Genomic DNA, 115,343 nt, shown 5'->3' with positions numbered 1-115,343 from the left:
TCAACGCGCTCGAAGAGTTTCAGGAAGGCGAGATCGTCGTTGACGGCATCGAGCTCGGGCCGAACCTGAAGCACGTCGATGCGGTGCGGCGCGAAGTCGGCATGGTGTTCCAGAGTTTCAACCTGTTTCCCCACCTGTCCGTGCTGGACAATTGCACGCTGGCGCCAATCTGGGTGCGCAACATCCCCAAGAAGGACGCCGAGGCCGCGGCGATGAAGTTTCTGGAGCGGGTCAAGATTCCGCACCAGGCCAACAAGTTTCCGGGACAGATGTCCGGCGGTCAGCAGCAGCGCGTCGCGATCGCCCGCGCGCTGACGATGAACCCGAAGGTGATGCTGTTCGACGAGCCGACCTCGGCGCTTGACCCCGAAATGGTCAAGGAGGTGCTGGACACGATGGTCGACCTCGCCGAGGAGGGCATGACCATGCTGGTGGTCACCCACGAGATGGGCTTTGCCCGCGAGGTCGCCAACCGCGTCGTGTTCATGGACGCGGGCCAGATCATCGAAGCCAATACGCCCAAAGAGTTCTTCGCGGCCCCGCAGCACGCTCGCACAAAACTGTTTCTCAGCCAGATCCTGCGCTGAGCGCCTGCAATCCGGGTGACGTCGCTGGTCTAACCGCCCCGCCAGCTTGGCACCATGCGAATCGGCCAGCCTCTTTTCGGGCCATACTCCGGAGAGAGACTTTGCAGAGCAGCGCCGGCGCGCGCGCATTCCAGAACGCGCGATTGCAAAAGAAGTTGAAGAAGCAGGCGGACGCGGTCATGTCCGCCGCGGTTCAGGCACTCGGGCAGGGCAGACATGCGGAGGTCGAGACACTCTGCCGCCGGATTCTGACGGAGGTTCCGGATCATTTCGACGCTGCGCACCTGCTCGGCCTGCGCGCGTATGATTGTGGGCGGCTCGAGGAGGCGCAACAACTGCTCGAGCGCGCGACCGTGCTCGATCCGCGTTCGCCCGATGCCCATGGCAATCTCGGGGCAGTGTATTTCACCCTCCAGAAATTTCAGAACGCTCGCGCATGCCAGGAGAGGGCCATTGCGCTGAAGCCGAATTCTCCGATCGCCTTGACCAATCTCGGCAATACGCTGCTGCACATGGGCCTCGCAGAGCAGGCTATCGAGCTGCACGATCGCGCTATCAGGCTAAAGCCGGACTATGCCGATGCATTTTGCAATCGTGGCATGGCGGAGCTGATCGAAGGCCAGTTCCAGCGCGCCAAGGCGAGTTTCGATCGCGCCCTCGCGTTTCAGCCGCGTCACGCGGAAGCGATCGCGGGCAAGGGCATGGTGTGCATCGAGCTCCGGCATTATGAGGAGGCGGCCGCAGCTATCGCGGCGGGGCTCGCGATCAAGCCGGATTCGCCGAAGATTCTGGCGCAGCGCGGACGGCTCAATCTCGATCTGTCGCGGCTGGAGCAGGCGCTTGCGGATTTCGATGCGGCGCTGGCGCTTTCACCGAGGCTCGAAGTGGCCTTGCAAGGAAAGGCGCAAGTCAACATTCTCAAAGGCAACACGGCCGGGGCGATTGCTGCGGTCAAGACCTTGCTGGAGGAAAATCCACGGTCGGACATCGGGATTGCGCTCCTGGCTTCCTGCTATGCGAGCCAGGGTGACATCGTGACGGCGCTCGAACATCTCGATGCGGGGCTGGCAATTGCGCCGGATTATGCGGACTTGATCGGGCGCAAGATCTTCTTTCTGGACTATCTTCCCGACGCCGATTTTGCGGTCCAGCAGGCCGCGCGAAAACAATGGTGGGACGCGGTCGGCGCCAAATTGCCGCGAAGGGCGTTGGCGCCCCGCACGCTCGATCCGGACAAGCGGATCTTGATCGGATATGTCGCTTCCGAATTCAGGAACCACTCGGCAGCGTTCGCTCTGTTGCCGGTGCTGCGCCATCATGATCACGCCAGGTTCGAGATCGTCTGCTATTCGTGTTCGCCGTTACAAGATGAGATAACGGACGAGTTCAAGTCGATGGCGGACGTCTGGGTCGACGCCTGGCAGCTTTCAGATGACGAACTGGCCGATCGCATTCAGGCCGACAAGGTCGATATCCTGATCGACGTGTCCGGGCACACGACCGGCAACAGGCTGCATGTTTTCGCTCGCAAGCCGGCCCCGATCCAAGTCTCGGGGTTTGGCCATGCTACAGGCACTGGCCTTCAGACCATGGACCACGTGCTCGCAGATCCCATCTTCATTCCGCAATCGGCGCGTCATCTGCTGGCTGAAAAAGTCTACGACCTGCCGTGCCTGATCACGATCGATCCCATCCTGGATGTGCCGCCTTCGGAGCCTCCCATGCTCCGCAACGGTTATGTCACCTTCGGCGTATTCAATCGCATCTACAAGATCTCGGACGAGGCCATCCGGGTGTGGTCGAAAGTGATGCGCGAGGTGACGGGTTCGAGGATCATCATCAAGCATACCCTGCTTGACGATCCCATGCTGCGCGACAATTTGGTCGCACGGTTCGTGGCGCAGGGCATTGCCGAGGACAATGTCACCTGCCTGGGCTCGTCCCCGCGCCACGAGCACCTGCGGGCGTTTGCGAAGGTCGACATATCGCTCGACACGTTCCCGCAAAACGGCGGCGTCAGCACCTGGGAATCGCTCTATGCGGGTGTTCCGGTCGTGGCCAAGCTCGGCAACGGCGCCTCATCGCGTGCCGGCGGTTCGATCGTGGCTGCTGTCGGTCTCGACGACTGGGTCGCCGCGGATGACGAGGGCTATGCTGCGATCGCCTGCAAATATGCGGCGCAGCCGGCGCATCTGGCGAAGTTGCGCGCGGAGTTGCCGGCCCGGATCGCCGCGTCCCCCGCCGGCAATGTCGAAATCTACACGCGCGAGGTCGAAGCGGCTTACCGCCGGTTCTGGCGCGACTATTGTGCCGCGGCTGCCGAAGGCAGCGACGTTGCGTAGGGGACCTGCAGCGCCGGGCCGCTGAGCCCCGGGAAATCCCGGGGTGTCGCCGCGCCAGCTGACCGCAGGTCGGGCTCGCGAATCAGCTAGACTCGCCCCGGGCCATCCTCCGGAGAGACACCTTGCAGAGCAGCGGCGGCGGCGCGCGCGCATTCCAGAACGCGCGATTGCAGAAGAAATTGATGAAACAGGCGGATGCCGTCCTCTCCGCCGCGGCTACCGCTTATGGCCAGGGCCGATACGCTGAGACCGAAGCACTCTGCCGGGATATCCTGAAAGCGCTGCCCGATCATGTCGACGCGATGCACCTGCTCGGCATGTGCGCGCATGACGGCCGCCGCCTAGAGGAGGCGCAACAGCTGCTCGAGCGCGTGATTGCGCTCGAACCGCGCCTGCATGATGCCCACAACAACCTCGCGACCGTGCATTTCGACCTCGGCAATTACGAGGCGGCGCGGCGGTGCCAGGAGAGGGCCATCGCGCTAAAGCCGAATTTTGCGGTGGCGCTGACCAATCTCGGCAACACGCTGATGCATCTGGGCCAGTACGAACAGGCGCTCGAGCTGCACGAGCGCGCCATCAAGATCAAGCCGGATTATGCCGACGCGTTCTGCAATCGCGGCATGATCGAGATTGTGCTTGGACAGATCATGCGCGCCAAGGAAAGCTTTGACCGCGCCCTGCTGTTTCAGCCCCGTCACGCCGAGGCCATCGTCGGCAGCGGCATGGTCAGCATGGAGCTGCGGCACCACGACGAGGCGGCGGCCAAGCTTGCCACGGCGCTGGCGATCAAGCCCGGCTCGCCGCGGATCCTGGCCCAGCGCGGGCGGCTCAGTTACGAACTGCAGCGCCTGGAGCCGGCGCTTGCGGATTTCGAGGCGGCGCTTGCGATTTCCCCCAAGCTTGAACTGGCCCTCCGAGGGAAGGCCCAGACCTGTCTCGTGATGGGAAGGACGGCGCAGGGAATGGCAGCCGCAGCGGCTTTGATCGAGCACAATCCGCGCTCGGAGACAGGGCTGGCGCTGATGGGCTTCTCCTATTCGAACCAGGGGGACATGGACGCCGCGATCGAATATCTCGATCGCGCGCTGGCGGTCCGGCCGGACTATGGGGATGCGATCAGAGGAAAGATCTTCCTGGAGGACTACCGCGCCGAGGCCGATTTTGTGGTCCAGCAGGCGGTGCGAAAATCCTGGTGGGACCAGATCGGCTCCAAGCAGCCGCGAAGGGAGCTGCCGAAGCGGCCGCTGGATCCGGAAAAGCGGATCGTGGTCGGCTATGTCGCTGCCGAATTCCGACAGCACTCCGCGGGGCTCACGCTGCTGCCGGTGCTGCGCCATCATGATCACACCAAATTTGAAATCATCTGCTACTACTCTTGGCCGGGCGCTGACGAGTACACTGCCATGTTCAAATCATTGGCCGACGTCTGGGTCGATGCCTGGGGGCTTTCGGACGACGAACTCGCCGATCGTATTCAGGCCGACAATGTCGACATCCTGATCGACGTTTCGGGCCACACGACCGGTAACAGGCTGCAGTGTTTCGCGCGCAAGCCGGCCCCGATCCAGGCCACTGGCTTCGGACACGCGACGGGCACGGGCATGCCGACGATGGACTACGTGCTCGCGGATCCCATTTTCATTCCGCCCTCGGTTCGGCATTTGTTTGCCGAGAAAATCCACGATCTGCCGTGCCTGATCACGATTGAACCCGTCTCGGATCTGCAGCCTTCCGAGCTGCCGATGCTCCGCAATGGCTACGTCACCTTCGGCGTGTTCAACCGCATCTACAAAATATCGGATGATGCGATCCGTGCGTGGACACGCATCATGCGGGAGCTGCCGGGATCGAAGATCATCCTCAAGCATGGTCTGCTCGATGATCCCCTGCTGCGCGATAGCCTGATCGCGCGTTTCCTGGCGCAGGGCGTTATCGAGGAGAACATCACCTGCCTCGGCACCACCTCGCGCGACGACCATCTGGCGGCTTTCGCCCAGGTCGATATTTCCCTCGACACGTTCCCGCAAAATGGCGGCATCAGCACCTGGGAATCTCTCTACAAGGGCGTCCCCGTCGTGGCCAAGCTCGGCATCGGTGCCTCCTCGCGTGCCGGCGCCTCTATCGTGACTGCCGTCGGCCTCGGCGACTGGGTGGCCGAGGATGACGATGGCTATGTCGAGATCGCCCGCAGGTTTGCGTCACAGCCCGAGCATCTGGCGAAATTGCGCGCGGAATTGCCGGCCCGGATCGCGGCTTCGCCCGCCGGCAATGTCGAGATCTACACGCGCGAGCTCGAAGCCGGTTACCGCCAGTTCTGGCGCGACTATTGTGCCGCCGCCTCGAATGACGTCGACGTTGCGTAGGCGAGGCCTGCGTCGAGCACCGGCATCTTCCGGGGATTGCCGGGTCGCCTAAACCGGCCGGCCCTGGCCGCGAATCAGCTAGAATCCTCCCGGGCATCCTCCGGAGAGAATCCTTGCAGAGCAGCGGCGCCGGCGCGCGCGCGTTTCAGAACGCGCGGTTGCAGAAGAAATTGAAGAAGCAGGCGGACGCGATCATCTCGACCGCGAATGCGGCCTATGGCCAGGGCCGGTATGCGGAGACGGAGACACTCTGCCGCCAGATCCTGAATGAACTTCCGGAGCATTTCGGGGCCTTGCACCTGCTTGGCTTGGGCGCGTTCGCGAGCCGACACTTCGAGGCAGCGAAACAGGCCCTCAAATATGCCGTGACAGTCGACCCACGCTCGGCACAGGCTTTTTCCGATTTGGGAGCCACGCATTTCGCACTTGGGGAATACGAGGACGCGCGTACATCCCTGGAGCGGGCCATCGCGTTGAAGCCGAGCTTCCCCATGGCCTTGGCCAACCTCGGCAATACCTTGTTGCACCTGGACCGCGTCGAGCAGGCCATCGAAATGTACGATCGCGCGATCGGGCTGAAGCCCGATCATGCCGATGCGCTCTGCAATCGCGGCCTGGCAGAGCTTGCGCTGCGCCAGCTTGATCGCGCCAAACAGAGCTTGGAACGCGCACTGTTGTTTCAGCCGCGAAACGTGGAAGCACTCGTCGGCAAAGGTTTGGTCAATATCGAGCTCAAGAACTTCGACGAGGCCAAAGGCGCGCTGGAGGCGGCGCTCGCGATCAGGCCGGGCTCGGCGAAGATCCTGGCGAACCGTGGACGGCTCAATCTTGAGACGTCGAGGTTGGAGCAGGCGGCGGCGGATTTTGACGCGGCCCTTGCGCTTGCGCCCAAACTCGAAGTGGCCTTGCAGGGGAAGGCACAAGTCGCGCTCGCCATGGGAAATACGGCGCAAGCGATTCTGGCCTGCACCACGTTGCTGGAGGAATATCCACGCTCTGCGATCGCGATGGCGCTGCTGAGCGCTTGTTTTGCAAACCAGGGAGAGATCGCATCGGCGGTCGAGCTTCTCGATGCGGCGCTGGCCATTGCGCCGGATGCCGCCTTGATCGGGCGGAAGATCTTCTTTCTCGACTATCTCTCCGAAGCCGATTTCGCGGTTCAGCAGGCCGCACGAAAGCAGTGGTGGGACGCAATCGGCTCGAAGTCGCCGCGACGAACTCTTGCCCCGCGGCAGCTCGATCCCGACCGGCGGATCGTGGTTGGCTATGTGGCTGCCGAATTTTGGTACCACTCGGCGGGGTTCACCCTGTTACCGGTGCTTAGTCGTCATGATCACGCCAAATTCGAGATCGTCTGCTATTCGTGCTCGCCGGTAAGAGATGAGATGACCGCCGCATTCAGGTCCTCGGCGGACGTCTGGGTCGACGCCTGGCGGCTTTCCGATGACGAACTCGCCGATCGCATTCAGGCCGACAAGGTCGATATCCTGATCGACGTGTCCGGGCATACGACCGGCAATAGGCTGCATGTTTTCGCCCGCAAGCCGGCCCCGATCCAAGTCTCGGGGTTTGGCCATGCCACGGGCACCGGCCTTCAGACCATGGACCACGTGCTCGCGGATCCCATCTTCATTCCGCAATCGGCGCGCCATCTGCTGGCTGAGAAGGTCTACGACCTGCCGTGCCTGATCACGATCGATCCCATTTTGGATCTACCTGCATCGGAGCCTCCCATGCTCCGCAACGGTTATGTGACCTTCGGCGTGTTCAACCGCATCTACAAGATCTCGGACGAGGCCATCCGGGTCTGGTCGAAAGTGATGCGCGAGGTGACGGGTTCGAAGATCATCATCAAGCATACGCTGCTGGATGATCCCATGCTGCGCGACAATTTGGTCGCACGTTTCGTGGCACAGGGTATTGCCGAGGAGAATGTCACTTGCCTGGGCTCGACGCCGCGCCACGAGCACCTGCGGGCGTTTGCGAAGGTCGACATATCGCTCGACACGTTCCCGCAAAACGGCGGCGTGAGCACCTGGGAATCGCTCTATGCGGGTGTTCCGGTCGTCGCCAAGCTCGGCAACGGCGCCTCATCGCGTGCCGGCGGTTCGATCGTGGCGGCGGTCGGTCTCGACGACTGGGTCGCCGCGGATGACGAGGGCTATGCTGCGGTCGCCTGCAAATATGCGGCGCAGCCGGCGCATCTGGCGAAGTTGCGCGCGGAGTTGCCGGCCCGGATCGCCGCGTCCCCGGCCGGCAATGTCGAGATCTACACGCGCGAGGTCGAAGCGGCTTACCGCCGGTTCTGGCGCGACTATTGTGCTGTGGCCTCGGAAGGCGGCGAGGGCGCCTGACTCTGCCTGCAGGCCCCAAATTGCGAAGGTCAGGTTAGTCCTCCGGAAACCATGCGCCGGCGCGCGGCCGTGCCGGTTCATGGCTCCGAAAGCTATGTCTGGGCATATATACCAAAAAGGGTGTGCCAATGCTCGGTTTCGTATTCGGCTTAAACGCCCGGCTCGGGCGATTGCATTTCTTCCTCGCCACGGTCGCGCTTGCGATCGTGATGACGGCGATCTGCTTTGCAATCGCAATGGCCGTGCTGAACAACACCTCGCCCGGCGCGATCCGACCTGAAGACCTCACCAAGAGTTGGGCGATGATCGCCGCGATCGTCTTCTTCGGAGTTGCGACCTTCACGCTGCAATCGATGCGCATCCGCGACATCGGCTGGGATCCGGTCTGCGTGGTGCCTGCCTGGTTCGCGCTCATGATCGTCGACCATGTCGTGGCGGGTCGGTTTCCGGCTTGGGCGATCGGGCAGGAGCACCAGGCAACGGCGGTCGGCGCGCTCGTCAACCTCGCGCTGATGCTCGCGCTCGTGTTCTGGCCGAGCGGCGACAGCGAAGGCTCCTACGGCGCTCCCGTCCCGCCGCGCACGCGCGCGATCAAGCCTTCGCTATCGAACGAGCGTCTCGCGCGGGTGTCGCAGGGATCGTCTCGCTCGAACTGGAGCTAGACGGCCGGCTTCCGGAAACGTTCTATACGAACGGCAGCTTGATGTTGCTGCGCTTCTCCAGCCATTCCGGCACCGGAAGGCTCTTGGCGCGCATGAAGTCGGCGTTGAACAGCTTCGACTGGTAACGGCTGCCGGAATCGCAGAGCACGGTGACGATCGTCTTGCCGGGCCCGAGCTGTTTTGCGAGACGCATCGCGCCGGCAACGTTGATGCCGGTCGAGCCGCCGAGGCAGAGGCCTTCGTGCTGGAGCAGTTCGTAGATCACCGTGACCGCTTCGGCATCGGGAATGAGATAGGCGTCATCGACCTTTGCGCTCTCGACGATTGCGGTCGCCCGGTTGAGGCCGATGCCCTCGGTGATCGAGCCGCCCGGCGTCGCCTTGGCATCGCCCGTTCTGAAGTATTCATACATGCCGGCGCCATGCGGATCCGCGCAGGCGATCCTGATGTCCTTGCTCTTCTCTTTCAGGAAGCGGCTGGTGCCGGCCAGCGTGCCGCCGCTGCCCACGGAGCAGACGAAACCGTCGATCTTGCCGCCGGTCTGTTCCCAGATCTCGGGCCCTGTGGACTCGTAATGCGCCTTCGCATTGTCGAGGTTGTTCCATTGGTCGGCAAACAGCACGCCGTTGGGCTCGGTCTTGCGCAACTCGTCGGCAAGACGGCGGCCGACATGCTGGTAGTTGTTCGGATTGGAATAGGGCAGGGCCGGCGATTCCAGCAGCTCGGCGCCGCACAGTTTCAGAAAATCCTTCTTCTCCTGGCTCTGCGTCTCCGGGATCACGATCAGCGTGCGGTAGCCGCGCGCGCTGGCCACGACAGCAAGGCCGATGCCGGTATTGCCGGCGGTCGATTCCACCACGAGACCGCCGGGCTTGAGCTCGCCGCGCTTCTCGGCCTCCAGGATCATCCATTTGCCGGCGCGATCCTTCACCGACTGGCCGGGATTCATGAACTCGGCCTTGCCCAGGATGGTGCAGCCGGTCAGTTCGGAAGCGCGCTTGAGCTTGATCAGCGGAGTGTTGCCGATGGCTTCGACAACGTCGTTTTTGATGGTCATCTCAGGGGAAATCACTGGCAAAGGGGTTGATCAGGTTGGCCAGAACCTAGTGCTTGCGCGGTCAAAGGGGAAGGCTTTTGCGCTGCGGCGAAACTGGCGAAAATGCCGGTAAGCAGTGAAAATTTGGAAGGAGAGATCGCCGATGCTGCTGCTGTGCTACGCCGCGGGATATCGCTAGGAGGATGTGGCCAGCCTCTGCCAAAACATGGAAGATAAGGCCGTCGCCAGCATCCCTTCGCCATGGACGTGAGGCGTCGCGTCGGTTTCGAGATGGGGCTGAAGCTACATCGCGAGGGGTGCAGGCGGATTGAAGGGACTGGCGTCGGTGTGGCGGCAATATCACATGAAATCTTGGTAAGCTTGAACGCACTCTGAAATAGCCCTGAAATCGAAGAAAGTCCTGCAGGACAGTACCCTTTTGCATTTTCTAAGTTCTGAGATCGCGGTGCTTTGGGGGCCATCTCGCAACTGCGGGACTGTCCCGCAGTTGCGCGCCCGGCTAGGATAGGTGTCAGGTTCCGCAGAAAGCATCACCGCTGTGAACGAGTTGTCCAAAGCCTCCCGACGGCCGCGCCGCGAATCGGTTACTCCCGCTGCGCGGTGGCGGCTCGATCTGCCCGGCGGGGGGTGTGTGTGACACAGGATGTTCCTGCGATCGCCGTGCGGCGGTCTCCAGGTGCCACGTCCCGGACGCGACGTGCGGCGCGCTGGTTTGCAGTCGCTTGCCTCGCCGCGGGTTCGGGCGCCTGCGTGCTGACGCAGGATCTTCCTGATCCCGCGCTCGATGTTCCCACGCAGTACAAATACGCGGGCAAGGCGGATGCGCCGCCGTCGCTTGATTGGTGGCGCAGCTTCCGCTCCGCGGAGCTGACACAGCTGATGGAAGAGGCGCAGACCGTCAACCTCGACATTGCCGCCGCCGTTTCGCGCATCGTCCAAGCCGACGCCCAGGCGCGGCAGGCAGGTGCGGCGCTGCTGCCGAGCCTTTCCGGCACCGGGCAGGAGGCCTATTCGCGCACCTCCGGATCCTCCGCCTCGGGGCTCACCAATGGCGGCCGTGAGGTCGTCAACTACCAGGCTTCGCTGAGCGCGAGCTACCAGCTCGATTTCTGGGGGCAGAATCGGGACGCCTTGCAAACGGCGGAAGAGACGGCAAATGCCAACCGCTTCGATCGCGACGTCGTTGCGCTGACCACGCTTGCAGGCGTCGCTAACGCTTACTTCCAGGTGCTGGCCTCGCAGGATCGCATCCGGACCTCACAGCGCAACATCGCGAGCGCGCAACGCATCCTCGATGCCGTCAGGGAACGGCGCAAGGCCGGCACCGGCACCGATCTCGACGTTGCCCAGCAGGAGAGCGTGCTCGCAAACCAGAAGGCCCTGGTGCCGCCGCTGCGCCAGACGCTCGACCAGAACGTCAATGCGCTTGCGGTCCTGGTGTCGCGGCCGCCGGAGAGCGTGCGCGTGCTCGGGGGCTCGCTGAACCGGATCGCTATACCCCGCGTGACGCCCGGCCTGCCGTCGGAGCTCCTGACACAGCGGCCCGACATTCGGCGGCAGGAGGCACAACTTGCTTCCGCCACCGCGAACGTCGGCAATGCCCGCGCGCAGTTCTTTCCGACCATCCAGCTCACCGGCAATGGCGGCTATCAGAGCGCGGCCCTGGTCTCGCTGTTCCAGCCGCATGCGGCGTTCTTCCAGCTCGTCGGCAGCGCGACGCAGCCGATCTTCGACGGCGGCAGGATCCTCGGCAATTTCGAATTCGCCAAGGCGCGGCAGGACGAACTGCTGCAGACCTACCGCAAGACCATCATCCAGTCCTTTGCCGATGTCGACAATGCGCTGTTCTCGATCAAGCAGACCACGATCAGGCTGCAATTGCAGCGTGACGTCCTCAATGCCTCCCGCCGCGCCTTCGATCTTTCCGAGCAGCAATTGCGCGCCGGCACCGCCGACATCGTCACCGTGCTCAATACGCAACTGACCCTGTTCCAGGCGGAAGACGCGCTGTCGCAGGCGCAACTTGCCCGCCTTCTTGCTATCGTCAGCCTGTATCAGGCGCTCGGCGGCGGCTGGGAGCCGAGGATGGAGAAACCGGTCAATGCTCTTTAAGCCGGATACGAAGCGAGGCGCGAAGGAGGGAACGGCGAAGAAATCGCGCGGGCGCGGCTTCGTCATGACCCTGATCACGCTGGCGATCCTCGGCGGGCTTGGCTACTACGGCTGGACCACTTGGCACCAGCAGCCGCAGCAGGCGAACGGCCGCAACCAGCGGCCCGATCTGCCGGTGCCGGTGCTGGCGGCGACACCCCGCATCCAGGACGTTCCCGTTTATCTCGACGGCGTCGGCGCGATCCGCGCACTCAACACCGTGACCGTCCGCTCACAGGTCGACGGCAAGCTGATCGCGGTCAATTTCACCGAGGGACAGGACGTCAAGAAAGGTGACGTGGTCGGTGAGATCGACCCGGCGCTCTACCAGGCGACGTACGATCAGGCGGTTGCCAAGAAGGCGCAGGACCAGGCCCAGCTCGCCAACCAGCGTATCGACCTCACGCGCTACGAGCAGTTAGCTGCCTCCAATGCCGGATCCAAGCAGCAGGCGGACACCCAGCGCGCGCTGGTCGCTCAGACCGAGGCGCTGGTCAAGGCCGACCAGGCCGCGATTGACAATGCGGCGGCGACGCTGAGCTACACCAAGATCGTGGCGCCGATCTCGGGCCGCGCCGGCCTGCGCCAGGTCGATCAGGGCAACATCATCCACGCCTCAGACACCACCGGCCTCGTGGTGATCACGCAATTGCAGCCGATCGCGGTGTGGTTCAGCCTGCCGCAGCAGCAGATCATGCGCGTCAATGCCGCCGCGTCGAAGGGCACGCTCGCGGTGGACGTCTTCGGCAATGACGGCCTCACCGTGATCGACACCGGAAAGCTCACCGGCATCGACAACCAGGTCGACCAGACCACGGGCACGCTCAGGCTCAAGGCCGAATTCCCCAACGCCAATTACCAGCTCTGGCCGGGCCAGTTCGTCAATGTCCGCCTCAAGGTCGAGACCTTGACGCAGGCGCTGGTGGTGCCGACCTCAGCCGTGCAGCGCGGACCGATCGGCACCTTCAGCTATGTCATCGGCGAGGATAACATCGTCTCGGCCAAGCCGGTGACGGTGACGCAACAGAACGAGCATGACGCGGTCATCGCCAGCGGCCTCTCGGCGACCGACAAGGTCGTCACCACCGGCTTTGCTAATTTGTCTGACGGTTCCAAAGTGGTCATCGGCCGCGACGACCAGACCCCTTCGGCCGATCTCGCGCCGCGCAAGCGCTCGCGCGGGCCGGATGGCCAGAAGAAGGAGGGCGCAAAAGACGGCCAGAAGGACGGACAAGATAAGGACGGCGAGTTCCGCGCCAAACGCAAGAGCAGCGAAGGCGACCAGAAGGGCCAGACCGGACCGGCACCAGGGCCGGGTGCATCGGGAAGTGGAGCCAAGCAGCCATGATCCCGACAACAGCCGCCTGAGCGGCAGGCGTATCCCATGGGCGTCTCCGAACCCTTCATCCGACGGCCGATCGCGACCTCGTTGCTCGGCATCGCGCTTCTGATCGGGGGACTGCTCGGCTATTTCGCGCTGCCGGTGTCTGCACTGCCGCAGGTCGATTTCCCGACCGTGCAGGTGACGACGCAATTGCCCGGCGCGAGCCCCGACGTGATCGCCTCGCTGATCACCGCGCCGCTGGAGCGGCAACTCGGCCAGATCCCGTCGCTGTCGGCGATGAACTCGACGAGCTCGTTCGGCGTCAGCCAGATCTCGCTCCAGTTCGATCTCAACCGCGACATCGACGGCGCGACCCAGGACGTCCAGGCCGCGATCAATGCCGCGGCCGGCGTGCTGCCGAAGACGCTGCCTTATCCGCCGACCTACGCCAAGGTGAACCCGGCCGATGCGCCGGTGATGACATTGGCGCTGCGCTCCGACACGATCTCGTTGCGGGCGATGAGCGACATCGCCGACACGCTTCTGGCGCAGCGGCTGAGCCAGATTTCCGGCGTCGGGCGCGTCTCTGTGCTCGGCGGACTGAAGCCGGCCGTCCGCATCCAGGCGGATCTCGCGCGGTTAGCTGCCTATGGCATCGCCATGGAAGACCTGCGCACCGCGATTGCCAATGCCAACGTGTCGGGGCCGAAAGGCTCGCTCGACGGCGCGCAGCAATCCTACATCATCGCCGCCAACGACCAGATCGCTGCCGCCGACGCCTACAAGCCTGTCATCATCGCCTACCGTAACGGCTCGCCGGTTACGATTGCCGACGTCGCCCAGATCGTCGACGGCCTCGAGAACGACCGCACCGGCGGCTGGTACCAGGGCTCGCCCGCCGTCATCATCGACATCCAGCGTCAGCCCGGCGCCAATGTGATCGACGTCGTCAGCCAGATCCGCGCGGAAATCCCAAAGGTCCAGCGCGCTATTCCGGCCGGCGTGAACCTGACCATCGTCTCCGACCGCACCGTCACCATCCGCGCCTCAGTCCGCGACGTGCAGTTCACGCTGATCCTGAGCGTCGTGCTGGTGACGCTGGTGGTGCTGCTGTTCCTGCGTTCGCTGCGCGCCACGCTGATCGCCGGCGTGGCATTGCCGCTGTCGCTGATCACCAGCTTCGGCATCATGTATTTCGCCGGTTTCAGCCTCGACAATCTGTCGCTGATGGCGCTCACCATCGGCACCGGCTTCGTCGTCGACGACGCCATCGTGATGATCGAGAACATCGTCCGCCACATGGAAAACGGCGACAGCGCGATGGAGGCTTCGCTGAAGGGCGCTAGCGAGATCGGCTTCACCGTGATCTCGTTGACGGTGTCGCTGATCGCGGTGTTCATCCCGCTGCTGTTCATGTCGGGCCTCGTGGGCCGCATGTTCCGCGAATTCGCGCTGACGCTGACGATCGCGGTCGTGACCTCCGCCGTGGTCTCGCTGACGCTGACGCCGATGATGTGCTCGCGTCTGCTCAAGCATGCCCATGAAGAGCTGGCGGTGCCGGGTCTGGCCGCGGTCAGCCGCTTCATCGATCGCACCGTCGAGTTCTATCACCGCACGCTGCTCTGGGTGCTGGAGCGCCAGCGCGCGACGCTAGTCGTCACCTTCGCCACGCTGATTGCGACGCTGGCGCTCTATGTCGTGGCGCCAAAGGGCTTCCTGCCGCTGCAGGACACCGCCTCGATTACGGCGGTGACGGAAGCCGGTCCCGACGTCTCGTTCGCGGAAATGCAGAAGCGGCAGGCCGCGGCGGCCGACGCCATCAAGGCCGACCCCGATGTAACAGGCGTGGTCTCTGTGATCGGTGCAGGCTCGGTCAATCCGACCACCAATGTCGGCCGTCTTGTCATGACGCTGAAACCGCGAGGCGAGCGGCGCGACGATGTCAGCATCGTCATCAACCGGCTGAAGGAGCGGGTGGCCGCCATCCCCGGCATGACGGTCTACTTCCAGCCGGTGCAGGACGTGCAGATCTCGACCCAGTCGAGCCGCTCGCAATACCAGTATACGCTGACCGGCACCGACGCCGCCCTGGTGTCGGAATGGGCGCGCAAGCTGGTTGCCGAGATGCGGCGCGATCCGCTGTTCCGCGACGTCTCCTCGGAGGCGCAGGAAGGCGGTCTGCGGGCGCAGCTCACGGTCGACCGCACGCGCGCCGGCCAGCTCGGCGTCAGCCTCCAAGGCATCACCGACACGCTCAACGACGCCTTCGCGCAGCGTCAGATCTCGACCATCTACGGCCAGGCCAACCAGTACCGCGTGGTGCTGGAAGCGCTGCCGATGTACCAGCGCGATCCCTCGATCCTGTCGAAGCTTTATCTGCCGGGCGCGGCGAGCGCGACCGCCGGCGCGCCCAACGCACAGGTGCCGCTCTCCGCCGTGGCGACGCTGACCCGCACCACCGCGCCTCTTGCGATTTCGCACCAGGCGCAATTCCCGTCGATCTCGCTCAGCTTCAACCTCGCGCCGGGCGCGGCGCTCGGCGATGCCGTCGAGGCTGTGAAGACCATCGAGACCCGGATCGGGATGCCCAACAGCATCGTTGGCGTCTATGCCGGCGACGCCGCCGAATTCGCCAAGGCGCTCGCCGGCCAGCCCTGGCTGCTGCTGGCCGCGGTGATCACGATCTATATCGTGCTCGGCGTGCTCTACGAGAGCTACATCCATCCGATCACGATCCTCTCGACACTGCCTTCGGCCGGCGTCGGCGCCATCCTGGCGCTGATGCTGTGCGGGCAGGATCTCTCGGTGATCGGGCTGATCGGCATCATCCTGCTGATGGGCATCGTCAAGAAGAACGCGATCATGATGATCGACTTCGCTCTGGACGCGGAGCGCAATCAAGGCATGCCGCCGCATGAGGCGATCGTGCAGGCTTGTCTCCTGCGCTTCCGCCCGATCATGATGACGACGCTGGCCGCGCTGTTCGGCGCGCTGCCGCTGGCGATCGAGAGCGGCACCGGCGCCGAGCTGCGCTTCCCCCTCGGCATCTCCATCATCGGCGGCCTGCTGCTCAGCCAATTGCTCACGCTCTACACCACGCCGGTAATCTACCTCGCACTCGACCGCATCAACCGCCGCCTCGAACAGGCGCTGCCGCCGGCGGAATCCGGCGGGCCACCCGTCGCGGGCGCGACCGAGGGGATGCAGTGATGGCATCGATCTCGGAGCCCTTCATCCGGCGCCCGGTCGCGACCACGCTGCTGTCGATCGGGTTGTTCCTGCTGGGCATCGTGGCCTACGAGTTCCTGCCGGTGGCCTCGGTCCCGAACGTCGATTTCCCCGCCATCTTCGTTTCCGCCAGCCGTCCCGGCGCCGATCCGTCCGTGATGGCCGCCACGGTCGCCTCGCCATTGGAGCGGCGGCTTGGCGAGATATCGGGCATCAACCAGATCACCTCGACCTCGTCGCTCGGCACGACCAACATCCAGCTCCAGTTCGACATCGGCCGCAACATCGACAAGGCCGCGCGCGACGTGCAGGCGGCGATCAACGCATCGCTGGTCGATCTGCCGAGCGATTTGCCGACGCTGCCGCGGTTCCGCAAGGCCAACACTGCCGGCGCTCCCGTATTCGTGCTGGCGCTGACCTCGAAGACGCTGTCGGCGAGCGCGATTTACGACGTCGCCGATACGGTTCTGGCGCAGCGTATCTCGCAGGTGCCGGGCGTCGGCGACGTGACCGTGAGCGGCGCCGATCAGCCCGCAGTGCGGGTGCAGCTCAACCCCGTCGCGCTGTCCAACGCCGGCATCGCCACCGACGACGTGCGGACCGCGATCATCAACGCCAACCCGCTCGGTCCGGTCGGCATCTTCAACGGCGAGCGCCAGAGCGAGACGCTGGCCCTCAACAGGCAGATGCGGACCGCGAAAGAGTTCCGCGATATCGTCATGAAAAGCGCGAACGGCAATTTCGTCCGGCTGGCCGACGTCGCCGACATCGAGGACTCCGTCCGCAACGCCCGTTCCATTGCCTGGTTCAACAAGCAGCCGGCGGTGCTGATCCAAATCACCAAGCAGGGCGACGCCAATGTCATCGACACCGTGGACCGGGTGAAGGCGCTGATCCCCGCACTGAAGCAATGGATCCCGGCCGGCGTCGATATCTCCACCTTGGTCGACCGCACCAGTACGATCCGCGCCAGCGTGCTCGACATGCAGTGGACCTTGTTCGCGACCGCCATTCTCGTGATGGTCGTCGTGTTCGTGTTCCTGCGGCGGCTCACGCCGACGATCGCGGCCGGAATCTCCGTGCCGCTGGCGCTGGCCGGAACCTGCGCCGGCATGTGGGTCGCCGGCTTCTCGATCGACAATCTGTCGCTGATGGCGCTGGCGATCTCCGTCGGCTTCGTGGTCGACGACGCCATCGTCATGATCGAGAACATGTACCGCAATCTCGAGCACGGCATGCGCCCGCTCCAGGCGGCGTTGGACGGCGCCCGGCAGATCGGCTTCACCGTGGTGTCGATCAGCCTGTCGCTGATCGCGGCCTTCACGCCACTGATCTTCATGGACGGCATCGTCGGCCGGCTGCTGCGCGAGTTCTCGCTGACGCTGACCTTCGCCATCCTGGTCTCGACCCTGGTGTCGCTCACGGTGACGCCGATGATCTGCGCGCACTACATCCGGCAGACCACGTCCGGCACGGCGACCCTGTTCGACCGGATCATCGAGGGCTCGCTGTCGCGCATCGTCGCTTTTTACACCCACACCTTGCGCACCGTGCTGGAATATCCGCTGCTGACGCTGCTGGTGTTCTTCGCCACCATTGCGTTGACGGTGACGCTCTATATCAAGGTGCCCAAGGGCTATTTCCCGACCGACGATTCCGGCTTCGTCATCGGCGCGACACGTGCCTCGGCCGACATCTCGTTCCAGTCTATGCTGAGCCTGCAGCAGCGGCTCGCCGACATCGTGATGCAGGATCCAGCGGTGGCCGGCATCGGCTCCACCGTCGGCAGCGGCGGCGGGCCGGGCGGCGCGACGTCCAATCGCGGCACCATGTTCATCAGCCTGAAGCCGCCGGAGCAGCGCGACCACGTCTCGACGCAGGTGGTGATCGACCGCCTCAGGCGGGCGTTATACCCGGTGCCCGGCATCCGCCTGTTCATGTTCGCCGCCCAGGACGTGCGCGCCGGCGGACGGCAGAGCGATTCCGACTACCAGTACACGCTGACCAGCACCGACCTCGGCCTGTTGCAGAAGTGGGCGCCGATCGTGGCTAAGCGCATGGAGAGCGTCGAGGGCATCACCGACATCTCCAGCGACCGCGATCCCGGCGGGCTTCAACTGACCTTGTCGATCGACCGCCAGAAGGCCTCGGCACTCGGCGTCCGCGTCCAAGATATCGACAACGCGCTCAACAACGCGTTCTCGCAGCGGCAGATCGGGATCATCTACACCCAGCGCAACCAGTACATGACCGTGCTGGAGATCGACCCGAAATTCCAGGTCGACCCATCCAACCTCGAACGCATTTATGTCGCCGGAGCGGGCGACGCGCAGGTGCCGCTGTCGGCCGTGGTGCATGCGACGCGCGGGCTCGCCGCGCTCGCGGTCTATCATTCGCAGTCGTTCCCATCGACCACGGTATCGTTCAATCTGTTGCCGGACGTGCAGATCCAGGCCGCAACGCAGAACATCCAGCGCGCGGTCGAGGAACTGCACATGCCGGAAGGCATCCGCGGCAGTTTTGACGGCAATGCCGGCGATTTCGCCAAGACCAGCGGCCGCCAGCCGCTCCTGATCCTCGGCGCGCTGGTGGCGATGTATATCGTGCTCGGCGTGCTCTACGAGAGCCTCGCCCATCCGCTCACGATCATCTCGACGCTGCCCTCGGCGGGCCTCGGCGCGCTGCTGGCCTTGCAGCTCACCAACACGCCACTGACGGTGATCGCGTTCGTCGGCATCATCCTCTTGATCGGCATCGTCAAGAAGAACGGCATCATGATGGTGGATTTCGCGCTCGATGCCGAGCGCCAGCGCGGCCTGTCGTCGGCGGAGGCGATCTTCGAGGCCTGCCAGGCGCGTTTCCGCCCGATCTTGATGACGACCATGGCGGCGCTGTTTGCCGGCATTCCGCTGGTGGTCGCGACGGGCCCCGGCACGGAGCTGCGCCGTCCGCTCGGCATCACCATCATCGGCGGGCTGTTCGTCTCGCAGATCCTGACGCTCTACACCACGCCCGTGATCTACCTGCTGATCGACCGCCTGCGGCGGCGCCGCGAGCCGCGCCCGCTGGCCGCGCCGGCGGAATAGGCGGGTTGTTGAACCGCCGTGCAGAGCGTATAGCGGCGACCATGTCGAACCCCACCGCCGCCGCGCCGGCCGATCCGATCCCCGAATGCCCGTACTGCCAGAAGCCGATGCCGCTGTGCATCTGCGACAGCGTCACGCCGATCAAGAACCGGCTCTCGCTCCTGATCCTTCAGCATCCGCAGGAGCAGGACAGGGCGCTCGGTACCGCCCGGCTGCTTGCGAAGCATTTCGAAGGTGCCACGCTGCGGGTCGGCTTGTCCTGGCCGAGCCTGTCCAAGGCGCTGGCGCAGCCGATTGAGAACGCCTCGCACTGGGCCGTGCTCTATCTCGGCTCGGCGCACGCCGCCGATCTCGAGGCCGAGGGCGAAATCCTGGCGCTCAACCGCAAGGGCGAGGTCGCGGACAACCAGCGCGCGCTCCTCGGCAAGCTCGAAGGCGTAGTGCTGCTCGACGGCACCTGGAGCCAGGCCAAGGCGCTGTGGTGGCGCAACCCGTGGATGCTGAAATGCCAGCGCGTCATCCTCAACCCGGCGGCCCCGTCGCGCTACGGCCGGCTGCGCAAGGAACCTCGGAAGGACGGACTGTCGACCATCGAGGCCGCAGCCACGATCCTCTCCGTTCTGGAGAAGCGCCCGGACATCGCGGAGACGCTGAATGCCAGTTTCGAACGGATGCTAACCCGCTACCGCGAGGTCCAGGTCGAGATGCCCGAACTGGCTCCGAAGCCGCCGGTGAAGGACCGCCGGCGCGGTGTCCGGCGGAGCAAGCGAGCCTGACTCCAGTCGGGGTTGCCTAAACCCGTGATCCCCTATATTGCTCCGCCCTCGTTGGGGCCACGTGGCGGAGTGGTTACGCGCCGGTCTGCAAAACCGTTTACTCGGGTTCGAGTCCCGACGTGGCCTCCATCACAACCTCCTGATATCTCAGCAATATTCGATCGCATCGCGGCTGCCATCGGCCCGCGCGGGCGATACGCGCTGGCCGTGCACACCGGGTTTGCCCGGGGCCCGGCGGAAACCCGCCTTTCAGCCCGCTGGCATAGTCTTCGCATCTGCGAAGTGATGCATCCCAACGATCGAACGCTGGAGAGCACGTGAGCGAAATCGTCCGATTTGTCCCGAAATCCGAGCTGGAGCGGGCTCGCCTCATTCGCGAGGCCCGCGCGATCTATGACAGCATCTTTCCGCCGGCCGCACCCGACCAAGCGCCGCAGGACGGCGGCGAGCGCGTCAAGACCTGATCGCGGCCACGCCGGATTTCGCAGCGTAGCCGCCATAGCAAAACGCCCGCGGAGCGCGGGCGCATCGGCTCACGGTGAAATTGGCTTCAGCAGGCCGCGTACCAGCCGTCCGGAAAGGGCAGCAGGGGCCAGGCGCCCTCGTTGTCATTGGCAGCTTTGGGCTTCGCGTAATAGGTCCACGAGCGCGGCACGAAATCCTCCCCCGGCACGAACGCCAGATCTTCATGGACCATGGCGTCCTGGACGGCATCCAGCAGCAAGTTGAATTCGGCTTCGCTCATCACACCCTCCGGACCGCGGATGGCGCAATGTCGCAAAGCCGGTTTGTTTCCCGGTTGAGCCGATCGTTCGCATTTTAACGATCCGCCAATCGGGTCCTGATTGGTTAGCGAGTCATGAAATCCTCTTGGGGATATTAGGTTCCTGCCGCGTGCCCGCAGTGTGAAGGAGGTCACATCTTTCGCTGTTTGTTTCTCCTACCCCTTTGCTCACCGGCCAATGCAGGCCGGCGGGCAGGGCAGACGGGAGACTGGTCATGAAGGCGAGGTTCTTGCGGTTTGCGGGTGTGAAAAGCCGGGCGCGTCGCGCATCAACGGTCGGGCTGTTCCTGACGCTGTTTGCCTCCGCCGCCCACGCGCAGCAGGGAACGGCCGAGCAACGCCGGGCCTGTACCCCCGACGTCTACCGACTCTGTGCCGGCGAAATCCCCAACGTTCGCGCCATCACGGCCTGCCTGCGCCGTAACAGACCAAGCTTGAGTGAGGCTTGCCGCTCCGTGTTCGATCAGGCTGGCGGCTGACATACCGGCCCTGTGGATTTGTGCGCAGCAAGTGGCTCGCGGGAGCTCGCGAATCCGGCATAGTCGGCCTGTGGATATGCCTGTGGTTATGCTGCGGACAGGCTGTGGACGGCAGTGATGTGGATGTCGGCCGCAGATGCGTCCTGCGATTGTCATGTCTCTGTCAAATGACCTCACCAAATGATTCCCTGATCGGGCAGATCGCGGCGAAACGCAAGATCATGTGGTTCTTCCGAATTCGGAAATACATTCCGCGAGCGTCCCGCATTAACGAACAGTTTTTGGGCAGCCGCCTGCCCAAATCACGGGCTCCTCCATCCAATTTTTTGTACGCCCGCGGACAAGCTTTCCGGTCCGCTCTCCTCCTAGGCTCGCTTCCGAGATCTGGAACATGGCCATTGCCATGACAATTCGAAGGAGCTGGACATGGAAAGACCGGTATTGCCCCAGGCGTGGGGGAACGCGCGTGCATCGCTGTCTTGGCGCAAGGCCGCGCTCGGCGCTGCCGTCGCCTTCGGCGCGCTGGCAGCCGCGCCCCTGAGCGCGCAAGCTGCGGCGCCTGCGGCCTGCGCCGCGCTCCAGGACAAATATCCGGACTGGAAGGGCAAGACGCTGGTCAATGCCATCAATCCGCACACGCCGGGCTATGAGACCATCGATCCGAAGAACCCCAGCCAATATATCGGCTTCGACATCGATCTGGGGGAAGCCATCGGCGAATGCCTCGGCTTCAAGCTGACCTACAAGCCGGTGACGTTCGCGGCACTCCTGACCACGCTCGCCGCGGGACAAGCTGACATCGTCATTTCCGACATCTATGCCACCAAGGAGCGCGCCAAGGCCGCCGACTTCATCACCTATTCGAAAGTGTTCGACGGTGTGCTTGTCGCCAAGGGCAATCCGAAGGGCATCAACGGCATCAACATGTCGATGTGCGGCGCCGCTGCCGCCGAAAACACCGGCTATGTCGAGGTGCCCCTGATCCAGGCGCTGATGCCCGAGTGCAAGAAGGCCGGCAAGGCCGAGCCGACCATCCAGCTCTACGACAACAACGCCAACTGCATCCAGGCGATCCTCGCCGGTCGTGCCGACACCTATGTCAACGACGTCAACACCGTCGACAGCGCGGTCAAGGCCTATCCGGACAAGCTGGAGAAGGCGACCGCGGTGACGATCCCGTATTCCGTTGGCATCGCCGTCCCGAAGGACAAGCCGAAATTCCGCGACGCCGTGCTCGCCGCCCTGATCGAGGTGCAGAAGGCCGGCACGCATATGGAGCTTCTGAAGAAGCACGGGCTCGACGTGAACAATTTCAAGGAGCCTGACATTCTGACGGCCGACTGATGTCGCTGTTCCTCCATTACCTGAGCATGCCGTATCTGCTCGAGGGCATCGAGCTCACCCTCGAGGTGACTGCCCTCGGGCTCGGCGGCGGATTGATCCTCGGATTGATCCTCGCCGGCATGCAGCTCTCCCGCTTCTGGCTTCTGGCGGCGATCGCCAGGGCCTACACCGTGATCTTCCGCGGCACGCCGCTGATCCTGCAAATGGTGTTCGCCTACGACGCACTGCCGCATATCGGCATCAAGCTGCCGGCGGTGCTGGCCGCCGGCCTTGCGCTGGCCTGCAACGAGGCGCCGTTCATCGCCGAGATGCTGCGCGCCGGCGTGCTGGGTGTCGATCGCGGGCAGGTGACGGCCGGCCAGGCGCTCGGCATGACGCCGCGGATCCTGATGTGGCGGGTGATCGCGCCGCAGGCGATCCGCACCATGATCCCGGCCTTCGGCAACGAGGCCGTGAGCGCGCTGAAGAACTCCTCGCTGGCCTCCGTGGTCGCGGTCCAGGAGCTGACACTGCGCTCGACCCAGCTTGCGTCCTCGACCTTCGACTTCTTCTCGATCTTCTTCGCCTCGGGCCTGCTGTATCTGGTGCTGACCTTTGCCATCAGCATCATCCAGCTTTTCGTCGAATGGTTGCTCGATCTCGATCGCACCAAAGGTCGCCAGCGCAAGCTCGCCGATTATCTGCCCTGGCGCCGCGTCGATCTCGCCACCAAGCTCGAACTTGCCGCGGTCACGGCGCATGAGCCCGAACCCGTGCAGGCGCAGCCTGTCGACGCGCCGCCGCGGGCGCTGACCCGCGAGGAGCGCACCCGGCGTGCGGCGACGATTTCGCGCAACAACATCGCGGTCGAGACCAGGGACCTCACCAAGAGCTACGGCACGCAAAAGGTGCTTGGCGGCCTCGATCTCACCGTGCGTGTCGGCGAAGTCGTCGCGCTGCTCGGGCCCAGCGGCTCCGGCAAGAGCACGCTGCTCCGGTGTATCAATCATCTCGAAAGCTGGGATGGAGGCACCGTGCGTGTCGGCGGCCGGCGTCTTGGTTTTGACGACGACGGCAAACTGCTGCCGCCACGCGCGATCGCCAATGAGCGGGCAAGCGTGGGCGTCGGCATGGTGTTCCAGCAATTCAACCTGTTCGCCCATCTCTCGGCCAAGGAGAACATCGCGGGTCCCTTGCGCTGGGTGCACGGCATGACCCGCATCGATGCCGACCGCCGGGCCGCCGAGCTGCTCGACCGGGTCGGGCTTTCGCACCGCGCAGATGCGCTGCCGCGGCATCTTTCCGGCGGCCAGCAGCAGCGCGTCGCGATCGCCCGAGCGCTCGCACCGAACCCCAGCGTGCTGCTCCTGGACGAGCCGACCTCGGCGCTCGATCCCGAGCTCGTCAGCGAGGTGCTGGAGGTGATCCGGCGGCTCGCCATCGATGACGGCCTCACCATGATCATCTCGACCCACCAGATCCGCTTCGCCGACGAGGTCGCCGACCGTGTCGCGTTCCTGAGCGGCGGCACGATCATCGAGGAGGGGCCCGCGCACGAGGTGCTCTCCAATCCCCGCAATCCGCTGACGGCACGTTTCCTCAGCGTGATGGAAGCCGACAAGACTCCGGAGGCGGTGCGATGAGAGCCGCACCCACACCGTTCAAGACCGCGTTTCCAGAAGAGGCCACCTCATGAAGCATTTCACGCTGCCGGTTTCGCCGAAGACCGTTCACTGGGGCTATTTCTCCAAAAAGGTCGCGCCGGCCGTGACGCTGCGCTCGGGCGACCGCGCCACCATCGAGACGCTGACCCACCACGCCAACGATGATTACGAGCGCATGATCCAAGGCGATCCCGGCGCCGAGAGCGTGTTCCAGTGGACGCGCGAGCACAAGGCCGTCGCGCGGCGCGGTTCGGGCCCGACGGATGGCCCGTTCATCCGCGGCGCAGGCGAGGGGATCGGCGTGCATCTCCTCACTGGTCCGGTCGCGATCGAAGGCGCCGAGCCCGGCGATATCCTCGAAGTGCGCATCCTCGATATCAGGCCGCGGCCGAGCTGCAGCGCCTGTCATGCCGGGCGCTGCTTCGGCTCCAACGTCGCCGCGAACTGGGGGTTTCACTATCACGATCTGATCGAGGAGCCGAAGCCGCGCGAGGTCGTCACCATCTTCGAGCTCGACACGTCAGGCGAGCCCTGCGCCAAGGCCGTCTACAATTACGTCTGGACGCCGCAGACCGATCCTGACGGCATCGTGCATCCGACCATCGATTATCCCGGCGTGCGCGTCGATCACGCCACCATCAAGAAGCGCGAGAACATCCTCGCAAGCGTCAAGGTGCCGGCACGGCTGCATTTCGGCACCATGGGGCTCGCACCGTCCGAGGCCGATTTCGTCAGCTCGATCCCGCCGGGTTATACCGGCGGCAACATCGACGACTGGCGCATCGGCAAGGGCGCGCGGATGTTCTATCCGGTCGCGGTCCCCGGCGCCTATTTCTCGGTCGGCGATCCCCACGCCGCGCAAGGTGACAGCGAGCTTGGCGGCACCGCGATCGAGACCTCGCTGACCGGCGATTTCGAGTTCGTCCTGCACAAGAAGGCCGATCTTGCCGGCACCAGCCTCGAAGGTCTCGACCATCCGATGCTGGAGACCGATCAGGCCTGGTCGTTCTACGGCTTCACCTATCCGAACTACCTCGCCGCGCTCGGCGCCGATGCACAAACCGAGATTGCCAATCACTCGAGTCTCGACCGCGCGATGCGCGATGCGTTCCGCAAGCTCAGGAGGTTCCTGATGACCGTGCACGGTTTGAGCGAGGACGAGGCGATCTCGCTGCTATCGGTCGGCGCCGATTTCGGCGTCACCCAGGTGGTCGACGCCAATTGGGGCGTACACGGCACGATCCGCAAGAACATCTTTCGGTGCGACTGATGTGCCGTAGCCCGGAGGGAGCGAAGCGTAATCCGGGTTTGTCACGGCGGACTCAAAAGGCTCCGGATTACGCTTCGCTCCATCCGGGCTACGCATCGTGCTCGACATTGATATCCCGCTCCAACACTCTGAAGAACAGCTCGTTTCCAGGATGAGCGCGTGACCAAAGACCGTCATTTGCGGCCCGTCGCTGCGACGGATGACCGCGTGCGTCTGGCACAGAGGTTGCTTCGATCCACTGCAATCTGGGTCGATCCGATGAGCTTCCGTCCCTTCACGAGCGAGTCCTACGCGCAAGACGACCGCCCCGAAGCCTGGCGGGACGTGCTGGCCGCGGTCGGCCTGCAGCCGGCGGCGGGCCATTCCTTCCTCGACGGGCACGCAACGGCGTCGCATCGCCACGCCGCAGGCGTCGCGCTGACGCGCATGGCGGCCGGCGCCCAGACCATTGGTCCGCGCACGCAGGCCAACGAAGACCTGCCGATTGCGCTGATGCCGGTCGAAGACGGCATGGTGCTCAAGAGCGCCGGCGGCCATCGCATCGTTCCGGTCGGTCATCTCGTGCTGCTACCGCGGAGCGGGGACTGGAGCATCGTGTTCCAGCGCGACATGCGCGCCATCGTGCTGTCGGTGACGTCGGAGGCGCTGCACGGCCGCCTCTCGGGTAGGCCGCGGCTCGGCGAACCCAGGGTCGTTCCGCCCAGCGGCTTTGCCGACGTCTTCGCGCGCTTGATGGACGCGACTGCGCGCACGCTCGACACGCTGAGCGACGCCGAATGGAATGCGGTCACGCAGTCGCTCGTCGATCTCCTGCTGACACTCGCCCATCAATTGGCGGCTTCGACGTCCGACGCCGGATCGAGTGCGACGCAGTCGGCACTGCTGCACCGGATCTGCCAGACCATCGAACGCCGCCTCGACGATCCCGAACTGGTGCCGGCGCGCGTCGCGCAGGCCGAAGGGATTTCCGAGCGTTATCTGCAAAAGCTGTTCGAGACCGTCGGCGACAACTTTACTCACTACGTGCGCGAGCGACGGCTGCAGCGCGCCTGGGCCGATCTGTCCAATCCGTCGGAGGCGCATCGCTCGATTTCGGAGATCGCCTACGCCTATGGCTTTGGCGATTCCGCACATTTCAGCCGCGCCTTCCGTCATCGTTTCGGACTGCCGCCGCGCGAGTTTCGCCAGCAGGAGGCCGAGCGGGCGACGACGCAGCAGGGGATAGCCGGTCAGCGCGGCTGGCCGCAGGATGCGCTGGCCCAGCTTCGCGTGCACCAGGCGAGCGCCGAGGCGCGCGGCAATCTGGCCCGTACCGACATCGATGAGCCGAGAACGGCCGAACGCAAACATCATCATCTTCCGATCGAAGCCAACCGTGTTCATTGGGGATATTTCAGTCGCTCGCTACAACCGCAGCTCGAGATCAATTCGGGTGATACCGTCACGATCGAAACCCTGACGCAGCACGCCTCCGACGATCCTGAGCTGATGATCGCGGGCGATGCCGCCGCCGAAAACGTGTTCGGCTGGACCAAGGCGAGGAAGAACGTCGATCGCCGCGGCGCGGGTCCGATGGATGCCAGCATATTCGGGCGCGGCGCCGGCGAAGGCTTTGGTGTGCACATCTGCACGGGGCCGGTCTCGGTGAAGGATGCCCAGCCCGGCGACGTGCTGGAAGTGCGGATCCTCGACATCGTACCGCGCGCAAGTCGTCATCCGAAACATTCAGGGCGCGTGTTCGGCTCCTCGGTCGCGGCCTGGTGGGGCTATCATTACGACGAATTTCTTTCAGGGCCGAAGCCGCGCGAGGTCGTGACGATCTACGAGATCTTCGACGACACCGATGCGCCGCATGCCCGCGCGCTGTATTCCTACCGCTGGGAGCCGCAGACCGACCCGTTTGGAGTGGTGCACCCCACCTATGACTATCCCGGCGTTCCGGTCTTGCGCGGCACGGTAAAGCGCCGCCACGCCGTGCTCGACGGCATCCGCATTCCCTTGCGCCCGCATTTCGGCGTGATCGCGGTGGCGCCGCGCGAGGTCGATTTCATCGACTCCGTGCCGCCGTCCTATTTCGGCGGCAATCTCGACAATTGGCGCTTGGGGAAGGGGGCGACCGTCTATCTTCCGGTCTCCGTTCCCGGCGCATTGCTGTCGGTCGGCGATCCCCATGCCACGCAAGGTGACGGCGAATTGAGCGGCACCGCGATTGAATGCTCGATGACCGGAACCTTCGAGGTGATCCTGCACAAGAAGGCCGACCTCGGCGGTCAGCCGTTCGCCGATCTGTCTTATCCCCTGATCGAGACCGAGTCCGATTGGGTCCTGACCGGATTCAGCCATCCCAACTACCTCGCCGAGTTCGGCGCGCAGGGCCAGAGCGAGGTCTACGCAAAGTCCTCGCTCGATCTCGCCATGAAAGATGCGTTTCGCAAGATGCGACGCTTCCTGATGAACGTGAAGGGTCTCAGCGAGGACGAGGCGATCGCGCTGATGTCGGCCGCGGTCGACTTCGGCGTCACGCAGGTGGTCGACGGCAATTGGGGCGTGCACGCGATCATCAGCAAGCGCCTGTTTCAGAACGCGCCTTAAACCGAAGGATACCCAGTGAAATTCCACATGATCAGCGGCGGACCGAAGCCGGTCGCGCCCTTCAGCCACGCGGTGGAGACCGACGGTTTTGTCTTCATCACCGGCCAAATGCCGGACACGCCGCAAACACCGGGCGTGTTGCCCGACGGCATCGTCGCGCAGACGAGGGCGGTGATGGAGAACCTGAAAGTTGTTTTGGCGGGCGTCGACCTCGGTCTCGAACACGTCGTGATGACACGCATCTATCTCACGCGTTTCAAGGAAGACTACACCGCGATGAACGACACCTATCGCGAATTCTTCGCGCCCGGACGGCTGCCGGCCCGCACCTGCGTCGGTGTCACCGGACTTGCCTATGACGCACTGATCGAGATCGACCTGGTGTGCCGTCGGCCGTCAGACGACAGTCCGTAGCCCGGATGGAGCGAAGCGCAATCCGGGATTCGTTCCGCGGAGACAGGGCCCCCGGATCACGCTGCGCTCCATCCGGGCTACAAGACCTTGCGTCGCCCGACGGGCAAAACACCCAAACGACAGGTCAATCCGCTCGCGCGAAAATATTCGCCTTTACAGAAATTCTGATTTATCGCATCTTGTCGCCACCTCACCCCGGTCAGAGGGGCGTATCGCGATCGTCACGAAACGTGGGGTGAGCTGCGGTGGACGCGGGCAGCATCGGCGCGAAGGGCCTCGCAGGGCGGGAAACCGTGAGCGAAGGCGTCGCGCACACGACCGGTGCTGACAGCGTACGGCAAAACCGTGTCGTCCTGACGCCCGGGGTCTGTGCGTCAAGTCTTGTGGTGATGTGGGCTGCCCGACCGGGCATCCGCATCAGCCATCCACAAGGCGACGGGGGCAATAGTGCATCGCTCCCCGGGGAGAACTCGGCATAAGCCGTCAAACCACTGCGCAGGGAAGGCCGTGTGTTGGGCTTCACCTGTATGCCGCTGTGCAGCCTCTTGTAGTGCAACCTTCGCACAGTGGACCGTGGGTGCCAGCCGGCACCCGGTCTTCCCTGCGCCCTCTGACGAGGAGGGTGTACGAGACGAAGCAAAGCTCGGGCGAGTCAAGCCGCGAGGACGCGAAGCTGTGGCCGCGACGCAGAATGGGAGTTGTTGGCGATCGTCGATGCCGCTTGCTCCGTCATTGCGAGCGCAGCGAAGCAATCCAAAATCCTCCATGGTAGGGATCTGGACGGCTTCGTCGCAAGAGCTCCTCGCAATGACGTGGAGAGAGCGGGCGCCTCCACCTCGGTCTTGTGCCCGGGACGCAGCCCAGCGCTCCTTCAGCGGTGCGCTGCTGAGCCGGAGCCGATGCCACAGCGTGTGTGCGACTTCCTGGCTCCTGGCTCCTGGCTCCTGGGCTCCCGGCTCGGCGCTTCGCTTGTCCGGGACCCTCCATTTCGTCTCAAATTGCAACCCGCGCGTGCAAGAAGTCTTGGTCGGCCGCGATTTAGAAGTGATCAAGCGCTTGAACGCAGACTTCAGCCGCCTCGACTAATCGCTGATGCCAAAGGATCAGTGGAACGTGATCAACCCTCCTCTTCCTAAGGCACTAAAATGGTGCTTTAGTGCTTTCCGTGAGCCCGTCACCCCGAAACGCGCCATCGGCGCTGCGATACCGACTTGCGCCTGACCCCGCCGCCAAGGCCGCGCTGGAGGCGACGTTCGGAGCCTATGAACGCATGATGGAGATCCTGGACGAGGTGGCGCGGAGCCATAACGTGGGTTCCAACGTCGTCCTGCTGCATGCTCATGCCTATGAGCCAATCCGCAAACAGACCGCGCTGCCCTCGCGGCTGGTGACGCTGGGCCTGCGCGACCGCGCCGACTATCGCGCGGCCCAGGGGCGCCGCCTACCGCTCGACGACAAGCTTGCCAAGATCAAAGGTCCAGCCACCATTTCGATTGCCACCGTGCAAGGGCGCTTCAGCGTGCCCTTCGACTACGCCGGCTATGCCGAGGGCTGGGGGCAGAGCGTGCCCGCGCACCTGATCCGCACCGACGACGGTTTCGAAGTTCACTACGGCGTCACGCCGAACAATCTGCCAGAGGAGGAGAACGCCATGGATACCATCGCTGCCGCTCCCGAGAATTTCCTGTCGCGGGTCGGACGCCTGATCGCCGGGATTGCCTACGACGCGATCGAGCAGGCCGAAGGCAAGAACAAGCTTGGGGTGGTCGGACAGGCCATCCGCGAGATCGAGCGCGCCGAGGCCGAGGCGCGAGATGCGCTCGCGTCTGCGCGGGCCGAAGAATATCGCCTCAACGCGCGCCGCACCGAGATCGAGCGCGAGATGACCGATCTCGCTCCAAAGATCGAGGGCGCGATCGCTGATAGCCGCGACGATCTCGCCCGCTCGGGCATCGCGCGGCAGATGGATCTGGAGGCCCAGTTCGAGGTGCTCTCCCGCGCCATCGACGAGAACAACGAAAAGATCGAGCAGTGCGTGACGTCTCTGCGTGCCGTTCTCTCGGCGCTCCAGGACGCCGAACTGCGCCGCGCCGACCTCGAAAAGAGCGAGGCGGCCGCAAGTCACCAGGCCTCGACTTCACTGCGGAAGCCCGGCGGCACCTCGGCGGCGGCCAAGGCGCTGCGTGCGGGCAGGGCGGTGGCGCGCGCCACCGGCGTTCCGGCATCCATCCCGTTCTCGAGCGACATCGACGAGCTCAGCACGTTGCATCGCGACAAGGAGATTGCAGCGAGGCTGGCCCGGTTGAAGTCGCGCTCCTGAGACCTGTGTCATGAGCGCACTGCTCGAACATGTCATGTCGCCCGAGGTCAGGCCGTTCGCGATCGCGGCGGCCATGATCCTCATTGTCGGCTCGATCGAAGTGGTCTCGATGCTGGTCGGGGCCTCCCTGAGCGAAATGCTCGGCACCACCATCGATTTCGGTCATCCCAGCGACAATGGCGTCGTCAACGCCATCTCCTGGATCAATCTCGGCGGCGTGCCGCTGCTGATTTTCCTGCTGTTGCTGCTCGGTGCCTTCTCAATCACCGGCTTCCTGATCCAGGACATCGCACGGATGGTGGCCGGTCCCTTACCAGCGACGGTCGCCTCGGTAGGGGCGGTCGTCGTCTCGGTTCCGCTCGTTCGCGCCACCAGCCGCGCCATCGCGCGGGCCATTCCCAAAGACGAAAGCTATGCGGTCGGCCTCGGCGATCTCGTCGGCCGCGTCGGCGAGGTCGTCATTGGTCCGCTCGACCAGGGACCGCCCGGCCGCGTCAGCGTCGCCGACGTTCACGGTAACCGGCATTTCGTCTGGGCGGTTGCCGCACCGTCATCGTCGCCCCTGCCGCAGGGAACCATGGTCCTGCTGGTCGATCGCGCCGGCACCCGCTTCGTGGCGGTGAAGGCCGACGATGAACTCAAGCCGTCCAAACCCACTCTAAGCAGCTAGCAGTCATTTATTAATTGGAGAACATCATGTTCGACATCGCAGTCCCGGCCATGATCGGCGTCGCGCTGATCGTCGTCCTCGGGATCGTCTTCACCATTCTCTACAAGCGCGCCACCCGCGACGAGGCCTTCGTGCGCACCGGCCTCGGCGGCAAGAAGGTCGTGCTCGACGGCGGCGCCATGATCCTGCCGATCTTCCACTCCTATGCCAGCGTCAATTTGAAGACGCTGCGACTGACCGTCGAGCGCAAGGAGCGGGAATCCCTGATCACCAGGGATCGCTTGCGCGTCGATATCGTCGCCGAATTCTACGTGCGCGTTCGCCCGGACGATGAGAGCATCGCGCTGGCGAGCCAGACGCTGGGCGCGCTGACCAACGACGCCGAGGCGCTGCGCAACCAGGTCGAGGCGAAATTTGTCGACGGTCTGCGTTCGGTGGCGGCCACCATGAGTATCCTCGAGCTCCAGGAGAAGCGCTCCGACTTCGTCAAGCACGTGCAGGCCACGGTCGAGTCCGACGTGAAATCGAACGGCCTCGAGCTTGAATCGGTGTCCCTGACCAAACTCGACCAGACCGACGTCAAATTCTTCAATCCGGAGAATTTCTTCGACGCTGAAGGTCTCACCCAATTGAAGACGGTCACCGAGACTCGTCGCCGCGACCGCAACGCCATTGTGCGCGACAACGAGGTCGCGATCGCACAGAAGGACCTCGAGGCGCGGCAGCAGACCCTGACGATCGAGCGGACCAAGAAGGAGGCCGAACTGTCGCAGGAGCGCGACATCGCCAACAAAACTGCGAGCACCCGCGCCGAGGTCGCAACCGCGACCCAAACCGCACGCCTGACCGAGGAGAATGCCCGCATCGATACCGACCGGGCGGTCGCCGAGAAGGAGGCGGGCGCCAAGCAGGTGAAGGAAACCGCAGTGATCGAATCTGACCTGGCGATCAACAAGCGCAAGACCGATGCGCAGCGCGAGATCCAGATCGCCACCCAGGAGAACGAGATCCAGATCGCGTCCAAGAGCAAGCAGACCTCGGAAGCCCTGACCGAGGCCAAGACGGCCGAAGCGGTCGCCGTTTCCGCGGAAGAAAAGGTCGTGACCGCCCGCGCCGTCGAGGTTGCCGATCGTGCCCGTCTCACCCAGGTGCTCGCCGCGCGCACCGAGGCCGAGCGAAAATCCACCGAGGTGATCGTTGCGGCCGAAGCCGAGAAGAAGGCCGCGCTCGATCGCGCCGAGGCCACCAAGACGCTGGCCACCGCCGAAGCCGAGTCCAACAAGATCAAGGCGGTTGGCGTCAGGAATATCGGCGAGGCCGAGGCCGCAATCATCACACTCAAGAACGAGGCACAGAACAAGCTGGGGGCCAACGTCATCGACTTCGAACTCGCCAAGAAGCGGATCGAGATCATGCCGTCGGCGCTGGCCGAAATGGTCAAGCCCATCGGAAACCTGAAGGACGTCCGCATCCTCCATACCGGCGGGGCGTTCGGCGGCAATGGCGTCGGCGGAGGCAATGTCGGCTTCGGCGAGGGGCTTGCCGGCGAACTCCTCAAGGTGCACGCGCTGCGTCCGATGATCGACGAGATCCTGCGCCAGAGCGGCTTTGCGCCGGGCGAGGATCCCGTAAAGGCGCTGGTCGGCGCCGTGACGGGGAAGAGCAATGGCGCCGCGGTGCCGGCGCCCGCGCCGGAGACAACAAACCGCGCCGATCTATGAATGCCGGTTCATTGCTGCGGAGAATTCGAATCGATAAGAATTGGCTCGTTGCGCGTCTCGCGTCGTGCAACGAGCCGGAGGCGGATCGATCGCGTCTCGAACCTTTCGATTGCGCCTCCGACGAATCCTTCAAGGCAACGCCATTGGTTGCCGCGGCGCCTGCGCCGATCGACGTCAGGCACCGAAAGCCCGTTTCGATCGGGGGAATTTGATATGAAGTATTTTCTGTCTGCACTGATCGCGATCGGTCTATCGATCGCCGCCGCGCCGTCGTTCGCGGCTGACGCCCGCAACGTCACCGTCGTCAACGAGACCGGCTATGCCATCAAATTCCTGGGCTTCAACGCCCCGGACGATGGCATGGACGAATGGGACAACGAGTTGGAGAAGGTTTTGCAGAACCAGGCGAGCACCTATGTCGAGTTCGACGATGATGACGATGGCTGTGTCTGGAACGTCCGCGTCGACTGGCAGAACTATGACGAGACCGTGCTCTGGAAGAACGTCAACCTCTGCAAGTTCACCGCGCTCCGGCTGCGCTACGATTCCGGCACCAAGACCACTTCGTTCGTCGCCGAGTAACTTGACCTGAGGTCAGGCGGAGGAGGGGCCATGCGCCCTTCCTCGCCGCAATGTGCCAGATAGCGAATTCGTCCTTTGCAAGCGCAAGCGGCTTTGTTATACGCAGCCGCGCGCGAACGACGGGTTCGCCCTTTTCCTCGGTAGCTCAGCGGTAGAGCATCCGACTGTTAATCGGATGGTCGCTGGTTCGAATCCAGCCCGGGGAGCCAAATTCCGCTTCATTTTCAGTGGCTTGCGTCCAGACTCTGATCTGGCGTGCGATCTCGTTGCGGCAAATTCTCAATTAGATGTGTACCGGGGCGAGCCGGCATCCTCAGCGGTGACGCCAAAACGACTCAATTGAAATCGAGCTTCCAGAGGCCGGTCTTTTAGGAGCTGATTCCCATGCGAGACATCCAGGTCGACCGTTCCCCGCTGGCTCCCTCCATTTTGCCGGCGGACATCCCCGAACTCAGCGATGACGAATGCCTCGCCTGTCTGGCGCGCGCGGTCGAGACCCACGATTCGGCACGGCTGGATGAAGTCGCCGCATTGATCGGCCGTCTCGCGGTCACGATCGAATAGGCCTCGCCCTCGACATTGCGAGTTGCGGAAGGGCCCGGTTCGCGGGGCCAGAGCCATGTTGCGTTTTCGCAGGGCCTGTTCCAAAGATGCCGCCAACTTTCGTCCGCGGCATCGTCCGCCTTGCAGGGTCCGCAAATGTCCGTTTTCTCGACGGCGCGCCTAAAAATGGTCGATGGCCAGGTGCGCACCAGTGACGTCACCGACCGTCGTGTTCTCGACGCCATGCTCACGGTTCCGCGCGAGGCCTTCGTGCCGGCCAGCCGGCAGGCATTGGCGTATCTCGACCTCGATCTCGACGTCAGCGAGGGGGGCGGCAAGCGGTTCCTGATGAAGCCGCAGCTGACCGGCAAGCTGCTCCAGGCCGCCGAGATCGGCGAGGGTGACAACGTGCTGGTCGTCGGCTGCGCCACGGGCTATCTCGCTGCGCTGACCGCCAAGCTCGCCCGCCAGGTCACCGCGACGGAATGCGATTCGGCGCTGGCCAAGAAGGCCAATGACGTCTTCGCCGCCCTCGGGCTCGCTAACGTGGCCTGCAAGGCCGCGGCCTGTACCGAGGGTGATCCCGCTGCTGGCCCCTATGATGTGATCGTCCTCAACGGCGCCACCGAGGTGACGCCGGCAGGGCTGCTCGGGCAGCTCAAGGAGGGTGGGCGCCTGCTGGGGGTTTCGGCCGAATCCAGGCCGCCGCGAGCCATGATCGTGACCCATACCCACGGCGAATTCGGCCATCGGGCGCTGTTCGATGCCGCGGCCCCGGTCCTTCCCGGGCTGGAACGGGCCGCCGCCTTCGTGTTCTGACGGCCGATAGCGGCTTTAGCCCGTTAAAATCCCGTTCTGAATCAGAAGTGTGGCCGGGATGCTGCACGTGAAGAGTTTCCACTGCGGACACCCCTCAGGTAGTTCCGTCGCGCTTGACCGCGTCCTATGTTGCGACGGGGCAACGACTCCACTCGTAGACGGTAACCCAGCTCGCGGGCACGAGCCGGGCGTTAGAATGAACGGAATTTTTGGATGCATGGGGTGAAGCTCTTCACCGGAGCAGCGGTTTCGGTCCTGCTGCTGGCGCTTGCCGCGCCGACGCCTGCCTTGGCGGATACGATCGAGGCTGCGCTGGTGCGCGCCTATCAGAACAATCCGCAGCTCAACGCGCAGCGCGCCCAGGCGCGCTCGACCGACGAGAACGTGCCGCAGGCGCTGTCGGGCTACCGCCCCAAGGTCAACGTGACCCTCGGCACCGGCTATCAATATCAGGATATCCAACAGACGCAGAAGGGCCCAACGATCCACAGCAACAACCCCCTTTCCACGCAGCCGCTTCAGCCCAACAGCGCCAGCTTGACCGTCAACCAGACGCTCTACAACGGCAATCAGACCGCCAACAGGACGCGTGCGGCGGAGAGTCAGGTCTCGGGGTCCCGCGAGGCGTTGCGTGTGCTCGAGCAGACGGTCCTGCTGCAGGCTGCCACGACCTACATGGACTTCCTGCGTGATTCGGCGACTCTCGAAGTTCAGCGCAGCAACGTGCGCGTGCTCGAACAGACGCTCAAGCAAACCCGTGATCGCTTCAATGTCGGCGAAGTGACGCGCACGGACGTGGCGCAATCCGAAGCGCAGCTCGCGGCCGGCAGGACCCAGGCCCTGACTGCCGAATCGAATCTCACGACGACGCGCGCGAATTTTCGCCGGATCATCGGCAACGAGCCGACGAACCTGGCACCGGGCTCGCCGGTCGATCGATTTCTGCCCGCGACGCTCGCCTCCGCCGTCGGTCTCAGCCTGGTGGAGAACCCCAACGTCACGGCTTCGATGTTCGGGATCGACGTCAACTATCTCCAGGTCAAGATCAACGAGGGCGCGCTGCTGCCGACGGTCACCGTCCAGGCTGCTGTCAGCACGTCGTACCAGCAGACTCTGAATGTCTTCCGAACGAATACCGCGTCCGCCATCGCGACAGCTTCCATACCGATCTATCAGGGCGGCGCAGAATATTCGCTGATCCGGCAGTCCAAAGAGAACCTGGCGCAGCAGCGCCTGAATCTCGAAACCACCCGCGATCAGACCCGCGCCAACGTCGTGCAGGCCTGGGGGCAGTTGGAAGCCGGCAAGGCGCAGGTACAATCTGCGCAGGCGCAGGTCACGGCCTCCGAGATCGCGCTGAACGGCGTGCGCGAAGAAGCCAAGGCCGGCCAGCGTACCACGCTGGACGTGCTCAACGCGCAGCAGGCGCTGGTGAACGCACGCGTTGCGCTCGTCACTGCCCAGCATGACCGCGTGGTGGCGTCCTATTCGGTGCTCAATGCGGTCGGTCGTCTCGCGCCGCAGGTCCTCGGCCTCAACACCACGGTCTACGATCCCAGCGTTCACTACCAACAGGTTCGCGACAGCTGGGCCGGCGTCCGCACGCCGGACGGACGCTAGAGTCCCGTAATCGTCCGGTCGGCCTCGCGAATAGTCGAAGCCGACCGGTGCTTTGCTTGCAATCAGCAAAATCCCTGACATAGCCTTGCCAAGAAGATGCGGGCCGATTCGCTCCGCATCCGATGCCGTGTGCGTAAAGCATGAGTGCCGAGGGCAGGGGCTCACCGCTGCACGTTGAGCCGTCATCTGGGGACAAGTCGGGCTGCCGCGCCGAAAATGGCGGGCCGTCCATCCGGAACCGGCCAATCCTGTCGTGCTTGGTGTAAAACAACGCATGCGAGGGCGTTGATGATGTGGAGTCGGAGATGACGCAGCCTGCAAAGGTCACAGAACCCTCGATGGAGGAGATTCTGGCCTCGATCCGGCGCATCATTGCCGACGATGAGGCCAAGCCGCCACCGGCGGATGCTGCCAAGCCCGAGAAAGCTGCCGCCCCCGCCGCGCCAGCGAAGCCGCAGGCGATCAGCGATATTCCGCCATCCAAAGTCGCGCCGCCCAAACCGGCCGCCGAGAAGCCCGCACCGCCTCCGGCTGCCAAGCCGGCGCCGCCGCCGGCCCCCGCGCCTGAGGCGGATGCATCCAACAATCAGGACGATATCGACGCGCTGCTGGCAGGGCTCGACGCGGCCACGCCTGCGCCGGAAACCCGTGCTCCCGAGCCGGAGCCCGAACCTGAGCCCGACGTGCTGGAATTGACCGACGATATGGCGCTGGCGATGGAGCCAACGCCGCCTCCGCCGCCGCCGAGCTTCCGCAAGGTCGACCCGCGCGACGATCTCGAATTCGCCGAATCGCCGCCGCCGCGTCCGACGCCGGCATCCTATGCGCCGGTGGATTTCGATGCGCCGCCACTGCCGCCCCAACAGCCGATGCTGGCGCAATCGACGGTCTCCGCGGTCGAATCCGCCTTCAATTCCCTGGCCCACACAGTGCTCAGCAGCAATGCGCGAACGCTGGAGGATCTGGTCAAGGAGATGCTGCGTCCGATGCTGAAATCCTGGCTGGACGACAATTTGCCGGGCCTCGTTGAACGCATCGTGAAGGCCGAAATCGAGCGGGTATCGCGCGGCGGCAGGTAGATCGGGCCGCAGAGCCCTCATAAAGCCCTGCTTGTGCGTCATATTCCGACCGGACCGGAAAGCCCTGTTGCCGCCTGGCTTTCCCTGACCTTTCCGTTGACTTGTCCGTTGACTTGGACCCCGTGCGCGGCTTTCTAACAGCGCCATGATCGAGAAAAATTACCAGCCCGCCGATATCGAAGCCCGCATGTCCGTCGTGTGGGAGGACAGCCTTGCCTTCAAGGCCGGCCGCCCCGACCGCCGCGACGCAGTGCCCTTTACCATCGTGATCCCGCCGCCGAATGTGACGGGCTCGCTGCACATGGGCCACGCCCTCAACAACACGCTTCAGGACATCCTGTGCCGCTTCGAGCGCATGCGCGGCCGCGACGTGCTGTGGCAGCCCGGCACCGACCATGCCGGCATCGCCACCCAGATGGTGGTCGAGCGGCAGCTGATGGAGCGCCAGCAGCCCAGCCGTCGCGAGATGGGTCGCGAGAAGTTTCTGGAGCGGGTCTGGCAGTGGAAGGCCGAGAGCGGCGACACCATCATCAACCAGCTCAAGCGGCTCGGCGCCTCCTGCGACTGGTCGCGCGAACGCTTCACCATGGACGAGGGCCTGTCCAAGGCCGTGGTCAAGGTGTTCGTCGAGCTGCACCGCGACGGCCTGATCTATAAGGACAAGCGGCTGGTGAACTGGGACACCAAGCTGCTCACCGCGATCTCCGATCTCGAAGTGCAGCAGACCGAGGTCAAGGGCCACCTCTGGTACCTGCGCTATCCGATCGAGGGCAAGACTTTCAGCCCCGACGATCCCGCGAGCTTCATTGTCGTTGCCACCACGCGCCCGGAGACCATGCTCGGCGATACCGGCGTCGCCGTGCATCCCGAAGACGAGCGCTATCAGAAGGTGGTCGGCAAGAACGTGATCCTGCCGCTGGTCGGCCGCAAGATCCAGATCGTCGCCGACGATTATTCCGATCCGGAGAAGGGCTCGGGCGCGGTGAAGGTGACACCGGCGCACGACTTCAACGACTTCGAGGTCGGCAATCGCCACGGCCTGGCCCGGATCAGCGTCATCGACAAGGAAGGTTGCCTCGATCTCCTCGACAACGAGGATTATCTGCGCGACCTGCCGGAAGGTGCCGCGCAGTTCGCCGAGGAGTTCAACAAGCTCGATCGCTTTGCAGCGCGCAAGCGCATCGTCGAGCGGCTGGAATCGTTCGGCTTCGTCGAGCGAATCGAACCGCACACCCACATGGTGCCGCATGGCGACCGCTCCGGCACGGTGATCGAGCCCTATCTGACCGACCAATGGTATGTCGACGCCAAGACGCTGGCGAAGCCCGCGATGGCCGCAGTGCGTTCGGGCGAAACCACCTTCGTGCCGAAGAACTGGGAAAAGACCTATTTCGAGTGGATGGAGAACATCCAGCCCTGGTGCATCTCGCGCCAGCTGTGGTGGGGCCACCAGATCCCGGCCTGGTACGGTCCCGACGGCAAGGTGTTCGTCGCCGAGACCGAGGAGGAGGCCGTCAGCCACGCCCTCGGCTATTACGTCGAGCAGGAAGTCATCACGGTCGAGCAGGGCCGCGAGATGGCGCTCGACCGCAACAAGCGTGATGGCTTCATCACGCGCGACGAAGACGTGCTCGACACCTGGTTCTCCTCGGCGCTGTGGCCGTTCTCGACCCTCGGCTGGCCCGCAGACGCGCCGGAAGTGCAGCGTTACTACCCGACCAACGCGCTGGTGACCGGCTTCGACATCATCTTCTTCTGGGTCGCCCGCATGATGATGATGGGCCTCCACTTCATGAAGGAGGTGCCGTTCTCCACGATCTACATCCACGCCCTCGTCCGCGACGAGAAGGGCGCCAAGATGTCGAAGTCGAAGGGCAACGTCATCGATCCGCTCAGCCTGATCGACCAATATGGTGCCGACGCGCTGCGCTTCACGCTGGCCGCGATGGCCGCACAGGGACGCGACATCAAGCTCGCCACCAGCCGTGTCGAGGGCTATCGCAATTTCGCGACCAAGCTCTGGAATGCGTCGCGCTTCGCGGAGATGAACCACTGCGCCGTGCCCGAGGGTTTCGAGCCGGCCAAGGTCAAGGAGACGCTGAACCGCTGGATCGCGCATGAGAGCGCGCACACCACGCGGGAGGTGACCGAGGCGATCGAGGCCTATCGCTTCAACGACGCCGCCGGCAGCATCTACCGCTTCGTCTGGAACGTCTATTGCGACTGGTATCTCGAGCTCGCAAAACCCGTGCTGCTCGGTCCCGACAGCCCTGCCAAGGCCGAGACCCGCGCCATGGTGGCATGGGCGCGCGACGAGATCCTGAAACTGCTGCACCCCTTCATGCCCTTCATCACCGAGGAGCTGTGGGAGGTGACGGCCAAGCGCGACGGTCTGCTCGCGCTTGCATCGTGGCCGCTGAAGCCGGCCGCGCCGACGCCGGAGCAGCTTGCGATGCTCGCGGCGACGACGGGCCCGACCGACGCGCTGGTCTCGCCGGTTTGGGTGCTGCCGATCTTCGACCATGCCGACTTCACCGATCCCGCAGCCGAGGCCGAGATCGGCTGGGTGATCGACCTTGTCACGCAGATCCGTTCGGTGCGCGCCGAGATGAACATCCCGCCGGCGACCCTGACGGCGCTGGTGCTCGCAGGCGCCTCGGCCGGGACGAAGGAGCGCGCGCCGCGCTGGAGCGACGTCATCAAGCGCATGGCGCGGTTGTCGGACATCTCCTTCGCCGACCGTGCGCCCGACGGCGCGGTCCAGCTCCTGGTGCGCGGCGAGGTGGCTGCGCTGCCGCTGAAGGGCGTGATCGACGTCGCCGCCGAGCGCACGCGTCTTGACAAGGAAATCGGCAAAGCCGACGCCGACATCAAGCGCGCAGAGTCCAAGCTGGCGAACGAGAAATTCGTGGCCAACGCCGCCGAGGAGGTCGTCGAGGAGGAGCGCGAGAAGCGTGAGGCCGCACTCGCCCGTAAAGCCAAGCTGCTCGAGGCGCTGGAGCGGCTCAAGCAGGCGTCCTAAGCTTATTTCGGGAACGGCTTGCTCAAAAACTTCGAGCCCCTGACGCCATAGCGCCAGGGCAGCTCGACGGCTTTGGTGATGCCGATCCGGATTCCGGCCACGACCTCCAAATCCTCCGTCCGCGCATGCAGCGCGATCGGCGGACGGTCCAGCGGCAAGGCATTGTGCACGATGGTGATGCCGAGCGCTTCGGTCAGCTTGCCCGGGCCCGAGCACAACGCGTGCAAATCCTGGAGATGGCGCCGCCGACGCATCGCGGCGATGCCGTGGGTCGGCTCCAGCGCGCGGATCAGCACGGCGCTGGCCGAGCCTTCCTCCTCGCAGACGAAGTTCACGCACCAGTGGATGCCGTAGGAGCGGTAGACATAGGCAAAGCCGGGCGGGCCGAACATCACCTGGTTCCGCGGCGTCGGGCCTCGATAGGAGTGCGCCGCCGGCTCGGTATGATGATAGGCCTCGACTTCGACAATGAGGCCGCCGACGCCATCGACCAGCATGGTCGCACCGATCAGGTCGGGCGCGACCTCGTGGACGCTGCGTGCGAAAAAGGCACGCTTCAGCGCTTTGCCGAGCCGGGGAGTAGAGGTCTTCGAGACTGGAGCCATTCGAGGTGAGAATCGCCAGAGAACAGAGCAGGATATTGCCCATATCTGCCATGTTCCCTGAAGCGGGGCGAGCCGGGTTGCGATGCCCGGCCAGACCGACTAGGTAGGACTTGGTCAGACCGGACACCCCATGGTCGTTATTGTCGATACCATCTCGAACCCGCTGCGCCCACGTCACCCCGAAAAGGTGAATCGGCCCGATTCCGCTTCGCCGCCGAAGCCGGACTGGATCCGCGTACGCGCGCCCAACACCCGCGGCTATGCCGACACCCGCAACATCGTGCGCGCCAACGGCCTGCACACGGTGTGCGAGGAGGCGGGCTGCCCGAATATCGGCGAGTGCTGGGACAAGAAGCACGCGACCTTCATGATCATGGGCGACACCTGCACCCGCGCCTGTGCGTTCTGCAACGTCAAGACCGGCATGCCGAACGCGCTCGACGCGGCCGAGCCGCAGAACGTTGGCGAGGCCGTGGCCAAGCTGGGCCTTGCCCATGTCGTCATCACCTCCGTCGACCGCGACGATCTCGCCGACGGCGGCGCCGCGCATTTCGCCCAGACCATCCGCGCGATCCGCGCCGCGTGCCCCTCGACCACGATCGAGATCCTGACACCGGATTTCTTGCGCAAGGAGGGGGCGCTGGAAATCGTCGTCGCGGCGAAGCCCGACGTGTTCAACCACAATCTCGAGACCGTGCCGTCGTGCTATCTCACGGTGCGGCCGGGCGCGCGCTATTTCCATTCGATCCGGCTGCTGCAGCGGGTCAAGGAGCTCGATCCCACCATCTTCACCAAGTCCGGCATCATGGTCGGCTTGGGGGAAGAGCGCCACGAGGTGCAGCAGGTGATGGACGATCTGCGTTCGGCCGACGTCGATTTCCTGACCATCGGGCAATATCTCCAGCCGACCCGCAAGCATCACGCCGTGATGCGTTACGTGCCGCCGGACGAGTTTTCGTCCTACGAGAAGGTTGCCTACACGAAGGGCTTCCTGATGGTGTCGGCGAGCCCGCTCACCCGTTCGTCGCATCATGCCGGCGAGGATTTTGCGAAACTGAAGGCCGCGCGGGCAGCAAGCGCCCGCTGAATCGCCATGCCCAATTTTTCGAGCAAGCGCCGTGTCGATCACAGCGCGTCCGAGATGTTTGATCTGGTCGCCGACGTCGAGCGCTACCCGGAATTCGTGCCGCTGTGCAGCGCGCTGAAGGTCCGTCAGCGCATGGCGAAACCCGACGGCACCGAGGTGCTGGTCGCGGACATGACGGTGTCGTTCAAGCTGGTCAGGGAATCCTTCACCAGCCGCGTGACACTCGACCGCGCCAATTTGAAGATCCTGGTCGAATATCTGCAAGGTCCCTTCAGCAATCTGGAAAACCGTTGGACGTTTGAGCCCAAAGGCGAGAGCGTGTGCGACGTCGGTTTCTTCCTCGCCTACGAGTTCAAGAGCCGCATGCTGGCGCTCCTGATGGGCTCGATGTTCGACGCAGCGTTCGCGCGATTCTCCATCGCGTTCGAGAAGCGGGCGGATGCGATCTACGGACGGCGGAAGCCGGCGTCGTCGTAGTGGATTAAGAGCCCGCCTCAATCCACCGCCTTCACGACATCCGGCGGCTGCGAGGCATAGTACGCTGCGGCCTGCTCGGTCTCCTTCGGCGTCATCGCACGCGCGATGTTGCGCATCTGCTGGCTTATGTCGTTGCGGCGCTCGCCTGAGGCGAAGGCCTGCAGTTGTGCCTTCATGTAAGCCTCGGACTGGCCTTCGAGCCACGGGCTGCCGGTCTTGTTGTCGAGGCTGCCATGGCAGGCGCCGCAGGGCGCGATGCCGCGCATCGGTGCGCCGAAGATCACGATGTTTGGCTTGGGCAGTTGCGGGCTCGGGTGATAGGCCGGCAGCCGCGGCAGGTAAGCGTAATAGTTCGAGAGATCTGCGATCTCCTGGTCCGTCAAATTGACGGCGAACGGCGACATCACGGCATTGGTGCGCGCGCCCGTGCGGAAATCGTGCAGCTCCTTGTAGATCACGGCGGCATATTGACCCGCGAGATTGGGCGAGTCCGCACGGCTGACGCCTGTCGGGCCGTGGCAGATCGCGCAGCGCTGCGCCAGCGTGGCGCCGCGGCCGATCGCCTCCTGGCTCGGGCGTGACAGCGTGTTCGACGTCAGCACGACCCCCGACAGGCGCTTGGTCTGCTCCGGCGCGGTCACGCTCGCTGCGCGTTGCGGCACACCGGCCGCGCTGCAGATCGCGTCCCAGACATCGGCGAACTGAACCCAGGGCTGTGCGAAAGGCAGCACGATAAAGCCCGCAATCGCCGTCACGAAGAAGAACGCGGCCGTGATGCCGACACTCGTCTTGAAATGACGATTGGTGAGGGTGAAGAGCTCGCGCGCACTCATCACTGCGCTCCCACATAGACGGCGGGCACCGACGTGCCCTCGCTCAGCGCCAGATTCAGGATCGGATAGCCGTAATTGGTGAGGGTCAGCGCGATCATCAGCGCCACCCACAGCGCGTGGGTGTTGAGCGCGACCGGGACCATTGTGGGCTGGTGCACCGCCAGCGCAAAGCGATAGGGGCCGGCGTCGACCAGCGGCGCACGCATGCCGCGGGCCAGGATAACGATGAACATGATGCCCGACGCCAGCAGGATGAAGCCGCCGATGGCAGAGAGGGTGACCGAGAGTGCCTGCGGCGCGATCGCGGGATCGCCGAAGTCGAAATAGGCCATGCGGCGCGGCATGCCGAGAATGCCGACCCAGTGCCAGGGAAAGGTCGTGACGATCATGCCGATGAACCACAGCCAGAGCTGGGTGCGGATCAGGCGGAGATCGATCAGCTCGCGCCCGGTCAGATGCGGCCACAGATCATAGGCGATCGCAAAATACATGATCACGATGGCGCCGCCGAAGATCAGGTGGAAGTGGCCGGTGATCCACTGCGTGTTGTGGATCGACGCATCGAGCTGATAGCTCATGTTGATGAGGCCGCCGGCGCCGCCGAAGCCGAGCATGACGAAGGAAAAGGCGAGGGCCAGCATCATCGGATTGTCCCAGGGCAGGGCCCTGATCCAGCCGAACATGCCGCGGCCGCCGCGCAGGCGCGCCGCGATCTCGACCGAGGCGCAGATCGTGAACACGGTCAGCAGCGTGGGCAGCGCGACCAGCGCGGTGAAGGCCGAATGAATGAACTTGAAGCCGGCGCCGACCTGCGGATCCGCGAAGGTGTGGTGCATGCCGATCGGCATCGCGACCACCAGGAACAGGATGAAGGAAATCCGCGCCATGCTGTCGGAATAGATGCGGCCGCCGATCGCGCGCGGCACGATTGTGTAATAGGCGATGTAGGTCGGCATCAGCCAGAAATAGACGATGGCGTGCAGCGTCCAGGAGAAGAACACGCGGGCAAGGCCGGCGTCGATGGTGGCCTTCAGCCCGGCCGCGACCGGAATGATCTGCAGCAGCAGCTCGAGCGCGGCGCCGACCGCGGTCCAGGCCCACAGATACGAGCCCGCGACGTTGGCGAACATCGCCAGCGGCACCGGCGCGCCGGGATGGGCCTTGCGCCAGACGCGCAGATTGACTGACATCAGCGCGACCCAGATCCAGGAGCCGACCACGACCAGCACGACGCCGAGATAGTAGAAGACGTTGCCGATCAGCGGCGGATAGAAGGTGTAGAGCACCGAGGCGCGGCCGAGCCCGACCGGGACCATCGCCATGATCGCGCCGACCACAATCAGCCAGAATCCCGCCCAGGCCCAGCGCACACCGACAAGACGCTGCTCCAGCGCAGACTCGCTGATGGCGTAGCCGAAGCCCATCGCGACCAGGGTCGGGAAGACGTAGCCCATCACCGTGCCGTGCGCGGTCAGCGAGCGGTAATAGAGCTCGGGATTGGACAGCCAGGTGCCGATCGGGCTGCGGATGAACATTTGCCAGGCGCCGAGCGTGAGCGCGATGCCGAACACGGCGAAGGCCAGCCAGAAATGGGCGAGGATGAGCTTTCTATTGACCAACACAGCTCAGCCTCCCGCCACCCTTCGCGCGGTTCGCGAAGTCCGCCTTGTCGATCACCTTGACCTTGCCCCACATGCCCTCGTGGCCGAAGGAGCAAAACTCCTGGCAGGGCATCAGATAGTCGCCGCTCTTGGTAAAGCGCATGAGCTGCTCGGAGATGTAGCCCGGCACCAGCATGGTGTTGACGTTGGTGCCCTGGATCAGGATGCCGTGGACGACGTCGGCGCTGGTGGCGCGCAGGGTGATCGGCGTGTCGACGGGCACCACGATGCAGGCCGGCGTGAAGGAATATTGCTGGCCGATCGCGCGCACGGTCACATTGCCATTGGTTTCCAGCACGCTGCCGAGATTGCTTTCAACGAACTCGCCCGAGAGATGCAGGCGCGAGGGATCGGTGGTCTCGACGCGCGGTTGCGGCATGGTCGCGCGATGGATGCCGGCGAATGCCGCCAGCAACGCCATCATCACGACGATGATCACGGCGATGGTGGCCCAGCGCCGCTCGACGCGGGCTGCGACCTCGGCGCTGGCGCTACCGTTGCTGTGGGCTCCCTCGACGCTCATTGCAGCGAGCCGCGCGGCAGGAACACGAACAGATAGAAGGCGAACCACATCGCGACCACGCAGGCCGTAGCGATGCCGGCGACCACGATCGCGCCTGATGGGCCCTGCGCCACGACCTCCTCGATCGCCTGGTCGGCGGCGGCTGGGCTGGTCGGCGGATCGGAATTGAACATGGGGCCCTCAGTTCAGCGGTGCCGAGCGCAGCTCGTTGGCCTCGCGCGCCGAGACCGTCGTGCCGCGATTGCCCCAGGCGGTGCGGATGTAGGAGACGACGGCGGCGACCTCGTTGTCGGAGAGGAGGCCGGCGAAGGGCGGCATGCCGTAGGGCATCGGGTTGCCCTTGGTGCCAGGCGGATAGCCGCCATTGAGCACCATGCGGATCGGGTTGACCGCCGACTGCATCTCGATCGACTGGTTGTTGGCAAGCGGCGGCCAGTGCGGCGGCTTGCCCTCGCCCTGGGTGCCATGACAGCTCGCGCAATTCTTGTCGTAGACGGTCTTGCCGAGGCTGATCAGAAGGCTGCTCTCGCTGGTCGGCAGCGCCGAGCTCGCGGCCGGCGGAGGCGAGGGCTCCGCGATACCCTTGAGGTAGACCGCCATCGCCCTGGTGTCTTCGTCGTTGAGATATTGCAGGCTGTTGTGCACGACCTCGGCCATCGGGCCGTAAACCACGCCGCGCATGGAGACGCCGGTCTGGAGCAGATCCGTGATGTCCTTGATGCTCCAATCGCCGAGCCCGGCCTCACGGTTTGACGTCAGCGAGGGCGCGTACCAGTTCTGCATCGGGATCAGGCCGCCTTTGAAGGCGTCCGATTGCGAGGTGCCGCCGAGCGCGTTGATCGGCGAATGGCACATGCCGCAATGGCCGAGGCCCTCGACCAGATAGGCGCCGCGATTCCATTCCGCAGATTTCTTCGGATCAGGCTTGAACTCGCCCTCGCTGAAGAACAGCGTGCGCCAGCCGAGGATGAGCTGGCGGTTATCGTAAGGGAAACGCAATTCGTGCGGCTTGTTCTTCTGGTTCACCGGCGCAACCGAGCGCAGATAGGCGAAGATCGCGTCGCTGTCGGCGCGCGTGACCTTGGTGTAGGACGCAAACGGCATCGCCGGGTAGATCAGCCCGCCATCGGGAAAGCGGCCGCTGTGCATGGTCTTGTAGAAGTCGTCGGCACTCCACTTGCCGATGCCGGTCTCCGGATCTGGCGTGATGTTGGAGGTGTACAGCGTGCCAAACGGGGTCGGCATGGCACGGCCGCCGGCAAACAGACGTCCTTCCGGTGCGGTATGACAGGCGGTGCAATCGCCGGCCCGGGCCAGATATTCGCCGCGTGCGACGATGTCGCCTGTCTTGTCCTTGTCCTGCGCTGCTGCTGCCGTGGTGAACGCGGCGAGGGCGAGCAACTTGATGGACAGGAGCTTGATCGACAATTTGAAGCCCATCATCCGCCTCGTCAGTTGGGCTGGCTACCGCAGCCGAATGGCAGCGCGTAGGTGCCTTTCGGCACGGGGGCTGGGTTGGCGGGGGCAGGCCGCGTCGCAAGCCAGGCTGCGACGGCGGTGACGTCAGCCTCGGTCAGGTGCCCGGCCACGAGCTGCATGCAATCAGGCGATTTCGCGGTGCGGGTGCCATAACGCCAGCCGCCGAGTTGGGCGCTGATGTAGTTGGCGCGCAGGCCCAGCAGGCCGGGGATGCCCGGCTGCATGCCCGTCAGTCCCGGGCCATGACAGCTCACGCAAGCCGGAATGTTGCGGCCGGCATCGCCGCTGGTGGCGAGCAGCTCACCGTGCGCCAGGACGTCCTTGCTCACTTCGCTGGGCGCGGGCTGTGGCAGGGGCGGGTGCTCGCTGGCAAAATATTCCGCCATCGCCTCTAGATATGGATCGGGCAGGAACTCCAGCAGATAATTCATCGGCGGGTATTTGCGCCGGCCGCTGCGGAAGGCGAGGAGCTGGTTGTAGAGATAACCGGCCGGCTTGCCTGCGAGACGCGGGAAGTAGACGTCGCTGGTGCCTTCGCCCTTGTTGCCGTGACAGGGCGTGCAGGCCTCCACCCGCGCCGCCATCGTATCCGGGGGCTGGTTGGCGGGTTGCGCGGCCGCACCATCAAAGGCGCTCAGGACGGCAATGGCGATTGCCGGAGCAGTGAAGCGAGCGAACACGCCGTCGCCCTCCAGAAAACAGGACCGGGTTGATTCCCGGCCGCAACGTAGAGCATCATTATTGCGCCAATAATTTTCCCACGCCAAGTTCTGACAGATGCCACGACGTTTGGCCGCGGTTGATATCTGCGATCCCGATCGGATTCGACAAAGTTTGCGTGCTTTTTGAAAACTGGACATAACGCTGCGGCCTCGCGACAGTTCCTGTCCGAGTCTGCGTGTGCGTGTTGCCCTCCTCGTCAGAGGGCGCAGGGAAGACCGGGTGCCGGCTGGCACCCACGGTCCACTGTGCGAAGGTTGCACTACAAGAGGCCTGCACAGCGGCATACAGGTGAAGCCCAACACACGGCCTTCCCTGCGCAGTGGTTTGACGGCTTATGCCGAGCTCTCCCCGGGGAGCGATGCACTATTGCCCCCGTCGCCTTGCGGATGGCTGATGCTGCGTGCCCGGTCGGGCAGCGACATCACCACAAGACTTGACGCACAGACCCCGGGCGTCAGGACGACACGGTTTTGCCGTACGCGAGCCACACCGGTCGTGTGCGCGACGCCTTCGCTCACGGTTTCCCGCCCTGCGAAGCCCTTCGCGCCGATGCTGCCCGCGTCCACCGCAGCTCACCCCACGTTTCGTGACGATCGCGATACGCCCCTCTGACCGGGGTGAGGTGGCGACAAGATGCGATAAATCAGAATTTCTGTAAAGGCGAATATTTTCGCGCGAGCGGATTGACCTGTCGTTTGGGTGTTTTGCCCGTCGGGCGACGCTAAGTCTTGTAGCCCGGATGGAGCGCAGCGTAATCCGGGGCCTTGTCCCGCGGAACGAATCCCGGATTGCGCTTCGCTCCATCCGGGCTACGGGACTCGCGGCGGCGTGATGAGGGCTTGGTGATCCTGCGTGGGATATCGTAGAAGCGATCCGAACAGGAGAGTCTAAACAGGAGACTTGGGTGTGATGGTGGGCAACACGAACGTTCGGGCTGGCCAGTGCCATTGCGGCACCGTACGTTTCGAGGCCACGCTCAGCGACGGCTTGAATTCGATCCGCCGCTGCACCTGCTCCTACTGCCGCATGCGCGGCGCCGTCGTCGTCATGGCGGAGATGGGCGGCATCAAGTTCCTCCAGGGCGAGGATGTGCTCACAAGCTACCGCTTCCATACCGGATCAGCGCAGCACTTCTTCTGCTCCCGCTGCGGAATCTACACGCACCATCAGCGACGATCCGACCAATCTCTCTATGCCGTCAACGTCGCCTGCCTGGACGGGGTGAGCCCATTCGATTTCACCGAGGTGCCGGTCATGGATGGCATCAATCACACCAACGACACTGGTCAGCCGACGCGGCGGGCCGGCACGCTCCGCTTCATTCCGGCTGGCTGAAGGCGGGGTTGCCTGGCTCACCCCCGCGGCGACCGCGGAGTCCTGCGCTTCACGGCATGCCGGCGCGGCGAGCGTGTCACGCGGGGGCGCAGGCGGGTTACGGCGGCTTCACGGCGCGGCTTGGTCTGGACTGGGCCGCGGGCGAGATCCATCAGCATGCGCAACGCCTCGACCACAGAGCGCTGACGCACGGCGGTGCGGCCGATGGCGCCAAAGCGATGCTCGCGGTGAACGATGCGTCCGTCGCGCGCGGCGGCAGCGAAGTGGACGAGGCCCACCGGCTTGCCCGGCGTGGCGCCGCCGGGTCCGGCAATGCCGGTGATGGCGACCGCAAGATCAACGCCGGCACGCTCCAGCGCGCCGACCGCCATCGCGGTCGCGGTCTCCTTGCTGACGGCGCCGAAGTTGGTGAGCGTGCTTGCCTCGACCCCTAACATCGCGCGCTTGGCGTCGTTGGAATAGGTGACGAAGCCGCGATCGATGACGTCGGACGAGCCGGGGATGTCGGTCAGCGCGCCGGCAACCAGGCCGCCGGTGCAGGATTCGGCGGTCGCGATCGTCAGCTTGCGCATCCGGCACAAATCGAGCAGCGAGCGGGAGAGTGCGCGTGCGTCGCTGCCGGCCATGGCCTAGACACTCCAGGGCAGGCGGATGGTGGCGCTCGCGGTGGCCGCGATGCCTTCCTCGCGGCCGGTGAACCCGAGCCGCTCGCTGGTGGTCGCCTTGACCGCTACGCGGGAGATGTCGACGCCGGAAATCTCGGCGATGCGCGCGCGCATGGTGTCGCGCAAGGGACCGATCTTTGGCCGCTCGCAGATCATGGTGACCTCGAGATTGGCGATACGGCCGCCGCGCTGGGTGACGCGCTCGATGGCGTATTGCAAAAACTGGTCGGAGGAGGCGCCCTTCCACTTCGCGTCGCTCGGCGGAAAGTGCGAGCCGATGTCGCCATCGGCGAGCGCGCCGAGGATGGCGTCGACCAGCGCATGCAGGCCGACATCGCCGTCGGAATGGGCCAGGAAGCCCTTGGTGTGCGGCACGCGCACGCCGCAGATCATGAGATGGTCGCCTTCGCCGAAGGCGTGCACGTCGTAGCCGGTGCCGGTCCTGATGTCGCCGAGCAGGCTCGCCAGCCGCGCTTCCTCGCGCACGAAATCCTCGGGAGTGGTGAGCTTCATGTTGGCAACATCGCCTTCAAAGGTTGCAACCGTCAATCCCGCCCATTCGGCAATCGCGGCATCATCGGTGAAATCGCTGCGCCCGTCCTTGGCCGCGCGACGATGCGCTTCGAGGATGACGTCGAAACGAAAGGATTGCGGCGTCTGCGCAATTCGCAACCGCACCCGATCCGGCGTGTCCTCGACATTGCCGTTCTCGCCGGTGACCTTGATGGTGTCGGTGACGGGAACAACGGGGATCGCGGCGCCGGTGCGGCTGGCCGCATCGATCGCGCGGGTGATCACGCCTTCGGAAACGAAGGGGCGCGCGGCGTCGTGGATCAGGACGATGTCGGGCTTGTGCCTGGCGAGCGCTTCGAGACCGGCGAGCACCGAGGCCTGTCGGGTCGCGCCGCCATTGACCGGCGCCTCGTGGCTGAGCCCTGCGACCGCTGCCGTGAACATGGCGCTGTCGTCGGGGTTCACGACCGGCTGAACCGCGAACACGTCCGCATGACGGCTGAAGGCCTCCATGGCGCGATAGATCACCGGCACGCCGCCGATCTCGCGATATTGCTTGGGGCCACCGGCGCCTGCGCGCAGGCCGCGTCCGGCCGCAACGAGGACGACTGCGGTGCGCTGTGATTTCGCCATAGGACTCAAATACTCATTTGGTGATGAAGAGAGTCGGGGTGTGGGGTGATTGCCGCATGCCTCTAGCACGGCAGGCCCGCAAAAAAAGGGGGTTTCCCCGGATTGTGGGAAACAGCATTTTGCTGCACTGCACTTGAAAGATTGGCAGAACTGTCTAAACTGTAGGCATGACGCTTGACTGCACAAGAATTGTGCGCAAGATAGGTTATGGCAGGCGCGATGAGGCGCTGCCAACGTAACGAGACCCCTGTGACCGGCTCGGCAGTATCAGGCTTTAAGCCATTGAAGATAGGCGATATTGACGTCGCCACCCCGGTCTTCCTGGCGCCGATGTCGGGGGTGACTGACTCGCCCGTCCGCCGGCTGGCCGCGGAGTTGGGCGCCGGTCTCGTCGTGTCTGAAATGACAGCCAGCGACGAACTCGCCAACGGCCATCGGATGTCCCGGTTGCGCTGCGAAGCCACCGGGATCGGTCCGCACGTGGTCCAGCTCGCCGGTTGCGAGACGCATTGGATGGCCGAGGGCGCCCGGATCGCCGAAGCCGACGGCGCCGACATCATCGACATCAACATGGGCTGTCCGGCCCGTCACGTCACCGGCGGCCAGTCCGGTTCCGCCTTGATGCGCGACCTCGACCACGCCGTCAGCTTGATCGAAGCGACGATCGCGGCGGTGAAGGTGCCGGTGACGCTGAAGATGCGGCTCGGCTGGGACGACCGTACCCGCAACGCGCCGGAACTGGCGCGGCGCGCGCAGGCATCAGGCATCAAGCTCGTCACCGTGCACGGCCGCACCCGCTGCCAGTTCTACAAGGGCGAGGCCGATTGGGATGCGATCCGCGCCGTGCGCGAGGCCATCACCATTCCGCTCGTCGTCAATGGCGACATCACGACTTACGAGAAGGCGCTCGCCGCGTTAGAGGCCTCCGGCGCCGACGCGGTGATGATCGGCCGCGGCGCGCAGGGCCAGCCCTGGCTGCCCGGTGAGATCGGCCGCCGCCTCAAGGGTGGGGCGGCGGAAGCCACGCCGTCGCTCGAGACGCAGCTGCATTATGTTCGCACCCTTTATGAAGGCGTCTGCGCGCTCTACGGCCTGCGCGTCGGACTGCGGCACGCGCGAAAACATCTGGGCTGGGCCCTCGACGTCGCCGCCGATGTGAGCCGTGCGCCGGCCGAGAAGCTGAAATCCTGGCGCCAGAAAATCCTCACCTCGGAGGATCCGCGCCTCGTCCACCGGTCACTGCAAGATGCCTTCGACGACTTCGCATGGAGCGCCGCTGCATGAGCTCAGCCGCTGAACATCGTCGGCCGTTTCCGTCCGACAGCGATGCCATCCTGGACGCACTGCCCAATCCCATGCTCATGATCGGGCCGGACGGCAAGATCGTCGCCGCCAACATCGCAACCGAGGCCTTCTTCGATATCTCGACGCAGTTTTTGAAACGGCAGTCGCTGAAAGAGCTGGTGCCGTTCGGCAGCCCGTTGCTGGCGCTGATTGACCAGGTGCGTTCGTCGAACGCGCCGGTCAACGAGTACAAGGTCGATCTGGGCACGCCACGCATGGGCGGAGACCGCCAGGTCGATCTGCACGTTGCCCCCGTCACGGAACGGCCCGGCCATATCGTGGTGATGCTGCAAGAGCGCTCCATCGCCGACAAGATGGACCGCCAGCTCACCCATCGCAGCGCCGCGCGCTCCGTGATCGCGCTCGCCGCGATGCTGGCGCATGAGATCAAGAACCCGCTCTCCGGCATCCGCGGCGCGGCGCAGCTCCTGGAGCAGCAGGCCTCCTCGGAAGACCGCATGCTGACGCGGCTGATCTGCGACGAGGCCGACCGCATCGTGACGCTGGTCGACCGCATGGAGGTGTTCGGCGACGAGCGCCCCGTGGTGCGCGGCCCCGTCAACATCCATTCGGTGCTCGATCACGTCAAACGGCTGGCGCAGTCCGGCTTTGCCCGCAACATCCGCTTCGTCGAGGACTACGATCCCTCGCTGCCGCCGGTGCTGGCGAACCAGGACCAGCTCATCCAGGTGTTCCTCAATCTCGTGAAGAACGCCGCCGAAGCGCTGATCGACGTTCCCGACGGCGAAATCCAGCTCACCACCGCGTTTCGTCCCGGCGTGCGCCTGTCAGTCCCCGGTCAAAAATCCCGTGTATCCCTGCCGCTCGAATTCTGCGTGAAGGACAACGGACCAGGCGTGCCGGACGATCTTCTACCCAACCTGTTCGATCCCTTCGTCACCACCAAGCAGACCGGCTCGGGTCTGGGCCTTGCGCTGGTCGCAAAGATCATCGGGGATCACGGGGGCATCATCGAATGCGAATCTCAGCCGCGGAAGACCACCTTCCGCGTGCTGATGCCGATGTATTCCACATCGGTGAAACATGCCGATCAAAGCAGTCGCGACGGCTCTGCCGGGAAGTCGTCGTCTGCGTCACAGGGGGCAAAATGAGGATTAACGATGCCCGCAGGTAGCATTCTCGTTGCTGATGACGACACCGCCATCCGCACGGTTCTCAACCAGGCACTATCCCGCGCCGGCTACGAAGTGCGGCTGACCGGCAATGCCGCGACGCTGTGGCGCTGGGTCAGCCAGGGGGAGGGCGATCTCGTCATCACCGACGTGGTGATGCCCGACGAGAACGCGTTCGACCTGTTGCCGCGGATCAAGAAGATGCGGCCGAATTTGCCCGTCATCGTCATGAGCGCGCAAAACACCTTCATGACGGCGATCCGCGCCTCCGAGCGCGGCGCCTATGAATATCTGCCGAAGCCCTTCGACCTGAAGGAGCTGATCGCCATCGTCGGCCGCGCGCTGGCCGAGCCGAAGGAGCGGGTCTCGACGCCGAACGAGGACGCCGAGATGGAGGCGATCCCGCTGGTCGGCCGCTCGCCGGCGATGCAGGAAATCTATCGCGTGCTGGCGCGCCTGATGCAGACCGACCTCACCGTGATGATCACGGGCGAGTCCGGTACAGGCAAGGAGCTGGTGGCGCGCGCGTTGCACGACTACGGCAAGCGCCGCAACGGCCCGTTCGTCGCGGTCAACATGGCGGCGATCCCGCGCGACCTGATCGAGTCGGAACTGTTCGGCCATGAGCGCGGCGCGTTCACCGGCGCCAACACCCGCGCCTCCGGCCGGTTCGAGCAGGCCGAGGGCGGCACGCTGTTCCTGGACGAGATCGGCGACATGCCGATGGAGGCGCAGACCCGCCTGCTGCGCGTGCTTCAGCAGGGCGAATACACCACGGTCGGCGGCCGCACCCCGATCAAGACCGACGTGCGCATCGTCGCGGCTTCCAACAAGGATCTGCGCGTCCTGATCCAGCAGGGTCTGTTCCGCGAAGATCTGTTCTTCCGCCTCAACGTCGTGCCGCTGCGGCTGCCGCCCTTGCGCGAGCGCATCGAGGATCTGCCGGATCTGATCCGTCATTTCTTCGCGCTCGCCGAGAAGGACGGACTGCCGCCGAAAAAGCTCGACACGCTGGCGCTGGAGCGGATGAAGCAGCACCGCTGGCCGGGCAACGTGCGCGAGCTCGAGAACCTCGCCCGCCGCCTCGCGGCGCTCTATCCGCAGGACGTGATCACGGGCTCCGTCATTGACGGCGAGCTGGCGCCACCCACGGTCAGCCCGGGTGCCGCAGTCCAGCATGGCGTCGACAATCTCGGCGGCGCCGTGGAAGCGTATCTCTCCTCGCACTTCCAGGGCTTCCCGAACGGCGTGCCGCCGCCGGGCCTCTATCACCGCATCCTGAAGGAGATCGAGGTGCCGCTGCTCACGGCCGCGCTCGCCGCCACCCGCGGCAACCAGATCCGCGCGGCCGATCTGCTCGGCCTCAACCGCAACACGCTGCGGAAGAAGATCCGGGATCTCGATATCCAGGTGTATCGGAGCGGAGGCTAGCCTCGCCCGCAACGGACGGTGGCTCAGCTCCCCCTACCAAGCGGAGCTGAGCCTGTCCGGATCGCGCTGGCCGTTGTGGCTGACGCGGTGAGCAGAAGTCCCGATGGGACCGAAATGTTCCGCAGGAACATTCAAATGGTGATTTCAGCCGCGGGACGCGGCCTCACACCTATCTGACAAATCGGCCTGCTACCTGTATCGCGCTGGCGACGTTCGCATTGGGCTCGTGCACCCCGAGACCATTGACCAGCAGATCCGCCGCTACGATCAGCAGCAGCACGGCCGACACCATCATTGCGAGAAAGAATTTGTGCATGGTGGTCAAGCCGCCGGAGCCGAAATCCGTTCCCGTGCTCCGGCATATCGCTGTGGATGCGCGGGTCGGTCGCGGCGGGGGCGCCGCGGAATTGTCGCAATTCGGCAACAATGTGGTACGAATACATCAGTATCCGCCCGCCGCGGACCCCGTTTTCAGCACCCATTGCCGGAATGATCAGCGCAGACACCTCGGCCGCATCCTTTGACACGGCCCCAGCGGAAGAGCCCCGGCGTTGGTCGGCGCGACGCTGGCTGGCGCCGTTTGCCGTGGCCCTGGCCCTGCTGTCGGCCTTGCTCACCTTCCTGGTCCTGACCGGCCTCACCAGCATCGAACTGACGCCGCAAGTTGTCCGTTCGTTCTATCTGAGCAACGCAGCCACCATCCTGCTGCTGGTCGGCATCATCATCCGCGAGCTCTGGCAGTTGATCCTGGCGCGACGGCGGGGCAGGGCGGCGGCGCGCCTCCATGTCCAGATCGTCAGCCTGTTCTCGATCGTGGCGGTGCTGCCGGCGGTGCTGGTCGCCGTCGTCGCCAACGTCACCATCGAGCGCGGCCTCGACCGCCTGTTCTCCGGCCCGACCAAGGAGGTGATCCAGAATTCGCTGACGATCGCGCGGGCCTACATGCAGGACCACGCGCAGCTGATCCGGGGCGACATTCTCGGCATGGCCAATGACATCGCCCACGCGCGGCCGCTCTATGACCAGGATCGCCGCTCTTTTCGCGAATTGCTGACGTCCAGCGCCGCCTCCCGCAACCTGCCGGGCGCGATGATCATCGACAAGAACACCAACATTCTCGAATCCGCCGACACCGGCATGCGGCTGGCCTATTCGCCGCCGGCGCCGGACTTCCTCAGCAACGTCAACGAATCCGAGCCCGAGATCGCGGTGCTGCCCGATGCGAGCTTCGTCGCCGCGGTGGTCCGCTTGCGCGCCTTCAGCGACACCTTCCTGTATGTCGCGCGGCCGCTCGATCCCAACGTGGTCCAGCAGCTCAAGCAGACCGAGGTCAGCGTCGCCGAATATGCCCAGATCGAGTCGCGCCGGCTCGGCATCCAGGTCGCGTTCGCGCTAATGTTCGCGGTGATCGCGCTGACCATCCTGATGGCGTCGGTACTGATCGGCCTCAACTTCGCCAACTCGCTGGTCTCGCCGATCCGGCGGCTAATGAATGCGGCCCAGACGGTCTCGACCGGCGATCTCCATGTGAAAGTGCCGGTGCACCAGTCGGAAGGCGACCTCGCCCAGCTGGGTGAAACCTTCAACAAGATGACGGAGGAGTTGCGCAGCCAGCGTGACGAGCTCGTCAACGCCAGCGACCTCATCGACAGCCGCCGCCGCTTCATCGAGGCGGTGCTGTCGTCCGCGAGCGCCGGCATCATCGGCGTGGATAATTCAGGCAGCGTCGGCATTCTCAACCGTTCCGCCGAAAAGCTGATCGGGCACTCCGAAGCCGAGACGCTCGGCCATCCGCTCTCCGATGTGCTGCCCGAGCTCGAAGAGATGATGAAGACAGCGCGGGAAGGGACCCAGCGCCTGGTGCAGGGGCAGATCACGATCACGCGTGATGGGCAGGAACGCAATCTGTCGGTCCGCGTCAGCGCCGAGAAGACCAGCCAGCCGCACGACAGCTACATCATCACGCTCGACGACATCACCGAACTGGTCTCGGCGCAACGCACCTCGGCCTGGGGCGACGTCGCGCGCCGCATCGCGCATGAGATCAAGAACCCGCTGACCCCGATCCAGCTCTCCGCCGAGCGTATTCGCCGCAAATTCGGCAAGGACATTACCGAGGGCAAGGACAAGCAGATCTTCGAACAGTGCACCGACACCATCGTCCGCCAGGTCGACGATATCCGCCGCATGGTCGACGAGTTCTCCCGCTTTGCGCGGATGCCGAAGCCGGTGATGGAAGGTGAGGACGTCGCCGACACAGTGCGGCAGGCGGTGTTCCTGATGAAGGTCGCTCACCCCGAGATCGATATCGAGGCCGAGTTTAGGGAAGACCCGCTGCGCGCCCAGTTCGACCGGCGGCTGATCTCGCAGGCCGTCACCAACATCGTCAAGAACGCCACCGAGGCGATCGAGCAGGTCCCCCTCGAGGAGCTCGGCAAGGGCCGGATCGACGTCGTGGTCTCGCGCGAGGGCGAGGACGTGCTGATCGACGTCGTCGACAACGGCATCGGCCTGCCCAAGGTGGCGCGCTCGCGCCTTCTCGAGCCCTATGTGACGACACGCGCCAAGGGCACCGGCCTTGGGCTCGCGATCGTCGGTCGCGTGCTGGAAGACCATGGCGGGCGCATCGAACTGAAGGATGCCTCGGACTTCCGCGAGGGCCAGCGTGGCGCCTGGATGCGGATGCGTTTTGCGATCTCCGGCGCTCCCGCGAAAAGCGAGGGGGCCGAACCGGCAGCCGCGGCAACGGCCAAGCCGGAAATCGGTGAAACGGCCACGCAATCCGTCAAGGATCCGGAAACAAAACAGGCGGCCGCCGAAACCAAAGAGCCGGCTGAAAAGACCAATGATTCAACGAAGATCGAAGCCTCAACAGGCAGCTGAGAAAACAGGCGCGACCCATGGCAAGTGAAATTCTGATTGTCGATGATGAGGCCGATATTCGGGATCTCGTTGCGGGCATCCTCGAAGACGAGGGCTTCGTGACCCGGACCGCGCGCGACAGCGATACGGCGCTCGCTGAGATCGCCAACCGCAGGCCGCATCTGGTGTTCCTCGACATCTGGCTGCAGGGCTCCAAGCTCGACGGCTTGCAGCTCTTGGAGCAGGTCAAGAAGGACAACCCCGATCTCCCGGTCGTGATGATCTCCGGCCACGGCAACATCGAGACCGCGGTCGCCGCGATCAAGCGTGGCGCCTACGACTTCATCGAGAAGCCGTTCAAGACCGACCGGCTGATCCTGGTCGCGAACCGTGCACTGGAGAACTCGCGGCTCAAGCGCGAGGTCAAGGAGCTGAAGCAGCTCGCGCCGAGCGCAAGCTCGCTGGTCGGCCGCTCCCCCAGCATGAACCAGCTGCGCCAGACCATCGAGCGTGCGGCCAAGGCCAACAGCCGCATCCTGATCGTCGGCCCCGCCGGCGCCGGCAAGGAACTGACCGCGCGCACGCTGCACACGGCCTCGGGCCGCGCCGACGGCCCCTTCGTCGTCATCAACGCCGCTGCGATCACGCCCGAGCGGATGGAGCACGAGCTGTTCGGCATCGAGCAGTCCAACGGCGAGCACGCGCGCAAGCCCGGCGCGCTCGAAGAGGCCCATGGTGGCACGCTGTTCATCGACGAAATCGCGGACATGCCGCGCGAGACCCAGAACAAGATCTTGCGCGTGCTGGTCGAGCAGTCGTTCCAGCGCGTCGGCGGCAACGGCAAGGTGCAGGTCGACGTCCGCATCATCTCGTCCACCGCGCGCAACCTCGAAGAGGAGATCGCGGCCGGTCATTTCCGCGAGGACCTCTATCACCGGCTCTCGGTGGTCCCGATCCGCGTGCCCGCATTGTCGGAGCGGCGTGAGGACATTCCGGAATTGATCGACTATTTCATGGAGCAGATCTCCGCGGGCAGCGGCCTGCCCAAGCGGCAGATCGGCCAGGACGCGATGGCGGTGCTGCAGTCGCATGTTTGGCCGGGCAATGTGCGCCAGCTCCGCAACAACGTTGAGAGAGTCATGATTCTGGCCGCGGGCGGGCCTGAAGTCATCATCACGGCCGACATGCTGCCGCAGGACGTCGGCTCCATGGTGCCGGCGATGCCGACCAGCAACAATGGCGAGCACATCATGGGCCTGCCGCTGCGCGAAGCGCGCGAAGTGTTCGAGCGCGACTATTTGATTGCACAGATCAGCCGTTTCTCAGGAAATATTTCTCGCACGGCCGAGTTTGTTGGCATGGAACGCTCGGCACTGCACCGGAAGTTGAAGGCGCTCGGCGTCGGCTAACGCTGCGACGTCGTTGGAATAGGCGAGGAAAATCATCGATTTCCGTAGTTTTTCGGGGCAATACGGCGTGGGCTGCCGCGTGAAGCGGCTTGCCTAATAAGCCTACCTGTCCTCTAATTGAACCGCTGTTCCTCCGAGGGGGATCTCATGAGGGACGGCAACCGGACGAGGACCCCCAATTTTCAAAAGAGGGCCGCAACCGGCGCAATAAAAAGAAACTCAAAGCGAGAAAAAAACAATGGCGGCAGACCGCGCACAAAACCTGCAGGACACCTTCCTTAATCACGTTCGCAAAACCAAAACGCCACTGACGATCTTTCTGGTCAACGGAGTGAAGCTCCAGGGCATCGTGACCTGGTTCGACAATTTCTGTTTGCTGCTTCGGCGCGACGGTCACTCGCAGCTCGTCTACAAGCATGCGATCTCGACCATCATGCCGGGCGCTCCGATCCAGTTGTTCGAAGGCGGCGAGGACCAGCCGGCTTGAGAGTGATCTGATTGGAACCCCGGAATTTCGACGGGGATGCCGACCGTCCGCGGTCGGCAGGGGATAAGCAGACGGGGCGGGTGCTTGTCATCGGTCCCTATTTGCGAGTGCGCGCAGGCAATGCCGACGCGCAATCGGAAGCTCATGTCCTGCGTGACGCGGAAGCCCGGCTCGACGAAGCTGCCGGCCTCGCGCGCGCGATCGATCTCGTCGTTGCCGATGCCATCATAGCGCCGATCAACCAGATCCGCCCTGCGACCTTTATCGGCAAGGGCAAGGTCGAGGAGATCGCTGCGCTCGCCAAGAGCCTCGACGTCGAGCTCGTGGTGATGGATTGCGCGCTTGCGCCGATCCAGCAGCGCAATCTTGAGAAGGAGCTGCAGGCAAAGGTGCTCGACCGCACCGGGCTCATTTTGGAAATCTTCGGCCGCCGCGCCAAGACCAAGGAAGGCTCGCTCCAGGTCGAGCTCGCGCATCTCAACTATCAACGTTCGCGCCTGGTGCGCTCATGGACCCATCTCGAACGCCAGCGCGGCGGCTTTGGATTCATGGGCGGTCCCGGCGAGACCCAGATCGAAGCCGACCGCCGCCTGATCCAGGAGCGCATCTCCAAGCTCGAGGGCGAGCTGAAGAAGGTGCAGGCCACACGCCGCCTGCATCGCGCAGGCCGCCAGCGCGTGCCATACCGCGTCGTGGCGCTGGTCGGCTACACCAATGCCGGCAAATCGACGCTGTTCAACCGTCTAACCCGCGCCGACGTGCAGGCCGCCGATATGCTGTTCGCCACGCTGGATCCTACCCTGCGCGCGCTCACGCTGCCGCATGGCGGCAAGGCGATGCTGTCGGACACCGTTGGTTTCATCTCCAATTTGCCGACGCAGCTCGTCGCCGCCTTCCGCGCCACGCTGGAGGAGGTGCTGGAAGCCGACGTCATCCTGCATGTGCGCGATATCTCGCACGACGACGCCGAGGCGCAGCAGAGCGACGTTGACGCCGTGCTGCGCCAGCTCGGCATCAATCCCGATGATTCAGGCCGCATCATTGAGGTCTGGAACAAGATCGACCGTTATGGTCCCGAACAGCGCGAAGAGCTTTTGAACATCGCCGCGCGCAGGCCGGAGGATCATCCGGCGATGCTGGTGTCGGCCGTGTCGGGCGAGGGGGTCGACGCGCTGCTCGCCGCGATCGAGGAGCGCTTGGCCGCCAAACGCATCACGCTCGACCTCTCGATCGATGCCTCCGACGGCGCCGGCATCAGCTGGCTGCACCGGAATGCCGAAGTGCTGGCGAAAGAGCTGCACGACGGCCGCTTCGCCATGACAGTACGGGTGGATGAGACCAAGCGGGATATCGTGGTGGCCAGGTTCGATGCCGTGCCGCGACTGTCCGCGTAAGCCGCGCTTGTCCCTGCAACTCAGACCCGTAGCCCGGATGGAGCGCAGCGCAATCCGGGGCCGCTAGAGTGGTTTGAAGAACCCGGATTTCGCTGCGCTCCATCCGGGCTACGGCACCTGAGTTAACGGTGGGCTTGCTTGCGTCCTTCCGGTGACGACTGCTCCTCACCCTTCGCCTCGTTCCACAACGCGTCCATCTCCGCGAGCGACGCCTGCTCCAGCGTGCGCCCCTGTGCTTCCAGCGCCCGCTCGATGAACCCAAACCGCCGCTCGAACTTTGCATTGGTCGCACGCAGCGCGGCTTCCGGATCGGCATCGACATGACGGGCGAGGTTGACGAGCGCGAACATCAGGTCGCCGGTCTCCTCCGCCAATCCCTTGCTGTCGTTGCGATCAAGCGCGGCCTCGATCTCGTCGGCTTCCTCGCGGATTTTTGCCAGCACCGCGCGCGGATCGTTCCAGTCGAAGCCGACAGTGGAGGCCTTGCGCTGCAGCTCCATGGCGCGCGTCAGTGCGGGCTGGCCGGCCTTCACGCCTGACAGCAGCGACTTGTGGGACGGCGCTTCCTGCGGCGGCCGGCGCGCGGCGCGCTCGGCTTTCTCCTCCGCCTTGATGCGGTTCCAGACTTCCTTCACGTGGGAGGAGGCGAGGTTGCCCTCCTTGTCGGCGAAGACGTGGGGATGGCGCCGGATCATTTTTCGCGTGATGACCTCGACGACATCGCCAAACGCGAACGCGTTCTGCTCCGACGCCATCTGGGCGTGGAAGACGACCTGGAGCAGGAGGTCGCCGAGCTCCTCGCAGAGATCGTCGAGGTCGCCGCGGCTGATGGCCTCGACCACCTCATAGGCTTCCTCGATCGTATACGGCGCGATGGTCGCAAAATTCTGCTCGAGGTCCCAGGGGCAGCCGGTCATCGGCGTGCGCAGCGCCGCCATGATCTCGATCAGGCGGGAAATGTCGCGGGAAGGGGTCATTGCGGGGCAGTCTCCTGGCTCCCAAGCCTTATGCCAAAAGCGGGCCCTCGTTCCCAGCGCAGCGCGGCGGAACAAGGTGATTTCCACCGGTTGGCGGGCCAGATTGGCGAGCCGTGCGCGCAGTGCTAAAGCGCGGGCCATGAATGACGCATCTTCATCCGAAACCGCGCTGGTGCTGTTTTCCGGCGGCCAGGATTCCACCACCTGCCTCGCCTGGGCGCTGAACCGCTTTGCACGCGTGGAGACGCTGGGATTCGATTACGGCCAGCGCCACGCCATCGAGCTTGCCTGCCGCGACCGGCTGTTCGACGGCATCAAGGGCCTGCGCGTGGATTGGGCTTCCAGGCTTGGCGAGAGCCACACGCTGTCGATCCCGACGCTGGCGGCGGTGTCCGAGACGGCGCTGACGCGCGACGTCGCGATTGCGATGGGCGCTGACGGCCTGCCGAACACGTTCGTGCCCGGCCGCAACCTGGTGTTCTTGACATTCGCCGCGGCGCTGGCCTACCGGCGCGGCATCAGTCACATCGTCGGCGGCATGTGCGAGACCGACTATTCCGGCTACCCCGATTGCCGCGACGACACCATCCGCGCCATGCAGGCCGCGCTGTCGCTCGGCATGGCGCGCAAGTTCGAGCTGCATACCCCGCTGATGTGGATCGACAAAGCGGCGACGTGGAAGCTCGCTCACGACCTCGGCGGCGACGGGCTGGTCGATCTCATTCGCGAGCAGTCGCACACCTGCTATCTCGGCGAACGCGGCGCGCAACATGATTGGGGCTACGGCTGCGGCGAGTGCCCGGCGTGCAGCCTGCGGGCGAAGGGGTGGCGGGAGTATGTGGCGGGACGGTGACACGCCTCACTCCGCCGTCATTGCGAGGAGCTCTTGCGACGAAGCAATCCAGACTACCTTTGAGGAGGGATTCTGGATTGCTTCGCTACGCTCGCAATGACGGAATATGTCGAGGCAGCTTACCGAAAATCCTCCGCCTTCAGCTCGATCGGCTTGCCGTGCGGGGTGCGATCCGCCGCGTGGTCCCAGGCGTCGCGGTAGCGGTGCAACGTCTCCGCAGACGCAACGCCCTTGCCTGCGACGAGGCCCTCCAGCGTGGCGAGCCAATGGAGATAGTAGGTCTCGCCCGTGTCAGGATCGCCGGCCGCCTGCGCGCGCTTGATCTCGGAGGCCAGGGCTGCCGCCCATTCGGGCCAGGTGAACACGCCGCGTTCGTGCAGGGTCAGCGCCATCGCGAAGGCGTGCGCCTCCCAGGGTGCGCGAAACACCGGGCCGTCATCGTCGCGCGGAATGCTCGGGATCGCTGCCGTCGCGGCAGCAGCAGCCGTGCTGCTCATCACGCCGGGTCCAGATACGGCTCGAACGCATCGATCGAGACTTTCGAGGTCGGATCGCCGTCCGCGCCCCAGAGATCGCGGCCCTCGAATACCACCGTGTAGAGCCATTGCGGATTCTCGCCGAGCTCCATCGCCGCCGAATCCGGAAACACGTGGCAGCCATGGTTCAGCTCGACGACGCCGACATGGCCGCGCACGTAGCGCGGCAGGCGGGTGTGGGTCGCGGGATGAATGTTCTTCGCACGCACGCGGTCGCCGATGTTGAATTTGGCCGGCGCCGAGGCAGGACGGGCGAACTTGCCGCGCACCATGATGCGTTCGACCTGGCCGAGATCGAACTTGCCGTGCTTGAGCGCCTTGGCCGGCTGCATCGCGTGGCCGGCGGCGACTTCCTCCCGGGTGAGATACCCTTTCTCGATCAGCATCTCCTCGAGCCCGAGAAACCATTTCTTGTAATAGGAGCTCGAGAGATAGACGTGCGGCGGGATCGTCTCGCGATAGAAGCGCGAGGTGTCGATATTGAAGGCGCCGGCCGCGCCCATCGCCCGCACCATGGCGAGAACACGCGACTCCCATTCTTCGTGGAACACCGGCTCGTTCGGCTCGGGCTCGACCTTGCCGAAGCCGTCCATGCCGCCCATGTCGTGCACGCCGTTCATGACGGCGCTCCGGGCACCTTGGGAAAGCCGGTGCCGATCATGGAATCGCGCGTGACCAGCTCGGCGAGCTGCTCCTCGCTCCAGCCATCGGTCCCAGCGGGACGCATCGGCAGCACAAGAAAGCGCGTTTCGGCGGTCGAATCCCATACTCGGATTTCAACGTCCTTGGCGACCTGCACGCCGAAATCGGCGAGCACGCCGCGCGGGTCCTTCACCGCGCGGGAGCGATAGGGTGCGGCCTTGTACCAGACCGGCGGCAGCCCCAGCATTTCCCAGGGGTAGCAGGAGCACAGCGTGCACACGACCATGTTGTGACGCTGCGGCGTGTTCTCGACCACGACGAGGTGGTCGCCGACGCGGCTGACATGGCCGAGCGTGCCGATCGCCTTCGAGCCGTCCTCCAGCAGTGCCGTCTTGAAAGCCGGATCGCTCCAGGCCTTGGCGACGACGCGCGCGCCGTTATGGGGACCGATCCGGGTCTCATAGGCCTGGATGATGGCGTCGAGCGCGGCCGGCTCGACATAGCCTTTTTCGGTCAGGATCGTCTCGAGCGCGCGCACGCGCAGCTCGGTCTCCGACAGCTCGGAATGGTCGTGATCGTGGTGATGATGATGGTCGCTCATGGGGCGAAGATAGTCCCAGAATCCGGGCGTTGTCGAGGCGAAGACTCTGCTAACATCGCACCATGGGTTGGGCTGCAAGAACCGGAATAACCGCCGCAATCGCGGCCCTTGGCGCATTCGCGGGGCAGGATGCGCGCGCGGCGAATGGCGCCTATGCGGTCGATGCCGCCGACATTTCCGACGTCGGCTCCTGCAAGGTGGAAAGCTGGCTGTCGACGGCTTCCAACACGGATTTTTCGGCGGTCGCCAATCCCTCCTGTGTCGTCGATCCCCTCAGGCCGATCGAGCTGAGCCTGCAGACCATCGGGGCCCGGAGCGATGGCGACTGGAGCACGACGCTAGCTCCAAAAGCCAAGACGAATTTCGTCCCGACCGGAATAGGCCGATGGGGATTGTCGGCCTATGGCGGCGGATCATTCGACGCGTCGACCGGCGATGCCCTGTCCGCCTTTGTCGTCATCCCCGCGACCTTCCGCCTGTCGGAGACCACACGCATCAACGTCAACGGCGGCTGGCTCTGGGATCGCACGGTGGCTCGCCATTACCTGACCTACGGCGTCGGCTTCGATTGGAAATTCACCGACACCCTGCAATGGACGATCGAGGCGTTCGGTCAGGCCGGCGCCTCCGAGATCACAAGCGTCGTGCAGCCGCGTTTCCAGACCGGTGTCCGCTATCGTCCGAACGAGATATTCTCCCTTGATGTGATCTACGGCCGCAACATCACCGGCGAAAATGCCGACTGGATCACCATCGGGACCACGGTCCGGTTTCCGGTCCATGGAAGCGAACCCGAACATCGACGTACCGGGCATCTGTGAGCACCAAGAAGACCAAGACCAGGGGAGATTGCGTTGCCTGACTATGTGAAGATCGAGAAGGGCCTCGGGCCGGAGGGGCGGATTGCGGTGGTGCGGTTCGACCGCGGCGACGGCATCAACGCGCTGTCGCCGGAGGCGCTGCGCCAGCTCACCGCGGCCGCGCGCAGTTTCGAGGATGACGCCGCAACCTCTGTCGTGGTGCTGACAGGCAGCGCGGACACGTTCAGCGCCGGCTTCGACCTCAAGGATGCCGAAGGCCGCTCGCGCAAGGACATGGACCTCGGCACGCTGCGGCGGCATCTCAAGCTCGGACCGCGCCTGACCCACGCCTGGCAGGAGATGGAGCAGATCACGATCGCCGCCATCGAGGGCTTTTGCATCGGCGGCGGCGTAGCGCTGGCTGTCGCGCTCGACTTCCGTATCATGGGACGCGATGCCCATCTACGCGTGCCCGAGATCGGGCTCGGCATGAATATGAGCTGGCAGAGCATTCCGCGCATGCTGCACCTGATCGGCCCGGCTCGCACCAAGCAGGCGGTGATCCTGGCCGATCAGCGCATCAGCGCGGATGAGGCCTTTGAGTGGGGCCTGGTCGAACAGGTGGTCGATCCTGGCCATGCGTTCGATGCCGCGATGGAGCTTGCGCGCAAGGTGGCAGCGCAGCCGCCACTCTCCGTTGCCATGACGAAACTCACGGTCAACCGGCTGGCGCATGCGCTGGATGATCTCGCCAGCCATATGGACGTCGACCAGTTCGCCCTGGCAAGCCTCAGCGACGACCACAAGGAGGGCGTCGAGGCGTTCCTGACGCGACGCAAACCGAAGTTCAGAGGGCGGTAGAAGCCGGCTCGGGACATTGATTGCGCCGCGGACAAAACGTATACGCCGCGCTGGGACAAAAGCGGCTCGGTCAACGGCCGGTAGAACACGACGGCAATCGAGGGGGAGGGCCCATGACCACTAGCTCGCAGGCGCCTGAGGCGAAAGGGTTTCGCTGGAAGCTGATCGCGCCGCTCGCGGTGTGGCTGGTGATCTATCTGTGGCCGGTGCCGGCAGGGCTCAACGTCAATCAGTGGCACTATTTTGCCGTCTTCGCGGCCGTCATCACCGGGCTCATCCTGGAATCGATGCCGGTCGGCGCGGTCGGCCTGATCGGGCTGACGGTTGCCGGTGTCGGCGGTTATATCGATCCCGACCCGACCAAGTCGCTGCGCTGGATGCTGGCGGGCTTTGCCGAGAGCACGGTGTGGCTCATCGTCGGCGCCTTCGTGTTCTCGATCGGTTATCGCAAGAGCCAGCTGGGCCGCCGCATTGCGCTCGTGCTGGTGCAAAAGCTCGGCCGCAACACGCTCGGCCTCGGCTATGCGGTGGCGATGTCGGACTTCTTGCTGGCGCCGGCGACACCGTCCAACACCGCGCGCAGCGGCGGCATCGTCTATCCCATCATTAGCAACATCCCGCGCATCTATGGCTCCGAGCCTGGACCGACCGCCGGCAGGATCGGCACCTACGTGATGTGGACCGCATTCGCCTCGACCGCCGTCACCAGCTCATTGTTTTTCACCGCGCTCGCGCCCAATGCGGCGGCGCTGGCTATCGCCAAGAAGACCGTCGGAATCGACGTCAGCTGGGCACAGTGGTTCTTGGGCTTTGCGCCGCTCGGCCTCCTCCTGATGGTGCTGGTCCCACTGCTCAGCTACGCAGTCTGCCGCCCCGAGGTGAAGAGCAGCCCGGAAATTTCCGAATGGGCATCGAAGGAGCTCGCGGAGATGGGTACGATGTCGCGCAACGAGTGGATCATGCTGGCGCTGATCCTGCTCGCGATGTTCCTGTGGATCGCGGGCTCGAGCCCGGACATCCGCGTGCCGCTTCTGGGCTCGAATTTCGTCAACGCCACCACCGTCGTGTTCATCGTGATCTCGCTGATGCTGGTGACGGGCGTGATCGATTTTTCCGACATCGTCGCCGAGAAGAGCGCCTGGGAAGTGTTCTTCTATTTCACCTCGCTGCTGACGCTGGCCTCGGGCCTCAACGAGATCGGCTTCATCAAATGGTTCGCCACCGAATATGCAAAGCCGCTCGCCGGGCTGTCGCCGTCGACCGCGATGCTCCTGCTGGTCGCGCTGTTCTTCTGGATCCACTATTTCTTTTCGAGCATCACCTCGCATGCCGCCGCCGTGCTGCCCGTGGTGCTCGCGGTCGGATCCGGCATCCCCGACCTGCCGGTCACGACGCTGGCCATGCTCTGCATGTATTCGCTCGGCCTGATGGGGGTGATCTCGCCTTACGCGACGGGGCCCGCGCCGATGTATTTCGGAAGCGGCTATATCGGCAAGGGTCAGTTCTGGGGTTTTGGGCTGATGTTCGGGATGCTCTATTTCGCGGGGCTCCTGCTGATCGTATGGCCCTGGTTGCGGGTCACCTGAGCCGGGCGCGAGGCCAATACGGCGGCAGATGAATTTTCTTCAGCGGGGAGAAATTTGGAAAACTTCGTCCAACTCCCCGCAGATATCTGACATTGCCAGAGAGAGCTGAACGGGCGATGGTGCCTGCTGCGGTGCAGCGCGCTCCAGCCGAGTCCTCATCGCGGTTTCACTCTCCGTCGCTTGATGCGACCGGTTCCCGGATGCCCCAAGGGGCAAGCGGAACTATTGTGCATGAAGGCCGCCTCCATGAACGTCCACCCGTCGCTCGCGATCGGACAGCCGATCGAAAAGCTCGACGCGATCTCACCCGCGACTGCGCCCGACGTGATGGTCCGCTTCGAAGGCATCGCGAAAACCTATCCGGCCTATCGCGGCAAGCCCGGCGTCCATGCCCTGCAAAACATCGACTTCGCGATCCCGCGCGGTTCGATCACCGGCGTCATCGGCCGTTCCGGCGCCGGCAAATCGAGCCTGGTCCGGCTCATCAACGGGCTGGAGAGGCCGACCACGGGCCGCGTCGTCGTCGATGGCCGTGACATCTCAGCGCTCTCAGGTCGCGAACTGCGGCTCGCGCAGCGCTCGATCGGCATGATCTTCCAGCACTTCAACCTGCTGTCCTCGCGTACCGCAGCCGCCAACATCGCGCTGCCGTTGGAGATCGCCGGCTGGGCCAAGGCCGATATCCGCGCGCGCGTTGCGGAGCTGCTTACGCTTGTCGGGATCGCCGACAAGCACGACCGCTACCCGTCAGAACTCTCAGGTGGCCAGAAGCAGCGCGTCGGCATCGCGCGGGCCTTGGCGACGCGACCGAGCGTGCTGCTGTCGGACGAGGCGACCTCGGCGCTCGATCCGCAGACCACACGGGCGATCCTCGATCTGCTCGCGAACATCAACCGCGAGCTGGGCGTGACCATCGTGCTGATCACCCACGAGATGTCCGTGGTACGCCAGCTCGCCAAGGACGTCGTGGTGCTCGATGCCGGCCACGTCGTCGAGAGCGGCCATGTCGCCGACATCTTCACCCACCCGAAGCATCCGATCACGCAATCCTTCCTGGCCGAAGCGATCGGAGACAGCCTGCCGGTGTCGCTGGCGAGCCGGATCGTTTCGGTGCCGCTTGCGGGCGGACAGGCGGTGATCCGCGTCCAGGTGCGCGGGGCAGGGGCCGGCGACACGCTGGTGGCGCGGCTGGCGCGCGAGCTCGGCCTCGACGTGTCGCTGCTGTCGGCCCGCATCGACGAGATCGGCGGCCAGCACGTGGGCTCGCTGACGCTTGGTATCCCTCTCGGCACGTCCGGCGGCGAGGACGCGACGACACGCACGCTGGCCTGGCTCTCACAATATCAATTCCCCGCGGAGCGTCTCGGCTATGTCGCCTGAACTCATCAACCTGATCGTCCAGGCCACCGGCGAGAGCTTGTACATGGTCGGGCTCGCGGCGCTGATCGGCACCGCCTTTGGCCTGCCGCTCGGCGTCTTTCTCGCGACCAGCCGGAAAGGCGAGCTGTTCGCGGCGCCCGTCGTCAATCGGGTGCTCGGCATCGTCGTCAATGCGACGCGGTCCACGCCCTTCATCATCCTGGTCGTCGCTATCATCCCGTTCACGCGGCTGGTGGCCGGCACCTCGATCGGATCGACGGCGGCGATCGTGCCGTTGACGATCGCATCGGCGCCCTTCATCGCGCGCCTGGTCGAGGCAGCGATCCGCGAGGTCGATGGCGGCCTGATCGAGACGGCGTCTTCCTTCGGAGCATCGCCGATGCAGATCGTGCTCAAGGTACTGATTCCCGAAGCGCTGCCGGGTCTTCTGCTGGCACTGACGCTCGCGGTGGTCAGCCTGCTCGGCTATTCCGCCATGGTCGGCGCCGTCGGAGGCGGGGGCCTGGGCGATCTCGGCATCCGCTACGGCTATCAGCGCTTCATGCCGGAGATGATGCTCGCCGTCGTCGTGGTGTTGATCGCGCTGGTGCAGCTCGTGCAGAGCGCCGGCGATTATCTCGCGCGCCGGGTCAATCGCCGGCTGCGACATCGCTGACGCCGTTTCAGACATTTCGAACAAGCAGGTTCTTGTCGGTCTGGAAACATTCCAAACTTCGAGACACGACTGAGCGCATTCGTCGCACGCGCTGCGCGCGCGTCTGGAGAAATTCTAACACGGTTCCTATCGCGCTCCGAAATCGCCTGCGTTAGGGCGAGGCATCAAGAACGATACCGGCGAAGCCGGCAGTGCGTGGGGCCTCGACAAACGTGACCGACTTCCAACTTGCTTCGCGTTCCGACACGCGTCGTCGACAGATACGGATTCTCTTCCTCGGAGCGGCCAGTACGTTTGGTCTCGTCGCTCCCTTCGGTGCCGTGGAGGCGCAGACGCAGATTCCCGCCGTCACCGTCGAAGCCCCGGCTCAGCGCGCCCGGCCTGCGGCGGTCGCCTCAACGCGACGGTCAGGGGCGACACGCACCGCACGTGCCAATCGTCGCTCCCCGGCTCAGCAAGCCGCGCCAACCCAGTCGGCATCGTCGAACGGCGCCACGGGTGAACGCGCCAATGGTCCGGTGCGCGGTTTCGTTGCGACACGCAGCGGCACCGCGACCAAGACGGATACGCCGCTGATCGAAACCCCGCAGTCCGTCTCCGTCGTCACCACCGACCAGGTCAGGAATCAGGGCGCGGTCTCGATCGGCGAGGCGCTGCGCTACACCGCCGGCGTCAGCGGCGACGTCAATGGTGGTTCGGACACCCGCTTCGGCGCCCTCCAGATCCGCGGCTTCGACACCACCATGTCGGGCCTCTACGTCGACGGCTTGCGGATTCCCTCAAGCAATTACGTGCACTTCAACGGCCTCGATCCCTACGGCGCCGAGCGTCTCGAGGTCCTCAAGGGTCCGTCCTCGGCGATGTATGGCGGCAGCGGCACCGGCGGCATCCTCAACTACGTCACCAAGCTGCCGACGGCCCAGCAATTCGGCGAGGTCTCGATCTCCGGCGGCAGCTTCAACCGCTATCAAGGCCAGTTCGACATGGGCGGTCCCGCCAACAAGGACGGCACTGTGCTGTGGCGCCTGACCGGCGTCGTCCGTGACGGCGAGACCCAGGTCGACTTCACCAAGGACAACCGCGTCTTCATCGCGCCGGCCGTCACGTTCAAGCCGAACGAGGACACCACCATCACGATCCTCGCCAACTACCAGCGCGACCGGGCAGGGTGGGGCCTCCAGTTCCTGCCGGCCTCGGGCACCGTGTGGCCGAACAACGGCCGCGCCATCCCCGTCTCGTTCTTCGCGGGCGTGCCGAGCTTCAACGCGTTCAACACCGAAATCGCGACCGCCGGCTACCAGCTCTCGCACAATTTCACCGACAACATCACGTTCCGGCAGAATTTGCGTTACGCCTATCAGCACAACGAGGAGAAGGTGTTCTTCGGCGGAGGCTATACCGACGAGGCCGCGGGACAGCTCGCGCGTTTCGGCAGCTACAGCAACTCCTACATCAACTCTTTCGCGGTGGACAATCAGCTCCAGGGCAAGTTCACCACCGGCTTCCTCAGCCACACAACGCTGGTGGGGATAGACTATCGCAACACCAGATTCCGCGACACCGCCTTTGGCGTCACGACGTCCGCGCCCGAGATCAACGTCTTCAACCCGGTCTACAGCTACGACTGGACCATGGGCGCCATGAGCGACGACACCGGCGTCAAGCAGTCGCAGGTCGGCCTCTACGCGCAGGACCAGATCAAGCTCGGCCGGCTCTCGTTCCAGCTCAGTGGGCGTCAGGATTTCGTGACGACGCAGGTGGACAGCGGCATCTTCAATACGTCCGTCTCGACGGATGCGTCGGCGTTCACCGGCCGCGCCGCATTGATGTACAATTTCGACAACGGCATCGCGCCATATTTCAGCTATTCCGAGTCATTTCTGCCGGTGCTCGCGACCGGGGTGACCGGACAGCTGCTCAATCCCGAGACCGGCGTGCAGTACGAGGTGGGCGTCAAGTACCAGCCGCTCGGCTGGAACGCGCTGTTCACCTTCGCCGCCTTCGACCTGACGCGCGACAACGTCGTTACCTTTGCGCCTCCGCTCAACATCGCCGAACAGACCGGTCAGGTAAAATCGCGCGGCCTCGAACTCGAAGGCACGATGTCGCTCGCCGACGGCTGGAACCTGCGCGCGGCCTATGCCTATGTCGATGCAACGGTCTCCCAGGATCCGGTCAATGTCGGCAAGGCGCCGGTCACCGTGCCGCTCAACCGCGGCTCGCTGTGGAACGATTACACGCTTCAGACCGGGCCGCTCGCGGGCCTGCAGTTCGGTGGCGGCGTCCGCTATGTCGGCGCGACCTGGGGCGATGACGCCAACACGTTCAAGGTCGGATCCTCGACCGTGCTGGACGCGCTGCTCGCCTACACCAGGGACAATTGGCGCCTGTCGCTGAACGTCACCAACCTCGCCGACACCCGCTATGTCGCCGCCTGCTACAGCCTGTCGGGCTGCTTCTATGCAGAAGGACGCAAGGCGATCGGCAAGCTGACTTATCGGTGGTGAGTTGAAATGAGGACGATGAGGCTCCAGGAGAGGTCGTCATGGCCGGGCTTGTCCCGGCCATGACGATCTTTCACGCGGCACTAAGAACGTGGATGCCCGGGACAAGCCCGGGCATGACGTTGCGGAAGCTTCGGCACTCACACACTTTGCTCGTGTACTTGGCGAGATCTGAACGATGAGAGCGATATTCGGCAAGCTACATCGCTGGGCGGGACTGCTCACGGCCGGATTCCTGTTCTTCTCCGGCATCACCGGGGCGATCATCTCCTGGGATCATGAGATCGACGAGGTCCTGAACAGCCATCTGTTCGACGTCAGCAGCAAGGGCCCGGCCATTCCCTCGATTGATCTCGCGAAGATGATCGAGCAGCGCGATCCCCGTGCGCGCGTCGTCTACCTGTTCATGACGCCGGAGGAGGGCCACTCGCTGTGGTTCTTCGTCATGCCGCGGATTGATCCTGCGACCGGCAAGCGCTACGCGCTCGACTACAATCAAATCTTCCTCGACCCCAACACCGGCGCGGAGCTCGGTCGGCGCTATTGGGGCGCGGTATGGCCGGTGACGCGCGAGAACTTCGTCTCGTTCCTCTACAAGTTGCACTACACCATGCATATCCCGGAATTCTGGGGCAGCGACCGCTGGGGCATGCGCCTGCTCGGAATTATCGCCATCATCTGGACCATCGACTGCTTCGTCGGCTTCTACCTGACGCTGCCCTCCCGCAGGGGCGCCAGGGCGGCGCGGGCGCCCCAGGTCACGCGCCAGCTCGAACGCGGCTTCTGGGCGCGTTGGGCGCCGGCGTGGACCATCAAGACGTCAGGCAGCGCCTACCGGATCAATTTCGACATCCATCGCGCTTTCAGCCTGTGGACCTGGGGCGTGCTGTTCATCATCGCCTTCACGGCATTCTCGCTGAACCTCTATTTCGAGGTGTTCTCGCCGCTGATGAAGATGGTGTCGAACTACACACCGACACCCTATGAGCAGCGGCCGTATCGCGATCTCGACGATCCCATCGAGCCCAAGGTGAGCTTCGCCGACATCGCCGCGCGCGCGTCGGCCGACGGCAAGGGGCGAGGGTGGACCGTCCCGGTCGGCTCGGTCAATTACGGCCCGGCCCATGGTGTCTATGCCGCGGCCTTCTTCCATCCAGGCCACGATCACGGCGCCGGCGGCGTCGGCCCGGCGCAGCTCTATTACGACAGCGAGGACGGCCGTCCGATCGGCGAAAGGCTGCCCTGGGTCGGCACCGCCGCCGACATCTTCGTGCAGGCACAATTCCCGCTGCATTCGGGCCGCATCGTCGGGCTGTTCGGCCGCATCCTGATCTCGATCATGGGGCTGGTCGTGGCAGCGCTCTCAGTCACCGGAATCGTGATCTGGTGGCGCAAGCGCCGCGCGCGTGTCCGGGTGCGTGAGACGGCGGCGATGCGCGTCGGCCAGCAGCTCACGCCGGCGGAGTAGGGCGCGACCTTCGCGGATGAACCTTCGGGCCCGGCACGGGCACAAAGACTGGAGATCGCACCCAGCCTTGCCGGAAATCCCATGAGATCGCTCGCCTTGCTCTGCCTGCTCGCTTTCGCCGCGCCTGCCCATGCGGCTGGCCCCGAGCAGCGCTATCTCGACCTCCGCGATCGCTACATCGTCAAGTTCTCGAAAGCCAAGGAGAACGACGAGACCTATAAGCAGCACGATGCGGCGCTCAAGGAGTTGACGGGCGTCCTGCGTGGTCTGGTGGGCCCCGTCGCGATCAAGGGATTGCCGGCCGATGGCAAGACGAACGCGGACACGCTCTTCAAGGGCGACTCCGGCTTCGGCCATCTCGACGGGCTCGGCTTCGCCTCCGAAGGCGACAAGATGCAGGCCGTCGTGACCACTACCGCCCTGCTCAAGCACTGGCTGCGCGAGCACCGCGAGGACGGCATGCCGCAGGAGATCGGCGCGGCATTCAAGTCGGACCGCTTTTACTATCAAGCCATCCAGGACTCTGCCTTCGCCAAATATGCCGAGTTGCCGATCACGAAGCCCGCGGGGACGAGCGCCGCGGTCGCCGTGCTGGGCGTGCGCGGCAATGGCGACCTGAAGGGACCTCCGCAGGAAATCGACGTCGTCGCGATTCAAGGCGACAAGGTCTACTTCCTCGCTGCAAGCGATGCGGTGAAGACAGCCGAGATCCCGACCTGCGAGAAAGTCTGGAAGCAGATGATGGCCAAACCCATCGACAAGAAGGACCCGCGCGGCGACATCACACGCGAAGACAATGCGATGACCGCGTACACGGCGTGCTTCGCCAAGGAAGCGCCAAGCCAGGGCTGGTTCGCCGCAGCCGTCAAGAAGGCGCAGAGCCAGTTGGAGCTGCTGCCGCTGCGCTAGAGCGATCATCCAATTACCTTCGAGCGCTACAGCGTTGCGCGCGGCGCCATCGCTCGAGAATGCGCAATCGGAAATTGCAGCTCGTCCCGCAGATGCAACCGAGGCCCGGCAGCGCGAAACCACCCCGAGCCGCATCGACGAGGTCGTCGGCAACACCGTGGTCGGATTCGACGACGACCCTGGAACTCGTTCGCGACGAGGGGGTTGCACTGCGGTTGGAACCGAACGGGTAGCACACTTGAATCGTCGACAATTCCTGGAAGCCTCGGCATTGCCATTGGCAACGCTGCTACCTGGCGCAGTCTCTGCGGCATCGGCGGCGGAGTTGCCGTTTGGCCCCTCTTATGTCCGCGAGCTTGCCCGCAATTTGGCGAGTAAGCCCTTTGCGCCACCAGAGGAAAAGGTCCCGGACGCGCTTAGGGATCTCACCTACGATCAGTACCGATCAATTCGCTTTCTGCCAGAGCGCGCGGCTTGGCGCAGCGAGAAGCTGCCCTTCGAGGTCCAGTTTTTCCACCGCGGCTTTTTCTATAAGAACAAGGTCGACATTTACGAGGTCTCCGGCGGACGAGCGGTACCGATCAGGTACCGACGCGACGATTTCGCATTCGGTGACAATATCGGTCAGGTACCGGACGCCGATCTCGGATTTGCCGGCTTTCGCATTCACGCCCCGATCAATCGGCCCGACTACTACGACGAGGTTTGCGCGTTTCTCGGCGCCAGCTACTTCCGTGCCGTTGCCAAAGGCGAGACCTATGGCCTGTCCGCGCGCGGTCTGTCGATCGATACCGGCGAGAGCAAGGGAGAGGAATTTCCTCTCTTCAAGGCCTTTTGGCTGGAGAAGCCCGCGCCGGGTGCCACATCCGTCGTGGTACATGCGCTGCTCGACAGCAAGAGCGCTACGGCAAGCTATCGCTTCACTATCAGGCCAGGCGCTCCGACGGTCTTCGACGTGGAAATGTCGCTCTATCCGCGGATCGAGCTGCAACATGCCGGCCTGGCGCCCATGACGAGCATGTTCTTTTTCGGCCCGAACGACCGACACGATGTCGACGATTTCCGTCCTGCCGTACATGACTCCGATGGGCTCGCCGTGTTCAACGGAAAGGGCGAGCAACTCTGGCGTCCGCTCAACAATCCACGCGATCTGCAGGCCAGCACATTCAATGACCTCAATCCGCGCGGCTTCGGTCTGATGCAGCGGGAGAGAAATTTCTTTGCCTACGAGGACATCGAATCGCGCTTTGAGCGTCGCCCGAGCCTCTGGGTCGAACCGATTGGAGATTGGGGAGAGGGCAGTGTGGTCCTCTTTGAGATCCCGACGAAGGAGGAAGTTCACGACAACATCGCCGCCTTCTGGCGCCCGAAGACGGCCCTCCAGGCCAAGAGCGAAAACAACTACACCTACCGCCTGCACTGGGGTCCGGACGCGCCGAAGCCCAATTCGCTGGCCCGGTTCACCCGCACAGGCGTTGGCGCGCGGGGCGACGACAGCAAACTGTTCGTGCTCGAACTCGTTGGTGACGGACTGAAGGCGGTCGATCCCAACAAGGTAAGGGGTGCCGTCAGCGCCGACAAATCCGAGATCAAGAACGTCGTCACACAACCAAACCCGGAAACGGGTGGGTGGCGCCTTAGTTTTCAGTGCGCCGTGAAGGACGCGCCGATCGAGTTGAGGGCGATCTTGATGCAGGGCGACCAACCGATCTCTGAAGTCTGGGTTTACCGATGGGCGCCCTGACGTCGTCACCCGCGCTCTCGCCTGAGCTTGGCATTCGGTATCTTCCCGATGAAACGCCTCTCCCGATGCTGCCCTGCCGATTGGACGCGACCAATCGTGCCGATCCGGGGCGACTGCGGACCGCCCCTGCCGTTACAGCGCGGCGCCTGTTCATTCTTGGCGGAACGGTCGCTATTACCGCTGCGGGCGCTGTTGAGATGTACGATGTTCTCAAGGTTGGTGGCGTCACGGTCCTCGAAGGCATGGTGTTCGGGCTGTTCCTCGTGCTGCTCGCCTGGATCGCGTTTTCGTTCGTGTCTTCAGTGGCCGGCTTTTTTGTGCTCCTGCGGGGCCGACCGGATGTGCTGCCAATTAACAGCCACGGTCCGCTGCCCGCGATCACCGGCCGAACGGCTATGCTGTTGCCGACCTATAACGAGGATCAGCACCATCTCATGGCGCGCCTCCGCGCTATGTACGAGTCGGTAGGCGAAACCGGACAGGCCCCGTTGTTCGATTGGTTTCTGCTCAGCGACACGACAGATCCGGACATCTGGATTGCCGAGGAGCTTGCGTTTCTGGAGCTGCAGCGAAACTGCGGTTCGGGCCATCTCTACTATCGTCACCGATCCGACAACACCGCTCGAAAGTCCGGCAACATTGCCGAATGGGTGAGGCGGTTCGGTGGCGCCTACGACTACATGATCATTCTGGACGCGGACAGTCTGATGAGCGGAGAGACCATCGTTCGGCTGGTGGGCGCGATGGAAGCAAACCCGCAGGCCGCGCTGATTCAGACGCTTCCGATCGTCGTCAATGCGCGAACCCTGATTAGCCGGCTTCAGCAGTTTTCGGGCCGTTTGTACGGTCCGCTGATCGCCGCCGGAAACGCCTGGTGGCACGCCTCAGAGGGCAACTACTGGGGACACAATGCCATCATCCGGGTGCAGGCTTTTGCGCAAGAGGCGGGCTTGCCCGAATTGCGCGGGAGGAAACCTTTCGGCGGGCACATCCTCAGCCACGATTTTGTCGAAGCCGCACTGATGCGGCGGGCGGGGTGGGGGATTTTCATGGCTCCAGGTCTCGGTGGGAGTTTCGAGGAGGTGCCACCGTCGCTACTGGATTTCGCGGCGCGGGACCGTCGCTGGTGTCAGGGCAATCTCCAGCATCTTGCCGTTTTGCCGGCTAGAGGCCTGCACTGGGTCTCCAGGCTTCACCTGTTGACCGGGATCGGCTCCTATCTCACCGCGCCCCTGTGGCTGCTGTTTCTATTGCTCGGAATCCTGATCTCCTTGCAGGCCTATTTCGTCAAGCCGGAGTATTTTCCCAAGGGCTTCTCGTTGTTTCCAACGTGGCCCGCACAGGACCCCGTGCTCGCCGCCTGGGTCTTTGCCGCGACGATGGGGCTGCTTATCGTGCCCAAATTGCTGGCCTACCTCGTTTTGCTCACCAGGCGTGCGGAACGGCAGGCATTCGGCGGCGGATTTCGCGTGCTGCTGGCGGTGGTCGCCGAGAGCCTGCTTGCCGCCTTGATCGCCCCATCCATGATGATCTTTCAATCCACCGCCGTGGCGGAGATCCTGCTGGGCCGTGATGCGGGCTGGCAAGTGCAACGGCGAAGCGATGGCAGGATCACGCGCGATGAAGTCTATCGCAAATTCACGGTGCCGACCCTATGCGGTCTGGCCATGGCGGCAAGCGCCTACGCTGTGTCGCTTCCGCTGCTGCTCTGGATGTCACCGGTGATCATCGGCCTCGTTTGCGCCATTCCGATCGGTCTCGTCACGTCGACGGCGCCGCCAATCGCGCATCTGTTTGCGACCCCGGAGGACAATCGCGTGCCGGCACTGCTGCAGAGGGCGAGAGAGCTTGCCGGCCTGGATCGGATCCGGGCACGCGCGGCTCTGATCGAACTTAGACAGAACCCCGCGTTGCTGGGACCGCACATGCAGTCACTCCAAACGCCGCCTCGCAAATCGGGCCAGATCGACATAGATCTCGCGATCGGCCGGGCCAAGATCGAGCAGAGCGACAATTTCGAGGAAGTCGTCAGCAGCCTCAGCGCACGCGAGACCCTTGCCGTGCTGAAGCACCGACACCCCCTCGAGCAAGTCATGCGAATGCCGCGAGCTACCGCTTCCGCGGATGTCTAGGTCATCGCGTTGTAGGTGAGGGCGTTGACGACCCGGTGGTGCTCGGGCAGAGGGCGAGATGTCTGCTGTGAGCGCGGTGGGTGGTGCCAGCCTACAGCGCGCTGCCGCCGAGATTCCACCCACGACCACCTTCGCCAAAGATCTCATACCCCGTCGCCGTCACCGCGACCGTGTCCTCGAGCTTGATGAACCCGCGCTTCGGATGCTTCATCGTGGTCTCGATCGACACCACCATGCCCGTTTCGAGCGGCAGCCGGGCGTCGGTGTCGTCGTAGGGGATCGGGCCCTTGGCGGTCAGGCGAGGGGCCTCGTGGCTGACGAGGCCCATGCCGTGGGCCAAAAACTCCGTGCAGTCGCGCTGGCTGATCTTCGCGAGCTGCCGCTCGGCCGCGACGTAGATGTCACCGCCCATGGCGCCGGGCCGGACCGCCGCGAAGGCGGCGCGCTGGACGGCTTCGATCTCGGCCAGACAGTCCTTCAACTCAGCATCCGGGTTGCCGAGCACGGCCATGCGCGCGAGATCGCCGATATAGCCGTGATAATTGCCGCCGGAATCCAGCGACAGCACGTCACCTTGCTCCCAACGCTGCGCCGACGGCGCCCGGTTGTGGCTGCTGCCGCAGGCGAGCAGACAGTATTCGAAGGTCAGCCCGCGATTGGCTTCGGCGATCTGCAAAGCGTCCGACAATTGCTGCTTGGTCGTGCCCGGCCCGTGCCCGGCGATCACCGCCAGCATCGAGGCGATCACCAGTTCGGACGCCGTCTTGAGTTTGGCGAGCTCGTCCGCCGACTTCACCGCGCGCAGCCGCTCCAGCACCAGCAGTGCGTCCTTGAGCTCGGCGCCGGGCAGGGCGTCACTGAGCGCCCGGCCCGCATCCATCGGCAGGAACGCCATCTCGACCCCGACCCGTTTCAGGGCCACGCCGGCGTCGCGGATTAGGCTGACGGCCCGCGTGATGGCATCGACCGAGCCGTTGGACTCGGTCCGAACCTGCGGAACCCAAGGCGGCGCCACGGCACGCTGGTGGGTCTCCAGCCGGTGCCCGACATACACCGCGTGCTCCGGTGCGCCCTTGGGATAGACCAGAACCGGCAGATAGCGGCTGACGCCAAGCGCATCCATGTAGTCGAAGAAGATCGCGCGCTCGGCACCCAGCAGGTACTGCACATTGTGCTTGGAGGTCGCGACCAGGACGTCGAGGCCGGCGGCCTCCATCAGACGGTCGAGTTTGGCGGCATCGAATGGAATGGCCCGCGAGCGGTCTGCGCGGGCGACGTTCTCCTGCATGACGAACCTCCAAATGCTGCCGTGGCCTCAACCGCTGCGTCGGTTTGCCCGGGGATTGTTGATGGCAAGTGTGAGCCGAGAGAGGGGTTCTGGGTAGGTGTGGATTTATCTGGCCTGATCTGCACAGCCATATCCATGATTCGCATAAGGTATATTATGGAATATCTTTATATACAATCAGATCAGTTGTTTAGCTTGAATTCCTCTCGCTGCACCTTCGTTCCACGTCCTCTTCCGGCCCAGCCGTCGCACGTCGTCGCGGCTTTCGACGGCTACTGTGCATGGGGTTGTTTTCGCGTTTTTGAATCGGGTCCATGCCTCCGAAAGCCGATATTGCCGTGACGATGTCCGGCTGCAATAAGCGAGGCTTCGCGAGATCGCAGATGACCTTCTGACCTTCCGTCCGTATAGGTTTGCATCTCAGAACAACAACAAACTTTCCGAGGAAGCAGACCCATGAGCTTTTCCCGCCGCACGCTTCTCAAGGCCTCCGCCGCGACCGCGGTCCTGGGCGGCCTCAGTGCGCCCCATGTGGCCCGCGCCCAGAGCGCCGAGTTTACCTATAAATACGCCAACAACCTGCCAGACACCCATCCGCTGAACGTGCGCGCCAAGGAGATGGCTGCGGCGATCAAGGCCGAGACCAACGGCAAGTTCGACCTCCAGATCTTCCCGAACAACCAGCTCGGGTCCGACACCGACATGCTGAGCCAGATCCGGTCCGGCGGCGTCGAGTTCTTCACGCTGTCGGGACTGATCCTGTCGACCCTGGTGCCGGCGGCCTCAATCAACGGCATCGGCTTCGCGTTCCCGGACTACGGCACGGTCTGGAAGGCCATGGACGGCGATCTCGGCGCCTTCGTCCGCGGCGAGATCAAGAAGGCCGGGCTCGAGGTTATGGACAAGATCTGGGACAACGGCTTCCGCCAGACCACGTCGTCGAGCAAGCCGATCACCGGTCCGGACGATCTCAAGGGCTTCAAGATCCGCGTGCCGGTGTCGCCGCTGTGGACCTCGATGTTCAAGGCGTTCGATGCGGCGCCCGCCTCGATCAACTTCGCCGAGGTCTATTCCGCGCTGCAGACCAGGATCGTGGAGGGCCAGGAGAACCCGCTGGCGATCATCTCGACCGCCAAGCTCTACGAAGTGCAGAAATACTGCTCGCTGACCAACCACATGTGGGACGGCTTCTGGTTCCTGGCCAACCGCAAGGCGTGGAGCAGCCTGCCCGAGGATGTGCGCACCATCGTCGCCAAGAACATCAATGCCGCAGCGCTCAGGGAGCGTGAGGACACCGCCAAGCTCAATGCCAATCTCCAGCAGGAGCTCGCGACCAAGGGCCTGACCTTCAACCAGCCCGCGGTCGCGCCATTCCGCGACAAGCTGCGGTCCGCCGGCTTCTATGCCGAGTGGAAGGGCAAATATGGCGACCAGGCCTGGGATCTGCTCGAAAAGGCCGTCGGCAAGCTGTCTTAACGCGTTGGAGCCGTCATGGCTCATATCGAGGTCCAGGTGAGCGGAGTGGCGGGCGAGGCGACTGTTCAGTCCCCTCGCCGACCTTCCTTGCTGGCCTCGACGGAGCGCGCACTCGGCCTCCTCGTCGAAATCCCGGCGGCCATTTTGGTGGTCGCCGAGATCGCGATCCTGTTTGCCGGCGTAGTCGCGCGCTACGGCCTGCACCGGCCGCTGATCTGGTCGGACGAGCTCGCCTCGATCCTGTTCTTGTGGCTTGCCATGCTCGGAGCGGCGGTCGCGTTCCGCCGTTCCGAGCACATGCGCATGACCGCGGTCGTCGCCAGCACCAAGCCGGCCACGCGGGCCTGGCTCGATCTCGTGGCGACCTGCGCGGCGATGGCCTTCCTCGCGCTGATCGTCTGGCCGTCCTGGGACTACGCCTACGAGGAAAGCTTCATCACCACGCCGGCGCTGCAGATATCCAATATGTGGCGCGCCGCGGCGCTGCCGGCCGGCATCTGCCTGATGGCGGTGTTCGCGCTGTTGCGGCTGCTGCGCGCAGCCGATTACCGCATGGTGCTGACGGCCGCGGTGTCCGTGGCTGTCGTCGTAGGCTTGTTCTGGCTGGCGCAGCCTTATCTGCGGCCGCTCGGCAATCTCAACCTCGTCATCTTCTTCGTCGGCGTCGCCGGCTTCTGCGTTTTCGCGGGTGTTCCCATCGCGTTCGGCTTCGGGCTCGCCATCTTCGGCTATCTGGCACTGACCACGCGCACACCGGTCATGGTGCTGGTCGGGCGGATGGACGAGGGCATGAGCCACCTCATTTTGCTCTCGGTGCCGCTGTTCGTATTTTTGGGACTCCTGATTGAAATGACGGGCATGGCACGGGCCATGGTGGCGTTCCTGGCGAGCCTGCTCGGCCATGTCCGCGGCGGACTGCATTACGTCCTTGTCGGCGCGATGTACCTGGTCTCCGGCATTTCCGGCGCCAAGGCGGCCGACATGGCTGCGGTCGCGCCCGTGCTGTTCCCGGAGATGAAGCAGCGCGGCGCCAAGCCCGGCGATCTTGTCGCGCTTCTTGCGGCCACCGGCGCACAGACCGAAACCATTCCGCCGAGCCTCGTGCTGATCACGATCGGATCGGTCACCGGCGTCTCGATCGCCGCGCTGTTCACCGGCGGCCTCCTGCCCGGCGTCGTGCTCGCCATTACGCTGTGCATGCTGGTGTGGTGGCGCTACCGCCACGAGGACATGAGCCATGTCCGCCGCGCCACAGGCGGCGAGATCGGCAAGACCTTCGTCATCGCCCTGCCCGCGCTCGCGCTGCCCTTCGTGATCCGCTACGCCGTGGTCGAAGGCATCGCGACCGCCACCGAAGTCTCCACCATCGGCATCGTCTATGGCGCCCTGGTCGGCCTCCTCGTCTACCGCCGCTTCGACTGGCGGCGGCTGTTTCCGATGCTGGTCGAGACCGCCGCGCTGTCGGGCGCGATCCTGCTGATCATCGGCACGGCCACCGGCATGGCCTGGGGCCTGACGCAATCAGGGTTCTCGCGCTCGCTGGCGTCCGCCATGACCGGATTGCCCGGCGGCGCAGCGACCTTCATCGCCGTCTCGATCCTGGCCTTCACCATCCTCGGCAGCGTGCTGGAGGGCATCCCGGCGATCGTGCTGTTCGGGCCGCTGTTGTTTCCGATTGCGCGTGCGGTCGGCGTGCACGAGGTGCACTATGCCATGGTGATCATTCTCGCCATGGGTATCGGGCTATTCGCCCCGCCCTTCGGCGTCGGCTATTATGCCGCCTGCGCCATCGGCCGCGTCGATCCGGCCGAAGGCATCAGGCCGATCTGGGGCTATCTGCTGGCGCTGCTGGTAGGATTGATCGTCGTCGCCGTCTTTCCGTGGATCTCGATCGGATTCCTGTAAGCCGGCGCGTGAGGGAGGTGTCGATGAGCGAGCGGCAGAACCAGTACAATATCGGTCTCGACAAGACGCCCGCCAACTACGTGCCGCTGAGCCCGTTGAGCTTCCTCGCGCGCAGCGCCGCGGTGTATCCCGATCACGTTAGCACGGTCTACGAGGGGCGCAGCTTCACCTGGCGGGAGACGCATGAGCGCTGCAAGCGCTTTGCTTCGTATCTTGCCGGCAAGGCCATCGGCGTCGGCGACACCGTCGCGGCGATGCTGCCGAACATTCCGGCGATGAACGAGGTGCATTTCGCCGTCCCCATGACGGGTGCCGTGCTCAACGCGCTGAACATCCGGCTCGATGCGCCATCGATCGCATTTCAGCTCGACCATGGCGGCGCAAAGATCATTCTGGTCGATCCGGAATTCTCGGGCGTGATCACCGATGCGCTCGCGCAGATGACCGGACCGAAGCCATTCGTGATCGACGTCGACGACGCCGCCTTTAAGGGCGGCAGGCGCATCGGCGAGATCGAGTACGAGACCGCCGTTGCGCAAGGCGAACCCGATTTCGCCGCCATCCCGCCGAAGGACGAATGGGACGCGATCGCGCTGAGCTACACGTCTGGCACCACGGGAAATCCCAAGGGCGTCGTGACCCATCATCGCGGCGCCTATCTGAATGCCGTCAGCAACATCCTCGCGGGCCAACTCGGCCAGCATCCGGTCTATCTCTGGACGCTACCGATGTTCCACTGCAACGGCTGGTGCTTCCCGTGGACCATTGCGGCGGCTGCCGGCATCAATGTCTGCCTGCGCAAGGTCGAGCCGACGAAGATCTTCGAGCTGATCAAGCAGCACGGCGTCACCCACATGTGCGGCGCACCGATCGTCTACAACACGCTGATCAACGCGCCTGATGCACCGAAGGGCGGCGCCGCCCGCCGCGTCGTCGGCCTGATCGCCGGTGCCGCGCCGCCCGTCACGGTGCTCGAAGGCGCCGAGAGCATCGGCATCAAGCTGACGCACGTCTACGGCCTGACCGAGGTCTACGGCCCCGCCTCCGTATGCGCCGAGCAGCCTGGCTGGGATGATCTGCCCGCAGCCGAGCGCGCCAGCCTGAAGCGGCGGCAGGGCGTGCCCTACCCGCTCGAGGAAGCCGTCACCGTCATCGATCCCCAGACCATGAGGCAAGTGCCGCGCGACGGCGAGACCATCGGCGAGGTCATGTTCCGCGGCAACATCGTGATGAAAGGCTACCTCAAGAACGACAAGGCGACGAAGGAAGCCTTCGAGGGCGGCTGGTTTCACACCGGAGACCTCGGCGTGCTCGACGCGCACGGTTACGTCATCATCAAAGATCGCTCCAAGGACATCATCATCTCCGGCGGCGAGAACATTTCCTCCGTCGAGGTCGAGGACATCCTTTACAAGCACCCCGCCGTGCTGTTCGCCGCCGTGGTCGCAAAGCCCGATCCGAAATGGGGGGAAGTGCCCTGCGCCTTCGTCGAGCTGAAGGACGGCGCAAGCGCGAGCGAAGCCGACATCATCGCCTTCTGCCGCTCACATATGAGCGGCTTCAAGACGCCGAAGGCCGTCGTGTTCGGGCCGATCCCGAAAACGTCGACGGGAAAGATCCAGAAATTCCTGCTGCGCAACGCAGCAGGATCGACGAGGGCGATCTCGGCCTGAGCTTGTCTCGACCTCCGCGGCGTTTGCATGTCGCCGCGAAGTCGTTGCGCAATTTCAACCACGTCGGGTTGGTCAAGCCCCCCGTCCTCACATCTTCTTGTAGGCTTCAACCAGCGCCTGGCCGTCGGCTCCCGCCTTCTTGAGCCAGTCGGCGGTGAGCTGTTCGCCGATCTTCTGGAAGCCGGCCTTCAGGGCCGGGCTCGGCTGCTCGACCGTCATGCCCTTGGCCTTGAGCTGGTCGATGTACCAGGTGCTCTTGTCCTGCCAGGCCTTCCAGCCGCGGGTTTCCGCGGTCGCGGCGGCCTTGAGGATGGCCTCCTGGGTCGGCTTGTCGAGCGCCTCGAACGCAGCCTTGTTGACGAAGGTGTAGTCCTTCGGGATCCAGGCTTGCACGTCATAGAAGTACTTCAGCGACTCCCATGCCTTCGCATCGTAGCCCGTGCCGCCTGATGACATGAAGGAGTTCACGACGCCGGTCGCAAGCGCCTGCGGCAGCTCGGCGGCCTGGATGGTGACGGACTGCGCGCCCACCAGTTCGCCAATGCGCGCGGTCCCGACATTGTAGGCCCGCCATTTCAGGCCCTTCATGTCCTCGATGGTCGCGAGCGGCTTGTTGACATAGACCCCCTGCGGTGCCCACGGCACGACGAACAGCAACTTGAGGCCCTGGGCATCGAGCTTCTTGGCAATCAACGGCTTCGACGCCTGATACAGCTTCATGGCGTCCGGGAAGCTGGTCGCCAGAAATGGCACGACGTCGACCCCGAACACCGGATCCTCGTTCTCGTGGATCGACAGCAAGACTTCGCCCATCTGCGCCTGCCCGGTCATCACCGCGCGCTTGATGTCGGGCGCCTTGAACAGCGAGGCGCCGGGATGAACCGTGATCTGGAGCTTGCCGGATGTCGCGGCTTCGACGTCCTTGGCGAACGCGACGAGGTTCTCGGAGTGCGGATTGTCGGCTGGATACGCTGCCGGCAGATTCCATTTGGTTTGAGCCAATGCGGGCGTCGCGGCCAGCACGGCACCGGCGATCAGGGATGCGCGGAATAAACGAGAGATCATCGGACTTCTCCTCACAGTCAATTTCAAAACGGTACGCTCAGTCTGGGAAAGCGAGCTTGGGCAAGAACATCACGATCTGCGGATATTCCGTGATGATGAACACGGCCGCGAGCAGCAGGATGAAGAAAGGGAATGCTGCCCGGGCGACGGTCAAGGTATCGCGCCCGCTCATATTCTGGAGCACGAAAAGGTTGAAACCGACCGGTGGCGTGATCTGCGCCATCTCGACGTGAATGATGAGATAGACGCCGAACCAGACCAGGTCGAGGCCGGCCTGCTTGACCATCGGCAGCACGATCACGGCGGTCAGGACGATCATCGAGATGCCGTCGATCAGGCATCCCAGGATGATGTACATGATGCTCAGATACAGCGCGAGCATGCCCGGCGTGAGGTGCTGGCCCTGGACCCAGGTGGCGAGCGCTGCCGGAATTCCCGTATAGGCCATCGCTGCGGTCGTGTAGGCCGCGCCTGCCAGGATCAGCATGATCATGCAGGTCAGGCGCGTCGCGCTCATGATGCTTTCGAGGAAGTTCTTGCGTGTGAGCGTGCGGCTCCACCACGCCAGCAGCAGCGCGCCGGAAACGCCCCAGGCGGCACACTCGGTCGCGGTCGCAAATCCCAACACGAGCGACAGGAAGACGGCCAGGATCAGAAGCAGGCATGGGGCGAGCTTGGCGGATTCCTGCAGCTTCCGGCGAAACGACATCGGCGGGTCGCGCGGCGGGACCTTTTTTGGATTGAGCAGCGACCAGATGATGATGTAGCCGGAATAGAGCACCATCACGAGCACGCCCGGCAGGAAGCCGCCGAGGAAGACCTGAAGCACGGAGACATTCGCCGTGACCGCATAGACCACCATCGGAATCGACGGCGGGATCAGCAGGCCGAGCGTTCCGGAGCCAGCGAGCGACCCGAGACTTAAGCCCTTGTCGTAGCCGCGCTTGTCGAGCTCGGGCAGCGCGATCTTGCCGATGGTCGCGCAGGTCGCGGCCGACGAGCCCGACACCGCCGCGAAGATGCCGCAGCCGATCACGTTCACATGAGTGAGGCGCCCGGGCAGCCACTGAACCCAGGGCGACAGGCCTCGAAACATTTCCTCGGATAATTTGGTGCGGAAGAGGATCTCGCCCATCCAGATGAACAACGGTAGCGCGGCCAGTGTCCATGACGAGCTTGCGCTCCATGTCGTGGTCGCAAGCACCGAGCCGAGCGGCAGGCTCGTGGTCAGCGCCATCGCTACGAAGCCGACGAGCCCGAGCGAAACCGCGATCCAGATGCCGCTTCCCAGCAGCACGATCATGACGCCGAGCAGAATAAACGACAGTTCGATCATGCCGAGATTGGCCATCGTCAACCTCCGCCGCCCTGTGAGATCCGCTCGATGAATTCGTCCGGGGTCTCGTCCGGCGAGCCCTTCTCGTAGCTCGGCCGGTTGCCGCCGATGACACTGATCATTTCATCAATGAGCGCGATCGAGAGGATCACGAGTCCGCCGGAAAACCCGAGCTGTGGAATCCAGAGCGGAAGCGGGACGACGCCCTGCGCCACGTCGTTGAAGCGCCAGGAATCGTAGGTCATCTGCACGGCATGCCGGGTGAAATAGAGGATGAAAGCGGCGGCAATACCGAGGGCCACGACCTCCGCAACCTGTTTGGAGCGCCCATGAAGACGCTCCAGCAGCAGGCCGACGCGGATCATCTCTCCGCGCTTGAAGGTGTGAGCGAGACCAAGGAATGCCATCGCGGCCATGCACCAGGAGGCGAAATCATCGCCGGCGGGAATGTTGACCGCAAACTGGCGCCCGATCGACATGATCATCATGATTGCAAAGATCGCAACCATGAAGGCCCCGGCGGCGTAGCCCGCACCGAGATAAAGGAGATCCAGCGCGCGTCGCACTGGTCCCCGGCTCGTGACATCGTCCCCTGCCAACGCGATCCCCATCCTCACACGAGGCGATTCAGACGGTCCCGGCGATCGCACGTCGCGCGCCGGTTCTGCATGAATATCGCCCCTGCCCAGCGCCTGTCTTTCAGACGTTAGATCAACATGATGGGGCTAGCGCAAGCAAGGAGTATGCCGGCTCTCGCCGGAATTACCACCGCAGGTTCAGCGCGTCTCCAGCCGCAGCCCGTCATACGCGGGCACCACTCCCGCCGGCAGCGATTGCCGGATCACCTCATAATCGACGTCGGCCGTCATGTTGGTGATGACGGCGCGCTTCGGCTTGAAACGCTCGATCCAGGACAACGCGTCGTTGATGCTGAAATGGCTGACGTGGCTGGTGTAGCGGAGGCCGTCGACGATCCAGAGATCCAGATTTTCCAGGGCGCCCCAGCTCTCGCGCGGGATGTCGTTGAGGTCGGGTGTATAGGCGGCATCGCCGATGCGATAGCCCAGCGCGGGAATGTTGCCGTGCTGCACCAGGAAGGCCGTCATCGTCACCGCGCCGCCCTTCCCCTGGATGGTCTGGCTTTCCCCGGCCTCGATCGACTGCGCCGTCAGGATCGGCGGATAGTCGCTGCCCGCCGGCGAGACGAAGCAATAGGAGAACCGCGACATGATGTCGTTCGCAGTCGTCTGATTGAGATAGGTCGGAATCCGCCGGCGCATGTGCATGACGACCGAACGCAGATCGTCCATGCCGTGGGTCTGATCGGCGTGCTCGTGGGTCAGGAACACTGCATCGATATGGTCGACGTTGGTCGAGAGCAATTGTTCGCGCAGGTCCGGCGAGGTGTCGATCACGATACGCGTGGTGCCCTCGCCCGAGGTCTGCTCGACCAGCAGCGAACAGCGGCGACGGCGGTTCTTGGGATTGTTGGGATCGCAGGCACCCCAGCCGAGTGCCGGGCGCGGCACGCCGGCGGAGGAGCCGCAGCCCAGGATCGTCAGCGTCAGCGTCATGCGGCTCCCAGTTCTAAGCTTTCACCCTGGAGAACAGGCGAAAGAAGTTTTCGCTTGTCTGGCGCGAGATCTCGTCAAACGACACGCCACGTGTTTCGGCAAGCACTTTTGCGACCTCGACCACATAGGCCGGTTCGTTGCGCTTGCCCCGGAACTTGCCCGGCGCAAGGTAGGGCGAGTCCGTTTCAACCAGAATACGGTCGGACGGGAGTTCGGCCGCAAGCGCGCGCAAGGTCTCGGACTTCTTGAAGGTCAGGATGCCCGTGAAACCGATATAGAGCCCGAGCGACACCGCCTTCAGCGCCAGCTCGCGTCCGCCAGTGTAACAATGCAACACGGCGCGAAACGATCCCTTCGCAGCTTCCTCTTCAAGGATGCGGCCGCAATCCTCGTCCGCCTCGCGGGTGTGGATCACCAGCGGCAGGCCGGTGACGCGGGCGGCGGCGATATGAGCACGAAAGCCCCTCGCCTGCGCCTCCGGCGAGCCGTTGTCGTAGAAATAGTCGAGCCCGGCTTCGCCGAGCGCGACGACCTTGGGATGCTCCGTCAGCGCGATCAGTTCGTCCGGCGCGATGCCGTCTTCCTCATCGGCGTTATGCGGATGGGTGCCGACCGAGCAATAGACGTCATCGTAGCGCTCGGCGATGGCCAAGAGCTGGTTCAGCTTTTTCACCCGCGTCGAGATCGTGACCATGCGGCCGATGCCGGCCGCTCGCGCCCGCGACACGATCCCGTCGAGATCCTCCGCAAAGTCCGGAAAATCCAAATGGCAGTGGCTGTCGACCAGCATCGTGTGAACGCTTTTAGGCTGCCGGCTCGATGTAGCGCGGGAAGGCCGGCGTCGGCGCGGGCAGCGTCGTACCGGGCGCGATGCGCGTTGCCCCACCGAGCGCGGCGAAGTTGCGCTCCGCTTCGGGGATACCGAGGCTGTCCAGCAGCAAGCCCGAGGCCGTCGGCATCGCCGGCTGGGCCAGGATCGCGATCTGGCGCACGACTTCGGCTGTGACGTAGAGCACCGTCCTCTGCCTGACAGGATCGGTCTTGGCGAGCGCCCACGGCGCTTCGCCTGCGAAATAGCGGTTGGCTTCCGCCACCAGGGCCCACACGGCATTGAGCCAGTGATGGATTTGCTGCGTCGCCATCGCTTCGCGGGACGCCGCGAGCATGCCGTCTGCTTGTGACAGGATCGCCTTGTCGTTGTCGCTGAATTCGCCGGGCTCCGGGAGCACGCCGCCGAGCTGCTTGGCGATCATCGACAGCGAGCGCTGCGCGAGATTGCCGAGATCGTTGGCGAGATCGGCATTGATGCGCGCGACGATGGCCTCGTGATTGTAGTTGCCGTCCTGGCCGAACGGCACCTCACGCAGAAAGAAATAGCGCATCTGGTCGACGCCGTACTGGTCGGCGAGGTTGAAGGGATCGACCACGTTGCCGACCGACTTCGACATCTTCTCGCCCCTGCTGAACAGGAAGCCATGCGCATAGACCCGCTTCGGTAGTGGGATCCCGGCCGACAGCAGGAAAGCCGGCCAGTACACCGCATGGAAGCGGATGATGTCCTTGCCGATGATGTGCACGTCGGCAGGCCAATAACGCCAGTTCTTGTCGCCCTCGTCGGGGAAGCCGACGCCGGTGATGTAGTTGGTGAGCGCATCGACCCAGACATACATCACGTGCTCTTCGTCGCCGGGCACCTTGACGCCCCAGTCGAACGTCGTGCGCGAGATCGAGAGATCGCGCAGGCCGCCTCGTACGAAGCTCACGACCTCGTTCTTGCGCGAGTCGGGGCCGATGAAATTGGGCTGCGTCTCGTAGAGCTTGAGCAGCCTGTCCTGATAGGTCGACAGACGGAAGAAGTAGCTCTTCTCCTCGACCCATTCGACCGGCGTGCCCTGCGGCCCGAGCCGCACGCCGTCGTCGTTCAGGCGCGTCTCGTCCTCGGCGTAATAGGCTTCGTCGCGCACGGAATACCAGCCGGCATAGATGTCGGCATAGATGTCCCCGTTCGCTTCCATGCGCCGCCAGATTTCCTGGCTGGAGCGATGATGCTGCTCCTCGGTGGTGCGGATGAAGCGGTCGAACGAGACGTTCAGGCGCTCGTCCATCTGCTTAAAACGGCCGGCATTGCGGGCCGCGAGCTCCGAGACGGACATTTTTTCGCTGGCCGCGGTCTGGACCATCTTCTGGCCGTGCTCATCGGTGCCGGTCAGGAAGAACACGTCCTTGCCGTCGAGTCGCGCGAACCGCGCCAACGTATCGGTCGCGATTGCCTCATAGGCGTGGCCGATATGCGGGCTGCCATTGGGATAGGCGATCGCTGTCGTGATGTAGAAGACGTTGTCGCGTGCGGGGGCGACCGCGGGCGTGGTGGTCTGCGGCGCTGCGATGGACTTCGGTGCGCGCGGGGCTTTGGGCTTGGCAATTTTCGACGGCGTGGCGACAGGAGCCGGTGCTGCGGTCACGTGCGGTGCAGCCACCCTTGCGTTCTTGACCGCTTTCTTCGCCGGAGCCTTGTTTTTCGCCGAAGTCTTGGCTGGCTTTTTGGTCGCTGTCCTCACCGCCTTCTTTGCAACGACCTGCTTCTTCGCAGCCTTCTTGCCGGCCTTCTTTGCCGTCGTCGCAGCGCTCTTCTTCACGGCTTTCTTCACCGCTTTCTTGGCGGTCGTCTTTTTGGTCTTTGCGGTTTTCTCGACCTTCTTGGCAACCTTGCGCGCCCGCGCTTTCACGGCCTTCGCAGCCTTCTTCTTGCCGCTCTTGCCTTTGTTGATTTTCTTAGCTCGCGTTGCCACGACGAATTCCTTTACCGGCTTCTCGAAATTTGGAAGCGAACCTGCGTTAGTTTATTGTCTTGAACATGATCCCATCGGAAAACCGCTGCACACTTTTCCGGATCATGCTCTAGCGCGTTGCGTCCGCCAGCCAGCCGAACACCGAGAAAACCAAGGGCTTTCGCTCCAGATTGTAGGTTTCGGTGTCGCGCGCGGCGCGGACGATCTTTTCCCATACCTCAGCTAGGCGCGCAAGGCGCGGCAGATTCTGGTTGGCATTGGCCTCGTCGGCGTGCAGGCGTTCCGCGATCCAGCGATCGATGCCGTCGATGAAGGCGACAAGCGCAACGCGGTCGCTGGTGCCGAGCGATTCGCCGAGCGTGTGCAATTCGCGCGGATCGACCTGCGGCAGTCGCGCCAGCAGCGCGGCCGTGCGTTGCTGGAGCTTCAGGGCGTCACCGCCGAGCAGCGTCAGCGCCCGCGCGACGCTGCCTTCGGACGCCTCTGCCGCCTCGCGCAACGCCGGATCATTCGGGTCGAGATCGGCAGCGGTTGCGGCTGCACCAATCACATCGTCGGTTGCGAGTGCACGCAGGCGTAGCTTGCGGCAGCGCGACTGAATCGTGGCGAGGACGCGAGCCGGCGCGTGGCTCACCAGCAGGAACAGCGATCGCTGCGGCGGTTCCTCGAGAATTTTCAGTAGCGCGTTGGCGGCATTCGGATTGAGCTCGTCGACGGTGTCGACGATGCAGACGCGCCAACCTTCGGCCGCTGCTGTCGAGCCGAAGAAGCCAATCGTCTCGCGCGTCTCGTCCACTGTGATCACGGTGCGCATCACGCCGCGGTCGTTGGCGGTGCGCTCCAGCGTCAGCAAGCCACCATGCGAACTCGCTGCAACCTGCCGCGCCACGGCGTTATCAGGATCGATGGCGAGGTCTTCGGCGCGCTGCACGGAAGGCGCCAGCGGCTGGCTGTGAGCGAGCACGAAGCGCGCCATCCGATAGGCCAGCGTCGCCTTGCCGATGCCTTGCGGCCCGCCGATCAGCCAGGCATGCGGGATGCGCCCACTGCGATAGGCGGCGAGCAGCGCGGTCTCGGCCTCGCGATGGCCGAACAGAACGCTCGTGTCGCGCGGATGAGACATGGCAGCTTCGCGCTCGGTCTGACGCGGGCTCATATGGACACCACCGATGCAGGCGTCGGAAGCAGGCGATCACGCAGCGCGGTCCAGATGCGTCCGGCAACCGTCTCGGGATCGGAATTGGCGTCGATCAGCACGCAGCGCGCGGGCTCGTCCGCCGCGATCTTGCGATAGGCCTCGCGCAGGCCCTGATGGAAACCGAGCTTCTCGGCCTCGAACCTGTCTGGCGTGCCGCTGCCGCGGCGCGCGGCCGCGCGCTGCAAGCCGATCTCGACCGGCAGGTCCAGAATGATGGTGAGGTCCGGCTTGAGATCGCCGATCGTGACCCGCTGCATCGCGTTGATCAGCGCCGCCGGCACCTGGCCGAGGCTGCCCTGATAGGCCCGCGTCGAGTCGGCGAAGCGGTCGCACAGCACCCAAGTGCCCTGGTTGAGCGCGGGCTGGATCACCGTGCGAACATGGTCGTCGCGGGCGGCCGCGAACAGCAGCGTCTCGGCCTCGGGTCCGAGCAGCTTGCCCATGCCTGACAGCACCAGATGCCGCATGATCTCGGCGCCCGGCGAGCCGCCCGGCTCGCGCGTGACGAGGATGCGCATCCTGGCTGCCTTGAGACGATCGGCAAGCTTCTTGATCTGGGTCGACTTGCCCGTCCCCTCGCCGCCTTCAAAGGTGACGAAACGCCCGCGTCCGGACGGCCACTTTACCGCGCTTTCACTCATGATCAGAGCTTCTCGGCGCCCGCGCGGAACATGCCGATCACGAGCTCGCTGGCGCCGTCGATCGCGCGACGCACGGTCGAGCCGGTGCCGATCGCGTCAGCGGCGTAGACCGGCGTCTCCACCGCGATGTTGCCGCTGCGCCAGACCCTGACCAGCCCGACCTTCTGGCCGGCCTCGATCGGCGCGCGCACCGGACCGCTATAGACGACGCGCGCGATCAGCTTGTCGCTTCCGTTCTTGTGCACCATCACTTTCACGGGCGTCTTCGCCACCAGTTTCACCGAGCGGCTCTCGCCGCCGAACACCTTGGCGTAGCCGACGGGCTGATCGGCCGCGATCAGCGTGCGGGTCTCGAAATTGCGAAAACCCCATTCCAGCATCTTCTTGGCTTCGGTGGCGCGATCGTCGGGGTCATCCAGCCCGTTGATGACGACGATCAGCCGCGTGCCATTCTGCACAGCCGAGCCGACCATGCCGTAGCCGCCTTCCTTGGTGTAGCCAGTCTTCAGACCGTCGGCGCCTTCCATGGAATTGAGCAACGGATTGCGGTTGGGCTGGCGGATCTTGTTCCAGGTGTATTCCTTCTCGCCGAACAGTTTGTAGAATTCGGGGAAGTCGAGAATGATGTGCCGGGCAAGGATGCCGAGCTCGCGCACCGTCATCTTGTTGGCGGGGTCGGGCAAGCCGTTGGAATTGCCGAAGGTCGACTTCGTCAAGCCAAGTTCACGGGCGCGCTTGGTCATGAAGTCGGCGGCGAAAATCCGTTCGTTGCCCGCCATGGCTTCGGCCAGCGCAATGCAGGCGTCGTTGCCGCTCTGGATGATCGCCCCGTGCAGGAGGTCGTCGACCGTGACCTTGCTGTTGATCGCGGCGAACATGGTCGAGCCGCCGGAGGGCGCGCCGCCCCTGCGCCAGGCATTCTCGCTGATCCGGTATTCGTCGGTCAGCTTGATGTCGCCCTTCTTGATGGCGTTGAAGACGACCTCGGCGGTCATCAGCTTCATCATGCTGGAGGGCGCGCGCAGCTCGTCGGCGTTCTTCTCGAACAGCACGCTGCCGCTGGAGGCCTCGATCAGGATCGCGGTCGGGGCGTCGCCGTCGAAGCCGGAATCGTCTGTTTTCTTGGCGCCCTGAACGCTCTGGTTGGCGGCGTAGAGTGCCCCGCTCCAACCAATGGCGGCCACCAGGGCCGTCGCGATCAACCCACGCGCCAGCGCTCCGGGGGTCAACCGGGTGCGCCCAAACGAGGAAAAATGAAATTCCATGGCCAAGCCCTGAGAGCGGCGTTCTAACAGTTGGGACCGGTGCGAACAACACGGGGTGGCCGCTTGTCCCGAGATTGCACGATTCTCGTCCGGCCCCTATCGTGGCACCTCAGATTTTCTGACCAAACCCCTGAAACAAGGCGGAAAAGCGATGTCCTCCACCCGCGTGATCAAGGCCAACGGCGTCGACCTGTTCATCCGCGAAGCCGGTCAGGGGCCGCTGGTGGTGCTGTGCCACGGCTGGCCGGAACTCTCCTACTCCTGGCGCCACCAGATCCCGGCGCTGGCGCAGGCCGGGTTTCGCGTCGTCGCCCCCGACATGCGCGGCTATGGCCAGAGCTCAGCGCCGCCCGAGGCGACGGCCTATTCGATCTTCGACACGGTCGGCGATATCGTCGGCCTCGTGCAGGCGCTTGGCGAGACCAAGGCCATGGTGGTCGGCCACGACTGGGGTGCGCCGGTGGCCTGGCACGCGGCGCTATTCCGGCCTGACATCTTCACGGCGGTCGCCGGCCTGAGCGTGCCGCCGCCTTTCCGCGGCCGCGGCAAGCCGCTCGACCTTCTGCGCCAGGGCGGCATCACAAATTTCTATTGGCAGTATTTCCAGGCACCCGGCGTTGCCGAATCCGAGTTCGAGCATGACGTCCCTCGCACTATGCGCATCGTGCTTGGCGGGCGCGGCCTTGCCGATCCCTCCGCAGCCATGTTCGTGCTGGAGGGCAAGGGATTCCTCGGCCACGGCAATCCGGAGGAGCCTCTGCCGGCCTGGCTCAGCGAGACTGACCTTGCCTATTTCACCGAAACCTTCCGCAAATCCGGTTTTCGGGGCGGCCTGAACTGGTATCGCAACCTCGACCGCAACTGGGAGCTGACGGCGCCCTGGCAAGATGCGCAAATCCACCAGCCCTCGCTCTTCATTGCCGGTTCAAAAGACGCCGTCATCACCGGCCTGATCGGAGCCAAGCGCGTCAACGAGCTCGAGCGCGTGCTGCCCAATCTGAAGCGAAAGCTGATCATCGAGGGCGCCGGCCATTGGGTCCAGCAGGAGCGGCCCGACGAGGTGAATGCGGCGCTGGTGAGTTTCTTGAAGGAAAGCGCGGCTCAGTAGAGGCCGCGGCCGCTCAGGATGCCGCGGGCCTCGGCAGCGCCGTCTGAGGCGTAGGCGCCGGACGGTGCGCTCTCGGTCGCATAGCGGCCGTCCCCGTCGTAGGACACGGCGCGCGCGTTCTGGAGCGCCCGGCCCCGGTTGCGGCTCGAGGCCGACATTTCCGAGGTCGCACTGAGCGAAGCCATGTCGGCGGAGGTGTTGCCGAGATTGTAGGGCCGTCCCTCCGGCGTCGGAACTTCGCCGCGCATGGCGCCGCGGTTCGATGATGGCAGCTCCGGCACGAAGGGCCTCGCCGAGGCGACCCGGACCATCGAGGGTGACGGCGCCGGGGTCCCGGTGCGCAAGGTGGCCATCAGCTGGCGGTCGTCGGAGCCTTCCAGCGGCGCGCGGCCGACATATTCGACACGGACCTTGGCGATGCCATTGCCTTTGAATTCAAGCAGTTCGGCGGCCTTGTTCGAGACGTCGATGAGCCGGTTGCCGTGATAGGGCCCGCGGTCATTGACGCGGACGATCAGCGACTTGCCGTTCGAGACGTTGGTGACCCGCGCATAGGACGGCATCGGCAGGGTCGGATGCGCCGCGGTCAGCGAGCCCATGTCGAACACTTCGCCATTGGCGGTCAGGCGGCCGTGGAAATCGTCGCCGTACCAGGACGCCATGCCCTCGGCACGGTAATTGACGTCCTCTTCGGGCACATAGGTCCGGCCACCCACCACATAGGGCTTGCCGACGCGGTAGGCGCCGCCGCCCTTCGGGACAGGATCACCCAAAGCCACGACCCGGGGGCTCGAGGACACGCCGTATTTCGGATCGACCCGGCTGGCGAATTTGTTGGAGGACGCACAATTGGCGAGCGCAAGGCAGGTCGCGACCGCCGCAACACCGCGCGCGGCCCGCAAAACCGAATCTGACCGTCGGATCCCCATTCGCCCCAAATACCACTTTGCCGGAGGCGCACCTAACCCGCTTTGGCTACGGGGCAGCGCTGTCCGGTCCTTTGCTCCGAGGCGGCCCACCACCGCGTCAGAAGTGGTAACGATAACGCAACCCGAACACGGCGGAAATGGGGAGCCCACAGCGATCACGCCGGGATGGTAAACGGGGCGTTTGCGTTCGCCCCGTTGAACTACGGAGCGCGGGCACCCTGCTCTGTGCCATGGCCGGACATTCTGTTGCGCCAAATCCTCACTCCACCCCCATTGTCGCGCCGCTCACTGGAATTCTTTTGACTGTGCAAGGCCGCCCGCGTTTTCTCGCGTGCAGGGCGGAATGGAATGAGACGATGATCGAGACGGTTTCGGCACTGATGGGTTTGGTAAGCGCGGGGATCTTCCTGGCCCATGCGTTTGAAGGTTATCGCACGAGGGCCTGAGGCACTCGCGCGGACGGCAAGCATCACCCTTTCAAGACGGCGCGTTCGGACATTTTTAATCGATCCGATCGAGCATCCAAGACGAGAGCGGCAGGTGTCCCATGCGCAACCATGACCTCGTATCCGATGGCTTCCTGGCCTTGACCGCCAGTGGTTTGGTCCTGCTGTGCTCCAGCCTCGTGGCATTGGCCTTCGCCTGAGCACCCCAGCACTTCCCGACAAATACGCTTACCGCAGTCCAAGCAGCGAACGCCGATAGAGGCTGTCGCGGGCTTCGCTCAGGCAGACGAAGCTGCCGGTAAAACCCTGGCCGTACCGCTTCTGGCCTTTGCCGTAGTAGACGCCTTTGCTGAAATCGAGCCAGACCACCCGGTCGTGCGGGCAATGACGCTGCGCCTGCGCCTCGTAGCGAAATGGCGTCAGCGGCGTGGCCAATACCTCAGCGCCGCTGCAGCCGACCAGGATCGCGGCAGCGATCGCGCCGGGCCATTTGCCGAAGCTGCTGCAAGATACTCCGCAAGACACCACCCGCCTCCCGATCCGGCCGTCGCACGATAGCCGCTCGGCACGGTAGCACGAAATGGTACGGTCATCGGAGGGCCTCGCGTCTTCCGCCCGCCACCTTGTCGGGCTACATGCAAGCGAGATGATCCCGATGCGAGGATGCTGCCTGAATGTCGGTTGAGCCTGGATCCCAATCCGAACTCCGCACCGAACCGCGCCTGCCGTTGCCGCGCCTGGGCTTGATCCCGATGGTCATCTTCGGCTCGCGCTGGCTGCAACTGCCGCTCTATTTCGGTCTGATCGTGTCGCAGTGCGTTTACATCGCGCTGTTCCTCAAGGAGCTCTGGCATCTCTCCTGGCACGCCCTCGACCTCACCGAACAGCAGATCATGATGAGCGTGCTGGCGCTGATCGACGTCGTGATGATCTCCAACCTGCTCGTGATGGTGATCGTCGGCGGCTACGAGACGTTCGTCTCGCGGCTCGAGCTCCAGGGCCACCCCGACGAGCCGGAATGGCTCGGCCACGTCAACGCCAGCGTTCTGAAGATCAAGCTTGCCATGGCCATCATCGGCATCTCCTCGATCGCGTTGCTGCGCACCTTCATCGAGGCCGGCAATCTCGGCTCGGACCGCGCCGGCTTTACCGAGACCGGTGTGATGTGGCAGGTGCTGATCCACCTCACCTTCGTCGTCTCGGCGATCGGCATTGCCTACGTCGATCGACTGAGCGACTCCGGGGCGCGCAAGCATGCGGAGTGAGGCCCGAGGGCCGGCTTGCTACTTGTCCGCTTCGAGTTGCTGCAACGCCTGGTGCAGGCATTCCTGAAGCTTGGCTGCGACCTGCTCGCGCGCGACGCCTTTGGCGGCAAGATCGCCTGACACCTTGTCCTGGATCTCGTCCATCGTCTGGTTCTCCAGATGGTCCGTCACCAACGCCGTCGCGTAGCCGGCCGCGGCATCGCCGCTGAGGCCGAGCTGGCTTGCGGCCCAGAGTCCGAGCAGCTTGTTGGACCGGGCCGTGGCCTTGAACATGAGCTCCTCGTCGTGGACGAATTTGGCCTCAAAGCCCTGCTCGCGTTTATCGAACGTGGTCATGGTCAGCTCCGTTGTCGTTTTCGCTGATCGGGATCGGACTGGCTGGGAGCGAACGTCTCCGTGGTTCACGTCAGGATTATGTGAAGCTTCCGGCGGAAGCCAAACGCCGTCAAGCCTGCTGGGCGCGTCCAAGGCACCCCACCAGCTCTACGACAGCCAGCTCGGCTAGGCCGAGATGTTTACTATTCGTTAAGCAGACTCAGTGCCGCATGGCGCGGGGACATCGAGAGCTGACGCATGAACAAAGAGCTGCGGGAGTTTCGACGACTTGAACGGGTCTGCCTGGAGCAGGCAGACCTCTCCACCATGGACCTGGCGCGAAGCGGGTTGCTCAAGGTCGCAGAGGATTGTCGCATCGCAGCCGAAGCGATCGAGGCGCAATCGCCGCGCAGACCGTTCGCAACTGCCGTTCAGGCGCTGAAGCAGGCGTTGAGCGTGACGCGCGTCCCTCACCGGCACTGAGGCCGGCGCTCGCGGACAAGGCCATCTTTGATTTGACGGGGCGACCGCGTGCGGTCAGCCCTTCGCTTCCGTCTGTTCACGTGCCAACCGTTCGGCCCTCAGCCGTTCCTTGTTGGCATAAAACGCCTTCTGCGCCGCTTCATGATCGCGCATGGCTTTTTCGGCTTCGATACGGCGTGTCGCATCACGCGCCTGCCGCTGTTCGGGGGTCAAGGGCTTGCGCCGGTAGGAAATGTCTTCCGTCATGGCCAGATAACGCGGCGGTGAGGAAAGAGTTCCCCTTGGTCCCGCTAGGCGGCACTGTGGGCCGACTGCATAAATGTGCGAAAACAACCCCATGCACAGTAGCCAAGTGTTTGTGCAGAAAGCACTTTTTTCTCACGCTGACGATGCGTTTGATCCGGCAGCGATCTCGATGTCCGCAATAACGGGCAAATGGTCCGAATAGGCCCTCGCCCCTTCGTCGGTCCAGACTTTCCCGATCGGGCTGTCGGACGTTGCGTAGATCCGGTCAAGCCGCAGAAGGGGTAAATGCGACGGGAAAGTTCGCAGCCGCGTCCGGTTTGGACAGGCCTGCGCGAGCACGCGCCGCACCGATTTGATCCAGAACCAGTCGTTGAAATCCCCGAGGACGACGGTCCTTCCAGGCTTCACCAGCCTCACCAGCGCCTGAGCTTGCGCATGGCGCTCGTGGATACTCAAGCCGAGATGCGTGGCCACCACGCGGACATCGCCGACCGGCGTCAGCAGTCCCGTTGCAATCGCTCGGCGCGGCTCGCGCTCACGATACGACACGTCCACGATCTCGGGCGGACCGGAGAATGGGAAGCGGCTCAGAAGCGTCTGGCCGTATTCGCCATCAGCCGTGACGATCGACTTGGCGTGAACACGGTGATCGCCGACGACACTCGCCAGCTTGGCAAACGGATCGTCTGATCGCGATCGCGAATCCACCTCCTGAAGCGCGACGACATCGGGAGCCCATTTGCGAATGATGGAGCAGATACCCTCCAGATCGAACTTCGGATTGAGATTGAAGGTGCCGTGCACATTCCACGTCATGAAGCGCATCAGCGCCTCCCGGCGAGCCACGTCGCGACGAATTGCGCGCCGGCGCAGATCGCAAGCCAGCCCAGGAACGCCAATGCGAGCAGCAATATGTTGACCCAGGACGCGTTCCTGGCGAGATCTGCGATCTGAGCCCCCAAAACTGCCATGGCGAGAATGCCGGGCGTCATGCCAAGCAGCGTTCCAACCAGGAAGTCACGCAGAGGCAGCGTGCTGGCGCCAGCTACGACATTCACCACCGAGAACGGCGCGATCGGAATCATCCGGATGACGACGACGGCCAGGATGCCCTTGCCGACAACACGTTCCTGGATGCGCGCGGTACGTCGTCCAAGCAATCGCTGCAGGCGTTCGCGGCCGAGTGCCCGTCCGATCGCAAACAGGACAAAGGCGCTGAGCACGACGCCCGTCATGGCGGTGACGAAGCCTAACCATGGTCCTAGCGCGGCAGCAGTTGCCGCAATGAGCACGAGAACCGGAAAAACCACCAGCCCGCCGACGACGAAAGCTGCAATCGCGAATGGCGGCCCCCAGATGGACTGCGCGTAGCCAGACAGCAATTTCGACATCCGGCCTGCGTCGGCGAAATCGCTCAATGACGTGTACGACCAGGCCATCGCCAGGCCAAAAAGCGCCACGGCTATCGATACCACTCCGATGATCGTCTTCGTGTTCCACATGCGAGATGCTGCCCGCTCCAGATGAAGAGGCCGCTCTGGGTCCGCCACCGGCTGAACCATTGTGGCCAGAGTGCTGGTCAGCACCGAGGATTCCACGTCCCGCAGCGCCTTCGTCCCACCGGCTTTGGAGACGTCGTCCAGGAGCGCAAGAAGACGGTCTTCGTTTTGCGCGACGGTCTGTTCGTCCAGATCGCAGAAATGGGCGATCAGGCGACGGCGCACGGAGGCGATGAAGTTTCGATGCTCGTCTGAGGCGGCTTCAAAGATCAGGTCACATTCGCTGTCGGCGCCCATCGACCGATTGTTTAGATTGGCCGAACCGATCCGCAAGATCCGATCGTCGACGATCATGAGCTTGCTGTGCACCATCACGGCCGCTTCCGTATCCCCATTCCCCGACACCGGGTAGACGAAGCGAATGCGATCGGCGATGCCGGCCGAACTGAAGCAGTCGATGAAGGCACCCCGGCCGTTCTGCATGGCCTGGGATTCCAGCCACGAGGAATGCAGTTTTGGCGTGACGACCAGAACCCGAAGCGAAGGCACGCGCAGCATCTGCTCCGCCAGTTCGCGCGCGATCTTGGTCGCGCTGGTGAACTGGTTCTCGATGTACACGAAGCTCGTCGCGGACCGGATCGCTGCGATCAACGAGCGTTCGACCTCCCGGAGCGTCGAACCTGCCGGACAAACCACCTCGGTCCTGGCGATACCCACTGGCATATGCTCAGCCTCGACCGGCACACTCGCCGGCCAGCGCAAGCTTTTCAGCGGGCCCCGACCATCATCAATCTGTTGGCCTGCCGCGCGCCAGCGTTCCTCCACGAGGTCGCACAGCCGCGCCGCCGCGTCCCCGTCGACCATGCATTGAACATCATGAAACGGAAGGTATGGCTTGCCCTGGGGATCACGGCGCAATGCGTGCTCGGCGCGATGATCACTTGTGTCCCAGCGCCTGATCGTCAGATCGAGTCCGCCGACGAATGCCAGCGAACCGTCGACACAGACAATCTTCTGGTGTTGGGCCGAACCAAATGGAAGCGTGGAATCCAGGTGAAATCGGACGCGGCCATCGGTGTCGGCGGCAAATTTGGCCGCGGAATTCCATTGCCTCTCGGAAGCGTAGAACGAGACGAAGTCCCAGACCAGAATGTTGATCCGCAAGGTGGGACGGCGTTGGACCAGCGCACGCAGGAATGGTCCGAGCTGTTCCGGCAAGCCGTCATCCGCTCGCCCGGACTCTCCGACCAGCCTGGTCTCACTATGGATATCCCAACCGACGATATAAACGAGGTCCTGCGCCTGCAGCAGCGACTCCCGCAGGGCCGCGAAATAAGCGGCAGCATCGTTCAGAACCGCCACACGCCGCGCCTCGCACCGCCGCCAGACGGTGTCGCCGGGGATCAGTGTCGATGAGCTCTGAAGCAGGTCAACCTCGCCATTCGCATTCGCGTCTAAACGCGCTGAACGCTGAACGGGTTCCTTGTCTTCACGGCCGGGGCTCGCGTGCGGCGCGCCCATATGCTGGAGCGCACGATTGCCGCTACTTGCTTCGGACAGACTTTGCACCGGCGCCTTTCAAGGCGTCTGCAATCCTCTCGGGCGCATCGCCGTGAAAATCCACGGAGACCTCGATCGGGCCTTCCAGCTTCTGGTGCCCCTCCGGCGCAGGCGCGGCCTTGGCGTCAGGACCGGCCGGGCGTGTCCCCGATGTGTTCGCGCCACCGACGGCCTGGACGAAAACGTCGGTTCGCGGCACGCCGCATTCCTGCACGACATGCTCAACCGCGAGCTCGGCGCCGCGGCGCGTGTCGAATTCTCCGATGATCGTACTTTCCAAGGGCGCCCTCCGTGGCTGGACCAGAGTGCGAACAACAGGCCAGCGCGGACCAGGTTCCTGAACGCGCGGGCGTTTAGAACCGAATGATCCCGAACACGACAAGCAGCGGGAGAGTGATCAACCCGGAGACCAGCAGCGAGCCGAGACATCCCAGCCGATTCGAGAAAAAGAAGAACATACCTCGCCCATCCTGAACTTTGGTGCCGGGCTAAGTTCTCCCATTCGACAGCGTTCCTGGAGGCGCTTTGGGACGCGCGAACAAGAACCAATCCAAGGACCAATCCAAGAACCAATCATCGAGCGGGACGTTGAGTCCGCGATGTCAGACGCTTTTGATTATTTCCGAGCGCATGCGGTCCGAGCCCTTTGCAAGGCCCGGGCGATGCCGCGCGGACGCATGAAACATCTGCAAACCGTCGTGGCCCGGATCTACCACCTGCTGACCAAGGAGGCCGCGTACGGGCCGAACCTGCAGCATATGGACGACTTCCGCGCAGCCCAGAAACTCGAGAAGTCGATCGACTGAACTGCAATGACGGTGACGGTGCGTTCAGCTCCCTTTGGCAGTGGTCCTTGACTGCGCAGCGCCGAGGGACTTGCCAAGCCCGGGATTGATGGCGAGCGACGCTCCGGCGGCGCCGCCGGCTTCATAGGCTGTCATCGATACCATCCGGCTGGTGCTGCGCTGGGTCCGCATCTTGAGGTCGAGCTTGTCGAACTCCGCATCGACCACCGAGGTCTTGAGAACCACCAGCCCGCGGCCGGTGCTTTCGTTGACCTGATCGCGACCGGCCTTGATCGCTACCAGCTTGTCCGCGATTGACGCCACCATCCCGAGCGCGAAGGAGGCATTGGCCAGATGCCGCTCCTGATGCCGGAACCTGCTGTAGTCGACCGAGGTCTTGAAGCGGCCGAGTTCGGCGCGCACGGCGCCGTCGATCAATTCGGCCAGATAATGCGCAACCTCGACATCCGCGCCGAGACCGAAGAACACATAGCGGTTCTCGCCGGCCGCGCTCTTCTCGCGCCAGACCCGACAATCGCTGAAACGAGCGATCGCGCCGATGCAGTCGTCCAGGGGAATTCGCTTCTTGCGATGGGTCTCGTAGACCTTCCGTTCGCACGGCGAGGCGCGCAGCTCGACGTCGGAGAGCGACAGATCGTGGCGATCCAGCAGCTCGGCAACCTTGGCAGCCGCAGACAGCGCCTCGTCCTCGGTGCAGCCATTGGCGATCGTCTTGGCGCGCAATGCCTGAATACGGAGCTTCAGCTTGTCGAGCGCGGCTGGATTGGACGTCTGATTCACGGATCACCTGCCCGGCAGAGCTCCCTGCTACTTCTGCGCTCCTAGGGCGAGCGAGGGAGATCAGCGAGAACGAGGCTGAGAGTGCTGTTATCTCGAACGCTTGTCGAGCGCGGCGAATTTCGGCTCAAGCAAGCCAACGATATGGGTCTCAGCTTGGAAATATGACGGAAAAATAACGTCGAGCATTGGTTTCCGAACCCCGCGGTTCCAACGCTGGGCTTCGCCGGTTGAATACTTCCGTTTTCCTTTCTCGAAAAGTTCTCGATAGCGAAAAGGCGAGATTCCAAGAAACCTTTGAAAGCTGACGCGAGAACTTTTGCCATCGCCATCGACTTCAATTGAGTCGGAATGCAATTCTTCTGCGTAGCTTTTGGGATAGGGCTCGATTGACACGACTCGTTTGATGCCGGCGGCTACAATATGCTTGGCACATAGATGGCAAGGAAAAGTCGTGCTGTACAATGTAGCGCCCGCTATAGGCACTCCGTTGCGAGCGGCATCCGTTATCACTGACATTTCGGCATGGATGTCCCGCCCGAACTCTATGAGGTCCATTACCTTAGAGTCCTTCAAGCTGTTATCCTACCCCACGTAGCGCGTCGGTAAGTTCATCGGTTACAGCTTCCAAGTCGACGCCGACCGGACCTACCAATCCGAAAATCAATTCTGGATGGTCGTCGAAGGGAAAGTCGTCTCCTACTTCGGAACCAGACTTGGTCTCGCTAATTTGATTCACCGGGCTATGTCCTAAGCTCGCTTTGTCTTTAAAATTCAAGTTGTTGCCAAATCGGGAGAAGCGTCATGGCGAACATAAAGTTGGAGCCAGGCTGGCTTGAACGGGACGTGGTTCAAGCTGCGCGCCGAACTCAAGAGCTGGATGAAGAAAGGCACCAAACACGCTCGGCACGCGAGAATCGTAAAGACAATGATCGCCCTAGTAAGCCAGATTCTATGATCAAGGGCTAATTGTATCGATCTCCGGCCGCAGAAACTGCAACAAAATCAGCGTGCATGGCGGAAGGGGTGGGATTCGAACCCACGGTACCCTTGCGGGCACGCCGGTTTTCAAGACCGGTGCCTTAAACCACTCGGCCACCCTTCCAAGTCCGGAATGGCTGTCGCTTAACGTAGTCGACGGCGCATGGCAACGCGAAGTTGGCGCCCGCCCCCTTCCCCGGCATCCGCCCTATCAGGCGAGCGTCAGCCTGTTCCCTTACCCTATGCCCCCTAGGCAATCCCGGACACTGGCGACATCTCCCAGGGCGTCGCCGGTTGCGAGGCGTGGTTTGGATCGCCTCCGTTCCGGGCCTCGTTTGCTGTCCTCAAACGAAAACGGCGCCCCAAGGGAGCGCCGCTGGAAGCTCTTTGTAGCCTAGTTGGCTCAGTAGCCGCCGCAGGAAGCGCAGCCCATCTGCACCGGGGCGTAATACGAATAGCCCGGCTGGACCATCTCGACGCGCTGGCGCGTGGCGTATTGCGGTGGGATGCGCTCGTACTGGACGCTCGGCGGCGCCACCATCACGGTCTGCGGCACCATCACGGTGCGGTACTGCGCCGGCGCGCGGTGCGCCACGACGGAGCCCGGAGAAACCATCACGGTCTCGTCGACGGTGCGGTATTGCGGCTGCACGTATTGCTGCTGGTAGCAGGTCGTGCAGGGCGGCGGCGTGTAGCAATTGTAGCAGCCGGCGGAAGCCGCGCCGGTCATCGAAATCGCAGCGACGATCGTTGAGAAAACGACAGCGAGAGTGCGAGACATTAGTGTGGTGCCCCAATTGCCCGAAATGGATTTGCGAAGGTCGCTGCAGTATACGCCGCAAAACCTTGCTTTGCCGAAGTTCGTCGGGGCATCCTTAATGCAAACGGCCGGCTTGCGCCGGCCGTTCAGAACTTGTTGACCATGCGTGGTGCGTACGATCACCCCCGCACGAGACGCACTTACTTCGAGCGCCGCTTCACTTCGCGCACCGCGCCGCGCGCGGCGCTGGTGGTGAGCGCAGCGTAGGCCTGAAGCGCGGTCGAGACATTGCGCTTGCGGCCGATCGCCTGCCAGGCGGCATCGCCCTTCCCCTCTTCGGCGGCGCGGCGCTTGGCCAACTCCTCGTCGGAGACCTCGAGGGTGATGCTGCGGTTCGGGATGTCGATGGCGATGCGATCGCCGGTCCTGACGAGACCGATGTTGCCGCCTTCGGCCGCTTCCGGCGACAGATGGCCGATCGACAGGCCCGACGAGCCGCCCGAGAAACGTCCGTCGGTGACGAGCGCGCAGGCTTTGCCAAGGCCCATCGATTTCAGATAGCTGGTCGGATACAGCATCTCCTGCATGCCGGGGCCGCCGCGCGGGCCTTCATAGATGATGACCACGACCTCGCCGGCGACGACCTTGCCGCCCAGAATGCCTTCGACCGCCGCGTCCTGGCTCTCGAACACGCGGGCGGGGCCGGAGAATTTCAGGATCGAGGCGTCGACGCCGGCGGTCTTCACGATGCAGCCGTCCTGCGCGAGGTTGCCGTAGAGCACCGCGAGACCGCCGTCCTTGCTGAAGGCGTGCTCGAGGTTGCGGACCACACCCTTCTCGCGGTCGGAATCGAGTTCGTCGTAGCGGCGCTCCTGGCTGAAGGCGACCTGAGTCGGGATGCCGCCGGGCGAGGCACGGAAGAAGGTGCGGACGGACTCGCTCCTGGAGCGCTTGATGTCCCAGCGTTCCAGCGCGTCGCTCATGGTCGGCGCATGCACGGTCGAGACCGAGGTGTCGATCAGGCCGGCGCGGTCGAGCTCGCCCAGAATGCCCATGATGCCGCCAGCGCGATGCACGTCCTCGACATGCACGTCGGCGACCGACGGCGCGACCTTGCACAGCACGGGCACGCGGCGCGACAGGCGGTCGATGTCCTGCATGGTGAACTCGACCTGCCCTTCATGGGCGGCGGCGAGCAGATGCAGCACGGTGTTGGTCGAACCACCCATCGCGATGTCCAGCGTCATCGCGTTCTCGAACGCCTTGAAGTTCGCGACATTGCGCGGCAGCACGCTAGTGTCGTCCTGCTCGTAGTGGCGACGCACGATATCGACGATGGTGTGGCCGGCCTCGACGAACAGGCGTTTGCGATCGGCGTGGGTTGCGACCACCGTGCCGTTGCCGGGGAGCGCAAGGCCAAGCGCTTCAGTGAGGCAGTTCATCGAATTGGCCGTGAACATGCCCGAGCACGAGCCGCAGGTCGGGCACGCCGAGCGCTCGATCACCTTGACGTCCTCGTCGCTGACCTTGGAGTCGGCGGCTGCGACCATGGCATCGATCAGGTCGACCGCCTTGGTCTTGCCCTGCAGCGTGACCTTGCCGGCTTCCATCGGTCCGCCCGAGACGAACACGGCGGGGATGTTGAGCCGCAGCGCGGCCATCAGCATGCCGGGGGTGATCTTGTCGCAATTCGAGATGCAGACCATGCCGTCGGCGCAATGGGCGTTGACCATGTACTCGACGCTGTCGGCGATCAGCTCGCGCGACGGCAGGCTGTAGAGCATGCCGTCATGGCCCATGGCGATGCCGTCGTCGACCGCGATGGTGTTGAACTCTTTCGCCACGCCGCCGGCCTGCTCGATCTCGCGGGCGACGAGCTGGCCGAGGTCCTTCAGATGGACGTGGCCGGGCACGAACTGGGTAAAGGAATTGACCACCGCGATGATCGGCTTGCCGAAATCGCCATCCTTCATGCCGGTCGCGCGCCAGAGGCCGCGGGCGCCCGCCATGTTGCGGCCGTGGGTGGTGGTGCGGGAGCGATAGGCTGGCATGGCGGTTTCCGTCCTCGGGTTTGGCTGGCCGGGCGGGGCAATTTTTCGAAGCCGCCTCAGGCCTTTCCGGCCGGATAGCGCACGGGGGGAACGCGCGCAACGGGAACTTGGGCCCGACCGGGCCTGATCGGCCTTGCGCAGGCCTCCCCTGCTCCCGGCGCGGGAGCACAGGCGATCTCAGCCGTCATGCCCGGGCTTGTCCCGGGCATCCACGTTCTTGATGCCGCGGAAAGGTCGTGGATGGCCGGGACAAGCCCGGCCATGACGAAGCATTATTGCAGCTCGGGATCCAGCCGGTCGCGCAGCCAGTCGCCGATCACGGAGACCGCCAGCGTGGTCACCACGATGGTGGTGGCCGGCGCCAGCATGATCCAGGGCGCCCGGGTCAGGTACTCGCGGCCGTAGCCGACCATGTTGCCGAGGCTGGTCATCGGCGGCTGCACGCCGAGGCCGAGAAACGACAGGCCCGACTCCATCAGGATCACCTCGGGAAAGACCAGCGTGGTCGAGACGATCAGGGTGGAGGCGATGTTGGGCAGGATATGCCGGAGGTAAATCCGCGCCGGCCTCGCGCCGAGCTGGCGGACCGCGGCCGCGTAGCCTTGCGCATTGGCCGAGATGGCAAGTCCCCGCGCGATGCGGGCGTAACGCTCCCAGCCGAAAAATCCCATCAGGCCGATCAGGAGCGGCAGCGAGTTGCCGAAAAAGGCGAGCACCGCGAGCGCCAGGATCAGGAAGGGCATGCTGGCCTGGAAGTCGGATAGCATCAGCACGAGCTGCTCGACGGGCCCGCGGAAATGCGCGGCGAGGAAGCCGAGGGTGGTGCCGACGATGGCCGAGATTGCGGTGGCGCCGAAGGCGATCAGGAGCGAGATGCGGATCGACACGAGCAGCCGCGACAGCACGTCGCGACCAAGCTCGTCGGTGCCGAGCCAGTGCGCGACATTGCCGGGTGCAGCGAGACGGTTGCGCAGGTCGAGCTGGGTATAGCCGTAGGGGGCGATCTTCTCGGCGAAGGCCGCGATCACCAGCATCGCGACGATCCAGCCGATCGCGATGGCGACCGAAACCGGGATCGCCGGGAAGCTCATGCGGCGGCGGACGACTGCGTCCTTCAGCGCGGTGTCAGTCATGCATGCGCTCCTTTGGCGCGCAGCCGCGGGTCGAGGAAGCCGTAGAGGAAGTCGACAATCAGGTTCGAGGTGACCATGGTCATCGCCACCAGCAACAGGATGCACTGCACGACGGCGAGGTCGCGGTTGGCGACGGCGACGACGAGCAGGCGCCCTACCCCCGGCCACGAAAACACGCTCTCGACCACGACCGCGCCCGCGATCAGCGTGCCCACCATGAAGCCCAGAATGGTAACGGTCGGAATCGCCGCGTTCGGCAGCGCATGCGACGTCACGACTTTTCGCCACGGCACGCCCTTCGCCGAGGCGGTGCGGATATAGGGCTGGCCCAGCACCTCCAGCATGGCGCTGCGGGTGAAGCGCGCCAGCACCGCGGCGCCACCAAGGCTGAGTGTCACGATCGGCAGGATGGCGTGACGCCAGCTGTCCTGCCCGCCCGAGGGCAGCCATCCGAGCTGCACGGCGAAGACCAGCACGAGCAGCAGCGCCAGCACGAAGCTCGGCACGGTGAAGCCGGCGACCGCCGTCATCATCACCGCGCGGTCGATTCCCGAGCCCCGGTGCAGCGCGGCGTAGATGCCGGCGGGAATGCCGAGCGCGACCTTGAATGCGAAGGCCGGCAGCGTCAGCGCCAGGGTTGCCGGAATCCGCTCCAGCACAAGCTCGATCGCAGGACGTCCGTCACGCATGGAACGGCCGAGCTCGCCTTTGGCGATGGCGCCAAAATAGTCGAGATACTGAAACCAGATGGGATCATCGAGGCCCCACGCCTTGCGGAAGGCGGCGAGGACTTCCGGCGGCGCTTCCGGTCCCAAAATCATCAGCGCGGGATCGCCCGAGAGACGCAGCACCACGAAGGCGAAGGTGACGACGAGCACGATCGTCAACGCCGCGCGTCCGATCCGAACGGCGAAATAGCGTCCCATCACGCCGCGTCCCGCGTCTCGACTTGCGGCCCCGTGACGAGGTGGCAGGCGACCTGCCTGTCGCCACCGACGTTGGACAGCGCCGGCACCTCGCTGCCACAACGCGCGATCGCGCGCGGGCAGCGCGGATGGAAGGCGCAGCCCTGGGGACGGGCCGCCGGGTTCGGCGGATCGCCCGCCAGCACGATGCGGCCTGCGCTGCGGCGACCCGGCGCGGGCGATGCAGAAACCAGTGCCTGGGTATACGGATGCTCCGGCCGCGCGAACAGATCATCGGCGCACCCGATCTCGACGATGCGGCCGAGATACATCACGGCCACCACATTGCTGATCTGCCGGACGACCCGCAAATCGTGGCTGATGAAGAGCAGGGTCAGCGCAAGCTGCGCCTGGAGATCGGCGAGCAGATTCACCACCTGCGCCTGGATCGAGACGTCGAGCGCGCTGACCGGCTCGTCACAAACGAGAAAATCCGGCTTTGTCGCCAGCGCCCGCGCCAGCACGACGCGCTGGCGCTGTCCGCCGGAGAGCGCACCCGGATAGCGCGCGCCATGTGCGGGTGTCAGTTCGACCGCGCGCAGCAATTCGCGGACACGCTCCTCGCGCTCGAGGGGCGTACCGAGGCCGTGAATGTCCAAGGGCTCGCGGATTTGGGCGGCGACCGGCAACCGCCGGTCCAGCGCCCCCAGCGGATCCTGAAAGATCATCTGCATGTGCGCGCGTTGCGCACGCCATGCGGTCGTTCCGGGCGTGGCCATCGGCTTGCCGTCGAACCGCACCTCGCCCTGATCCGGCGGCTCGAGGCCGAGCACGATGCGGCCGGTGGTCGATTTTCCCGAGCCGGACTCGCCGACGAGGCCGAGCGTTTCGCCCTTGCGGATTGTCAGCGACACGCCATCGACCGCATGAACCGCGGCACTTCGGCCGAACATCCCGGAGCGCATGCTGTAGCTGCGCGAAATCGCGGAAACGTCGACGAGCGGACGGCTCATTCGGCAGCCATCCCGAGCAGCGCGCGACGCGAAGCCTCGGCGCGGACGCAGGCAACGGCGCGATCCGCCGCGATCGGCGCGAGGGTTGGGGCCGCACGGCCGCACGGCGCTTCTGCCAGCGCACAACGCGGCGCGAAGGCGCATCCATCGGGCATGCTCGCGGGATCGGGCACGGTGCCGGGAATGGCGGTCAGGCGGCGCCTTGGTCCGTCGAGCGGCGGCAGCGCGCCGATCAGGCCCTGCGCATAGGGATGGACGGGATCGGCGAAGAGCTGGTTCGCCGGCGCCTCCTCGACGATGCGGCCCGCATACATCACGGCCACGCGGTCGCAGTTTTCCGCGACCACGCCGAGGTCATGGCTGATCAGGACCATCGCCATGCCCATCTCGTGGCGGATGGTCGAGAGCAGTTCTAGAATCTGCGCCTGAATCGTGGCGTCGAGCGCGGTGGTCGGCTCGTCCGCGATCAGCAGGTCGGGATTTCCGGCGAGCGCCATCGCGATCATGATGCGCTGGACCTGACCGCCGGAGAACTCATGCGGATAGGCTTCGAGCCTTCGCGCTGCGTCGGGAATGCCGACGAGATCGAGCAGCCGCCGCGCTTCCGCTTTCACCGTTCCGCCCGAGAGATCGCGATGCAGCGCCAGGGACTCGCAGAGCTGCCGACGGATGGTCAGCACGGGATTCAACGCGCTAGCGGGGTCCTGGAAGATCATCGCGACGCGTCCGCCCCTGATACGGTCGAGCTCGGCGGCCGGCGCACCGAGGATCTCGCGACCGTCGAGACGAACGGAGCCCGAGACGCGGGCATTCCGCGGCAAGAGGCCGAGTGCCGCAAGCCACGTCACCGACTTGCCGGACCCGGACTCGCCGACAAGGCCGAGCGCCTCGCCCTTTTGCAAGGCGAGATCGACACCGCGCAGGACCGGCACGCCGTTGAAGGCGACGCTGAGGTCCCTGATGCTGATCAGCGGCGTCACCGATTAAGCCTCGAAATTGCCGGCGCGGAAATCCATCGCGAACGCCGGCGACGCCTTCCACTTGATCGACTTCGGCTTGGCCGTGAAGGTCGCGTTCTGGTGCAGCACCGTATAGGCGGGGTCTTCGCGCTCGGCGATCTCCAGCATGCGGCGGAACGCCTTCTTGCGGGCGGCGCGGTCGATCGAGGTTTCCAGGAACTCCGAAAGCGTGTTCAGCTCTGCATTGGTCCACTCGCCGATCTGCTGCTGCTGGCCGTTGGGGCCGTGCTGGGCAACCAGCGAGGACACCGGATCGTTGAAGGCGGCCGAGTTCGACCAGTCGCGTACCGCACGGGTCGGCGCGCGTTCCATGATTTGCGACCAATTCTCCTTGGTCTCGATCTGGACGTTGAGGCCGACCGACTTCCACATCTCGACCAGCACCTGCGCGGTCGCGACCTGGTTGGTGTAGTAATTGTTGAGCAGGCGATAGGGAATGGGATCGCCCTTGTAGTTGGCCTGCTTCAGCAGGTCCTGCGCCAGCTTGGGATCGTAGGCCGGCACGTTCCAGTCGGCATTGAACATGTCGCCGTAGAATTCCCACTGCAGGCCTTTCGGGACGCGGGTGCGGCCGGCCCACAGGCTGTCGACGATCGCCTGGCGGTCGATCGCGTGGGTGAAGGCGCGCCTTACAAGCGGATTGGCAAGCTGGGCGTGGTTCTTGTCGAATACGGTCAGGCGATGATTGAGGATGGTGCCGCCCTGCACTTCGAAGGCTGAATTTTTCTCGATGCCGGCGATCTGGTCTGGCGGGATGTCGCAGGCAAACTGGTACTCGCCCGACAACAGGCCGTTGATGCGGCTCGCGACCTCGGGGACCTCGAGGAAGCGAATGCGCTTGAGCGGTGGACGACCGCCCCAATATTCGTCGTGCGCTTCGAGCGTCAGCGACACGTCGGGCTTGAGTTCGACGACCTTGTAGGGGCCTGTGGTAACAGGCTTGCGCGCCCAGTCGAGATAGCTCGCGGATTCAGCCCAGGCGCGACGGTTCGCAATGTCGGAGCCGTAGCGCGACAGCCGGCCCTCGATCGTGACGTCGGGCGTCGCGTTGTAGAAGCGCACCGTGTACTTGTCGACGGCATCGACGCGGACGAGATCCGGCCAGATCCGGCGTGCAACCGCTGGAACGTCCGGCGGCAGCTCCTTGCCCGGCCGCGGCGTCGGGATCTTCTCGAAAGCCTGGATGGTGCTGCGACTCTTGGCTTCGGTCTCGCCGAACATGCGCTCGCGGCTGAACGTGAAGACGACGTCCTCTGCCGTCAGCTCGTCGCCATTGTGGAATTTGACGCCCTGGCGCAGCTTCACCTCGACAGTCTGGTCGTCGATGCGGCGCCACTCGGTGGCAAGCCCCGGCACGGCCTCAAGGCTGCCGCGCCAGTTCTTGGAGATCAGGCCTTCCCAGATCGACGAGAAGAACACGCGCTCGCCGACATTGGACTGCTCGCGCAGCACGTCGAGCACGTTCGAATTGGTCACCTTCTGGACGGCAATCGTCACCGAAGGACGGTTGTCGGCCTGCGCGATGGCAAAGCGCGGCAGAAGCAGTGTGCTTGCAGCAGCGCCGCCGGATTTCAAGATGGTGCGACGGGTAAGCTTGCTCATGACGGGAATCCCTGCCCTGGATGATGCGGTTATTCGGCGAGACCAAGCGCGGCGAGATGGGCTGCGCCGGCGCGGACGTCGTCGTGATTGCGAAGTTCGAGGATCAGGCGGGGGTTGGAATTCAGCCGGCCCAACGCGCGGAATACGGCCACCCACGGGATATTGCCTTCGCCCGGGGCCCAGTGCCGGTCGGCAAAGCCATCGGTGTCCTGCAGGTGGACATGCGTCAGCATGTCGCCGGCGGTTTCGACGTAGTAGTCGACCGGCGGCGCGCCGGTGGAAATGTGTGCGTAGTTGGCGTGGCCGGTATCGAGAGAGACCCGCACCTTACTGCTTTCGATCGCCTTGGCGAGACGCACGCGATCGCGCGGATCCTTGTCCTCGATGTTCTCGATGACGATCTCGCAGCCGATGGTTTCGGCGCGCACAATCACCTCGGCGAGTGTCGCCTTGACGCGTTCGACGATATTCACGCGATTATCTGGATAGAGATCGAGATTGTTGTGGTCCCAGGTCGTGAACGGCGAATGGATCACCATCTGCGTCGCGCCCAGGAACTCGGCGGCGTCCAAGCCCTGAAGCAGACGCCGGGTCACCGCCTGACGGATCATGGGATCGTGGCTGTCGATCTTGAAGCCCCAGAACGGGCCGTGAATGCCGAGCCGGCCGGTGTGACCAGCGAGCATCTGCTTGATCTCGCCGGCCGTGCTCCGCCAATCGCTATCGAGCAGATCCGCGCGAAAGAAATCCTGGATTTCGAGGTCCCGCTGCCGTTCGAGAAGCCAGTCGCGATGCGCAGGGATCGATTTGATGGACAATGCGGCGCCCAGTACCGGCTTCGACATGGCTTGCTCCTCGGCCGTCAACAATGACGGGAGCAGCGCTAGACCAGTTCAATGACAGGCCGGTGAAATGCAGGTTCCGAAGCGCTGAGGAGATGTGGACATCCCGGCGATCGCGTGCATCGAATTCAGGCAATGCGAGTGCGGCGCGTGCAGACGCATGCATCCGGGCGCGGATCAAGCGCGTTCGAGTCCGTAGTGATCCGGAATGGAATCCTATTCCGATGTCGCGTACATCGCGGGACATCGATCGGCGGCCTTCCAAGGGCATCACCCTCTGATCGCGCTACATGGGGTTGGGGGACCACATGGGGCG

Annotated in this window: 97 protein-coding genes and 3 tRNA genes (1 of these 100 running past the window's edge); 56 read left to right on the top strand and 44 right to left on the bottom strand. The window is 64.2% G+C overall.

Annotated elements, in window-relative coordinates; all coding sequences use genetic code 11:
* From GWG67_RS28255 to GWG67_RS28235, 5 genes are all read left to right on the top strand, one after another.
* Positions 1-587: the 3' portion of an amino acid ABC transporter ATP-binding protein gene (locus tag GWG67_RS28255; protein WP_247286117.1), read on the top strand. It extends 151 nt beyond the left edge of the window; the window shows 587 of its 738 coding nt (coding positions 152-738); the start codon falls outside the window, past its left edge; the stop codon is at positions 585-587.
* Between the two features lie 101 nt (positions 588-688).
* Complete coding sequence (locus tag GWG67_RS28250) at positions 689-2,929, top strand: tetratricopeptide repeat protein (protein WP_275172613.1); 2,241 nt, start codon at positions 689-691, stop codon at positions 2,927-2,929.
* A gap of 122 nt (positions 2,930-3,051) precedes the next feature.
* Entirely contained in the window at positions 3,052-5,295 is a 2,244-nt protein-coding gene (locus GWG67_RS28245; protein ID WP_275172612.1) for a tetratricopeptide repeat protein, read from the top strand.
* 113 nt (positions 5,296-5,408) lie between these two features.
* A complete protein-coding gene (locus tag GWG67_RS28240; RefSeq protein ID WP_275172611.1) occupies positions 5,409-7,649 on the top strand; it encodes a glycosyltransferase family 41 protein in 2,241 nt (746 codons plus the stop codon).
* 128 nt (positions 7,650-7,777) lie between these two features.
* The gene (locus GWG67_RS28235) at positions 7,778-8,311 is read left to right on the top strand and encodes a DUF805 domain-containing protein (protein WP_275172610.1); all 534 of its coding nucleotides are present in this window, start codon (positions 7,778-7,780) and stop codon (positions 8,309-8,311) included.
* A gap of 22 nt (positions 8,312-8,333) precedes the next feature.
* On the opposite strand, the gene GWG67_RS28230 is transcribed toward GWG67_RS28235, so the two are convergent.
* Positions 8,334-9,368, bottom strand: coding sequence for a cysteine synthase A (locus GWG67_RS28230; RefSeq protein WP_275172609.1), 1,035 nt, complete (start codon positions 9,366-9,368; stop codon positions 8,334-8,336).
* Positions 9,369-9,995: 627 nt separating this feature from the next.
* Between GWG67_RS28230 and GWG67_RS28225 the strand changes: the two genes are divergently transcribed.
* The 7 genes from GWG67_RS28225 to GWG67_RS28195 all read left to right on the top strand — a co-directional run bounded on the left by GWG67_RS28225 (position 9,996) and on the right by GWG67_RS28195 (position 20,397).
* Complete coding sequence (locus tag GWG67_RS28225) at positions 9,996-11,480, top strand: efflux transporter outer membrane subunit (RefSeq protein WP_275172608.1); 1,485 nt, start codon at positions 9,996-9,998, stop codon at positions 11,478-11,480.
* Entirely contained in the window at positions 11,470-12,867 is a 1,398-nt protein-coding gene (locus GWG67_RS28220; protein WP_275172607.1) for an efflux RND transporter periplasmic adaptor subunit, read from the top strand. Before GWG67_RS28225 ends, GWG67_RS28220 begins: the two co-directional genes overlap by 11 nt.
* A 36-nt stretch (positions 12,868-12,903) precedes the next feature.
* The gene (locus GWG67_RS28215) at positions 12,904-16,053 is read left to right on the top strand and encodes an efflux RND transporter permease subunit (protein ID WP_275172606.1); all 3,150 of its coding nucleotides are present in this window, start codon (positions 12,904-12,906) and stop codon (positions 16,051-16,053) included.
* A complete protein-coding gene (locus tag GWG67_RS28210) occupies positions 16,053-19,157 on the top strand; it encodes an efflux RND transporter permease subunit (RefSeq protein ID WP_275172605.1) in 3,105 nt (1,034 codons plus the stop codon). Before GWG67_RS28215 ends, GWG67_RS28210 begins: the two co-directional genes overlap by 1 nt.
* A 41-nt stretch (positions 19,158-19,198) precedes the next feature.
* Positions 19,199-19,933 carry a tRNA-uridine aminocarboxypropyltransferase gene (locus GWG67_RS28205; protein ID WP_275172604.1) on the top strand — a complete coding sequence of 245 codons (735 nt, stop codon included), beginning with the start codon at positions 19,199-19,201 and terminating at the stop codon, positions 19,931-19,933.
* Positions 19,934-19,988: 55 nt separating this feature from the next.
* Positions 19,989-20,062 (top strand) — tRNA-Cys (locus GWG67_RS28200).
* Positions 20,063-20,250: 188 nt separating this feature from the next.
* Positions 20,251-20,397, top strand: a complete 147-nt coding sequence (locus GWG67_RS28195) for a hypothetical protein (protein ID WP_007610232.1) — start codon at positions 20,251-20,253, stop codon at positions 20,395-20,397.
* A gap of 86 nt (positions 20,398-20,483) precedes the next feature.
* Here the strand turns inward: GWG67_RS28195 and GWG67_RS28190 are convergent, their stop codons facing one another.
* Positions 20,484-20,678, bottom strand: coding sequence for a hypothetical protein (locus GWG67_RS28190; protein WP_007591187.1), 195 nt, complete (start codon positions 20,676-20,678; stop codon positions 20,484-20,486).
* A 254-nt stretch (positions 20,679-20,932) separates the two neighbouring features.
* Between GWG67_RS28190 and GWG67_RS28185 the strand changes: the two genes are divergently transcribed.
* From GWG67_RS28185 to GWG67_RS28110, 16 genes are all read left to right on the top strand, one after another.
* Positions 20,933-21,196: a hypothetical protein gene (locus GWG67_RS28185; protein ID WP_275172603.1), complete on the top strand. Its 264-nt coding sequence runs from the start codon at positions 20,933-20,935 to the stop codon at positions 21,194-21,196.
* Positions 21,197-21,622: 426 nt separating this feature from the next.
* Positions 21,623-22,540, top strand: a complete 918-nt coding sequence (locus GWG67_RS28180) for an ABC transporter substrate-binding protein (protein WP_275172602.1) — start codon at positions 21,623-21,625, stop codon at positions 22,538-22,540.
* The gene (locus tag GWG67_RS28175; RefSeq protein ID WP_275172601.1) at positions 22,540-24,162 is read left to right on the top strand and encodes an amino acid ABC transporter permease/ATP-binding protein; all 1,623 of its coding nucleotides are present in this window, start codon (positions 22,540-22,542) and stop codon (positions 24,160-24,162) included. Before GWG67_RS28180 ends, GWG67_RS28175 begins: the two co-directional genes overlap by 1 nt.
* 49 nt (positions 24,163-24,211) lie before the next feature.
* Complete coding sequence (locus tag GWG67_RS28170) at positions 24,212-25,453, top strand: acetamidase/formamidase family protein (RefSeq protein ID WP_275172600.1); 1,242 nt, start codon at positions 24,212-24,214, stop codon at positions 25,451-25,453.
* Between the two features lie 258 nt (positions 25,454-25,711).
* Positions 25,712-28,045, top strand: a complete 2,334-nt coding sequence (locus GWG67_RS28165) for an acetamidase/formamidase family protein (RefSeq protein WP_275172658.1) — start codon at positions 25,712-25,714, stop codon at positions 28,043-28,045.
* A gap of 15 nt (positions 28,046-28,060) precedes the next feature.
* Positions 28,061-28,459, top strand: coding sequence for a RidA family protein (locus GWG67_RS28160; RefSeq protein ID WP_275172599.1), 399 nt, complete (start codon positions 28,061-28,063; stop codon positions 28,457-28,459).
* Positions 28,460-29,615: 1,156 nt separating this feature from the next.
* The gene (locus GWG67_RS28155) at positions 29,616-30,779 is read left to right on the top strand and encodes a PspA/IM30 family protein (RefSeq protein WP_275172598.1); all 1,164 of its coding nucleotides are present in this window, start codon (positions 29,616-29,618) and stop codon (positions 30,777-30,779) included.
* A 10-nt stretch (positions 30,780-30,789) separates the two neighbouring features.
* Entirely contained in the window at positions 30,790-31,449 is a 660-nt protein-coding gene (locus GWG67_RS28150; protein WP_275172597.1) for an OB-fold-containig protein, read from the top strand.
* A 26-nt stretch (positions 31,450-31,475) separates the two neighbouring features.
* Entirely contained in the window at positions 31,476-33,170 is a 1,695-nt protein-coding gene (locus GWG67_RS28145) for a flotillin family protein (RefSeq protein WP_275172596.1), read from the top strand.
* Between the two features lie 213 nt (positions 33,171-33,383).
* Positions 33,384-33,752 carry a hypothetical protein gene (locus tag GWG67_RS28140; RefSeq protein ID WP_275172595.1) on the top strand — a complete coding sequence of 123 codons (369 nt, stop codon included), beginning with the start codon at positions 33,384-33,386 and terminating at the stop codon, positions 33,750-33,752.
* A 134-nt stretch (positions 33,753-33,886) separates the two neighbouring features.
* A tRNA-Asn gene (locus GWG67_RS28135) sits at positions 33,887-33,961 on the top strand.
* A gap of 175 nt (positions 33,962-34,136) precedes the next feature.
* On the top strand, positions 34,137-34,316 hold the full coding sequence (locus GWG67_RS28130) for a hypothetical protein (RefSeq protein WP_007591158.1): 180 nt from the start codon (positions 34,137-34,139) through the stop codon (positions 34,314-34,316).
* 135 nt (positions 34,317-34,451) lie between these two features.
* Complete coding sequence (locus tag GWG67_RS28125) at positions 34,452-35,114, top strand: protein-L-isoaspartate O-methyltransferase (protein WP_275172594.1); 663 nt, start codon at positions 34,452-34,454, stop codon at positions 35,112-35,114.
* Positions 35,115-35,327: 213 nt separating this feature from the next.
* Positions 35,328-36,734, top strand: a complete 1,407-nt coding sequence (locus GWG67_RS28120; protein ID WP_275172593.1) for a TolC family outer membrane protein — start codon at positions 35,328-35,330, stop codon at positions 36,732-36,734.
* A gap of 305 nt (positions 36,735-37,039) precedes the next feature.
* Positions 37,040-37,813, top strand: coding sequence for a PopZ family protein (locus GWG67_RS28115; RefSeq protein WP_275172592.1), 774 nt, complete (start codon positions 37,040-37,042; stop codon positions 37,811-37,813).
* 145 nt (positions 37,814-37,958) lie between these two features.
* Positions 37,959-40,835 carry a valine--tRNA ligase gene (locus GWG67_RS28110; RefSeq protein ID WP_275172591.1) on the top strand — a complete coding sequence of 959 codons (2,877 nt, stop codon included), beginning with the start codon at positions 37,959-37,961 and terminating at the stop codon, positions 40,833-40,835.
* Positions 40,836-40,837: 2 nt separating this feature from the next.
* On the opposite strand, the gene GWG67_RS28105 is transcribed toward GWG67_RS28110, so the two are convergent.
* Complete coding sequence (locus tag GWG67_RS28105; protein WP_275172590.1) at positions 40,838-41,440, bottom strand: DNA-3-methyladenine glycosylase; 603 nt, start codon at positions 41,438-41,440, stop codon at positions 40,838-40,840.
* 130 nt (positions 41,441-41,570) lie between these two features.
* On the opposite strand from GWG67_RS28105, the gene lipA reads away from it, so the two are divergent.
* The gene (gene lipA / locus GWG67_RS28100) at positions 41,571-42,527 is read left to right on the top strand and encodes a lipoyl synthase (protein WP_275172589.1); all 957 of its coding nucleotides are present in this window, start codon (positions 41,571-41,573) and stop codon (positions 42,525-42,527) included.
* 6 nt (positions 42,528-42,533) lie between these two features.
* Entirely contained in the window at positions 42,534-43,004 is a 471-nt protein-coding gene (locus tag GWG67_RS28095; protein WP_275172588.1) for a type II toxin-antitoxin system RatA family toxin, read from the top strand.
* Positions 43,005-43,021: 17 nt separating this feature from the next.
* Here the strand turns inward: GWG67_RS28095 and GWG67_RS28090 are convergent, their stop codons facing one another.
* Genes GWG67_RS28090 through GWG67_RS28065 form a run of 6 tightly spaced genes read right to left on the bottom strand, consistent with a single transcriptional unit; the run spans position 43,022 to position 48,180 of the window.
* Positions 43,022-43,837: a cytochrome c gene (locus tag GWG67_RS28090; RefSeq protein ID WP_275172587.1), complete on the bottom strand. Its 816-nt coding sequence runs from the start codon at positions 43,835-43,837 to the stop codon at positions 43,022-43,024.
* Entirely contained in the window at positions 43,837-45,459 is a 1,623-nt protein-coding gene (locus GWG67_RS28085) for a b(o/a)3-type cytochrome-c oxidase subunit 1 (protein ID WP_275172586.1), read from the bottom strand. The genes GWG67_RS28090 and GWG67_RS28085 overlap by 1 nt, the downstream gene beginning before the upstream one ends.
* Positions 45,446-46,021 (bottom strand): cytochrome C oxidase subunit II, encoded by a 576-nt coding sequence (locus GWG67_RS28080; protein ID WP_275172585.1) that lies wholly within the window; start codon positions 46,019-46,021, stop codon positions 45,446-45,448. The genes GWG67_RS28085 and GWG67_RS28080 overlap by 14 nt, the downstream gene beginning before the upstream one ends.
* Positions 46,018-46,194 carry a hypothetical protein gene (locus tag GWG67_RS28075; protein ID WP_275172584.1) on the bottom strand — a complete coding sequence of 59 codons (177 nt, stop codon included), beginning with the start codon at positions 46,192-46,194 and terminating at the stop codon, positions 46,018-46,020. The genes GWG67_RS28080 and GWG67_RS28075 overlap by 4 nt, the downstream gene beginning before the upstream one ends.
* Before the next feature lie 7 nt (positions 46,195-46,201).
* Complete coding sequence (locus tag GWG67_RS28070; protein WP_275172583.1) at positions 46,202-47,464, bottom strand: cytochrome c; 1,263 nt, start codon at positions 47,462-47,464, stop codon at positions 46,202-46,204.
* 8 nt (positions 47,465-47,472) lie between these two features.
* Complete coding sequence (locus GWG67_RS28065) at positions 47,473-48,180, bottom strand: c-type cytochrome (RefSeq protein WP_275172582.1); 708 nt, start codon at positions 48,178-48,180, stop codon at positions 47,473-47,475.
* A gap of 952 nt (positions 48,181-49,132) precedes the next feature.
* On the opposite strand from GWG67_RS28065, the gene GWG67_RS28060 reads away from it, so the two are divergent.
* Positions 49,133-49,558 carry a GFA family protein gene (locus tag GWG67_RS28060; RefSeq protein ID WP_275172657.1) on the top strand — a complete coding sequence of 142 codons (426 nt, stop codon included), beginning with the start codon at positions 49,133-49,135 and terminating at the stop codon, positions 49,556-49,558.
* A 17-nt stretch (positions 49,559-49,575) separates the two neighbouring features.
* Here the strand turns inward: GWG67_RS28060 and GWG67_RS28055 are convergent, their stop codons facing one another.
* Complete coding sequence (locus tag GWG67_RS28055) at positions 49,576-50,184, bottom strand: CinA family protein (RefSeq protein ID WP_275172581.1); 609 nt, start codon at positions 50,182-50,184, stop codon at positions 49,576-49,578.
* Positions 50,185-50,187: 3 nt separating this feature from the next.
* Entirely contained in the window at positions 50,188-51,369 is a 1,182-nt protein-coding gene (locus GWG67_RS28050; RefSeq protein WP_275172580.1) for a bifunctional 2-C-methyl-D-erythritol 4-phosphate cytidylyltransferase/2-C-methyl-D-erythritol 2,4-cyclodiphosphate synthase, read from the bottom strand.
* Positions 51,370-51,651: 282 nt separating this feature from the next.
* Between GWG67_RS28050 and dusB the strand changes: the two genes are divergently transcribed.
* From dusB to ntrC, 3 genes are read left to right on the top strand one after another with little or no spacing between them, the layout of a single operon-like run.
* Positions 51,652-52,653, top strand: coding sequence for a tRNA dihydrouridine synthase DusB (gene dusB, locus GWG67_RS28045; protein WP_275172579.1), 1,002 nt, complete (start codon positions 51,652-51,654; stop codon positions 52,651-52,653).
* On the top strand, positions 52,650-53,825 hold the full coding sequence (locus GWG67_RS28040) for a nitrogen regulation protein NR(II) (RefSeq protein WP_275172578.1): 1,176 nt from the start codon (positions 52,650-52,652) through the stop codon (positions 53,823-53,825). The genes dusB and GWG67_RS28040 overlap by 4 nt, the downstream gene beginning before the upstream one ends.
* A gap of 9 nt (positions 53,826-53,834) precedes the next feature.
* Entirely contained in the window at positions 53,835-55,277 is a 1,443-nt protein-coding gene (ntrC, locus tag GWG67_RS28035; RefSeq protein WP_007610301.1) for a nitrogen regulation protein NR(I), read from the top strand.
* A gap of 169 nt (positions 55,278-55,446) precedes the next feature.
* Here the strand turns inward: ntrC and GWG67_RS28030 are convergent, their stop codons facing one another.
* Positions 55,447-55,602, bottom strand: a complete 156-nt coding sequence (locus tag GWG67_RS28030; protein ID WP_275172662.1) for a hypothetical protein — start codon at positions 55,600-55,602, stop codon at positions 55,447-55,449.
* Positions 55,603-55,766: 164 nt separating this feature from the next.
* Between GWG67_RS28030 and GWG67_RS28025 the strand changes: the two genes are divergently transcribed.
* The 4 genes from GWG67_RS28025 (at position 55,767) to hflX (ending at position 61,429) form a co-directional block, all read left to right on the top strand.
* Positions 55,767-58,160, top strand: a complete 2,394-nt coding sequence (locus tag GWG67_RS28025) for a PAS domain-containing sensor histidine kinase (RefSeq protein WP_275172577.1) — start codon at positions 55,767-55,769, stop codon at positions 58,158-58,160.
* Positions 58,161-58,177: 17 nt separating this feature from the next.
* Positions 58,178-59,548: a sigma-54 dependent transcriptional regulator gene (locus GWG67_RS28020; RefSeq protein ID WP_007591127.1), complete on the top strand. Its 1,371-nt coding sequence runs from the start codon at positions 58,178-58,180 to the stop codon at positions 59,546-59,548.
* A gap of 238 nt (positions 59,549-59,786) precedes the next feature.
* Positions 59,787-60,035, top strand: coding sequence for an RNA chaperone Hfq (gene hfq / locus GWG67_RS28015; RefSeq protein ID WP_007591126.1), 249 nt, complete (start codon positions 59,787-59,789; stop codon positions 60,033-60,035).
* Between the two features lie 11 nt (positions 60,036-60,046).
* Entirely contained in the window at positions 60,047-61,429 is a 1,383-nt protein-coding gene (gene hflX / locus GWG67_RS28010) for a GTPase HflX (protein ID WP_275172576.1), read from the top strand.
* Positions 61,430-61,551: 122 nt separating this feature from the next.
* On the opposite strand, the gene mazG is transcribed toward hflX, so the two are convergent.
* The gene (gene mazG, locus GWG67_RS28005; protein ID WP_275172575.1) at positions 61,552-62,406 is read right to left on the bottom strand and encodes a nucleoside triphosphate pyrophosphohydrolase; all 855 of its coding nucleotides are present in this window, start codon (positions 62,404-62,406) and stop codon (positions 61,552-61,554) included.
* 139 nt (positions 62,407-62,545) lie between these two features.
* Between mazG and queC the strand changes: the two genes are divergently transcribed.
* Positions 62,546-63,259, top strand: coding sequence for a 7-cyano-7-deazaguanine synthase QueC (gene queC, locus GWG67_RS28000; protein WP_275172574.1), 714 nt, complete (start codon positions 62,546-62,548; stop codon positions 63,257-63,259).
* A 119-nt stretch (positions 63,260-63,378) separates the two neighbouring features.
* Here the strand turns inward: queC and GWG67_RS27995 are convergent, their stop codons facing one another.
* From GWG67_RS27995 to nthA, 3 genes are read right to left on the bottom strand one after another with little or no spacing between them, the layout of a single operon-like run.
* Positions 63,379-63,756 carry a nitrile hydratase accessory protein gene (locus GWG67_RS27995; RefSeq protein ID WP_275172573.1) on the bottom strand — a complete coding sequence of 126 codons (378 nt, stop codon included), beginning with the start codon at positions 63,754-63,756 and terminating at the stop codon, positions 63,379-63,381.
* Positions 63,756-64,415 carry a nitrile hydratase subunit beta gene (nthB, locus tag GWG67_RS27990; RefSeq protein WP_275172572.1) on the bottom strand — a complete coding sequence of 220 codons (660 nt, stop codon included), beginning with the start codon at positions 64,413-64,415 and terminating at the stop codon, positions 63,756-63,758. The genes GWG67_RS27995 and nthB overlap by 1 nt, the downstream gene beginning before the upstream one ends.
* Positions 64,412-65,038 carry a nitrile hydratase subunit alpha gene (nthA, locus tag GWG67_RS27985; RefSeq protein WP_275172570.1) on the bottom strand — a complete coding sequence of 209 codons (627 nt, stop codon included), beginning with the start codon at positions 65,036-65,038 and terminating at the stop codon, positions 64,412-64,414. Before nthA ends, nthB begins: the two co-directional genes overlap by 4 nt.
* A 62-nt stretch (positions 65,039-65,100) precedes the next feature.
* On the opposite strand from nthA, the gene GWG67_RS27980 reads away from it, so the two are divergent.
* The 10 genes from GWG67_RS27980 to mdoH all read left to right on the top strand — a co-directional run bounded on the left by GWG67_RS27980 (position 65,101) and on the right by mdoH (position 79,077).
* Positions 65,101-65,859: a hypothetical protein gene (locus tag GWG67_RS27980; protein WP_275172569.1), complete on the top strand. Its 759-nt coding sequence runs from the start codon at positions 65,101-65,103 to the stop codon at positions 65,857-65,859.
* Positions 65,860-65,892: 33 nt separating this feature from the next.
* Positions 65,893-66,699 (top strand): enoyl-CoA hydratase/isomerase family protein, encoded by an 807-nt coding sequence (locus tag GWG67_RS27975; RefSeq protein ID WP_275172567.1) that lies wholly within the window; start codon positions 65,893-65,895, stop codon positions 66,697-66,699.
* Positions 66,700-66,812: 113 nt separating this feature from the next.
* Positions 66,813-68,285, top strand: a complete 1,473-nt coding sequence (locus tag GWG67_RS27970) for a DASS family sodium-coupled anion symporter (RefSeq protein WP_275172566.1) — start codon at positions 66,813-66,815, stop codon at positions 68,283-68,285.
* 231 nt (positions 68,286-68,516) lie between these two features.
* Positions 68,517-69,665 (top strand): methionine ABC transporter ATP-binding protein, encoded by a 1,149-nt coding sequence (locus GWG67_RS27965; protein WP_275172565.1) that lies wholly within the window; start codon positions 68,517-68,519, stop codon positions 69,663-69,665.
* The gene (locus tag GWG67_RS27960) at positions 69,655-70,320 is read left to right on the top strand and encodes a methionine ABC transporter permease (RefSeq protein WP_106943594.1); all 666 of its coding nucleotides are present in this window, start codon (positions 69,655-69,657) and stop codon (positions 70,318-70,320) included. Before GWG67_RS27965 ends, GWG67_RS27960 begins: the two co-directional genes overlap by 11 nt.
* A 518-nt stretch (positions 70,321-70,838) precedes the next feature.
* A complete protein-coding gene (locus tag GWG67_RS27955) occupies positions 70,839-72,827 on the top strand; it encodes a TonB-dependent siderophore receptor (RefSeq protein ID WP_275172564.1) in 1,989 nt (662 codons plus the stop codon).
* 175 nt (positions 72,828-73,002) lie between these two features.
* On the top strand, positions 73,003-74,292 hold the full coding sequence (gene fsrB / locus GWG67_RS27950; protein ID WP_275172563.1) for a siderophore utilization protein FsrB: 1,290 nt from the start codon (positions 73,003-73,005) through the stop codon (positions 74,290-74,292).
* 81 nt (positions 74,293-74,373) lie between these two features.
* Complete coding sequence (locus GWG67_RS27945; RefSeq protein WP_275172562.1) at positions 74,374-75,201, top strand: hypothetical protein; 828 nt, start codon at positions 74,374-74,376, stop codon at positions 75,199-75,201.
* Between the two features lie 238 nt (positions 75,202-75,439).
* Complete coding sequence (locus GWG67_RS27940; RefSeq protein ID WP_275172656.1) at positions 75,440-76,945, top strand: glucan biosynthesis protein G; 1,506 nt, start codon at positions 75,440-75,442, stop codon at positions 76,943-76,945.
* Positions 76,933-79,077: a glucans biosynthesis glucosyltransferase MdoH gene (gene mdoH / locus GWG67_RS27935; RefSeq protein ID WP_275172561.1), complete on the top strand. Its 2,145-nt coding sequence runs from the start codon at positions 76,933-76,935 to the stop codon at positions 79,075-79,077. The genes GWG67_RS27940 and mdoH overlap by 13 nt, the downstream gene beginning before the upstream one ends.
* A gap of 91 nt (positions 79,078-79,168) precedes the next feature.
* Here the strand turns inward: mdoH and GWG67_RS27930 are convergent, their stop codons facing one another.
* Positions 79,169-80,365: a Xaa-Pro peptidase family protein gene (locus GWG67_RS27930; RefSeq protein ID WP_275172560.1), complete on the bottom strand. Its 1,197-nt coding sequence runs from the start codon at positions 80,363-80,365 to the stop codon at positions 79,169-79,171.
* Positions 80,366-80,821: 456 nt separating this feature from the next.
* On the opposite strand from GWG67_RS27930, the gene GWG67_RS27925 reads away from it, so the two are divergent.
* Genes GWG67_RS27925 through GWG67_RS27915 form a run of 3 tightly spaced genes read left to right on the top strand, consistent with a single transcriptional unit; the run spans position 80,822 to position 85,419 of the window.
* Positions 80,822-81,841, top strand: coding sequence for a TRAP transporter substrate-binding protein (locus GWG67_RS27925; protein WP_275172559.1), 1,020 nt, complete (start codon positions 80,822-80,824; stop codon positions 81,839-81,841).
* A gap of 15 nt (positions 81,842-81,856) precedes the next feature.
* The gene (locus tag GWG67_RS27920) at positions 81,857-83,746 is read left to right on the top strand and encodes a TRAP transporter large permease subunit (protein ID WP_275172558.1); all 1,890 of its coding nucleotides are present in this window, start codon (positions 81,857-81,859) and stop codon (positions 83,744-83,746) included.
* A 23-nt stretch (positions 83,747-83,769) separates the two neighbouring features.
* Positions 83,770-85,419: an acyl-CoA synthetase gene (locus GWG67_RS27915; protein ID WP_275172557.1), complete on the top strand. Its 1,650-nt coding sequence runs from the start codon at positions 83,770-83,772 to the stop codon at positions 85,417-85,419.
* An 87-nt stretch (positions 85,420-85,506) separates the two neighbouring features.
* Here GWG67_RS27915 and GWG67_RS27910 read toward each other — a convergent pair whose 3' ends face one another.
* The 9 genes from GWG67_RS27910 to GWG67_RS27870 form a co-directional block, all read right to left on the bottom strand.
* Positions 85,507-86,484 carry a TRAP transporter substrate-binding protein gene (locus tag GWG67_RS27910; RefSeq protein WP_275172556.1) on the bottom strand — a complete coding sequence of 326 codons (978 nt, stop codon included), beginning with the start codon at positions 86,482-86,484 and terminating at the stop codon, positions 85,507-85,509.
* Between the two features lie 37 nt (positions 86,485-86,521).
* Positions 86,522-87,835 carry a TRAP transporter large permease gene (locus GWG67_RS27905; RefSeq protein ID WP_275172555.1) on the bottom strand — a complete coding sequence of 438 codons (1,314 nt, stop codon included), beginning with the start codon at positions 87,833-87,835 and terminating at the stop codon, positions 86,522-86,524.
* A gap of 2 nt (positions 87,836-87,837) precedes the next feature.
* The gene (locus GWG67_RS27900; protein ID WP_275172554.1) at positions 87,838-88,431 is read right to left on the bottom strand and encodes a TRAP transporter small permease; all 594 of its coding nucleotides are present in this window, start codon (positions 88,429-88,431) and stop codon (positions 87,838-87,840) included.
* Between the two features lie 165 nt (positions 88,432-88,596).
* A complete protein-coding gene (locus tag GWG67_RS27895; protein WP_275172553.1) occupies positions 88,597-89,394 on the bottom strand; it encodes an MBL fold metallo-hydrolase in 798 nt (265 codons plus the stop codon).
* 13 nt (positions 89,395-89,407) lie between these two features.
* The gene (locus tag GWG67_RS27890; protein WP_275172552.1) at positions 89,408-90,184 is read right to left on the bottom strand and encodes a TatD family hydrolase; all 777 of its coding nucleotides are present in this window, start codon (positions 90,182-90,184) and stop codon (positions 89,408-89,410) included.
* A gap of 13 nt (positions 90,185-90,197) precedes the next feature.
* Positions 90,198-92,183: a methionine--tRNA ligase gene (metG, locus tag GWG67_RS27885; RefSeq protein ID WP_275172551.1), complete on the bottom strand. Its 1,986-nt coding sequence runs from the start codon at positions 92,181-92,183 to the stop codon at positions 90,198-90,200.
* A gap of 109 nt (positions 92,184-92,292) precedes the next feature.
* Positions 92,293-93,339 (bottom strand): DNA polymerase III subunit delta', encoded by a 1,047-nt coding sequence (locus GWG67_RS27880; protein WP_275172550.1) that lies wholly within the window; start codon positions 93,337-93,339, stop codon positions 92,293-92,295.
* Positions 93,336-94,022, bottom strand: a complete 687-nt coding sequence (gene tmk / locus GWG67_RS27875) for a dTMP kinase (protein WP_275172549.1) — start codon at positions 94,020-94,022, stop codon at positions 93,336-93,338. Before tmk ends, GWG67_RS27880 begins: the two co-directional genes overlap by 4 nt.
* A gap of 2 nt (positions 94,023-94,024) precedes the next feature.
* Positions 94,025-95,287 carry a D-alanyl-D-alanine carboxypeptidase family protein gene (locus tag GWG67_RS27870; RefSeq protein ID WP_275172548.1) on the bottom strand — a complete coding sequence of 421 codons (1,263 nt, stop codon included), beginning with the start codon at positions 95,285-95,287 and terminating at the stop codon, positions 94,025-94,027.
* Between the two features lie 151 nt (positions 95,288-95,438).
* Here GWG67_RS27870 and GWG67_RS27865 point away from each other — a divergent pair, with 151 nt between their 5' ends.
* Positions 95,439-96,395 carry an alpha/beta fold hydrolase gene (locus tag GWG67_RS27865; protein WP_275172547.1) on the top strand — a complete coding sequence of 319 codons (957 nt, stop codon included), beginning with the start codon at positions 95,439-95,441 and terminating at the stop codon, positions 96,393-96,395.
* Here GWG67_RS27865 and GWG67_RS27860 read toward each other — a convergent pair.
* Both GWG67_RS27860 and GWG67_RS27855 read right to left on the bottom strand, forming a co-directional pair.
* Positions 96,389-97,324, bottom strand: a complete 936-nt coding sequence (locus GWG67_RS27860; RefSeq protein ID WP_275172546.1) for a septal ring lytic transglycosylase RlpA family protein — start codon at positions 97,322-97,324, stop codon at positions 96,389-96,391. The two genes, GWG67_RS27865 and GWG67_RS27860, sit on opposite strands and share 7 nt — an antisense overlap.
* A gap of 674 nt (positions 97,325-97,998) precedes the next feature.
* Positions 97,999-98,295, bottom strand: a complete 297-nt coding sequence (locus GWG67_RS27855; RefSeq protein WP_275172545.1) for a hypothetical protein — start codon at positions 98,293-98,295, stop codon at positions 97,999-98,001.
* 149 nt (positions 98,296-98,444) lie between these two features.
* Here GWG67_RS27855 and GWG67_RS27850 point away from each other — a divergent pair, with 149 nt between their 5' ends.
* Positions 98,445-99,035, top strand: coding sequence for a TIGR00645 family protein (locus tag GWG67_RS27850; protein ID WP_275172544.1), 591 nt, complete (start codon positions 98,445-98,447; stop codon positions 99,033-99,035).
* An 18-nt stretch (positions 99,036-99,053) separates the two neighbouring features.
* On the opposite strand, the gene GWG67_RS27845 is transcribed toward GWG67_RS27850, so the two are convergent.
* Entirely contained in the window at positions 99,054-99,371 is a 318-nt protein-coding gene (locus tag GWG67_RS27845; protein WP_275172543.1) for a DUF1476 domain-containing protein, read from the bottom strand.
* A 237-nt stretch (positions 99,372-99,608) separates the two neighbouring features.
* On the opposite strand from GWG67_RS27845, the gene GWG67_RS27840 reads away from it, so the two are divergent.
* Entirely contained in the window at positions 99,609-99,833 is a 225-nt protein-coding gene (locus tag GWG67_RS27840; protein WP_275172542.1) for a hypothetical protein, read from the top strand.
* 54 nt (positions 99,834-99,887) lie between these two features.
* Here the strand turns inward: GWG67_RS27840 and GWG67_RS27835 are convergent, their stop codons facing one another.
* The 4 genes from GWG67_RS27835 to GWG67_RS27820 all read right to left on the bottom strand — a co-directional run bounded on the left by GWG67_RS27835 (position 99,888) and on the right by GWG67_RS27820 (position 103,418).
* Positions 99,888-100,079, bottom strand: coding sequence for a hypothetical protein (locus tag GWG67_RS27835; RefSeq protein ID WP_007591059.1), 192 nt, complete (start codon positions 100,077-100,079; stop codon positions 99,888-99,890).
* A gap of 132 nt (positions 100,080-100,211) precedes the next feature.
* The gene (locus GWG67_RS27830; protein ID WP_275172541.1) at positions 100,212-100,904 is read right to left on the bottom strand and encodes an endonuclease/exonuclease/phosphatase family protein; all 693 of its coding nucleotides are present in this window, start codon (positions 100,902-100,904) and stop codon (positions 100,212-100,214) included.
* Positions 100,904-103,147 carry a VTT domain-containing protein gene (locus GWG67_RS27825; RefSeq protein ID WP_275172540.1) on the bottom strand — a complete coding sequence of 748 codons (2,244 nt, stop codon included), beginning with the start codon at positions 103,145-103,147 and terminating at the stop codon, positions 100,904-100,906. Before GWG67_RS27825 ends, GWG67_RS27830 begins: the two co-directional genes overlap by 1 nt.
* On the bottom strand, positions 103,122-103,418 hold the full coding sequence (locus tag GWG67_RS27820; RefSeq protein WP_275172539.1) for a hypothetical protein: 297 nt from the start codon (positions 103,416-103,418) through the stop codon (positions 103,122-103,124). The genes GWG67_RS27825 and GWG67_RS27820 overlap by 26 nt, the downstream gene beginning before the upstream one ends.
* 319 nt (positions 103,419-103,737) lie before the next feature.
* Here GWG67_RS27820 and GWG67_RS38970 point away from each other — a divergent pair, with 319 nt between their 5' ends.
* Entirely contained in the window at positions 103,738-103,944 is a 207-nt protein-coding gene (locus GWG67_RS38970) for a hypothetical protein (protein WP_007591053.1), read from the top strand.
* A 24-nt stretch (positions 103,945-103,968) separates the two neighbouring features.
* Here GWG67_RS38970 and GWG67_RS27810 read toward each other — a convergent pair whose 3' ends face one another.
* The 11 genes from GWG67_RS27810 to GWG67_RS27760 form a co-directional block, all read right to left on the bottom strand.
* The gene (locus GWG67_RS27810) at positions 103,969-104,724 is read right to left on the bottom strand and encodes a DUF2786 domain-containing protein (protein WP_275172538.1); all 756 of its coding nucleotides are present in this window, start codon (positions 104,722-104,724) and stop codon (positions 103,969-103,971) included.
* A gap of 87 nt (positions 104,725-104,811) precedes the next feature.
* A complete protein-coding gene (locus GWG67_RS27805) occupies positions 104,812-105,297 on the bottom strand; it encodes a deaminase (RefSeq protein WP_275172537.1) in 486 nt (161 codons plus the stop codon).
* Positions 105,298-105,736: 439 nt separating this feature from the next.
* A tRNA-Ser gene (locus GWG67_RS27800) sits at positions 105,737-105,826 on the bottom strand.
* 279 nt (positions 105,827-106,105) lie between these two features.
* Positions 106,106-106,432 carry a hypothetical protein gene (locus tag GWG67_RS27795; protein ID WP_275172536.1) on the bottom strand — a complete coding sequence of 109 codons (327 nt, stop codon included), beginning with the start codon at positions 106,430-106,432 and terminating at the stop codon, positions 106,106-106,108.
* A 230-nt stretch (positions 106,433-106,662) separates the two neighbouring features.
* Positions 106,663-108,513 carry a dihydroxy-acid dehydratase gene (gene ilvD / locus GWG67_RS27790; protein ID WP_275172535.1) on the bottom strand — a complete coding sequence of 617 codons (1,851 nt, stop codon included), beginning with the start codon at positions 108,511-108,513 and terminating at the stop codon, positions 106,663-106,665.
* Between the two features lie 272 nt (positions 108,514-108,785).
* Complete coding sequence (locus tag GWG67_RS27785) at positions 108,786-109,646, bottom strand: ABC transporter permease (RefSeq protein ID WP_275172534.1); 861 nt, start codon at positions 109,644-109,646, stop codon at positions 108,786-108,788.
* The gene (locus GWG67_RS27780) at positions 109,643-110,572 is read right to left on the bottom strand and encodes an ABC transporter permease (protein WP_275172533.1); all 930 of its coding nucleotides are present in this window, start codon (positions 110,570-110,572) and stop codon (positions 109,643-109,645) included. Before GWG67_RS27780 ends, GWG67_RS27785 begins: the two co-directional genes overlap by 4 nt.
* Positions 110,572-111,564 (bottom strand): ABC transporter ATP-binding protein, encoded by a 993-nt coding sequence (locus GWG67_RS27775; RefSeq protein ID WP_275172532.1) that lies wholly within the window; start codon positions 111,562-111,564, stop codon positions 110,572-110,574. Before GWG67_RS27775 ends, GWG67_RS27780 begins: the two co-directional genes overlap by 1 nt.
* On the bottom strand, positions 111,561-112,544 hold the full coding sequence (locus tag GWG67_RS27770) for an ABC transporter ATP-binding protein (protein ID WP_275172530.1): 984 nt from the start codon (positions 112,542-112,544) through the stop codon (positions 111,561-111,563). The genes GWG67_RS27775 and GWG67_RS27770 overlap by 4 nt, the downstream gene beginning before the upstream one ends.
* A gap of 3 nt (positions 112,545-112,547) precedes the next feature.
* Complete coding sequence (locus GWG67_RS27765; protein ID WP_275172529.1) at positions 112,548-114,185, bottom strand: ABC transporter substrate-binding protein; 1,638 nt, start codon at positions 114,183-114,185, stop codon at positions 112,548-112,550.
* 29 nt (positions 114,186-114,214) lie between these two features.
* The gene (locus GWG67_RS27760; RefSeq protein ID WP_275172528.1) at positions 114,215-115,030 is read right to left on the bottom strand and encodes a sugar phosphate isomerase/epimerase; all 816 of its coding nucleotides are present in this window, start codon (positions 115,028-115,030) and stop codon (positions 114,215-114,217) included.
* Positions 115,031-115,343 lie beyond the last annotated feature (313 nt).

Source organism: Bradyrhizobium sp. CSS354 (assembly GCF_029051725.1).
GTDB lineage: Bacteria > Pseudomonadota > Alphaproteobacteria > Rhizobiales > Xanthobacteraceae > Bradyrhizobium.
This window is presented reverse-complemented; position numbering and strand designations above follow the sequence as displayed.

What these genes read in the sequence shown, in the direction of transcription:
- GWG67_RS28235 (WP_275172610.1), top strand. Translation starts at nt 7,778, where the DNA reads ATGCTCGGTTTCGTATTCGGCTTAAACGCCCGGCTCGGGCGATTGCAT.
- GWG67_RS28230 (WP_275172609.1), bottom strand. Translation starts at nt 9,368, where the DNA reads ATGACCATCAAAAACGACGTTGTCGAAGCCATCGGCAACACTCCGCTG.
- GWG67_RS28220 (WP_275172607.1), top strand. Translation starts at nt 11,470, where the DNA reads ATGCTCTTTAAGCCGGATACGAAGCGAGGCGCGAAGGAGGGAACGGCG.
- GWG67_RS28215 (WP_275172606.1), top strand. Translation starts at nt 12,904, where the DNA reads ATGGGCGTCTCCGAACCCTTCATCCGACGGCCGATCGCGACCTCGTTG.
- GWG67_RS28210 (WP_275172605.1), top strand. Translation starts at nt 16,053, where the DNA reads ATGGCATCGATCTCGGAGCCCTTCATCCGGCGCCCGGTCGCGACCACG.
- GWG67_RS28205 (WP_275172604.1), top strand. Translation starts at nt 19,199, where the DNA reads ATGTCGAACCCCACCGCCGCCGCGCCGGCCGATCCGATCCCCGAATGC.
- GWG67_RS28190 (WP_007591187.1), bottom strand. Translation starts at nt 20,678, where the DNA reads ATGAGCGAAGCCGAATTCAACTTGCTGCTGGATGCCGTCCAGGACGCC.
- GWG67_RS28185 (WP_275172603.1), top strand. Translation starts at nt 20,933, where the DNA reads ATGAAGGCGAGGTTCTTGCGGTTTGCGGGTGTGAAAAGCCGGGCGCGT.
- GWG67_RS28180 (WP_275172602.1), top strand. Translation starts at nt 21,623, where the DNA reads ATGGAAAGACCGGTATTGCCCCAGGCGTGGGGGAACGCGCGTGCATCG.
- GWG67_RS28175 (WP_275172601.1), top strand. Translation starts at nt 22,540, where the DNA reads ATGTCGCTGTTCCTCCATTACCTGAGCATGCCGTATCTGCTCGAGGGC.
- GWG67_RS28170 (WP_275172600.1), top strand. Translation starts at nt 24,212, where the DNA reads ATGAAGCATTTCACGCTGCCGGTTTCGCCGAAGACCGTTCACTGGGGC.
- GWG67_RS28165 (WP_275172658.1), top strand. Translation starts at nt 25,712, where the DNA reads ATGAGCTTCCGTCCCTTCACGAGCGAGTCCTACGCGCAAGACGACCGC.
- GWG67_RS28150 (WP_275172597.1), top strand. Translation starts at nt 30,790, where the DNA reads ATGAGCGCACTGCTCGAACATGTCATGTCGCCCGAGGTCAGGCCGTTC.
- GWG67_RS28145 (WP_275172596.1), top strand. Translation starts at nt 31,476, where the DNA reads ATGTTCGACATCGCAGTCCCGGCCATGATCGGCGTCGCGCTGATCGTC.
- GWG67_RS28140 (WP_275172595.1), top strand. Translation starts at nt 33,384, where the DNA reads ATGAAGTATTTTCTGTCTGCACTGATCGCGATCGGTCTATCGATCGCC.
- GWG67_RS28130 (WP_007591158.1), top strand. Translation starts at nt 34,137, where the DNA reads ATGCGAGACATCCAGGTCGACCGTTCCCCGCTGGCTCCCTCCATTTTG.
- GWG67_RS28125 (WP_275172594.1), top strand. Translation starts at nt 34,452, where the DNA reads ATGTCCGTTTTCTCGACGGCGCGCCTAAAAATGGTCGATGGCCAGGTG.
- GWG67_RS28120 (WP_275172593.1), top strand. Translation starts at nt 35,328, where the DNA reads ATGCATGGGGTGAAGCTCTTCACCGGAGCAGCGGTTTCGGTCCTGCTG.
- GWG67_RS28115 (WP_275172592.1), top strand. Translation starts at nt 37,040, where the DNA reads ATGACGCAGCCTGCAAAGGTCACAGAACCCTCGATGGAGGAGATTCTG.
- GWG67_RS28110 (WP_275172591.1), top strand. Translation starts at nt 37,959, where the DNA reads ATGATCGAGAAAAATTACCAGCCCGCCGATATCGAAGCCCGCATGTCC.
- GWG67_RS28105 (WP_275172590.1), bottom strand. Translation starts at nt 41,440, where the DNA reads ATGGCTCCAGTCTCGAAGACCTCTACTCCCCGGCTCGGCAAAGCGCTG.
- lipA (WP_275172589.1), top strand. Translation starts at nt 41,571, where the DNA reads ATGGTCGTTATTGTCGATACCATCTCGAACCCGCTGCGCCCACGTCAC.
- GWG67_RS28095 (WP_275172588.1), top strand. Translation starts at nt 42,534, where the DNA reads ATGCCCAATTTTTCGAGCAAGCGCCGTGTCGATCACAGCGCGTCCGAG.
- GWG67_RS28090 (WP_275172587.1), bottom strand. Translation starts at nt 43,837, where the DNA reads ATGAGTGCGCGCGAGCTCTTCACCCTCACCAATCGTCATTTCAAGACG.
- GWG67_RS28080 (WP_275172585.1), bottom strand. Translation starts at nt 46,021, where the DNA reads ATGAGCGTCGAGGGAGCCCACAGCAACGGTAGCGCCAGCGCCGAGGTC.
- GWG67_RS28075 (WP_275172584.1), bottom strand. Translation starts at nt 46,194, where the DNA reads ATGTTCAATTCCGATCCGCCGACCAGCCCAGCCGCCGCCGACCAGGCG.
- GWG67_RS28070 (WP_275172583.1), bottom strand. Translation starts at nt 47,464, where the DNA reads ATGATGGGCTTCAAATTGTCGATCAAGCTCCTGTCCATCAAGTTGCTC.
- GWG67_RS28060 (WP_275172657.1), top strand. Translation starts at nt 49,133, where the DNA reads ATGGTGGGCAACACGAACGTTCGGGCTGGCCAGTGCCATTGCGGCACC.
- GWG67_RS28055 (WP_275172581.1), bottom strand. Translation starts at nt 50,184, where the DNA reads ATGGCCGGCAGCGACGCACGCGCACTCTCCCGCTCGCTGCTCGATTTG.
- GWG67_RS28050 (WP_275172580.1), bottom strand. Translation starts at nt 51,369, where the DNA reads ATGGCGAAATCACAGCGCACCGCAGTCGTCCTCGTTGCGGCCGGACGC.
- GWG67_RS28040 (WP_275172578.1), top strand. Translation starts at nt 52,650, where the DNA reads ATGAGCTCAGCCGCTGAACATCGTCGGCCGTTTCCGTCCGACAGCGAT.
- ntrC (WP_007610301.1), top strand. Translation starts at nt 53,835, where the DNA reads ATGCCCGCAGGTAGCATTCTCGTTGCTGATGACGACACCGCCATCCGC.
- GWG67_RS28025 (WP_275172577.1), top strand. Translation starts at nt 55,767, where the DNA reads ATGATCAGCGCAGACACCTCGGCCGCATCCTTTGACACGGCCCCAGCG.
- GWG67_RS28020 (WP_007591127.1), top strand. Translation starts at nt 58,178, where the DNA reads ATGGCAAGTGAAATTCTGATTGTCGATGATGAGGCCGATATTCGGGAT.
- hfq (WP_007591126.1), top strand. Translation starts at nt 59,787, where the DNA reads ATGGCGGCAGACCGCGCACAAAACCTGCAGGACACCTTCCTTAATCAC.
- mazG (WP_275172575.1), bottom strand. Translation starts at nt 62,406, where the DNA reads ATGACCCCTTCCCGCGACATTTCCCGCCTGATCGAGATCATGGCGGCG.
- queC (WP_275172574.1), top strand. Translation starts at nt 62,546, where the DNA reads ATGAATGACGCATCTTCATCCGAAACCGCGCTGGTGCTGTTTTCCGGC.
- GWG67_RS27995 (WP_275172573.1), bottom strand. Translation starts at nt 63,756, where the DNA reads ATGAGCAGCACGGCTGCTGCTGCCGCGACGGCAGCGATCCCGAGCATT.
- nthB (WP_275172572.1), bottom strand. Translation starts at nt 64,415, where the DNA reads ATGAACGGCGTGCACGACATGGGCGGCATGGACGGCTTCGGCAAGGTC.
- nthA (WP_275172570.1), bottom strand. Translation starts at nt 65,038, where the DNA reads ATGAGCGACCATCATCATCACCACGATCACGACCATTCCGAGCTGTCG.
- GWG67_RS27980 (WP_275172569.1), top strand. Translation starts at nt 65,101, where the DNA reads ATGGGTTGGGCTGCAAGAACCGGAATAACCGCCGCAATCGCGGCCCTT.
- GWG67_RS27970 (WP_275172566.1), top strand. Translation starts at nt 66,813, where the DNA reads ATGACCACTAGCTCGCAGGCGCCTGAGGCGAAAGGGTTTCGCTGGAAG.
- GWG67_RS27965 (WP_275172565.1), top strand. Translation starts at nt 68,517, where the DNA reads ATGAAGGCCGCCTCCATGAACGTCCACCCGTCGCTCGCGATCGGACAG.
- GWG67_RS27960 (WP_106943594.1), top strand. Translation starts at nt 69,655, where the DNA reads ATGTCGCCTGAACTCATCAACCTGATCGTCCAGGCCACCGGCGAGAGC.
- fsrB (WP_275172563.1), top strand. Translation starts at nt 73,003, where the DNA reads ATGAGAGCGATATTCGGCAAGCTACATCGCTGGGCGGGACTGCTCACG.
- GWG67_RS27945 (WP_275172562.1), top strand. Translation starts at nt 74,374, where the DNA reads ATGAGATCGCTCGCCTTGCTCTGCCTGCTCGCTTTCGCCGCGCCTGCC.
- mdoH (WP_275172561.1), top strand. Translation starts at nt 76,933, where the DNA reads ATGGGCGCCCTGACGTCGTCACCCGCGCTCTCGCCTGAGCTTGGCATT.
- GWG67_RS27930 (WP_275172560.1), bottom strand. Translation starts at nt 80,365, where the DNA reads ATGCAGGAGAACGTCGCCCGCGCAGACCGCTCGCGGGCCATTCCATTC.
- GWG67_RS27925 (WP_275172559.1), top strand. Translation starts at nt 80,822, where the DNA reads ATGAGCTTTTCCCGCCGCACGCTTCTCAAGGCCTCCGCCGCGACCGCG.
- GWG67_RS27920 (WP_275172558.1), top strand. Translation starts at nt 81,857, where the DNA reads ATGGCTCATATCGAGGTCCAGGTGAGCGGAGTGGCGGGCGAGGCGACT.
- GWG67_RS27915 (WP_275172557.1), top strand. Translation starts at nt 83,770, where the DNA reads ATGAGCGAGCGGCAGAACCAGTACAATATCGGTCTCGACAAGACGCCC.
- GWG67_RS27910 (WP_275172556.1), bottom strand. Translation starts at nt 86,484, where the DNA reads ATGATCTCTCGTTTATTCCGCGCATCCCTGATCGCCGGTGCCGTGCTG.
- GWG67_RS27905 (WP_275172555.1), bottom strand. Translation starts at nt 87,835, where the DNA reads ATGGCCAATCTCGGCATGATCGAACTGTCGTTTATTCTGCTCGGCGTC.
- GWG67_RS27900 (WP_275172554.1), bottom strand. Translation starts at nt 88,431, where the DNA reads ATGGGGATCGCGTTGGCAGGGGACGATGTCACGAGCCGGGGACCAGTG.
- GWG67_RS27895 (WP_275172553.1), bottom strand. Translation starts at nt 89,394, where the DNA reads ATGACGCTGACGCTGACGATCCTGGGCTGCGGCTCCTCCGCCGGCGTG.
- GWG67_RS27890 (WP_275172552.1), bottom strand. Translation starts at nt 90,184, where the DNA reads ATGCTGGTCGACAGCCACTGCCATTTGGATTTTCCGGACTTTGCGGAG.
- GWG67_RS27880 (WP_275172550.1), bottom strand. Translation starts at nt 93,339, where the DNA reads ATGAGCCCGCGTCAGACCGAGCGCGAAGCTGCCATGTCTCATCCGCGC.
- tmk (WP_275172549.1), bottom strand. Translation starts at nt 94,022, where the DNA reads ATGAGTGAAAGCGCGGTAAAGTGGCCGTCCGGACGCGGGCGTTTCGTC.
- GWG67_RS27870 (WP_275172548.1), bottom strand. Translation starts at nt 95,287, where the DNA reads ATGGAATTTCATTTTTCCTCGTTTGGGCGCACCCGGTTGACCCCCGGA.
- GWG67_RS27865 (WP_275172547.1), top strand. Translation starts at nt 95,439, where the DNA reads ATGTCCTCCACCCGCGTGATCAAGGCCAACGGCGTCGACCTGTTCATC.
- GWG67_RS27860 (WP_275172546.1), bottom strand. Translation starts at nt 97,324, where the DNA reads ATGGGGATCCGACGGTCAGATTCGGTTTTGCGGGCCGCGCGCGGTGTT.
- GWG67_RS27850 (WP_275172544.1), top strand. Translation starts at nt 98,445, where the DNA reads ATGTCGGTTGAGCCTGGATCCCAATCCGAACTCCGCACCGAACCGCGC.
- GWG67_RS27845 (WP_275172543.1), bottom strand. Translation starts at nt 99,371, where the DNA reads ATGACCACGTTCGATAAACGCGAGCAGGGCTTTGAGGCCAAATTCGTC.
- GWG67_RS27840 (WP_275172542.1), top strand. Translation starts at nt 99,609, where the DNA reads ATGAACAAAGAGCTGCGGGAGTTTCGACGACTTGAACGGGTCTGCCTG.
- GWG67_RS27835 (WP_007591059.1), bottom strand. Translation starts at nt 100,079, where the DNA reads ATGACGGAAGACATTTCCTACCGGCGCAAGCCCTTGACCCCCGAACAG.
- GWG67_RS27830 (WP_275172541.1), bottom strand. Translation starts at nt 100,904, where the DNA reads ATGCGCTTCATGACGTGGAATGTGCACGGCACCTTCAATCTCAATCCG.
- GWG67_RS38970 (WP_007591053.1), top strand. Translation starts at nt 103,738, where the DNA reads ATGTCAGACGCTTTTGATTATTTCCGAGCGCATGCGGTCCGAGCCCTT.
- GWG67_RS27795 (WP_275172536.1), bottom strand. Translation starts at nt 106,432, where the DNA reads ATGACCGGCGCGGCTTCCGCCGGCTGCTACAATTGCTACACGCCGCCG.
- ilvD (WP_275172535.1), bottom strand. Translation starts at nt 108,513, where the DNA reads ATGCCAGCCTATCGCTCCCGCACCACCACCCACGGCCGCAACATGGCG.
- GWG67_RS27785 (WP_275172534.1), bottom strand. Translation starts at nt 109,646, where the DNA reads ATGACTGACACCGCGCTGAAGGACGCAGTCGTCCGCCGCCGCATGAGC.
- GWG67_RS27780 (WP_275172533.1), bottom strand. Translation starts at nt 110,572, where the DNA reads ATGGGACGCTATTTCGCCGTTCGGATCGGACGCGCGGCGTTGACGATC.
- GWG67_RS27775 (WP_275172532.1), bottom strand. Translation starts at nt 111,564, where the DNA reads ATGAGCCGTCCGCTCGTCGACGTTTCCGCGATTTCGCGCAGCTACAGC.
- GWG67_RS27765 (WP_275172529.1), bottom strand. Translation starts at nt 114,185, where the DNA reads ATGAGCAAGCTTACCCGTCGCACCATCTTGAAATCCGGCGGCGCTGCT.
- GWG67_RS27760 (WP_275172528.1), bottom strand. Translation starts at nt 115,030, where the DNA reads ATGTCGAAGCCGGTACTGGGCGCCGCATTGTCCATCAAATCGATCCCT.